Source organism: Streptomyces sp. NPDC046900, assembly GCF_040644975.1.
Taxonomy (GTDB): domain Bacteria; phylum Actinomycetota; class Actinomycetes; order Streptomycetales; family Streptomycetaceae; genus Streptomyces.
Genome location: NZ_JBEYXD010000030.1, coordinates 1 through 100,105, shown reverse-complemented (window position 1 = coordinate 100,105; position 100,105 = coordinate 1). Strand labels below are relative to the sequence as shown.

Genomic DNA, 100,105 nt, shown 5'->3' with positions numbered 1-100,105 from the left:
GATCGCCCTGGCGATGCTCAGCCTCGGCGGACACCGCCCGCAGCTACCAGGCCGTCAACTCGCATAACCCCACCCACGGAAGCGACAGGAGAGCCAAAAAAATCTGACGGCGATGTCGAGAACCCGTGACCGGCTCCGTCCCAGCGGTGAACGTGACCACAATGGGTCGCACCAGTACCGAGGAGAAACCCCATGGCCAAGTACTTGCTGCTCAAGCACTACCGCGGCGCCCCGGCTCCGGTGAACGACGTGCGCATGGACCAGTGGACGCCGGAGGAGATCTCGGCGCACGTGCAGTACATGCACGACTTCGCGGCCCGGCTGGAGAAGACCGGCGAGTTCGTCGACGCTCAGGGACTCGCCCCCGAGGGGGCGTGGGTCCGGTACGACGGCGAGGGGCGTCCCCCGGTCACCGACGGCCCGTTCGCCGAGACCAAGGACCTCATCGCCGGCTGGATGATCATCGACGTCGACAGCTATGACCGCGCCGTCGAGCTGGCCGGGGAACTGTCGGCCGCCCCCGGGGCAGGCGGGAAGCCGATCCACGAGTGGCTCGAAGTACGCCCCATCATGGCCGCGCCGCCCACCATCACGGAGTGACCTCACCGATGAACGAGGCCCTGCTCCGGAGCCTCACCCCGAGCGTGCTCGGAATCCTCGTCCGCCGCGGAGCCGACTTCGCGGCGGCCGAGGACGCCGTGCAGGACGCGCTGATCGAGGCGTTCCGCGTGTGGCCGGCCGACCCGCCGCGGGACCCGAAGGGCTGGCTGGTCACCGTGGCCTGGCGCCGGTTCCTCGACGCGACCCGGGCGGACGCCGCCCGCCGCCGGCGTGAGGACCTCCTCGACGAGGAGCCGGCGCCCGGGCCCGCGCCCGCGGTGGACGACACGCTCCAGCTCTACTTCCTGTGCGCCCACCCGTCGCTGACACCGTCGTCCGCGGTCGCGCTCACGCTGCGCGCCGTCGGCGGGCTGACCACCCGCCAGATCGCCCAGGCCTACCTGGTGCCCGAGGCGACCATGGCGCAGCGCATCAGCCGGGCCAAGCGCACCGTCTCCGGCGTGCGGTTCGACCAGCCCGGCGACGTCGCCACCGTGCTGCGCGTCCTCTACCTGGTCTTCAACGAGGGCTACTCCGGCGACGTCGACCTCGCCGCCGAGGCCATCCGGCTCACCCGGCAGCTCGCGGCCGCGATCGACCACCCCGAGGTGGCGGGACTGCTCGCCCTCATGCTGCTCCACCACGCCCGGCGGGCCTCACGGACCGCACCCGACGGCAGCCTGGTACCGCTCGCCGAGCAGGACCGCGGCCGCTGGGACACCAAGTCGATCGCCGAGGGCGTCGAGATCCTGCAGACGGCCCTGGCCCGCGACCGGCTCGGCGAGTTCCAGGCCCAGGCCGCCATCGCTGCACTCCACGCCGACGCGCCCACCGCCGAGGAGACCGACTGGGTGCAGATCGTCGAGTGGTACGACGAGCTCACACGCCTGACCGACAGCCCCGTCGTCCGGCTCAACCGCGCTGTCGCCGTCGGCGAGGCCGACGGACCGCGCGCCGGGCTGGCGGCGCTCGCGGCACTGAACGACTCGCTGCCTCGCCACGCCGCGGTGGCCGCGTACCTCCACGAGCGCGACGGCGAGCTGGAGACGGCGGCACGGCTGTACGTCGATGCGGCCCAAAAGGCACCCAACCTCGCCGAGCGCGACCACCTGACACGCCAGGCCGCCCGGCTGAACGCCCGTCGGCGTAGCTGAGAACCGTGCCCGGACTTTCCCGCAGCACCTGGCGCTGAAGTGCCGGGTGAAGGTGACCCACTTGCGGGAGGGTTCGGCCGCCCGAAGCACGGTTCGCCCAGGTTCGCGCACGAAGAGCCCGACTCCATAGGGCTGGATCAGGGCTGGACCGTGTCGACTTGCCGACGGCCGGAACCTGCCCATCAACTTCCCGAAGGCCGGAACCTGTCGACGGACCTAGGGGAACACCAGGCCGACCCCGTGGGCGAGTTGGGCCACCGCGTGCCGGAAGAACGCGCCCCGGTCCTCCACCACGTTGTGGAACTGCCCGAACAACTCGAACCCGACCAGCCCGTACAGCTGCGCCCAGGCGGCCACCATGGCCGTGACGACCTCCGGCGGGAGGCCGGGCGCCAGCTCGGCGGTCATACGGCGGGCCTCGGGCTCGAGTTCGGCGGGCACCCGCGGGCGGGCCACACCACGCTGCCGATACGCGTCGCGCACGATGCCGAGGAGCAGGAGGCCGACCCGGGAGGCGGGCGGGATGGTCGTCTCGGGCGCGGCGTAACCGGGCACGGGCGAGCCGTAGATGAGCGCGTACTCATGCGGATGCGCGAGCGCCCAGCCCCGCACCGCCTCGCACACGGTGACCCAGCGCTGCGCGGGGGCGACATCGCCGGCCTTGGCGTCGGCGGCCTCCGCGGTCTCCCCCAGGGAGTCGTAGGCGTCGATGATGAGGGCGGTGAGCAGGTCGTCGCGACTCGGGAAGTAGCGGTAGAGCGCGGAGGAGACCATGCCGAGCTCGCGGGCGACCGCGCGCAGCGACAGTCTGGAGGCGCCTTCCGAGGCGAGCTGTCGGCGCGCCTCTTCTTTGATGGCGGCGGTGACTTCGATCCGGGCACGGGCGCGAGCCCCTTGTGCAGTGCTCATACAGGCAGTGTTGCACGGATACGGAGCAGTGCACACAAACGAGAGCGGTGCTCTACGACGATCCGGACATCATGCGTTGCGCTTCGACTACAGCGCCGCCCGCAGGAAACTCGCCGCCACACCCACCACAGATCCGCCGCACAGGCAGCCGCCACACCCACCACAGATCCGCCAGGCACACACCAACGCCACCCCCCGGGAACGCCCCGCCAGACAGAGCACCGCTCTCCAAGTAAAGCGACGCCCAAGAACAAGAGCACCGCACACTAACGAGAGCGCTGCTCTTGCATTGAAGCGCCGATCACACCCATACTCATCCAAGCGAGAGCACTGCTCACACTTTTCCGTCCAGGAGGATGCGGCCATGTCCACGCACGTGCAGAAGCCCGGCTGGTTCACCGTCAACGTCTTCAACAATGCGGTGGCCTGGCTGACCCGCCGCGGCATCAGCATCTGGGGGTCACGCGTCCTCGCGGTCCGCGGGCGCAAGAGCGGTGAGTGGCGCACCACTCCCGTGAACCTGCTGACCGTGGACGGCCGGCAGTACCTGCTCGCTCCCCGCGGTCACGTCCAGTGGACCCACAACATGCGCGCGGCCGGGGGCGGCGAACTGCACCTCGGGAAGAACGTGGAGGTGTTCACCGCGACCGAAGTCGCCGACGACGACAAGGTTCCGCTCCTGCGCGCCTACCTCAAGCGCTGGAAGGCCGAGGTCGGCGTCTTCTTCAAGGGCGTAGGGCCCGACTCCCCGGACGCGGACCTGCGCCGCATCGCCCCGGACCACCCCGTCTTCCACATCACGGTCAAGAGCTGACCCGCACCGGGGTCAGGAGCCGGCGCTCTCGCCCGCGGGCCGAGGGTCCAGCACGGTCAGCGCGCGCTGGGCGATCGGGCGGCTGCGGACGATCTCGGCCAGGGACGTGGCCCCCTGAGTGATGTCCTTGAACGCATTCCAGGCGGGACGGAACCCGGTCAGAGCCGCGTGGAACAGACCGGGACGACGCTCGAACGCGGCCAGCAGCCGCTTGCCGACGCTCATCTCGACGCCCAGTCCCGCCTTGATCGCGAACGCGTAGTTCAGAGCCTGCCGGCGCGTGTCCACCCCGTCGTGGGCCTCCGCGATGCGCACCGCCCACTCCCCCGCGAGCCGCCCCGACCGCAACGCGAACGAGATGCCCTCACGGGTCCACGGCTCCAGCAGCCCCGCCGCGTCTCCGCACACCAGCACCCGCCCGCGCGACAGCGGCGAGTCGTCGGCGCGGCAGCGGGTCAAGTGCCCGGAGGAAATGCTCGGTTCGAAGCCGGCTAGCCCGAGCCGGGCGATGAAGTCCTCCAAGTACCGCTTGGTCGCGGCGCCTTCACCACGAGCGGAGATCACGCCGACCGTCAGCGTGTCGCCCTTCGGGAAGACCCAGCCGTAGCTTCCGGGCATCGGGCCCCAGTCGAGGAGCACCCGGCCCTTCCAGTCCTCGGCCACGGTCTCCGGTACCGGGATCTCCGCCTCCAGGCCCAGATCCACCTGGTCCAGCTTGACTCCGACGTGGGCCCCTATACGGCTGGCGCTGCCGTCCGCACCCACGACGGCGCGCGCCAGCACCGTCTCGCCGCCCTGCAGGACAACGGCGACCGTGCGCCGGTCGGGCACCGCCGAGCCGTGCTGCTCGACCCGTGAAACGGTCACGCCCGTCCGCAGTTCGGCGCCCGCCTTCATCGCGTGCTCGACGAGCTGCTGGTCGAACTCGGGGCGGTTGATCAGCCCGAACAGCATGTTCTTGGAGCGGCGAGTGCGGGTGAAACGTCCGTTGTTGGAGAAGGTGATCGCATGCACGCGGTCGCGCAGCGGCAGCTCGAACCCGGGCGGCAGGGCGTCGCGGGAGGGCCCGATGATGCCGCCCCCGCACGTCTTGTAGCGCGGCAGCTCCGACTTCTCCAGCATCAGCACGCCGCGCCCCGCGACGGCCGCCGCGTAGGCGGCCGAGGCACCCGCGGGTCCCGCGCCCACCACGACGACGTCCCACACCCGCTGTACGCCGTCCGCTGAAGAGTTCTCGCCGCTCACGATGGTCCACTGCCTCCGATCCAAAGGACTGCCGCACCTGCCTCCCGCATCCTACGGCGGCGTCGCCACAGGCCACTGTGGGAGGATCGGCAGCGTATGCGCACTGCACACCAGTACGCGCCTACGCATACCCATACAGGACGTACTCATCGGTACAACGTCGCACCTACAAGGAGCGTGCCCATGTCGTCGAATCCGGTCGCCGAGGCCGTTGCCTCGCTGATGCCCAAGGCGAAGGAAGAGCTCACCGAACTGGTGGCCTTCAAGTCGGTGGCGGACTTCGACCAGTTCCCGAAGAGCGAGAGCGAGGGCGCCGCCCGGTGGATCGCCGACGCGCTGCGCACCGAGGGCTTCGAGGACGTGGCGCTGCTCGACACCCCGGACGGCACGCAGTCGGTGTACGGCTACCTGCCCGGCCCCGAGGGCGCGAAGACGGTGCTGCTGTACGCGCACTACGACGTGCAGCCGCCGCTCGACCCGGCCGGCTGGACCACTCCGCCCTTCGAGCTGACGGAGCGCGACGGCCGCTGGTACGGCCGCGGCACCGCCGACTGCAAGGGCGGTCTCATCATGCATCTGCTCGCGCTGCGCGCCCTGAAGGCGAACGGCGGCGTGCCCGTGCACGTCAAGGTGATCGCCGAGGGTTCCGAGGAGCAGGGCACCGGCGGTCTGGAGCGGTACGCCGAGGAGCACCCGGACCTGCTCACCGCCGACACCATCGTCATCGGCGACACGGGCAACTTCCGCGTCGGCCTGCCGACGGTGACCTCCACGCTGCGTGGCATGACCCTGGTCCGGGTCCAGGTGGACACCCTCGAAGGGAATCTGCACTCGGGCCAGTTCGGTGGCGCCGCTCCTGACGCGCTGGCCGCCCTGATCCGCGTCCTGGACTCGCTGCGGGCCGAGGACGGGTCGACGACGGTCGAGGGGCTGGCGTCGGATTCCGGCTGGTCCGGCGTCGAGTACGCCGAGGAGCAGTTCCGCACGGACGCGAAGGTGCTCGAGGGAGTCGGGTTGATCGGCTCGGGGTCGGTCGCCGACCGTATCTGGGCGCGTCCGGCCGTCACCGTCCTCGGCATCGACTGCCCGCCGGTGGTGGGCGCGACCCCGTCGGTCCAGGCAAGCGCCCGGGCGCTGATCAGCCTGCGGGTGCCGCCGGGGGTGGACGCGGTCGAGGCGACGAAGCTGCTCCAGGCCCATGTGGAGGCGCGCACCCCGTGGGGCGCACGGGTGCGGACCGAGCAGATCGGGCAGGGGCAGCCGTTCCGCGCGGACACCTCCAGCCCGGCCTACACGGCCATGGCAGAGGCGATGGCGGTCGCCTACCCGGGCCAGGAGATGCAGTACGCCGGCCAGGGCGGCTCCATCCCGCTGTGCAACACCCTCGCGTCGCTGTACCCGAAGGCGGAGATCCTCCTCATCGGTCTGAGCGAGCCGGAGGCGCAGATCCACGCGGTCAACGAGAGCGTCTCTCCGCAGGAGTTGGAGCGTCTGTCGGTCACCGAGGCGCTGTTCCTGCAGAACTACGCGGCGAGCTGACCGGCTCCGGTCCACGCGGCGAACTCCATGACTCCGGCCCGCGGCGAAGGAACTTCGCTCCGGGCCGGAGGTCCGTCCACTCCCGTCCCACGGATGTCGGCGCACCCCTTTCGCGTCTCCGCCCCCGCTTCGCCGTGGGCAGTCCCGCCTCCGGGCAGAGGGCAGTCGAGCCGACCCGGGACGTCGCCGTCGGCAGGCAGCGCGCGGTTCAGTCGACCGGGACGCCGGCCTCCAAGTAGAGTGCCGCGCCGCGTTCGCGTGCGCGCAGCGCCCAGCGCAGCCGCTCGTAGCGCACCGGCGGAAGCAGATCCCCCGCCTCGGTCTCGGTGACGAACCGCCAGTCGCGCAGCTCAGGGCCGGGCAGCAGGAGACGGCCGGCTTCGGTGCTGTCGAGTCGGCCCCCGTCGAAGAGGAGGCGCAGTCCGCCGTAGCCGGGCGGCGTGGGGGGTTCCCAGTCGACGACCAGCAGCCGCGGGACCTCGTCCAGCGTGATGCCGGTCTCCTCGGCGACCTCGCGGATGCCGGCGCGGGCGGGGGCCTCACCGGGTTCGACGACGCCGCCCGGGAACTCCCAGCCGGCTTTGTAGGTGGGGTCGACGAGCAGCACACGGTCCTGCTCGTCGAACAACAGCACGCCCGCGGCGACGGTTTCGGCGGTCGGCTCGGGCGTCTGCACGATGTCGCACACGGACGCGGAGCCGGAACGGACGGCCTCGGCGATCCGCACGGCGGTCTCGTGCGGGGAGAGGGCGCCGGTGTCGACGGGGTACGCGTCGGCGGTGAGCCAGGCGCCGAGCGCGGCGCGATAGGACTCGATGTGGTCGTACGCCCACTGCCGGACCCGCATGTCGCCGTCGGGCAGGTCCGGCGGGACCTCCCGACCGGCTATTCGCTCCCGCAGTATCGTTTCAGCCGGAGCGAGGAGAATATGGCGCACGGGGATGCGGCGGGCGGCGAGCCCACCGAAGATCTCGTCGCGGTACTCCTGGCGGAGAAGGGTCATCGGAACCACGAGCACACCGCCGAGTTCCGCGAGCATCGCGGCCGCCGTGTCGATCACCAGCCGCCGCCAGATCGGCAGGTCCTGGAAGTCGCCGACGTCGGCGAGGTGCTTCGCCGGCAGCAGGTGCGTGAGCGCCCCGCCGATGACCTCAGGGTCGAAGAGCGCGCTGTTCGGGATCAGTTCGATCAGTTCCCGTGCGGTGGTCGTCTTCCCCGCACCGAACGCACCGTTGATCCAGACGATCACGGTTCCCCCTCTTCTGTTGGCCCCCTGTGGCTTGCCCGCTCCACCCTGCCACGGAAACCCGGCGCTGATGAGGGCGCATCCGGCGACGGCGTGCCGCGACGCCGGTACCCCTGCCGTCCACAGGCACCGGCGCCGCGTCGCGGGTCTCGTCAGCTGTTCTCGCCCAGGGTGCCCTCGTCCACGGCCAGGCTGTCGTGGCCGATGGTGTGGTCGACGGTGGTGAACGTGTCCTTCACGTTGAGGTCGCCGAGCCCGTCGTGGTCGGCGGCGGGCGAGGGAGTGATGGCGGCCACGACGAATCCGGTGGCGAGGGAGGCGATGGCGAGCATGCTGCGCTTCTTCATGCCCTGTTCAACTGCGGAGCCGGGGCAGGGGTCACGCACGAGCTGACGCCTCGTCGGGAGTCGAGTGTCCGGCCCGGCCCGGGACTTCGCCGGTGGCACCCCATTCGATGGCGACGGCGTCGGCCCCGACGGCGCACCATGCAACGCTGAGGGCGGCCTACCGGTCGCCGACGGGCGCCCGGGTCGACAGCGTGGTGCCGGCGACGGCGACCGTGGTCGTGCCACCGCGCTCGGGGGTCTCGTATCTGAGCGATCTGCCGTGGTTGTCGGCGACCAACGGGTACGGGCCGGTGGAACGCGACACCAGCAACGGGGAGAGTGCCGCGGGTGACGGCCATCCGCTCACCATCGGCGGGGTCGGGTACGCCAAGGGGCTCGGCGCACACGCCGCGAGCGACATCGCCTACTGCACCGGCGGGGCGTGCGAGACGGTGACTGCCGAGGTCGGCGTGGACGACGAGAAGGGCAGCAAGGGCACGGTCGCCTTCGAGATCACGGCGGACGGCACCACGGTCGCCTCGACGGGGGTGCTGACCAACGCGGCGACCGCCCAGCCGCTCACCGCGAAGGTGACGGGCGCACGGGTCGTCCACCTCGTCGTCACCGATGGCGGCGACGGGATCGACTCGGATCATGCGGACTGGGCGGACGCGAAGCTGAGTTGCTGAGCTCGAGTCGCTGAGGCGCGCGTGGGCGCCCCCGATGAACCAGCGACGGGGGCGCCTTCCCGGTTCGCGCGGGAGGGGCCCGGAGCCGGCCATCGACGGCAGGACGAGCCCTACCGGCCCCTCGCGCACATGCGGCGCCCCCTGCCGGGACGCTCGGCCACTCACCTCAGCAGCCGCAGCGGCACCGGCCCCCGCACTGCGTCGCCGCCGCGGGAAGCGCAGACGGCACCGTCCACCGGGCGCAGCCGTACACGCCGCCCCGGTACCCGTACTCCTCGCCCGGCTCCCCGCGATGCCGCGCGCCGGTCGTCTCCGTCCGCGATCAGATCGGGAGGCCCACCGTCGCCGCGTTCTCCCTGCCGCGAAGCGCCGCGGCTGCCGCGCCCACGAGACCCGCGTCCGTGCCCATCTGGGCGGGCGTCACGGTCAGACGCTGCACGAACGAGAGGGTCGCGTAATCGGTCAGGGCCTTGCGCAGGGGTGCGAAGAGGACGTCGCCCGCCTTGCCCACTCCCCCGCCGATCACCGCGATGTCGATCTCCACGAGGGTCGCGGTGGCGGCGATCCCCGCGGCCAGCGCCTGAGCGGCCCGCTCGAAGGAGGCCAGGGCCACCGGGTCGCCCGCACGCGCCGCGGCCGCCACCGCGGCCGCCGAGGCGTCACCGTCCGGACCCGGCTGCCAGCCGCCCTCCAGGGCGCGGCGGGCGATGTTCGGCCCGCTCGCGATGCGCTCCACACAGCCCCGCGATCCGCACGGGCACGGATCGCCGTCGAGGTCGACGCTGATGTGCCCGATGTGGCCCGCGTTCCCGGTCGGACCGGGGTGCAGGCGCCCGTTCAGGACCAGGCCTCCGCCGACGCCCGTCGACACCACCATGCACAGCGCGTTGTCGTGGCCGCGGGCCGCGCCCTGCCAGTGCTCGGCGGCCGTGATCGCCACGCCGTCGCCGATCAGCTCGACGGGCAGTCCGCCCGTCGCGGCCCGGACCCGCTCCACCAGCGGATACCCGCGCCATCCCGGAACGTTGACCGGACTGACCGTTCCTGCGGACGCGTCCACCGGACCCGCGCTGCCGATGCCGACGGCCTGCGCCCTGCTCCACAACGGCGAGACCGCCAGTTCCGCCACGACCTCCTCCACGGCCCCCATGACGGTGTCGCCGTGCTCCTGGGCGGGCGTCGCACGCTGCGCACGCAGCAGGATCCGGCCATGGCCGTCCACCAGCGCTCCGGCGATCTTGGTGCCGCCGATGTCGAGTGCGGCCACGAGGTCGGTGTGCATCCTGGTCAGATCTCCCCATGCTTCAGTCGTACCGGCCCGGCGGACGGCGGGCCGCCGCCATGGGTCCGGTTCCCCCGGCCGGGCACTGGCAGGAGGCGCCTATGAGGGAAGGCGCAGGCCGGAGATTGCGGTGGACAGTGTCTCCTGGATCTGACAACGTTGTCCAGGCTCTATGCTCGACGCCACATCCTCATACCACCCATGGGACCGCCTCATCCCCGTGGACGACAGGACAGGACAGCGCATCGTGCCCGACACCGCCCGACGACCCGAGAACCGCTACGGCAATCGTCCGACCATGAAGGACGTGGCCGCACGAGCCGGAGTCGGCCTGAAGACGGTCTCGCGCGTGGTCAACGGCGAGCCCGGGGTCACCCCCGACACCGAACGCCGCGTCCAGGAGGCCATCGAGGCACTGGGCTTCCGCCGCAACGACAGTGCGCGGGTGCTCCGCAAGGGCCGCACCGCGAGCATCGGCCTGGTCCTCGAGGACCTCGCGGACCCGTTCTACGGTCCGCTGAGCCGCGCGGTCGAGGAAGTCGCCCGCGCCCATGGCGCCCTGCTGATCAACGGTTCCAGCGCGGAGGACCCGGACCGCGAGCAGGAGCTGGCGCTCGCGCTGTGCGCGCGTCGCGTGGACGGACTGGTCGTCATCCCGGCCGGCGACGACCACCGCTACCTGGAGCCGGAAATGAAGGCCGGCGTCGCCACGGTGTTCGTGGACCGCCCCGCCGGCCGGATCGACGCCGACGTGGTGCTGTCCGACAGCTTCGGCGGCGCCCGGAACGGGGTCGCCCACCTCATCGCCCACGGCCACCGCCGCATCGGTTTCATCGGTGACATGCCGCGCATCCACACCGCGGCCGAGCGACTGCGCGGCTACCGCGCCGCCATGGAGGACGCGGACATATCCGTGGAGGACTCCTGGATGTCCCTCGGCGTCACCGATCCGGATCGGGTGCGCACCGCCGCGGATGAGATGCTGTCGGGTCCCTCCCCCGTGACCGCAATCTTCGCGGGCAACAACCGTGTGACGGTCACCGTCGTCCGTGTCCTCGCCGAGCACGACCGCCCGGTCGCCCTCGTCGGCTTCGACGACTTCGAGCTGGCCGATCTCCTCAAGCCCGGCGTCACGGTCGTCGCCCAGGACGCCGCCGCCCTCGGCCGCACCGCCGCCGAGCGGCTGTTCCGCCAGCTCGACGGCACTCTGATCGCCCCTGAGCGCATCGAACTCCCGACCCGGCTGATCACCCGCGGCTCCGGCGAACTCCCGCCCGCGGACTGAGGGATGACGCTCCGCCGGGTTCCCGGGCGCCCGGGAACCCTGTGAGGCCGCACGTGACCGAAGGCTCCGGGCGGAGCACCCGGGCGCACTGCCGCCGTAGGTGAAGTGCGGGCCGTCCACCGCCGGCCGCATCCGTGCCGCGGCCCTTCCCGGATTCAGGGCCGGGCGCTCGGACCCCGTGCCGCCGCGCAGGCCGTGGGTGCCGGCACCCGCCTGGGAGCCCTGCCTCGAACGCAGGCCGCTCAGGTCCCCGAGATCGTGAGATCGCCTCGCCCGGGCGCAGCGAAGCCTTCCAGGTCCGCCCGGGTCAGGCCGGTGGCCTTCGCCACCTCCTCGACGTCCAGCGCGCCGCAGTCCAGCCCCCGCAGCAGATAGCCGCTGAGCGCCTTGGCGGTCGCGGGCTCGTCCATGACATCGCCGGCGGTGCGATGGACATAGCGGGCGATCCGTGCAGCGGCCTGCTCGAAGCCCTCCCGGTAGAAGGCGAACACGGCGGCGTACCGGGTCGGCAGGTGTCCGGGGTGCATGTCCCAGCCCTGGTAGTAGGCGCGGGCCAGCGCCCGCCGGGTGAGCCGGTAGTGCAGCCGCCAGGCTTCGTGGACCTTCTCCGTCGGGCCGACCGGCAGGACGTTCGTGGAGCCGTCGCAGACGCGTACGCCGGTGCCGGCGGCCGCCACCTGCATGACCGCCTTGGCGTGGTCGGCGGCCGGGTGGTCGCTCGCCTGGTAGGCCGCGGACACCCCGAGGCAGGCGCTGTAGTCGAAGGTGCCGTAGTGCAGTCCGGTGGCGCGGCCCCCGGCGGCGTGGATCATCCGGGCGACCGTCGCGGTGCCGTCGGCGGCGAGGATGGACTGGCTGGTCTCGATCTGGATCTCGAACCCGAGCCGTCCGGGCAGGAGGCCGCGCGCCTTCTCGAACGCCTCCAGCAGCCGCACCATGGCGGTGACCTGCTCGGCGTAGGTGACCTTGGGCAGCGTCAGCACCAGCCCGTCGGGCAGACCGCCGGCCTCCACAAGGCCCGTCAGGAAGATGTCCAGCGTGCGGATCCCGCGCTCCCGTACCGCCGCCTCCATGCACTTCATCCGGATGCCCATGTAGGGCGCGGCCGTACCGTTCGCATACGCCCCGGCGATCAGCCGGGCCGCGCGGGCCGCTGCCTCGTCCTCCTCGGCGTCCGGGCGGTGGCCGTAGCCGTCCTCGAAGTCCACCCTCAGGTCTTCCACCGGCTCGCGCCGCAGTTTCGCGCGCACACGGTCGTGGACGGGCCCGGCCAACTCGTCGGCGAGCCCCAGGACGGCGGCCAACGACTCGGCGTCTGGGGCGTGTTCGTCCAGGGAGGCGAGGGCCTGGTCACCCCAGGAGCGGATGGTTCCGGCCGTGAAGGCGTCCGCGGGGACGTAGACCGTGTGGACGGGCTGGCGCGTGCCGCGGTCACCGGGATAGCGGAGCTCCAGCTCTCGGTCGACCGGTGCGAGAGACGCGCTGATCTCCTCGCCGACGGCGCCCGCAAGGCTCGTCGCCACCCGCTCCTGCTGGCCTTCGCCCATCCCACACCCTCCCGTTTTCCGCTCCACGGAATCAACAATCCGTAGAACGAAGCTATCCACGGCTCTCGACGCCGGTCAACACCCTCTTGCGTGCCGGGCCTTCCTCGCCATCCATGGGAGACACGCCCACCTTTGCCATGTTCACGCCCGTCTGATACGGCTCTGTCACACTACGGTGCGCCCGGCTCGTCCGGCACCCGCCTCGCAAGGAGCCCCTCGTGCCCCACCTCAGCCGAGTCACGCGCCGCCTGGGCCTCAAGGGCCTCGCGGCGGCCGCGGTCACCCTCCCGCTGTCGAGTACGGCTCTGTCCCTTCAGCACGCCTCGGCCACCGATCCGCAGGACAGCCGTCTGGAGGTCATGTCGTTCAACCTGCGCTTCGCGAGCACCACCGAACCCAACAGCTGGGCCGTCCGACGACCGGTGATGCGCGAACTGCTGCACAGAGAGCGGCCGCACGTCCTCGGAACCCAGGAGGGCCTCTACCAACAGGTCCGTGACATCGCGGCCGACCTCGGGGCGGGCCACGCATGGATCGGCACGGGCCGCGCGGGCGGCAGCCGTGACGAGTTCGTGGCCGTCTTCTACGACACCCTGCGGCTCACTCCGGTGGAGTACGACCACTTCTGGCTCTCCGACACCCCAGAGGTGATCGGCTCCAACACCTGGGGCGGTGCCTGCATCCGCATGGTCACCTGGGTCCGCTTCCGCGACGTGCGCCAGGGCGGACGGGAGTTCTACCTCCTCAACACCCACCTGGACAACGCCAGTCAGTACGCGCGCTCGCGCGCCGCATCCCTGATCACCGACCGCATCGCCGGACTCGACCGCTCGCTGCCGGTCGTGGTGACGGGTGACTTCAACGCGGCGGCCCACAGGAATCCCGTCTACGACACGCTTCTGGGCGCCGGACTCGTCGACACCTGGGATGCGGCAGAGGAGCGCTCCGCGCTGTACGGCACCTTCCACGGCTACCGGCCGCTGAAGCCGAACGGCGACCGCATCGACTGGATCCTGGCCACACCCGGCGTTTCGGCGCACCGGGCCTCGGTGAACACCTTCTCCCACAACGGCCAGTTCGCCAGCGACCACCTGCCCGTGCAGGCGTCGCTCACCCTGGGATGACGCGAGGCCCCCGCGACCGCCGGCTCGGTCGCGGGGGCCTCGCGCCCGCGGAGTCGCTCAGCCCTTGCGGGTGTTGATCTCCTCGGTCAGCTGCGGGACGACCTCGAAGAGGTCACCCACCACGCCGTAGTCGACCAGGTCGAAGATCGGCGCCTCGGAGTCCTTGTTGATCGCGACGATCGTCTTCGAGGTCTGCATACCGGCACGGTGCTGGATCGCACCGGAGATACCGGAGGCGATGTACAGCTGCGGGGACACGCTCTTACCGGTCTGGCCGACCTGGTTGCTGTGCGGGTACCAGCCCGCGTCCACCGCGGCACGCGAGGCGCCGACGGCCGCACCGAGGGAGTCGGCGAGCGCCTCGATGACCGCGAAGTTCTCCGCGCCGCCCACACCGCGGCCACCGGAGACCACGATCGCGGCCTCGGTCAGCTCCGGACGGCCCGTCGACTCACGCGGCGTACGGGCGGTGACCTTGGTGCCGGTGGCCTTCTCGGAGAAGGACACGGTCAGCGCCTCGACCGCACCGGCGGCCGGGGCGGCCTGAACCGCGGCCGAGTTCGGCTTGACGGTGATGACCGGGGCACCCTTGCTGACACGGGAGGTGGTGGTGAAGGAGGCGGCGAACACCGACTGGGTGGCCACCGGACCCTCCTCGCCGGCCTCCAGGTCGACGGCGTCGGTAATGATCCCGGAGCCGATACGCAGGGCCAGACGAGCGGCGATCTCCTTGCCCTCCGCGGAGGACGGCACCAGGACCGCGGCCGGCGAGACGGCCTCGTAGGCGGCCTGCAGCCCGTCCACCTTCGGCACGACCAGGTAGTCGGCGTACTCCGGGGCGTCGTTCGTGAGGACCCGCGCGGCACCGTGCTCGGCGAGCGCGGCAGCGGTGTTCTCCGCGCCCGCACCAAGGGCGACGGCGACCGGCTCGCCGATACGGCGGGCCAGCGTGAGCAGCTCCAGGGTGGGCTTGCGGACCACGCCGTCCACGTGGTCGACGTAGACGAGAACTTCAGCCATGGGAATGGATCTCCTAGCGGATTGCGAAGTCTGAGAGACGGTCAGGCTGGGAAGCCTTAGATGAACTTCTGGCTCGCGAGGAACTCAGCGAGCTGCTTGCCGCCCTCGCCCTCGTCCTTGACGATGGTGCCCGCGCTACGCGCCGGGCGCTCGGCCGCGGCCTCGACCTTCGTCCAGGCACCCTCGAGACCGACCTGATCGGCCTCGATCTCCAGGTCCGAGAGGTCCCAGGACTGAACCGGCTTCTTCTTGGCCGCCATGATGCCCTTGAAGGAGGGGTAACGCGCCTCACCCGACTGGTCGGTGACCGAGACGACGGCCGGCAGCTGCGCCTCGAGCTGCTCGGAGGCCGTGTCGCCGTCGCGGCGGCCCTTCACAGTGCCGTCCTCCACGGACACCTCGGACAGCAGCGTGACCTGCGGCACGCCCAGACGCTCGGCCAGCAGCGCCGGGACCACACCGGCGGTGCCGTCGGTGGACGCCATGCCCGAGATCACCAGGTCGTACCCGGCCTTCTCGATCGCCTTGGCCAGCACCAGCGAGGTGCCGATGATGTCCGTGCCGTGCAGATCGTCGTCCTCGACATGGATCGCCTTGTCGGCACCCATCGACAGCGCCTTGCGCAGCGCGTCCTTGGCGTCCTCGGGTCCGACGGTCAACACGGTGACCTCGGCGTCGTCCGCATCCTCGGCGATCTGGAGGGCCTGCTCGACCGCGTATTCGTCGAGCTCGGAGAGCAGACCGTCCACGTCGTCCCGGTCGACGGTCAGGTCATCGGCGAAGTGCCGGTCGCCAGTGGCGTCGGGCACGTACTTAACAGTGACAACGATCCTCAAGCTCACGCCGGCTCTCCTACTGCATCGTCATTTCTGGGCTGCCTTCTTCCAGGCAGCATAGGCGCCTGAAGCGGCCGATCCCGGTCGGGGCGACCCCGCGCTCCGAACGAAATATTACTCACCAGTACATCCAGTGGATGCCCGCTAAGCAAGCGCTTTGAACTGTGACCTTGACAACGCTGCGTAACCAGCGGACGACCGGCCCCCAAGCCGGCGGGGCGGGCTGCGGCTTGCTCCGGCGGCACGCGCCCGGACCGACAGGCGGTCGAGGCGCCCCCGTCCCGGGCGGTGGGTGCTCAGTCCCTCAGGCCGTTGAAGCGTCCCTGGTGATAGAGCAGCGGGCGCCCGGCTCCCGAGGGGTCGCCCAGGACGACCTCGGCGAGCACGATGCGATGGTCCCCCGCGGGGACGCGCGCGACGACACGGCACACGAGCCAGGCGAGCACGTGGTCCAGCACGGGAACCCCCTCGGGCCCCTGGCGCCACCGTGTGGGCGCGCCGAAACGGTCGGCGCCGCTCTTGGCGAACGTATGGGCCAGGGCTTCCTGGTGTTCGCCGAGTATGTGCACGCCGACGTGGTCGGCCTCGGAGATGACGGCCCAGCTGGAGGAGCCGGCCCGGATGCCGAACGAGATGAGCGGGGGCTCGGCGGAGACGGAGGTGAGGGAGGTGGCGGTGAAGCCGACTGGCCTGCCGCCCCCTTGGGCGGTGATCACGGCCACTCCGGCCGCGTGCCGCCGGAAAACGGAGCGCAGCAAGTCGGGCGAGGCGAGCTGAGGGGTACCGAGGCCGGGCGTGGCCGTCATGGAACTGTCCTTCTGCGACGGTGACGTGGAGGGCTCCCCGCTCATGGGACCCCCGCTCGAGCAGAGCCGAGAGTGGGGGAAGGGCCGCCGGCGGGGGATGATCCGTGGCTGCTCAGCAGTCCGGACAGCGCGCACTCGCGGTGCGGGCCAGGTCCACGTGGACCCGTTCGAAAAGATGGAGTTCCGGGGGCATGTGGTCAGGCTGACGATAGATGGTGGGTGCAGTCAAGTCGGTTCCGGTATCTGGGAGATACGTCATCCGCTGCCTCACAGTCACCTCACATGCTTCGGGGAGGGCCTGGCCGTGCGGCCGAGGAGGTGTCAGACCGCCTCGCCGAGCGCGGCGATCACATCCGCCTTGCGCGGCTGCCCCGTGGCCCGTCGAACGATCCGCCCGTCCGCGTCCAGGACGAGCACGGCGGGCGTCTTGAGGATGTCGAGCGCTCGGACGAGTTCGAGCCGCTGCTCGGCGTCGATCTCCACATGGGCGACGCCGGGCACCATGGTGGCCACCTCGGCGAGGACCCGCCGGGTCGCCCGGCAAGGAGCGCAGAAGGCACTGGAGAACTGGACGAGCGTCGCCCGCTCGCCGAGCCCCTGGCCCAACTCGGCGGCACCGAGCCGCTTTCCGCCGTCCCGCACGCGCACTCTCACTCTCCCGCTCCGCCACCGGTGCAGCACTCCGAACGCACTCGCCAGCACGAGCACGGTCACACACACCACGAGTCCGCCCATCATCAGCTCCAGCATTCACAAGACTGCAAAGATTCCCGGCTCCAGGAATCGTTGCCGCTGCGGAATGCTTGATTCATGGACATCGATGCGAGGGGGCCGCGTTTCGGGGCGGCCGTGACGACCGTGGTACTGGCCGTCGTCCTGGTCACCGGTAGCGCCTGGCTACTGGCCTGGCAGCTCCTGGTGTTCGCCCTGGGCGCGGCCGGGGGTGTGACGCGAGCTCCCTACGGGTGGCTGTTCCGGAGGTTCGTACGGCCCCGGATCGGGCCGCCGACGGAGTTCGAGGCCCCGCAACCACCTCAGTTCGCACAGGCGGTCGGCCTCGTCTTCGCCGCCCTCGGGCTCGTGGGCCATGCCGCCGGGTGGCAGTGGCTCGCATTCGCGGCGACCGGGGCCGCACTCGCCGCCGCCTTCCTCAATGCCGCGTTCGGGTACTGCCTGGGGTGCGAGTTGTATCTGCTCGTACGCCGGGCGGTGATGCGTGCGGAGTAGCCGGACGGCGGCAGGGCGTCGCGCAGGCGCGCCGACACGTGCTGCGGACGGGTGACGTGACGAGGATCTCGCCGCGCACCGGCACCAGAACTGGCCCCGCGTCCGTTCTTCGGGCACGATCTGCGAGATGCCGCAAACCTACGGCAGCGTAACTTCCGCCGGGAGTCCCTTCCCAGGCAGAGAGAAGGGTCTGTCCCGTCCATGGCTGAGCTCGTCTACCGTCCCGTCATCGGTCTCGCCCTCACGATGTTCAAGGCATGGGACCTCAAGATCGACTGCAAGGGGTCGGAGAACATCCCCCGGTCGGGCGGCGCGGTGCTGGTGAGCAATCACATCAGCTATCTGGACTTCATCTTCAACGGCCTCGCGGCACTCCCCCAGAAGCGCCTGGTGCGCTTCATGGCCAAGGAGTCCGTCTTCCGGCACAAGGTCTCCGGCCCGCTGATGCGCGCGATGAAGCACATCCCGGTGGACCGCAAGCAGGGTGAGGCGGCGTACGAGCACGCGCTGGGCTCGCTCAAGGCGGGCGAGGTCGTCGGAGTCTTCCCGGAGGCCACGATCTCGCAGTCCTTCACACTGAAGAGCTTCAAGTCGGGCGCCGTGCGGCTGGCCCAGGAGGCGGGTGTCCCGCTGATCCCGATGGCCGTGTGGGGTACGCAGCGGCTGTGGACCAAGGGGCACCCGCGCAACTTCCGGCGCAGCCACACCCCGATCACGATCCGGGTCGGCGAGGCAGTCGAAGCATCGCGCGACACCTACGCGGGTGCGCTCACGCGCCAGCTGCGCGAGCGCGTCCAGGAACTGCTGGAGGCCGCGCAGCGCGCCTACCCCGTGCGCCCGAAGAGCCTGGACGACACCTGGTGGATGCCCGCCCACCTCGGCGGCACGGCACCCACCCCCGAGCAGCTGCGCGCCGCCGAGGCGCACTGACCCGGGTCAGGCAGGGGCGTGGACGGTGATCCGCGCCCCTGGGCTGAACTTCTCGATCAGTTCGGCGAGTTCGGCTCCGGCCTGCTCCATCTCGGACACCGGCATGGGAGCCAGGCCCTCCAGCAGGAAGAGTGCCGAGGTCGAATTCTCGGTGAGCCGGGTGCGCGGTCCCTGGCGCCAGTTCCAGCGGCGGCAGGTCACGCCCCTCTCGTCGCGCCAGACCACCTCGCCGGCGTCCGGGTGCTCGACCGTTTCCTCGCCCTCCGCCACGGTCACGAACTCCTCCTCGCCCGTGGCCCGTACGAGATGCATGGAACCCTCGATGAGGTCGAGGTCCTCTCCGCCGACCGGGATCAGATGGGCGACGCTGATCGCGTTGTAGATGTCGACGAGCACATTGATCCGGGGCAGGCCGGCGTCGGACAGAGCGCGCTTCGCCAGCGCCTCGGCCGAGTTACGGGTCCGCGAAGGCTTGGCGCCGAAGGCCGTGTACGTCGCACGCCAGGCCGCCATGTGGGGATCCTCATGCGGTGCGCGGCCGTCCAGGCGTACCGCCAGCCGACGGGCCGCGTCGTCGAGCAGGGCCGAAGTGCCTTCGGTGCTCGGCCCGTTGACGAGGGCGTGGGCCTCGATCGCGATGTGCGTGAAGCCGGGCGCCAGGGTGCGCACCGCGTCGGACACGGTCAGGTTGGGAGTCATCGCCTGCCTCAGAGTGCGGTGGGGAGCGTCTTCCAGAGGGCCTCTCGGTCGGGCGCGGCCTGGAGGGCGTTCAGCACGACCGGATGAGGTACAGCATACAGGACTGGATAGTCCGCTTCATTGCACTCCTTCTCGGGCACCCAGGCCAGCCGCTCCCCGTCGAGGGAGAACCGGGCGTCGACGCCCGGTTTGTTGCCGCGAGGGTCCTGCCGGTGCCAGGCGCCGCCGAACCGCACGGCGACCAGCCCATGGGCGATGTGACCGTCGCCGTCGTCGCACCGAAGCCGCTGGTAGCAGAGCGCGGTCGGGATGTCCTCGGCGCGCAGCAGGGCGGCCAGCGCGTGCGCCTTGGCATGGCAGATGCCGGTGCGCTGCTCGAGCACGTCGGAGGCGCGCCAGGTGACACGCGGATCGCCGCTGTCGCCGGAGTGCGGAATGGAGTCGCGTACGAACTCGTACGCTGCCTGCGCATAGGTATACGAGTCCACTACACGGCTCGCGAGGCGTGCGGCGGTGCTGCGAACCACCGGATGATGATGGTCGATGACCTCGTCGGCGGCCAGGTAGGCGGAAAGGTCAGGGGTCTGCTGGATCAGCTCCATACCCGCAGAGCATAGGAATGCGGCCGATCATCGAGCAATTGATTTTCGATCGGCCGCATAGCTATGCAGAATCTGATCCCTGCGGGCGTTACCGCGCCATCTCCTCCTTGAGGGCCGCCACGAACCGGTCCACGTCCTCTTCGGTCGTGTCGAAGGCGCACATCCAGCGCACGACGCCCGCGGCCTCGTCCCAGAAGTAGAAGCGGAAGCGCTTCTGCAACCGCTCGCTCACATCGTGCGGCAGACGGGCGAAGACGCCATTGGCCTGCACCGGGTAGAGGATCTCCACGCCGTGGACCGCACGCACGCCCTCGGCCAGTCGCTGCGCCATCTCATTGGAGTGACGGGCATTGCGCAGCCACAGGTCCTTGGCGAGCAGAGCCTCCAACTGCACCGACACGAAGCGCATCTTTGAGGCGAGCTGCATGGACAGCTTGCGCAGGTGCTTCATGTGGCGGACGGCGTCCTGGTTGATGACGACGATCGCCTCGCCGAACAGCGCGCCGTTCTTCGTGCCGCCGAGGGAGAGGATGTCGACGCCCACGGCGTTGGTGAAGGTCCGCATCGGCACGTTCAGGGAAGCGGCCGCGTTGGCTATCCGCGAGCCGTCCAGGTGCACCCTCATCCCGTGCGCATGGGCGTGCTCGCAGATCGCGCGGATCTCCTCCGGGGTGTAGAGGGTGCCGAGCTCGGTGCTCTGGGTGATCGAGACGACCTGCGGCATGGCGCGGTGCTCGTCGTCCCAGCCGTACGCCTGCCGGTCGATGAGCTCGGGCGTGAGCTTGCCGTCCGGTGTGGGCACGGTGAGCAGCTTCAGCCCGCCCATGCGCTCGGGGGCGCCGCCCTCGTCGACGTTGATGTGCGCGCTCTCCGCGCAGATGACCGCGCCCCAGCGGTCGGTGACCGCCTGGAGGGCGACGACGTTCGCACCGGTGCCGTTGAAGACCGGGAAGGCCTCGGCCGTCGCCCCGAAGTGACCGCGGACGATCCCCTGCAGGTTCTCGGTGTACGCGTCCTCGCCGTAGGCGACCTGGTGGCCGCCGTTGGCCACGGCCAGGGCGGCGAGCACCTCCGGGTGCGCCCCGGCGTAGTTGTCGCTTGCGAAACCGCGGACCTGCGGGTCGTGGTGGCGACGCGCGTCGGTCTTGGGAGGGTTCACGGCTTCTCGGTCAGCCACAGACGGTTTCCGTTCACTTCGGCTGCGGGCTTCTCCCAGACCCCGGCGATGGCCTCGGCCAGGTCCTTCACGTCGGTGAAGCCCGCGAACTTCGCGTTGGGACGCTCGGCGCGCATCGCGTCGTGCACCAACGCCTTCACCACCAGGATCGTAGCCGCCGCACGCGGCCCCTCGGCGCCTCCGGCCTTGCGGAAGAAGTCGGCCATGGCCAGCGTCCACGCCTCGGCGGCGGCCTTGGCGGCCGCATAGGCGGCGTTGCCCGCGGAGGGGTTGCTGGCGCCCGCGGCACTGATCAGGACGTACCGGCCGCGGTCGCTGCGCTGCAGCGCCTCATGGAAGGCGAGCGTGGTGTGCTGCACGGTGCGGATGAGCAGCAGCTCCAGGAAGTCCCAGTCGTCGAGGCTGGTCTTGGTGAAGGTCTCGCTGCCCCGCCAGCCGCCGACGAGGTGCACGACGCCGTCGACGCGGCCGAAGTCCTTCTCGATGTGGGTGGCCCAGGCGTGGGTGGACTGCAGGTTCAGGAGGTCCACGGTGTCCCCGACGACCGTGGCGCCACCGTGGGCGTAGCGAGCCGCGTCCACGGCCTCCGAGAGCCGCTCGGGGTCGTTGTCCGCCGCGACGACCGTCGCTCCCGCATCGGCCAGGCGCAGCAGTGTCGCCCGGCCGGCGGGTCCGCCCGCGCCGGCCACCGCGATCACCGCACCGCTCAGTGGCCCGTTCCCGTTCCCCATCTTCGCCTCCTGCTGAGCAGTGTTGGTGCGGTCGCTCACGCGGCGATCCGCTCGGCGCCGTCCGCCGTGATGCCCTTGGTGGAGGCGATCACATTCTTCAGCTTCTTGGACAGTGCCTCGTAGAACATGCTCAGCGGAAACTCGTCCGGAAGCACGTCATCGACGAGCTTGCGCGGCGGCAGGGACAGGTCGAGGGCGTCGGGACCCTTGGCCCACGTGGAGCCCGGGTGCGGGGCGAGATAGGTGGAGACCAGCTCGTAGGCCTTGAACCAGTGGACGAGCTTCGGGCGGTCGATGCCCTCCCGGTACAGCGTCTCGATCTCCGCGCACAGCTGGTTGGTGATCTGCGGGGCGCGCTGCCAGTCGATGGACAGCTTGTTGTCCGTCCAGCGGACCACGTCGTGCTTGTGCAGGTAGGCGAAGAGCAGCTGGCCGCCGAGACCGTCGTAGTTACGCACGCGCTCGCCCGTCACCGGGAACCGGAACATACGGTCGAAGAGCACCGCGTACTGCACGTCACGACCCTGCGGGAAGCCGTCGGCATCCAGCTTCACGGCCTCCTTGAAGGCGGTGAGGTCGCACCGCAGCTCCTCCAGGCCGTACATCCAGAACGGCTGGCGCTGCTTGATCATGAAAGGGTCGAACGGCAGGTCACCGTGGCTGTGGGTGCGGTCGTGGACCATGTCCCACAGCACGAAGGCCTGCTGGCAGCGCTCCTGGTCGTGGACCATGGCGGCGATGTCCTCGGGCAGCTCCAGGCCCAGGAGGTCGACGGCGGCCGCGGTGACACGGCGGAAGCGGGCCGCCTCGCGGTCGCAGAAGATGCCGCCCCAGGAGAACCGCTCCGGGGCCTCGCGCACGGCGATGGTCTCCGGGAAGAGGACGGCCGAGTTGGTGTCGTAACCGGCGGTGAAGTCCTCGAAGGTGATGCCGCAGAACAGCGGGTTGTCGTAGCGGGTGGCCTCCAGCTCGGCGAGCCAGTCGGGCCAGACCATGCGCAGGACGACCGCTTCGAGGTTGCGGTCGGGGTTCCCGTTCTGCGTGTACATCGGGAAGACGACCAGGTGCTGGAGCCCGTCCCTGCGGTCCGCGGCGGGCTGGAAGGCCAGCAGCGAGTCAAGGAAGTCCGGCACCTTGAAGCCGTCGTCGGCCCAGCGGTGCAGGTCCTTCACCAGCGCCTCGTGGTAGGCGTTGTCGTGCGGCAGCAGCAGGGAGAGCTCCGCGACGGCGTCCGCCACACGGCGCACCGCGAGGACCGCGTCCGCCGGGGCCGGCGCGCCCTCGGCGTCGAAGTCGATGGAGCCGTCCTTGGACTGCCATGGCCGGATCTGTTCCACGGCACTCTTGAGCACGGGCCAAGCCGGATGGTCCACCACCCTGCCCTGCGGAGGAACCTGCCCCTCCGGACCCAGCTGCACAAGAATTTCCGTCATGACCCAACCTCCACGGGAGAACCTCGCGTAAGGACACCGTATGCATACGAGGTTTCTTCCAGCAAGAGGGCCCTCGGGAAAATATCCTGCCCTCCCCCGGCTTCACCGCTCTTTTTCCTGTCGGACGCCGACAGGTCGATGAGTTCCTCGAACCGTCACCCGACTGCGCGAAGGCCGCCGGGGAGCCGGGCCGGGCCTCGGGAACACCCGTCCCCGGGTGACGCTCAGAGCGGACGGCGGCCGCGGGACGTCTGAGACGAGAGGGGCGAAGTCCGGCCGGACGGGCGGACACGGCATAAGTCAACGCCCAAGCGACACGCCCACCATAGAGCGACACACAGTCGGCGGCACCGTCCGGATTCACGCCGCGCCGCGTACCCATTGGCCGTGTACGAGCGGGTTCAGCGGAGAGCCGGGCCATTAGGCTGCGGCCTTGCCGTGCCGGTGTCGGGACGCCGCGCGGCAGCCGAGCCGCCGTCGACGGAAGCGAGTTGAACCTTGAACTTCCTCACCATCGGTCACCGCGGAGTCATGGGTGTCGAGCCCGAGAACACCCTCCGGTCCTTCGTCGCCGCCGAGCACGCGGGCCTGGACCTGATCGAACTCGATCTGCATCTGAGCAAGGACGGCGCCCTCGTGATCATGCACGACGCCGACGTGGACCGTACGACCGACGGCACCGGACCGATCTCGGAGAAGACCCTCGCCGAGCTGCGGACCCTGGACGCCGGCCGTGGTGAGCGCGTGCCGGTCTTCGAGGAGGTCCTGGACGCGGTGCGGACGCCGATCCAGGCGGAGATCAAGGACGTGGCGGCCGCTCGGGCGCTGGCCGAGGTCATGCACCGCCGGGACCTGGTGGGCCGGGTGGAGGTGTCGTCGTTCCACGACGAGGCTGTCGCCGAGATCGCCCGACTGGTACCGGGCGTGCGCACCGCCCTGATCGCCGGCCGCTACGGACCCGATGTGGTGGAGCGCGCCGTCGAGGCCGGTGCCGGAACGGTCTGCCTCAACATCCGCCGGCTCACCCTCGAGGTCGTCGAGCACGCCCGCGAGGCGGACCTGAGGATCATCGCCTGGGTCGTCAACACCCTGGACCACCTGCGGCTGGTCCGCGCCCTGGAACTGGACGGCGCGACCACCGACTACCCGGAGATCAAGCGAACCGGCCGGTACACCGCGTGAACGTCACTCCGGGCTGAGCGTCGCTCGGGGCGCCGCGCCCGGAGTCAGACCAGCGGCTTGACCAGCAGCTCGAACTGCAGGTCGGCGCGCTGCGGGATGCCGAAGCGCTCGTCGCCGTACGGAAAGGGGGTCATCCGTCCCGTACGGCGGTAGCCGCGCCGCCCGTACCAGGCGATGAGGTCCTCGCGGACGGAGATCACGGTCATATGCATCTGTGAGACGCCCCAGTCCTCGAGGGCCGTACGCTCCGCCTCGGCGATGACGACCTTGCCGAGGCCCGCGCCCTGAAGCGCCGGGCTGACCGCGAACATGCCGAAGTAGGCGTGGTCGTAGCGGCGCTCGAGCTGGCAGCAGGCGACAAGCGCCCCGTCCCGCTCGACCATGAGCAGCCGGCTGTCCGCCGCGCCGATGACCTGGAGCACGCCCTCGGGGTCGGTGCGCTGCCCCTGCAGGATGTCCGCCTCGGTCGTCCAGCCGGCCCGGCTGGAGTCGCCGCGGTAGGCCGACTCGATCAGCGCGACCAGCGCGTCGACGTCGGCGTCGGTGGCGTCGCGGAAGATCAGGCCGGTCGTGGCGGCGGTGGCTGCTGTGGCGGCGGAGTCCATGGACTGCTTCTCCGTTTCGGTGGCGCGGCGCGGGCACGGACGAGAGTAGTCCTCGCACTAGGCTCCGGACGCATGGTCCACGTACTGAGCAGCCGCATCCTCTTGCGCCCCTCCGACCCGGAGCGCTCCCGGGCCTTCTACGGCGGGAAACTCGGGCTCCCGGTCTACCGGGAGTTCGGCACGGGGCCGGAGCGCGGAGTGGTGTACTTCCTCGGCGGCGGCTTCCTGGAAGTGGCGGGCCGCGACGAGGCGCCGCCTTCCCCCGCACTGAAGCTCTGGCTGCAGGTGCCGGATGTAGCGGTCGCACACCGGGAACTGGCCGAGGCAGGGGTCGAGATCGTGCGGCCGCCCGTGAAGGAGCCCTGGGGCCTGATCGAGATGTGGATCGAGGACCCGGACGGCACACAGATCGTGCTCGTGGAGATCCCGGCCGACCACCCCCTGCGGTACCGCCCGGGAATCTGATGCCTCCGGCCGGCTGCGGGACTAGCCTCTGAAGGGGACGCGAGCGGTGGGAGGCACGTCATGAGGCTCGAGAAACCGGTGCCCGGAGGACCCTGCTGGACCGAGCTCGGTACCAGCGACATGGAGGCGGCCAAGCGGTTCTACGCCGACCTGTTCGGCTGGCGGCCGGAGACGGATCCCCGTCAGGAGGCGGGCGGGTACACGGTCGCGCATCTCGGTGACGCGGCGGTCGCGGCCCTCTCGCCGCTGTACCAGGAGTCACAGCCGGTCGCCTGGAACGTGTCGTTCGCGGTGACCGACGCGGAGGCGGCGGCGGAAGCGGTGCGGGCGGCCGGCGGCACGGTGATCCTCGGGCCGATGGACGTGTTCGACGCGGGCCGCTTCACGGTTGCGCGCGACCCGGGCGGCGCTGCCTTCCAGATGTGGCAGCAGCGGACCTTTCCCGGTGCGGGGCTGTTCAACGCGCCCGGCTCGCTCGGCTGGGTGGAGCTGCTGACCCGGGAACCCGACAGGGTCACCGACTTCTACACCACGGTCTTCGGCTGGAGCGTGAACGCCTCCGAGGAATACACGCAGTGGGGGATCGACGACGCCGACTTCGGCGGCATGCTGACGATGGACGACCGGTTCGCCGCCGAGGTGCCGCCGCACTGGCTGCCCTACTTCGCGGTGGAGGACGTGGACACCACGGTGTCCGCGGCGGCGCGGGCGGGTGCGAGCGTCCAGACGAAACCGATATCGGTCCCCGACGGTCCCCGCATCGCCGTCCTGAAGGACCCGCAGGGCGCGGTGTTCGGCGTGTACACCGAGGGCCCGGAGGCCGAGGACTAGGCGCTGTCGGGCGCCCCCGTGGCGGTGCGCGGTCAGCCGCGCGGAGCGCCGAGCCGGCCCTCCAGCTGGACGAGCAACTCACTCAGCAGTGCGGCCAGTTCGCGCTGCCCGTCGGCGTCGAGACCGGACAGCGCGGCTCTCTCGTAGGAGAGCTGCTCGGGCAGGATGCCGTCGACGAGGTCGCGGCCCGCGTCGGTGAGGTGGACACGGGCCACCCGGCGGTCCCGGGTGTCGCCGCGCCGCTCGACCAGGCCGCGTTCGGTCAGCTGCTTGAGGCGTTTGGTGACGGCGGCACCGGAGGAGAAGGTCTCGCGGGCGATCTCACCGGGCGTCAGCTCGTGGCCGGTGCGCCGCAGGGTGCCGAGTACGTCGAACTCGGGCCGGGTCAGCCCCACCCGGCGCAGCGGCGCGTCCTCCGCCTGCTGGAGCAGGGCGGCACAGCGGTTGACGCGGCCGATGATCTCCATGGGCCCGGTGTCGACGTCGGGCCGGACCGCGTGCCACTGGCGCACCACGGCCGCGACGATGTCGTCCGCTGGGGCACGCCCGGGCGGCTGCCCGACGGCCCCGGCGTCCGCGTGCCGCGGTCCGTCCGCGCCGTCGCCCGTGTCCTTCCGCCCGGCGGCTCCGGTCCCCGGCCCTCCGTTTCCTGCCGTCATGCCCGTACGCCTTCCGAGGTGTGCAGTCCCTGCCGTCGTACCGTCGCGGCGAGCGTACGGTGCCCGTCCTGCTCGGCGCGCAGCACCCGCTCCTCCGGCAGGGCGCGCTGCCACCATTCGCCGGAGGCGGCGTCGACCGCGGCGCGCAGGTCCACGACGGCGGCGGCCAGGGCGCGGCGCGCCCCCTCCAGGTCCGCCGGCTCGGGGCGGTCCGCCACAAGCACGCGGGCGGCGCGCTCACGGGTCCGCTCCACTGCGGCGAGGGCGTCTTCGATACGGTCACCGGCGCGCCGGTTGGTGACGGCGATCGCGGCGGCGAAGCCGACCAGCGCCCCGATGAGGGTGTCCACGACCCGGTCGGTCATCAGCGCGCCCGGCTCCTGGTGGTGGCCGAACTCGGTGATGAGCAGGGCCATCGGCGTCACGCAGACGCTGCCGATCCAGTAGTTCCGGCTGATCAGCGCCTCGGCGCCGAAGTTGAAGGCGAGACCGCACAGCACCAGGGCCAGCTGGCTCAGATGGGCGACCGGGGCGACGGCGGCGAACAGCAGGACCCCGACGAGGTTGCCGACGACCCGCTGGATGCCGCGGCGCCAGGTGAGGGTGACGTTGGCCTGGTAGATCGAGGCGGCGGTGACCAGCGCCCAGTACGGGCGGCCGATGCCGAGTGCGAGCGAGACGTATCCGGCGAGGGCACAGCCGAGCGCCGTGCGCAGGACGAGGGGGGCGAGCGGGGCGAGCCTGTGGTGCAGCGGGCGCGGCGGGCTGTCGAGTTCGAGTTCCACGCCGAGGAGTTCGTCGGCAGCCTCGCCGAGGTCGTCCGGCCGCGGAACGGGCCCGGTGCCCCGCAGTGCGCGGGCCCAGGCGCGCAGTCGCTCGGAGTCGGTGTCCGCGGGCGCCGCGAGCGCCACCTCGGCCCGGACGAGGAGCCGTTCCAGGGCACGCCGGGGCGCGGAGCGGGCGCCGGTGGACAGCAGTGACTGCCAGGCGGTGTGCACGGCGGCCGCGGCACCGGCCCGGGCGGCGGTTTCACCGGTCGCCGCGAACGCGGCGGCGGCGCTCAGGGCGTGGGCGGTGGCCCGGCGCTCGGGGCCGTGGGGCCGCAGCAGACCGGGGGCCATGCCCACGATCCAGGACCATGCGCCAGCCGCTGCGGCGAGGGCGACATGGCCGGGCACCTGGCCGAGGGACTGCGGCACGAACAGGGCCGCCGAGGTGACGAAGGTGAAGATCACATTGCCCGGGGGGCCGAGACGGGTCGCGTCGCACAGCGCTTTGTGGACCGCCGCGAGCAGGGCGCCGACGGTGACCAGCACCACCGGGTTCGTGGTCAGCGACGCCGCGACCAGGGAGACGGCCAGGCCGCTCACCATGGCGAGGACGACCCGGATGAGGATCCCCGCCCGGGCCGAGTACGGGCGGTTGTGTGCGTAGAGGGCGCAGAGCGAGCCCGCCATCGTGTACGCCGCGAGATCGAGGCGGCCCAGGGCGAGCAGGGTGAGGTTCGGCGGTGCGACCCCGGCGACCACGCTCAGCGCGGGCTTGAACCAGATGTCGGAGGGCCTGCCGAGGCGCAGGAGACCGGACAGGGGAAGCGGACGCACTCGGGAGGATCGGCGGTTCGCACTGCTCATGACGACAAGTTTAGCAGGTGTTTTACTCATAAATGATTTCTGGGACCGCGGCCCCGGCCTGCGGCTCGAGCCTCCCGCGCTCCCCCTGTACCCCTGTGCGCTTGCTTGCGCACCATCCGTGACGGGAATGCCTCCAGCGACTGTCCGAGACCGTCGAACGGGGGAGGTGCGCGGTGCACGGACCGTCGTCACCCGGCTGGCTGCTCGTCGCGCTGTGCACGGCGACCGGGGCCTACTGTCTGATGCGCATGCGCAGCGCCGTCGAGGAACAGCGCAGGGCCGCGGGCGGCGAGGCGCTGATGGGGTTCGGCATGGCCGCGATGGCCGTGCCCGCGACGGTGGCCGCGCCGCCCCGCTGCGCCCTGATCGCCTACGTCGTGGTCTTCGGCGGCGCGGCCGTGCGCACCCTGTGGGCCGCGCGTAGCGGCGGCCACCACCTGCACCACCTGGTGGGAGCGTTCGCCATGGCGTACATGGCGGCGGCGATGGTCTCCTCTCCTGGGCACCACGGCCACAGCGGCATCGCCCCGGTCACCGGGGCTCTCCTCCTCTACTTCGCGATGTACGTGCTGTGGTCCGGAGCGCGGTTGGTGCCGGTCGCGGCGACGGCCGGGGCCGGGGGCACACGCCTCGTCGGCTGGGGCGACCGACCGGAACTGGCACGCGCCTGCCGGCTGTCGATGGCCATCGCGATGCTGGCGATGCTCCTCACGCTCTGACCAGGGCGCATCGCGCTCTGACGGCGCCACACGCGAAGAGGACCCGCCCTTCCCCGGCGCCGTGGCGGACTGCCGGCCGGTGCCGTGGCGAACTGCCTCCGGCGCCCGGGCGAACGGCCTCTGGTGCCGTGGTGAACTCCCCCCGGTCCCGTCGCCGACGGTGGCGTACGTCACTTTGCCGCGACAGTACGTACCCCATGACGACACCCGGCTCATAGGCTTCGGCTCATGATGGTCCCCGCGGCACTGCTGCTGCTCGGCGCCCTGACCGCCGTTCTCGCTCCGCGGCTGCTCGCCCGGGCGGACTGGCCGGACCGAGAACCGGTGGTCGCCCTGTGGGTGTGGCAGTGCGTGGTGGCGGCGGTTCTGGTGTGCTGCGCGCTGTCGATGACGCTGAGCGCGGCCGCCGCCTGGGCGGCCGTGAGGGGCCATGTGTTCGCCCCCGCGCCGGACTCGGTCGTGGACGCCTACGCGCTGGATTCCGGGAGCACGTGGGCCGCTGCCACCGCCGTGGCACTGGCGTGCGGCGGGGCGTGGAGCGCGGCGATGCTGGTCCGTGAGGTCGCCAGGGCGCGGGCCCGGCGTCGGCAGAGCAGGGCCGAACTGCTCGTACGGGCCCCGCTGTTGCCCGGCGAGGAGACCCGCAGGGACCGGCTGGTGGTCCTGGAGGGAGAGCGTGCCGAGGCCTGGTGGCTGTCGGGCGCCACGCCCCAACTGGTCGTCACCACGGAGGCGTTGCGCCGACTGAAGGGCAAGCAGCTGGACGCGGTGCTCGCCCATGAGCAGGGGCACGCGCGGGCCCGCCACGACTGGCTGCTGCACTCCTCGGCCGCGCTGGCCAACGGATTTCCCCAGGTGCCGGTCTTCGCAGCGTTCCGCGACGAGATGCACCGGCTGGTCGAACTGGCCGCCGACGACATGGCCTCGCGCCGCCACGGCCGCCTCACCACGGCTCTCGCCCTGGTCGAACTCAACGAGGACCGGGGCGTCTTCGGGCCCTGTCCCACCCCGCAGGCCCATGTTCCGCATCGTGTCCACCGTCTCCTCACGCCTCCGGACCGGCTGCCGGCGGCACAGCGGTTGCGACTGACGGCGACCGCGGCACTGGTTCCGGTGATCCCCGTGCTGGTGGCGTTCGTACCGGGGCTGCGGGCACTGAGGTGAACCGGGCGCCCGGGTCACACGGGCGCCGTGTCCGTTGACCGGAAAGGCCGCACAGGGGCGAGGATCAGGGTATGCAGCCCCTGCCCGTCGACTCACCGATCCGGCGCCCGGCCCCGCGAGGTGCGGAAGTCGCCGCCACGGCCCTGGGCTGCGCGTCGCTGCTGCTTCTGGTGCTGGTGACCATCCCCTGGCACCCGCTCGTGGCGCTGGACGCGGACATCGCGCGCACGGTGCACGGCTGGGCGCTCGACAACCCGGGCCTCACACGCACGGCCCGCTTCCTCACGGACTGGGTATGGGACCCGGCGACCATGCGCGTCCTGTGCGCGGTCGCGGTGTTCTGGCTCCTGTGGCGGCAGCGGGACCGCCGGCTCGCCCTGTGGGTGGCGGCCACCTGCGCGCTGGGCGCGGTCGCGCAGAACGTCGCCAAGGCGGCCATCGGCCGAGCACGCCCCGAGTGGCCCGACCCACTCGACGTGGTGCACAACGGGGCCTTCCCCTCCGGGCACGCGATGACGGCGGCTCTCGTGTGCGGGCTGCTGCTGTGGGTTCTTCGCCGGTACGGCGCCAGGGGCGTCCTGTGGTGCACCGCGCTGACCGTGGCGGTGGTCTCCGTCATCGGGGTCGGCCTGACCCGGGTCTGGCTGGGCGTGCACTGGCCGTCGGACGTGCTGGGCGGCTGGCTGTTCGGGGCGCTGCTGGTCGTGCTCGCCGTGGCGTCCTATGAGCGGTGGGGCGGAACGGAGAAGAACACGACCAGGCGGGCGGGGCGTTCTTGACGCGTGCACAACGGGTCGCGAAACATCGTCCCCATGGCGATCAAAGGTGTGCTCTTCGACTTCTCCGGAACGTTGTTCCGCATCGAGTCGGCCGAATCCTGGCTGCGCGCGGCACTGGCGGAAGCCGGTGTCACGCTGCCCGAGGCCGAGTTGGTGCGCACGGCCGAGCTGCTGGAGTCGGCGGGCGCACTGGCCGGTGGTTCCTTCCCCGAAGGGCCGCTGCCGGAGGACCTCGCCGCGCTGTGGGCCGACCGGGACCGCAGCGCCGAGGCGCACCGGGCCGCGTACACCGGCCTGTCCCGTCGGGTGCCGTTGCCGGACCCGCGACTCCATGACGTGCTGTACGACCGCCATATGAGACCTGCCGCCTGGCGGCTCTACCCTGACGCCGCCGAGGTGCTCGGCGCCCTGCACGGACGAGGAGTGGCCGTCGGCGTGGTCAGCAACATCGGCTGGGACCTGCGGCCGGTCTTCCGGGAGCACGGCGTCGACCCGTACGTCCACACATACGTGCTGTCGTACGAGCACGGCATCCAGAAGCCCGACCCCCGGCTGTTCGCCCTGGCGTGCGACGCGCTCGGTGTCGCCCCGCAGGACACGCTCATGGTCGGCGACAACCGACGGGCGGACGGCGGGGCCGCGGCGCTCGGCTGTGCGGTGCACTTCGTCGACCATCGCCCGGTGACCGAGCGGCCGGACGGACTCCGCCCCGTGCTGGGCCTGATCGGCTGACCCCGCCCCCGTCTCAGCCCTGGTAGCCCTCGACCTCGGACGCCGGGCGGACACGCGCCTCGTCCGGGTTCTCGCCGAACTCGGCCTTCGCGCGGCGCTGGCGCAGCAGGTCCCAGCACTGGTCCAACGCTTGTTCCAGCTCGACGAGCCGTGCGTGCTCGGTGGAGCTGTCGATCCGGCCGGACGACACCGCCTCACGCAGGCCGCGTTCCTCGTCCACCATCGCCGTGATCCTTGCCAGGATCTGGTCCTCACCCATGTGCGTCATGCCTCCTTGGGACTCGTGCCCACTCTAGGGACGGTCCGGCTCCTCTGCGACAGCTGTGCCGCAGGCCTCGTCCTGCGCCGGTGGCCGCTCAGGGCGGCGCGCAGGGGCGGACCCAGGATCCGTCGTACATCCGCTGCGTCCAGTGCCTGCACCGGGCCGAGCGGGTTCAGATAGCGGGTGAAGATCAGGCCGCCGAGCACGGCGACGGCTGCCGTGGCGCGGTCCGTGGCGTCCCGGCCGCCGAGATGGCTCGCGATCCGGCCGAGGATCTCGCGCTCCAGGAACTCGCGGAACACCCGCATCACGTCCTCGTCCCGCAGCGCCGTGCCGTCCATCGCCGCGAATCCGCTGCCGGACGGGTCCTCCCACAGGGCGGTGACGGCGTCCAGGAGGCGGTCGGCGAGCCCCGCCTGATCACCGTCCAGGGCGCTCAGGATCGCGTTCGACTGTCCGCAGCGCAAATTCATCGACTCGCCGAACAGACCCTGCTTCGAACCGAAGTGGTAGCCGATGAGCGCCACGTCCACCTCGGCCTCGGCGGCGATCGCGCGCAGCGTCGTGCCCTGGTAGCCCCGCTCCAGGAAGAGGGTGCGGGCGACCCCGGTGATACGGGCTCTGGTGGCGGGGCGGCCCGGTGGCCGACCGCGGGATTTATTCATCAGCGTTGAATATCCCGGCCCTCGAGCGCCACTGTCAAGGCACGAACCGACCATCGAGAGGAAACACGTCATGCGCATCGTCGTCTTCGGAGCGGGCGGACCCACCGGCCGTCAACTGGTCGCCCAGGCACTGGCGGACGGGAACGAGGTCACGGCGGTGACCCGCCGGCCGCATCCGATGGCCGGGCGCGCGGGGCTGACCATGGCCGATGCCGACGCCACCGACGCGGGTGCGGTCGACGCGGTGATCGAGGGCGCCGACGTCGTACTGTCCGCGCTGGGGGTGCGGCCCGGGCGGGCACCGGTCACCCTCTATTCGACGGCGGCCCGGAACATCGCCGACGCGATGGGGCGGCACGGTGTGAAGCGGCTGGTCGCGGTGAGCTCCAGCGTCCTCGACCCGGCCTGGCGGCCCAGCGGGGCCTTCTTCTTCAACCAGGTGCTGGACCCGTATGTGAACCGGGTCATCGCCCGCACCGCGCACGAGGACATGCGCCGCATGGAGGGGGTGCTGCGTGACACCCCGCTGGACTGGACCGTCGCACGCCCGTCCGGCCTCTTCGACCATCCCGAGCCCACCCGCTACGTGGTCGCGGAGGGCAGTGCGGACGGCGTGTTCACGGCCCGGGCCGATCTCGCGGCGGCCATGCTGCGGGAACTGGTGGACGGGCGGTATGTGCGCAGGGCGATGGGCGTGGTCACACGGGATGTGAAGCCCAGCATTCCGCGGCTGATCTGGCGTGAGGCGGTGCGCGGGCGATAGTTCCGGCGTCCGCCCTGGACCATCCCCCGTGTGGCCCAGGGCAGACGCCACCCCGGAACCGACCCGAGGGCAACGGGACCGGGATGCGCTGAGTATAGTTGGCTGACAGCCAGTCAACGCAGGAGTCCAGGATGTCGCCGCGCAGCGCCTCGGTCAATGAAGAATTGCGGCGGCGTTCCCGCGAACGGCTCCTGCACGCCGCGATCGAACTGGTCGGCGAGCGCGGATACGACTCGACGACACTCGCCGACATCGCGGACCGCGCCGGCTCCGCGCGGGGCCTGGTCTCGTATTACTTCCCGGGCAAACGGCAACTCCTCCAGTCGGCCGTGCACCGGTTGATGCACCGCACCCTCGAAGAAGCCCTGGAGCGCGAGCCGCGTACCGAGGACGGCCGGGAGCGGATGGCGCGGGCCGTCGACGCCGTCCTGGGCCTCACCGTCCACCACACCGTGCTGATGCGTCAGCACATGGCGGGCATCCTGCAGGCCGAGGGATTCGTGCAGTGCCCCGAGCAGCAGCGACTGGCGGAGCTGCTGCGGGACACGGTGACGCGGCGCGGCTCGACGGACACGGACGCCGACTACCCGATGCTGCGCGCCCTGTTGATGGGCGCGGTCTACGCGGCCCTGGTGCCGGGTGCGCCGATGCCGCTGCCGGTGCTGCGGGCCGAGCTGTTCCAGCGGTACGGCCTCGACTGGGAGATGGGCAGCCCGCCGGAACCCGAAGGCGTGGGCAGGGCCTACGACACCGATCTGTCGCGGTTCTTCGCGACGGAGAACCGTCAGCCGGAGACGAACAGGGTGTCGAAATAGCCGCAGATGTCCGGGCGTTGCTCCGCGCTCATGCTCAACCGACCGGATCAGGAGCGGGCGTGACGTGGCGCCAGGAGTTCCGCGTCGCGCGCCTCGGCGATCAGCTTCAGCGCTCTGCGGCGGCTGCGCCCCGTCGCACGCATCACCGCGAACACCGGATCGGTATCCGCGTGCTGGGCCGCGAGGTACTCCTCGGCGACCAGGCGCCACCCTTCGACGCCGCGCGGCCAGGCCGGCCCCTCACCGCACGTCGGCGGTCCGGTGGGCACGGGGGAACGGTCCGGCTCCATGCCGCATGCCTCGAGCAGCGGTTCCTCGATCCAGTCGGCGAGAGCCGACAGGTCGTCCAGTGTGAGGCCGGGCTGGGCCCGCACCTCTTCGATCGCCACACATCCGCCGGCCACCACCGCGAGGACGTCGACACAACCCCCGTCCGGCAGGTCGAGCCGGACGGCGAACCAGGTCATGGTGTTCTCGCGCTCCCGCACTTCCCACGCGGGCCGCACGGACACCGCCCCATCCGATCCGAAGTGATCGGAAAAATCCTGAAGGGACACTTCGGGCATAAACGCAACGTAAGCGGCTGATCGCATACCATGCCAAAGCCACGCACGGCAGGGGTGCGCACCGCACCCCGTCGGCCCAGCGCCGCATCCGCCAGCCCTCTCCCGTCCTGCCGTGCGCGGTGCAATGCTGGAGCCACCAGCGATCTCCTCAACGAGGGAGTTCCGCCGTGCTGCATGTCGCCGTCGTCGGCTCCGGGCCGAGTGGGGTGTACGCCGCCCAGAGCCTTGTCCAGCGGGATCCAGAGGTGCGCGTCGACGTCCTCGACCGGCTGCCCTGCCCGTACGGCCTGGTGCGGTACGGGGTGGCACCCGACCACGAGAAGATCAAGTCGCTGCAGAACAATCTCCGCGCGGTCATGGAGGACGAGCGGATCCGGTTCCTCGGCGGTGTCCAGGTCGGCGCGGACGGAGTACGGCCGGAACGGCTGCGCGAGCTGTACCACGCGGTGGTCTACTGTGTGGGCGCCGCGACCGACCGTCATCTCGGCATCCCGGGCGAAGAGCTGCCCGGCAGCTGGTCGGCGACCGAGTTCGTGTCCTGGTACAGCGCACACCCGGACTGCGTCGCCGACGGTTTCGTGCTCGGCGCGCGCACCGCGGTGGTGATCGGTGTGGGGAACGTCGCGGTCGACGTGACCCGGATCCTCGCTCGCGGGGTGAACGAGCTGATCCCCACCGACATGCCGCAGGCGGCGCTGGCCGCGCTGGCCGAGAGCAAGGTCACCGAGATCCACATGGTGGGGCGGCGCGGACCCTCGCAGGCGCGGTTCACCACCAAGGAACTGCGCGAACTGGGCGCACTGCCCGACACCGAGGTGGTCGTCGACGAGGCGGAACTGGCGCTCGACCCGGCCTACACCGATCCCTCAGGGCTGCCCGCCGCCCTGCGCCGCAACATCGAGGTGCTGCGCGGCTGGGCCGCGGCACCGCCACAGGGCGCCCCGCGCCGGATCCGGCTGCGCTTCTTCCTTCGTCCGGTCGAACTCCTCGCCGACGGAGGCCGGGTGGGCGCCGTACGCTTCGAGCGGACGATCCCCGACGGATCCGGCCGGGTGACGGGCAGCGGGCGGTACGAGGACATCGAGGCACAACTGGTGCTGCGCTCGGTCGGCTATCGCGGAGTCCCGCTTCAGGGGCTGCCGTTCGACGCGGTGACCGGCACCGTGCCGCATCTGGCGGGACGGGTCCTGCGCGAAGGGGAGGTCTCTCCGGGGGAGTACGTGGCCGGGTGGATCAAGCGCGGCCCCACGGGTGTCATCGGCACGAACCGGCCGTGCGCCAAGGAGACGGTGACCTCACTGCTGGAGGACGCGCCCGGCCTCGCGGGGCGTGAGGTCCCCGAGGACGCGCTGCCGGCCCTTCGGGCGGACGGACTCGCCCCGGTCGAGTGGGCGGGGTGGCTGGCGATCGAGCGGGCGGAGGCGGAGCTCGGCGCGTCGCTGGGGCGGGGAGTCGTCAAGCTCCCGGACTGGGCGTCCCTGATGGCCGCCGCCGGCTCCACCGCTCTCGAAGGACACGGCACAGGGCGCTGAGCGTCGGACCCGGACGTCCGTCTGTCACGACACAGAGCGGCAACCGGTCGGCAATCAGCAACCTGTTCAAGGGGCTTACGTTCTCCCCCCATGGCAACCACCCCCGTCCACTCCGTCGACGCGGTACCGCCTGTACGCCAACTCGCGGGCCTGGCCCTCCAGCACGTCCTCGCGATGTACGCCGGCGCCGTGGCCGTCCCCCTGATCGTGGGCGGCGCCATGAAGCTGTCGGCCGCCGACCTGGCGTATCTGATCACCGCCGATCTGCTCGTGTGCGGAATCGCGACACTCATCCAGTGCGTCGGCTTCTGGCGCTTCGGCGCACGGCTGCCGATCATGCAGGGCTGCACCTTCGCCGCCGTCTCCCCGATGGTGCTGATCGGGACGACGGGTGGTGGACTGCCCGCCGTCTACGGCTCGGTGATCGTGGCGGGAATCGCCATCATGCTGCTCGCGCCGGTCTTCGGCAGGCTGCTGCGCTTCTTCCCGCCGCTCGTCACCGGCACCGTGATCCTGGTCATCGGCATCTCGCTGCTGCCGGTGGCGGGCAACTGGGCCGCGGGCGGGCAGGGCTCGAAGGACTTCGGGGAGCCTAAGAACCTGGCACTCGCGGCCTTCGTGCTGGCCGTGGTGATCGGGGTGCAGCGTTTCGCGCCCCCGTTCCTGAGCCGGATCGCGGTGCTGATCGGCATCGTGGTGGGACTCGCGGTCGCGGTGCCTTTCGGTTTCACCGACTTCGGCGGCATCGGGGACGCCGACTGGATCGGGATCAGCACCCCCTTCCACTTCGGCACGCCCGCCTTCCGCGCCTCCGCCGTCGTGTCGATGCTCGTGGTGGCGCTGGTGACGATGACCGAGACGACCGGCGACCTCATCGCGGTCGGCGAGTTGACCGGGCGGAAGGCCGACCCGCGATCGCTCGCGGACGGTCTGCGGGCCGACGGCCTCTCCACGGTCGTCGGCGGGGTGTTCAACACCTTCCCGTACACGGCGTACGCGCAGAACGTCGGCCTGGTGGGAATGACCCGGGTGCGCAGCCGCTGGGTGGTCGCGGCGGCCGGCGGCCTGCTCGTGCTGCTTGGCCTGCTGCCCAAGCTGGGTGCTGTGGTCGCGGCCGTACCGGAGCCGGTCCTTGGCGGCGCGGGTCTGGTGATGTTCGGCACGGTCGCCGCGAGCGGGCTGCGCACGCTGGCCACGGTGGACTTCAAGGGCAACCACAACCTGACGGTGGTGGCCGTCTCGTTGGCGGTCGGCATGCTGCCGGTCGGCGTGCCGACGGTGTACGAGAAGTTCCCGGACTGGTTTCAGACGGTGATGAACAGCGGGATCAGCGCGGGCTGCGTGACGGCGGTCGTGCTGAACCTGCTCTTCAACCACGGGCCCTCGAAGGCCGGTTCAGGTGTCCCCGAGGCGGGCGGCCGAACGGGCGGTGGTGGCGAGGAGGGCGCGGGCAAGCCCGGGGACGAAACTATTTAGACCGTCCCTGCGCAGGTCCTCGCACCGGGCCCGGTTCGCTTCGAACCGGGCCACCTGGGTTGCCCTTTGGAGGCGGCCGCCCCGGGACGTCGTAGGCCACCCGTGCGTGCCTCAGGGGCCGGCGGGCCAAGTACGAGCGCTCCGGGCTCGGTCGGCCGGGTCAGCCGGTCATCCGTCCCCAGGTCGACCCGAACCGCGCCCAGGCTTCGTCCCACTGCGCCATGCGGCGCCGTTCGAGACGTTCCCGGGCCATGCGCCCGCCCACGAACGGGACCGTGGCCACACCCGCCCCCGCCAGCACACCGACCATGGCCGCCCGTACATGGGCCTGCGACGCGGTGGCGGGTTCGGTCACCAGGGAGCCGTCACGGTCCGTCCAGACGGTGACCGCGGTACCCGTCGTACTGCCCGCGGCCACGCGCACCCGGCCGGCGTGGGAGGAGCCGTCCGTCCCCGTCCAGCGCACCTTGGCCCACACCCGTTCCGCGCCGGCCGCGCTCGCGGCGGCCGACTTCGGCGCGTCCTGGGTCAGCAGCGCCATGACAGGGCGCCATTCGGCCCGCTCCCTGTCCATGCCGCGCTCCACCGAGTGCGCCGCCGCAAGTCCCGCCAGCACTCCCCCGATCACGGTCACGGACCAGACCGCCAGCACGATCCAGGCCTCCAGCGCATCGCTGCGACGCCGCAGCGGATTGCGGCGCCACCGCCACAGCCACACCCCGGGACCGCGGAACGCCGTCATCGATGGCAGCCACCTCATCGATGGCATCCTCCTCACGCACACACGGACACCCCCCGACCGCACTCCCATACGGGCCGGGGCGCTCCGGTGCTCAGTCGGGGCTTCCGCCGGCGCGTGGCCGTCCGGCGGCCGGCTCTGCTGCCGGGAGCCCGGTCCGCCGGCTCCGCGTCGCGGCCAACTGTCCCTGCGCTCCTCGGCAACACGGCGGTTGACCTGCATGGACGATCGTCCCGGGGGTGGCTGTCAGTGCCGGGGTGCAGACTGGCCCCTGTCTGGAACACCGGCGTTTCGGAGGTGGTCGCATGACCGACGTACTGCTCACCGTAGGCACGCGAAAAGGACTGTTCATCGGACGGCGGCGAGGAGGTGCCTGGGAGTTCGACGAGAGTCCGTACTTCAACGCACAGGCCGTGTACTCGGTCGCCATCGACACCCGCGGCGACATCCCGCGCCTGCTGGCCGGAGGGGACAGCTCGCACTGGGGACCGTCCGTCTTCCACTCGGACGACTTGGGCCGCACCTGGACCGAGCCGAAGCAACCCGCAGTCAAGTTCCCGAAGGACACGGGCGCTTCGCTGGAGCGCGTATGGCAGTTGCACCCGGCGGCCGCCGAACCGGACGTGGTCTACGCGGGCACGGAACCGGCCGCGCTGTACCGATCCGAGGACCGGGGCGAGAGCTTCGACCTCGTGCGTCCGCTGTGGGAGCACCCGACGCGCGACAAGTGGGTGCCCGGCGGTGGCGGCGAGGGCCTGCACACCGTGATCACCGACAAGCGGGACCCGAAGGCGGTGACGGTCGCCGTGTCGACGGCCGGAGTCTTCCGGACCCGCGACGGCGGCGTGAGCTGGGAGCCGTCCAACTCCGGTGTCTCGGCGGTGTTCCTGCCCGACCCCAACCCGGAGTTCGGCCAGTGCGTGCACAAGATCGCGCAGGACGCGGCGGTCCCGGACCGGCTCTATCTGCAGAACCACTGGGGGGTCTACCGAAGCGACGACGCGGGCGCCCACTGGACCGACATCGGCGAAGGTCTGCCCTCGACGTTCGGGTTCGCCACGGCCGCCCATCCGCACCGCGGGGACACGGCCTACGTCTTCCCGATCAATGCGGACGCGGACCGCGTCCCGGCCGACCGCCGCTGTCGCGTCTTCCGTACGGCGGACGCGGGCAGAAGCTGGGAGCCGCTCACCAGGGGGCTGCCCGGCGAGGACCACTACGGCACGGTGCTGCGCGACGCCCTGTGCACGGACGACGGCGACCCGGCGGGCGTCTACTTCGGCAACCGCAACGGCGAGGTGTACGCGTCGGCGGACGACGGCGACAGCTGGCAGCAGTTGGCGTCGCATCTGCCGGACGTGCTGTGTGTCCGGGCGGCGGTGATCGCTTGATCCGGTGATCCGTCACCCTCCCACGCCCAACCTTCCCGGGACGGACGCGATCTCGTCGCCAAAGGGCGACAGCACGCGGTCAAGGCCGCCCAGACCGGGCGCTGTTCGTCAACCGTGCGATCATTCCCGGTCGCCGTCGGGCCACCGGTTGATCGCCGGTGTGTGCCCGGCAGTAGGGTGACGCCTGTGGCACCACGACCGTTGCATGAGATCGTCGAACCGGGCTGGGCGAAAGCACTGGAGCCCGTCGCCGGGCGGATCGCCGAGATGGGGGACTTCCTACGCTCCGAGATCGCCGCGGGACGTACCTACCTCCCGGCGGGCCCGCATGTGCTGCGGGCCTTTCAGCAGCCCTTCGACGAGGTCCGCGTCCTGATCGTCGGCCAGGACCCGTACCCCACACCGGGGCACGCGGTGGGGCTGTCCTTCTCGGTGGCTCCTGAGGTACGGCCGCTCCCGGGCAGCCTGATCAACATCTTCCGGGAGCTCAACACCGATCTGGGCCTGCCCCAGCCGTCCAGCGGCGATCTCACTCCATGGACCCGACAGGGCGTGCTGTTGCTCAACAGAGCTCTCACGACGGCCCCGCGCCGCCCGGCGGCACACCGGGGCAAGGGCTGGGAGGAGGTCACGGAGCAGGCCATCAGGGCCCTCGCCGGGCGCGGAAAGCCGCTGGTGTCTGTCCTGTGGGGCCGTGACGCCCGCAATCTGCGGCCGTTGCTGGGGGAACTGCCGTCGGTCGAGTCGGCGCACCCGTCCCCGATGTCGGCGGACCGGGGCTTCTTCGGCTCTCGCCCGTTCAGCCGGGCCAATGACCTCCTGATCAGGCAGGGCGGACAACCGGTGGACTGGCGCCTGCCGTGACACCGCCGGGTCCCGCGGACGGCCCGGCGGCAGGCGAGACCGCGGCCGTTCTCGCGGTGGACTCCGGAGGTTCCGGCCCGTGGGTCGTCCTCGTCCCGCACGGTGGTCGGGCCTCGACGGCGCCAGGCCCGGCTCGTCTCACGGGAGCCGGTCCGTACCGGTCTCCTAGGGCAGGACGCCGGGCATCCTCCGGACCAACTGCTGCTGCGGACACGGCAGGTGCAGGTTGCCGCAGGAGGCACTGAGGTGCGCACCGCCGCGAACGGGGCCGCCGGTCCGGCCGGTCTGGGCGACGTCCTGAGTCCGCAGGCCTGCCCCGGAACCCGGGCGTCCGCAGAGTTGTCCGGGCCGAGGACGCCTTCACCGCCTACGCGGGCGCGCTCGGCGCACGGCCGGAGGCCGTGATCGCGCCCGTCACCGGTGTGAACGTGCTCGCCACGGACCTGAAGGTCCGTCGCCGGGCGGAGAGTTGGGGCGTCTGCCGGGCGACGCCGGCGGCGGCGCACGGATCGGCCGGGCCGGGCTCGAGACGGTCCTGCGGGGCCACGACAAGCCGCCCGGGCACCTCGGCGTGCCTGCCGACACGGCCTGAGGCGGCGTTCGGCCGGGTCACCGGGCTGCCTGACGTGCTCCACCCCCGTACCGACCGGCCGGCGGTCCTGGCTTCGTTCGCGCCCGACGTCGCCGTCCGTGCCGCCGACGACCCGGTGGCAGCGGGCAGCCGGCGCGGCGGGGCCCGGGCACCTGAGCGCAACCGCCGTGAGTCCCTCCGCGGACGGGCCCGAAGTCACCCTGGCCGGAGGCCTCCTCCGGCTGGGCGAGCCGCCTCTCGTGCCGATGCGCGTGGAGTTGGCGCGGCACCTGCCTCCGGCGCGCCCGGCCCCCGCGACAGGCAACCCCGTGGACACAGCCGTACGCATCGCACTCGCACCCCCGGACACCACACTCGAACTGGCGCGTGACGAACACCCGCTGCGTTTCGCGACCGAAAAGGCCGACTGATTCCCCTTGCCAGGAGAGGGAAGTTGTTCCTGGTGTGCGGTGAAAAAAGTCAGACCGTATCGTTCGTTTCTCATCCGTACGTAACTCATCAGACAAAACCGGACGGAAACCGCTCACCTGCACCCTCCCCGAACAGGGGAGCCCACAAAGTGAGTAGCATGCGGCGCCATGAGCTCCCCCACTGGCCCCGCATCCGGCCTGCCTGTACGAATGCCGCGACCCCGCCAGCCCGGCCGGCACCGCCGTCCGGAACCGCTGGCAGCTCCCGAGGGCGCGCCCGCGCTCGTCCTCGCGGTGCCCGGCACGCCCAGCGCCGCCACGCGCAGCCTCGCCGAGGAGGTCGTGAGCATCGCGCGTTCCGAGCTGCCCGGTCTTGACGCCCGGATCGGCTACCTGGACGGGGACGACTCCGAGTTCCCCACGCTGCAGTCCGTCCTCGCCCGCACGGCCGAGGAGCGCACCGCTCGCTACGAGCAGGCCCTCGCGGCCGGTGCGGAGGCCAAGGAGCCCGACGGCCCCGTGGCCGTGGTGGTGCCCCTGCTGGCCGGTCCGGACAGCGCGCTGCTGCGCCGGGTCCGCCAGGCGGTCATGGACAGCCGTGTCGCGGCCGATCTCACCGACGCCCTCGGCCCGCACCCGCTGCTTGCCGAGGCGCTGCACGTGCGCCTGTCCGAGGCCGGCCTGGCCCGCGCCGACCGTGCCCGGCTGTTCACCGTGGCGACCGCGGCGGACGGCATCATCCTCGCCTCCGTGGGCGGCGAGGAGGCCGTGCAGGCGGCCGGGATCACGGGCATGCTGCTCGCCGCGCGGCTCGCCGTGCCGGTGATGGCGGCGGCCCTGGACCAGGAGGGCTCGATCACGGCCGTGGCCGAGCAGCTGCGGTCCTCGGGCTCTCAGCAGCTGGCGCTCGCCCCGTACCTGATCGGCCCGGAGCTCGAGGCCGGGCTGCTGGACGCGGCCGCCAAGGAAGCGGGCTGCCCCGCCGCAGAGGCGCTCGGCCCGTACCCGGCCATCGGCAAGCTGGCGCTGGCCAAGTACACGACGGCACTGGGCATCGCGCCGCAGCAGGCGCAGGGCGCTCCGGTCCGCTGAGCCCCGCCGGGCGCGCATCCGGACGACGAAGGGCCCCGCTTCCATGATGGAGGGGGCCCTTCGCGCTGCCGGGCGCGGTGAGCCGGGGCGCCGTGACAGCCGGTCGGAGAGGGCGGCTCTCGTCGCGCGGACCGCTCGCGGACGGCGTTGCCGCCCGGTTCAGCCGAAGACGACGCAGGACGCGGCAGGCGCCTCGACCGAGCCGGACCGCCGCGGCAGTCCCGTGGTGGGATCCACGGCGAACCAGGTCACGTCCCCGGACCGTTCGTTGGCGACGTACAAGAACCCCTGCCACAGGGCGAGCGCGCGCGGCCAGGCACCCCCGCACGGCACCGTGGTCAGCAGCCTCAGTCCGTTCTCCTCCACGGCGAACACGGACAGCACGTCCTGTCCGCGCGTCGCGGTCCACACGAAGCGCCCGTCGGGCGAGGCGACGATCCCCGACGGGTAGGCGTCGCCGACGGGCTCGTCCGGCAGCACGAAGGTCTCGGCGATCGGCTCCAGCATTCCGGCTCCGGCGTCCCAGCGGCACACGGTGACGGTCGGCGCCAGCTCATTGAGGACGTAGGCGCGCGTCCCGTCCGGGTGGAAGGCCAGGTGGCGTGGCCCGGACCCGGGGCGCAGCAGGATCTCGCGGTGCAGCGTGACCGTGCCCGGCTCCAGGGCGCACACGCGCGCGGAGTCCGTGCCGAGGTCGACGCTGACGACCCACCGGCCGCTCGGGTCGGGCTGCACCTGGTGGGCGTGCGCGGAGAGCTGCCGCTGCGGGACCGGCCCCGACCCCTCGTGCCGGAAAACGGTGACGGCGCCGTCGTCCGGGGTTCCGTCATCGCGCAGCGGGACGGCGGTCACGCTGCCGGAGTCATAGTTGGCGGTCAGGACGTGACCGGCGTGCAGACTCAGATGCGTGGGGCCGCTGCCGCCGACGGGGACCGGAGGACCGGTGAGTTCGGGCCTGCCGCCGTCCAGTCGGTACGCGGCGACCGCACCGTCGGCCGCCTCGCTGACGGCGTACAGCATGTCGCCGGACACCGCGAGGTAGGACGGGTCGGTCACCTCGCCCATGGCGCTCAGGACGCTCAGCGCGCCGCTGTCCGGATCCACGGCCGCCGCGAGGATGCCGCGCCCTCCCCCTGTCGTGAACGAGCCGATGTAGGCCCGTCGCCGCCCGCCGCCGTCCACCACTGCCGTCCCCTCTCGCCGACGTCCTGCGGGACGACGGTAGCAGTAGGTCTAGACCAAACTCCGGAGCCTCGGCGCGACGACGAACGTCACGCCTGGGCCGGCGACGAGCCAGAGAGCGGTGCGGCCAGGGCCACGAGGGCGCGTTCCAGGCCGTGCAGATGGCCGAGCGCCTGTTCGGCACCCGGATGGTGGCCGGGGACGCCCGCATGGGTCGCCAGGGCGCTTTCGGGGACCGCGCCGAGCAGCGCCTCCACCGCGGCCTCGACGCGTCGGCACGCGGCCGTCAGACGGGCGTCGTGGGAGGCGTAAGGGTCGGCGGCGACAGCGACAAGACCGCTCGTGCGCCGGGCGCACTCCTCAAGCAGCGCGAGCACCTGAAGGGCCCGCGCCTTACGCGCCCGCAGGGGATTGAGCGGGTGCACCAGGGGCGCAAGGGAAAAACGCACGCGCCCCAGCAGCGCTTCGAGCTCCGCCACGCGGGATGCGAGGTCTGTCTGCGCGTCGCCCGCGAGCCGCCGTGCCGCCGCCGCGGTGCAGTCGTGCACGGCGTGCAGAGCGCGGCGCACCCACCGGTCGGTGACCGTGTGGGTGGTGATCGGCAGGACGAGGGCGACGGCCAGTGCGGCACCGAGCGCGCCGGCACCGGTCTCCGCAAGGCGCAGGCCGAGCAGCCCGGGGTGCAGGACGCCGAGCAGGCCGTAGAGCAGGCCCGCCATGACGGTGACGAAGAACATCATCCAGCTGTACGACGGCGCCGCCGTGTAGAAGATGCCGAACACGCAGACGGCGATGAGCACGGCCGTGGGCACGGGGGCACCATGCAGCGGAACCGCGGCCACCAGTCCCGCGACGATGCCGGCCACCGTGCCGACGACGCGCCGGAAGCCGCGCACCAGCGTCTCGCCGCGCGAGGCGGTGTTCACGAAGATCCACCAGGCCGTGCCGACGGCCCAGTACCAGCGCTCGTGCGACAGCACCTGGCCCACGGCGACCGCGAAGGCACAGGCGGCCGTGGCCTGGAACGCCAGGCGGGTCGTGGGCCGGTCCAGGCCCAGCCCGTCGAGCGGGGCGGGCGCGGCGGGCAGCGGCGTACGGCGCTCGACGCACCACACGCCGAACCGCACCACCGACGCGGTGACGAGCGACAGCGCCACCGCCGCGTACAGCTCCGGGATCCGGCCCGGGACCGCGTGCAGGAACTGGGCCGTGAAGAACGCCATGAAGGCGAAGGTGCCCAGCGACTGGCCCCGCGGTCCCCAGCGGCGGGCGTACACACCGGCGAAGACCACCGCGAGCCACACCGCGTCCCGCACCGCCGGCATCCCGTGCAGGGCGCTCGCCAGCGCGAGGACGGGGAGCCCGACGACGGGCAGCAGCGCGGTGGTGACCGTCTGGCCCCGCACGGTGGGATCGGCGACCGTGAACAGCGCGAGCAGGGCCGCGAGCCCACCGGTGATCGAGGCCGGCAGCGACAGCCCGGCCGCCTCGCAGACCGCCACGGCCAGGCCGATGCCGAGCACCGCGCGCAGCGAGATCCGCAGCCGGAACAGCCCCGGGTCCGGAGCCGTGAACATCTTCTTCACCCTTGGAGGCCCGCCCCATCCCATGTCGGCCTGCATGCCGACGCCACCGTCGGAACGTGGAAATGGCGCCGCGGGCACGGATTCCGGCTACGTCACCGGTCCTGCGCTGCGCGGCGCCATTGATAGCCACAAGAAAAGCATCAGGACGGTATTGGCTCAAGTGAGCAGTCTATTGCTGTGCCATTGGTACATTCTTTGTAGATCGACTCGTGTGACAGGGAGGCCAACGGACCATGGCCGTGGACGCGCTCGACACCCGCATCCTGCGCCTGCTGCTCGAGCAGCCGCGCACCAGCGTGCGCGAGTACGCGCGCATCCTGGGCATCGCCCGCGGCACGCTGCAGGCGCGGCTGGACCGTCTCGAACGGGACGGCGTGATCACCGGCACGACCCCTTCGCTGTCCCCGGCGGCCCTCGGCCATCCGGTGCTGGCCTTCGTGCACATCGAGGTCACCCAGGGCCACCTGGACGACGTGGGCGATGCCCTCGCGGCCGTCCCCGAGATCGTCGAGGCGTTCTCGATCACCGGGGGCGGCGATCTGATGACCAGGGTGGTGGCGCGGGACAACGAACATCTGGAGGACGTCATCCAGAAACTGATCAGCCTGCCCGGCGTCGTCCGCACACGCACGGAGGTGGCGCTGCGTGAGCGGGTTCCGCACCGGCTGCTGCCCCTGGTGGAGTCGATCGGCCGCACCGCCGCACCGTGACGGCCTGGTAGCGGGAACCCCGGCCCCGCGCAGTGGCCCGGAAGCGCGCCTTGCCATGCTGGACCCCATGAGCACTCCCGGCGGCCTCGCGGTCGTCTTCGACCTGGACGGAACCCTCGTCGACAGCGAGCCGAACTATTTCGAGGCCGCCCGGCGTCTCCTCGCCGCACGGGGTGTCACCGACTACACCTGGGCCGATCACGAGCGGTACGTCGGGATCAGCACCCGGGAGACGCTGGATCTGTTCAAGCAGCGCTACGGCTTCGGTGCCTCGCTGGACGAGCTGCTCACCGAGACGAACGACCGCTATCTGGAGCTGGCCCGCACCTCCACGCGGGTCCACCCGGAGATGCGGAAGCTCGTGGAGCTGCTGGCGGGAGACCGGGTTCCGATGGCCGTGGCCTCGGGTTCGTCACCGGAGGCCATCGCGGCCGTCCTGTCGGGCACGGGACTGGATTCCTGGTTCGGCACGGCCGTCTCGGCCGACGAGGTCGCGAACGGCAAACCGGCCCCGGACGTCTTTTTGGAGGCCGCCCGCCGCCTCGGTGCGTCACCCGGCGACTGCGTGGTCGTCGAGGACGCCGTGCCGGGCGCCGAAGCCGCGCACGCCGCCGGAATGCGGTGCGTCGCCGTCCCCTCCGTCCCCGCCCAGGCCGACGATCCGGCGTTCGCGAGGGCGGGGCTGCTGGTGCGCGGCGGACAGGCGGAGTTCACGGCACAAGCGGCGTACGACTGGCTGACGGGCTCTGCCGCGGCGTCCTCGTAGCGGCCGTCCGAGCCGTCACCGCGTACGGCCGCCAGGTACTCCGACGACGAGGATCCCTGCGGGAGACAGACCCGCGTCCGCCGAGCCGAAGAGCTACCGGAGAAGTGCCGCGGAGTGCCTCAGGAGCGGCGACGGGGCTTGCCGCCTCTGGCGCCCTTCGAGCTCTTGGCCCCGGCGCGTGGGCTCCGGCCCGTCGACTTCTTCGCCGCGGGCTTCGGCCGGGCCGCGCCCGCGTCGGACTGCTGGCGCTTCGGCTGTGCCGCCGGAGCGTTGCGGCCTCGTGTGCTGTTGACCGTCCGGCCGCGGACGATTCCGATGAAGTCCTCCACGAGATCGGTGGTCGCCTCCTCCGGCCAGGACAGGGCGACGCTCGACTGCGGGGCGTCGGCAAGCGGCCGGTAGGTGAGATCCCGGCGATGGTGCAGACGCGCCAGGGACTGCGGGACGACGAGGAGGCCGACCCCGGCGGCCACGAGCTCGACGGCGTCCTCCGTCGTGGCGGGGCGCTCGAAGGCGGGCTCGCCGGGCGGCCGGTCCCAGCCGAGGACGTCGTCGAGAGGATGGACCACCACCTCGTCGGCCAGGTCCTCGAGGGACACCTCGTCCGCCGCCGCGAAGAGGTGGTCCTTGGGGATCACGACGACGGTCGTCTCGGTGTACAGGGGGATCGCGCTGAAGACCGTACGGTCGACCGGCAGCCGCAGGAGCCCCGCATCCGCTTCGCCGGCGCGCAGCACATCGGACGCTTCGGCGGCCGGCACCTGGACCAGGGTCAACGGGACATCGGGCAGGCGCTCGTCCCAGATCCGCACCCATTTGGCGGGCGTCACCCCGGGTACGTACGCGAGCCGGAACGAAGGGGGTACTTCCGAGCCTGTCACGCCGCCAGGTTACCGGGCGTGGTCGGACGTCCCCCACACGGCGGATATTCTGGAGGCCATGAAGTCGCACCAGACCACCCAGACGATGAAGCCCGCGACCGCGGCGAAGAAGCTGGGTGTGTACCTGCCCGCCACCCCCGCCGAGTTCCAGGAGGGGGTCGTCTCGCGCGCCGAACTGGACGCGCTTCAGGCCGATCCGCCCGAGTGGCTGCGCGAGCTGCGACGCGACGGACCGCACCCGCGCCCGGTGGTCGCGGCGAAGCTGGGGGTCTCCATCTCGGGTCTCGCGCGCGGCGGGGTCACGGAACCTCTCACGACCGAGCAGATCGAGGCGCTGAAGCAGGACCGGCCCGACTGGCTCGAGAAGGAGCGCGCCACTCAGGCCGAGGTCCGCAAGGAAACGGCACGCATCAAGCAGAGGGACGCCGAACGCGCGGAGCAGGCAGACCGGCCGCATCGGACGGGTCCCTGACGACACCGAGGCCCGCCCCGGCAGTCCGGCGGCCGCGGAAGGTGTCCGCACAGTCCCGGTGGTGATCACTGGCACTCGGCCGCGCCAGGCCCCGACGCACCGCCCCGGCGTCAGCTCGCGCCGGAACCGCCGCTGCCGAAGGAGCCGCTGGAGCCCGAATTCCAGCGCGGGCGCCTCTGGTCCTCGCTGCGCTTGCCGCCGCCGGCGTGCAGTTCATGGGGGGTGAGGCGCCTGCCCTTGTCCCCGGCGCGCGGCATCTCGTCCGGCTCCCTCAGCTCGCGGGACTCCGTTACGGGCCCCGGGGCCGGCCGGGCGGGCTGCGGGGAGGTCCGCTGGGGGCCCTGTTCGCGACCGCGCACCTTGATGCCGAGCCGGATGGCCCAGACCAGGACACCGGCGATGACAAGGCCGCCGATGAAGGCGCCGGTCACTGCCCATGCCGCGTCCGAGGCCGCCATTTCCAGAGAGATCGTAACCATTTCTCCCAGGTACCCAGGCCTGGGAAACGAACACGCCGCCGCCGTCCGGGCCGGACGTCCCGCTGGGCGTGCTCGGCCCGGCCCACCACGGTGAACGCCCGCACGACGGGCGTGGCGCGGCGGTGTCCCCGGCACTCGCGGCGATAGCCTCGCGACGGGCGGGCATGATCGCAGCGGGCGGTCGAACCGCGCGGCCTGATGCCCGGGCGGCCCCGCACCAGAACCCCTTCGTCATCACGACCGGTTTCCGGCCGGTGCGACCGGGCACCCGTGGGGCGCTCACGCGCCGCCCTGACACGTCACGGGGAGTGACACGGCGGGGGCCCGTGGAGGAGGACGATGACGGAACTGTCGGAACGCACCGCCGCCACCCGACGCGGAGCCACCGCCACGTCCTCTCTCGGACGGGCGCTGCTGCGCTGGACCACGACGACCGATCACAAGGTGATCGGCAGGCTGTACATGGTCACCGCGTTCTGCTTCTTCCTCTTCGCGGGACTCCTGGCCATGGCCATGCGGGCCGAACTCGCCCGTCCGGGACTGCAGTTCATGTCCGAGGAGACATACAACCAGCTTTTCACCGTGCACGGCACGGTGATGATGCTGCTGTTCGCGACGCCCATGTTCGCCGGATTCGCCAACGCGGTCATGCCCCTGCAGATCGGCGCCCCGGACGTGGCCTTCCCGCGTCTGAACGCCCTGTCGTACTGGATGTACCTGTTCGGCGGGCTGATGGTCGTCTCCGGCTTCGTGGTGCCCGGCGGCGCCGCGTCGTTCGGGTGGTTCGCCTACGCCCCGCTCAACAGCGCCTACCGCACCCCCGGCGCCGGCGGCGACCTGTGGGTGATGGGACTCGTGGTGACGGGCGTGTCGACGACGCTCGGCGCGGTCAACTTCATCGCCACCATCATGTGTCTGCGCGCACCGGGCATGACGATGTTCCGGCTGCCGATCTTCACCTGGAACATCCTGTTCACCTCGATCCTGGTGCTGCCGGCGTTCCCCGTGCTCACCGCCGCGCTGCTGGCCCTTGAGGCCGACCGCAAGTTCGGCGCGCACATCTTCGACGCGACGAACGGCGGCGCCATCCTGTGGCAGCACCTGTTCTGGTTCTTCGGGCATCCCGAGGTCTACATCGTCGCGCTGCCCTTCTTCGGGATCGTCACGGAGATCATCCCGGTGTTCTCGCGCAAGCCGTTGTTCGGCTATGTGCCGCTGATCGGCGCGACCATCGCGATCACGATGCTCTCCGCGGTCGTATGGGCCCACCACATGTTCGCCACCGGTGCCGTGCTGCTGCCGTTCTTCTCCCTGATGTCGTTCCTGATCGCGGTCCCGACCGGGATCAAGTTCTTCGCCTGGATCGGCACGATGCACCGGGGGTCGCTGTCGTTCGAGACACCGATGCTGTGGGTGTTCGGTTTCCTGGTGTCGTTCCTGCTCGGTGGTCTGAGCGGTGTGATCATCGCGTCCCCGCCGCTCGACTTCCACGTCACCGACTCGTACTTCATCGTGGCGCACCTGCACTATGTGCTCTTCGGCACCGTGGTCTTCGCGATGTTCGCCGGGTTCTACTTCTGGTGGCCCAAGTTCACCGGACGGATGCTCGACGAACGCCTGGGCAAGCTGCACTTCTGGCTGCTGTTCCCCGGCTTCCAGCTGACCTTCCTGGTGCAGCACTGGCTCGGCGCGGAGGGCATGCCCCGCCGCTATGCCGACTATCTGCCCGCCGACGGCTTCACCCTGCTCAACACGCTGTCGTCCTCGGGGGCGTTCCTGCTCGGCATCTCCACGCTGCCGTTCCTGTACAACGTCTGGCACACCGCCCGGTACGGCGAGCAGGTCACGGAGGACGACCCCTGGGGGTACGGACGCGGGCTCGAGTGGGTGACGTCCTGCCCGCCGCCGCGGCACAACTTCGTGGCCCTGCCCCGGGTACGGTCCAACTCTCCCGCCTTCGACCTGCACCATCCCGAGATCGTCCGTCAGGCGGCGCAGGAGGAACTGCGATGAAGGTCGAGGCACTGCTGTTCGCCGGCGTCGCCGTGTTCTTCGCTGCGGCCGCCGCACTCTACGGCGCATGGTCGGGCGAACCGGCCGGCACCGCGGTGCTGATCGTCGCCTTCGGTATGGCCGCGGTGGTCTCCTTCTTCTGCGCGGTGCAGTACCGGCGCCGCGGGACCCGCCCCCAGGACCGCAAGGAGGCCGAGGTGGCGGACGCGGCGGGCCCTGTGGAGTTCTTCCCGGCCCACAGTCCGTGGCCCGTGGTCACCGCGCTCGGCTTCGCCGTCACCGCCCTGGGCGTGGTCTACGGGCTGTGGCTGTTCCTCATCGGCGTCGGGGTGCTGGCGCGGGGCGTTCTTGGTCTGGTGTTCCAGTACGCGATCCGGGAGGACTGAGCGGCCTGCGAGGCCCTCCGGGCCGGAACCGTCGCACCGGCCGGTGATCGCTCTCGTAGCCGCCCTCCACGGTCTGGCGCACCTCCCCGGTTGCCACGCCTTCGGTCAGACGCTGCTGCTCCGCCTCCAGTAGGGCGTGGCACAGCCACCGGGTGAGGAGGAAGGCGACGACGGGCCCCACCACCAGGGCGATCCGCAGGATCCACGTCAGGGCGTTCAGTGAGATCCGGAAGACGGCCGCTGAGACGTCGTTGCCGCCGGCCAGCAGCAGGACACCGTAGAAGACGATTCCCGCGAAGCCGAGCCCGGTGCGCACGGGACGCTCCCTGGGCCGGTCGCACAGGTGCTGCTCCACGTGCCACTCCCCCGTCAGGCGCTGCTCGACGAACGGGTAGAGGTACAGGACGAGGAAGAGCAGCGCGGGCAGGACGACCGCCGGCAGCAGCACGTTCCACATGATCGTGTGGCCTGCGATGTTCGTCTCCCAGGGCGGTACGAGCCGCAGCGCGCCCTCCAGGAAGCCGACGTACCAGTCGGGCTGCGAGCCCGTCGACGCCTGGTCGGGGCGGTAGGGCCCGTAGACCCACACGGGGTTGATCTGGGCGAGCCCGCCGAGCAGGGCCATGACGCCGGCGACCGTGAAGGACAGGCCCATCGAGGACGCCATGAACTGCGGGAAGAGCGGCTTGCCGACCACGTTCCGGTTGGTTCTGCCCGGTCCGCGCCACTGGGTGTGCTTCAGATAGAAGACGAGGATGAGGTGCACGGTCAGCAGAGCGATCAACGCCCCCGGCAGGAGCAGGATGTGCATGCCGTACAGCCGGGAGATGAAGTCCTCGCCGGGGAACTGGGATCCGAACACGAGCATGCTCACGTACGTCCCGACGACCGGCAGGGACAGCATGATGCCCTGAGCGATGCGCAGACCGGTACCGGAGAGCAGGTCGTCGGGGAGCGAGTAGCCCGCGAAGCCCTCGGCCAGGGCGAGGACGAGGAGTGTGACGCCGATGACCCAGTTGATCTCCCGGGGCCTGCGGAAGGCGCCGGTGAAGAAGATCCGAAACAGATGCACTCCGATCGCGGCGACGAACACCAGTGCCGCCCAGTGGTGCATCTGACGCATGAGGAGCCCGCCCCGCACGTCGAAGCTGATGTGCAGGGTCGAGTCGAAGGCCGCGGACATACGGATACCGCGCAGTGGCACATACCGGCCGTGATAGACGACCTCGCGCATCTCCGGCTTGAAGAAGAACGTCAGCCAGACGCCGGTCAGGACGAGGATCACCAGGCTGTACAGCGCGATCTCACCGAGGAGGAACGACCAGTGCTCCGGGAAGGCCTTGCGCAGCAGTCGTCCGCCCTCCAGCACGGGCAGCCGCGCATCCGCCGCGTCGGCGAGCCGTTCTCCCGGGCGGACGGCCCCGGGCGTGCCCGGCAAGGCCGGTGACCGGCGCTCGCTCTTCACGATGCTTCCGTCTCGCCGCCTGCGGGTACCTCACCGCGGTCCGGGTCCACGAACGCCTCCTTCTGCCGCCGCGCGACGGCCGCTCCCTGCCATCCCTTGCCCTCCGTCCGGCGGACAAGTACCCCCTCGCCGCGAAACACTCGCGCGCCGCGGGCGCTGCACTCGTTCGGATGGGCCCGGGGCGCGCCTGTGTGGGTGACCGGCCGTCACGTCGCCGTCGGGGGCCTGCCTCGGTACCCGTGCTCCCGGACCGGACGGCGTGCCCAGGGATCTGCACCCGGCCCTCGGACCGGGTACTCGGAACGTCGGTGGAAGGTAATTGCGTCGACAGCGGCCGGCTGCGCCCGGCAAAGTACTGGCTTGTGACGAGCAGTGAGCTGTGGACCCGTGCGACGGCCGACCGCTACGACGCCGAGGAGAACGAGATGTCCTCGGACGCCGTCCTCGGGCCGACTCTCGCCTTCCTCGCCGAACTCGCCGAAGGCGGCCGGGCGCTTGAGTTCGCCATCGGAACCGGACGAGTGGGCGTCCCGCTCAGGGAACGCGGCGTGCCCGTGGTGGGCATCGAGTTCTCCGAGCACATGGCGGCGGTCCTACGGCAGAAGATCGACGAGGACACGCTGCCGGTCACCATCGGGGACATGGCCAGGACCGTCGTGCCCGGCGAGTTCACCCTGGTCTATCTCGTCTACAACACCATCTCCAACCTGCTGACCCAGGACGAGCAGGTCGAGTGCTTCCGCAACGCCGCCCGTCACCTGAGTCCCGGCGGCCGGTTCGTCATCGAACTGGGCGTGCCGCCGCTGCGGACCCTGCCGCCCGGGCAGACCGCCGTGGCGTTCGACGTCTCCGAGCGGCACCTCGGCTTCGACACTTTCGACCTGGTCGAGCAGATCCTCGTCTCCCATCACCTCACCCGCGACGGCGATGACGGCCGCTACCGCCGCGACAGCTCCCGGCACCGGTACGCGTGGCCCGCCGAGCTCGACCTGATGGCACGGATCGCGGGGCTCGAGCTGGAGCGGCGCGTCGCGGACTGGGACGGGACGCCGTTCACCCAGGACTCCGCCAAGCACATCTCCGTGTGGCGCAAGCCGGTCTGAGAGCGCCCCGCTCCAGCCCGAGTCGCGGCGGCACCAGGGCTAAGCGAGGAACGACAAACGGACCTGACGGCTGGGATTGTCCCTGTTCGTGTCCACCAGGCAGACCGACTGCCAGGTCCCGAGTTCCAGTCGGCCGCCGATGACCGGCAGGGTCGCATGCGGCGGCACGAGTGCCGGGACGACGTGGTCCCGGCCGTGGCCTGAGCTGCCGTGACGGTGCTGCCAGCGGTCGTCGGCCGGGAGCAGGGTGTGCAGCGCTGCCAGGAGGTCGTCGTCGCTGCCGGAACCCGTTTCGATGACGGCCACGCCGGCCGTGGCGTGCGGGACGAAGACGTTCAGGAGGCCGTCCCTGCCTCGGGCCGCGTCGCGGAGGAAGGCCTCACACTCTCGGGTGAGATCGACGACCGTTTCCGAGGAACCGGAGGCGACGTTCAGGACACGGGTGCTGAAGGCATCGGACATGTCTCCATCCTGACCCATCCGAACGCGCTCACACCCGTGCCGGCCGTCCGCGCCGAGGTACGGAGGGTCCCGGCCGACGCGCCGCCCGCGTTCACCAGGGGGCGCCGACGGGCCCGCACCACGGCTCCGCGAGCGCCCACGGAACGCAGGGAAGATCCGCGGCCCCGGGACGGTTGGTGGAAACGTGAACGACACCGGGATACGCGACGTCGACGTCGTCGTCATAGGCGCTGGTCAGGCGGGACTGTCCAGCGCCTATCACCTGCGGCACACGGGTTTTGAGCCGGACCGTGACTTCGTGGTCCTCGACCACTCCCCCGCTCCCGGCGGTGCCTGGCAGTTCCGCTGGCCCTCGCTGACCTACGGCAAGGTGCACGGGATGCACGCGCTGCCCGGCATGGAGCTGACGGACGCCGACCCGGCCCGGCCGTCCTCCGAGGTCATCGGCGCGTACTTCGACACCTATGAGCACACGTTCGACCTGCGGGTGCGACGGCCGGTCGACGTCCGGGCCGTGCACGAGGGCACGAACGGGCGGCTGCTCGTCGAGACCTCGGCCGGTACCTGGTCGACACGGGCGCTGATCAACGCCACGGGCACCTGGGACCGGCCCTTCTGGCCGCGCTACCCGGGCCAGGAGACCTTCCGGGGCCGGCAGCTGCACACCGCCCAGTACCCGGGGCCCGAGGAGTTCGCCGGTCAACGGGTGATCGTCGTCGGCGGCGGCGCGTCCGGCACCCAGCATCTGATGGAGATCGCCCCGTACGCCGCCGCGACGACGTGGGTGACGCGGCGTCCGCCCGTTTTCCGCGAGGGTCCGTTCAACGAGGAGCTGGGGCGGGCGGCCGTGGCGCTCGTGGAGGAGCGGGTGCGGCAGGGGCTGCCGCCGAGGAGTGTGGTCTCGGTGACCGGTCTGCCGCTCAACGAGGCCATCCGGCAGGCGATCGCCGACGGTGTCCTGGACCGGCAGCCGATGTTCGACCGGATCGTGCCGGACGGCGTGGAGTGGGAGAACGGGCGGCACGTGGACGCCGATGTGATCCTGTGGGCGACCGGCTTCCGGGCGGCGATCGACCACCTCACGCCGCTGCGGCTGCGCGGACCGGGCGGCGGCATTCGGGTCGAGGGCACCCGGGTGGCTTCCGACGCGCGGATCCATCTCGTCGGATACGGCCCCTCGGCCAGCACCGTCGGCGCCAACCGCGCGGGGCGTGCGGCGGTGCGGGACATCAGGCGGCTTCTGGCGTTTGAGCCGGTCGGGGAGAGCGCGGCGTGACCACCGCGGCCGTCGCGGGCCGCGCTCGTATCGCCCGGGCGGCGGTTCCCCGGCTTCGTACCGTCAGTTCGACCCGGAACCCGCGGCGCGCAGACGGTTGAACTCCTCGACGTTGCGCAGGTGCTCCTCGTAGCTCGCCGAGAACCGGGTGTCGCCCGGTTTGACCGTGACGAAGAACAGCCAGTCGCCCGGCGTCGGGTTGAGCGCCGCGCGGATCGCCTCCGAGCCAGGGTTGGCGATCGGCGTCGGCGGCAGGCCCATGTGCCGGTACGAGTTGTAGGGACTGTTGATCTTCGTGTCGGCCGTGGTGGTGTTCAGCGTGAAGCGGTCCATCGCGTAGTTGAGGGTGGAGTCCATCTGCAGCGGCATGCCGCGCGCGAGGCGGTTGAAGATGACCCGGGCCACCTTTCGCATGTCCTGCGGAGTCGCGGCCTCCGACTGCACGATGCTCGCGATGGTGACGGTCCGGTAGAAGGTCATCCCGCTGCTCTGCGCACCGGCGGCGATCGTGCCGCCACTGAACCTCTTGTTCGCGGTGTCGACCATGTACTGCAGAACGGACTCGGGAGACTCGTTCCGGTGGATCGGATACGTGGCCGGAAAGAGGTACCCCTCCGGGTTGCCCTGCGCGTCGTGCGGCAGCTTGAGGTGGGCCTTGGCAAGGGACTTCCGGGTGGAGCCCGGAGGCAGCCCGAGAGCCTTGTCCACCGCCCGGAAGACCTGGCCGGCACGCCAGCCCTCCGGGATGACGAGGGAGGTGCTCCGGCTCTCCTCGTCGCTCTGCAGAATCAGCAGCGGCACCGCTACGCCGGCCGCGACGAGGACGGCCGCGCTCGCGACCAGGATGGCCAGGCGGTGGCGCTGCAGTCGGTTCGGCTTCCCTGACGGAGTGTTCGCGTCCATGCGGGCACGGTAACCCGACAGAGGCCCCAAACCCGACATATCGTCATCTTGTCGTCTCCAATTGGGCGTCTCGGCGGACCAGGGCCGCGTAGCGTCCGTCCAGCTCCAGCAGCTCCTCGTGCGTCCCCCTTTCGAGCGTGCGCCCGGTGTCGAGGACGACGATCTGGTCGGCACCCCGGACGGTGGACAGCCGGTGGGCGATGGTGATGGTCGTCCGGTCGGCCGACAGCGCGTCGATGGCCTCCTGCACCGCGTGCTCGGTACGTGTGTCCAGCGCGCTGGTCGCCTCGTCCAGGATGAGGACGGGCGGGTCCCGCAGGATGGTCCGGGCGATGGCGAGCCGCTGCTTCTCACCGCCGGAGAAGCGGTGGCCCCGTTCGCCGACGACCGTGTCGTACCCGTCGGGCAGAGCGGCGATGTGGTCGTGGATCTGGGCCGCCTTCGCTGCCGCGTACAGCTCCTCGTCGGTGGCGTCGGGCTTGGCGAAGCGCAGATTGTCGGCGACCGAGGCGTGGAAGAGGTAGGTCTCCTGGGAGACCACGCCGATCCCGCGGGCCAGCGTGTCGAAGTCCAGGTCCCGCACGTCGACTCCGTCGAGTGTGACCCGTCCGCCCGTCACGTCGTACAGCCGCGGCACCAGATAGCTGAGCGTCGACTTCCCGGAGCCGGTGGGCCCGACCACGGCGAGACTGCCGCCCGCCGGGACGGTGATGTCGATGTCCTCGAGTATCGGACCGCTCTTGTCGTCGTAGTGGAACTCGACTCCCTCGAAGCGGATCTCGCCCTTGACCCGGGCGAGACGGACGGGGTCGGCCGGTTCGTTGATGTCGATGGGCAGGTCGAGGTACTCGAAGATGCGCTGGAACAGCGCGAGCGAGGTCTGGATCTGCACGCCGGTGGACAGCAGGCTCACGGTCGGCCGGAACAGCCCCTGCTGGAGCGAGACGAACGCGACCAGCGTACCGATCGAGATGGACGGGCCGCCGAGTTGGAGTGCCATGCCCGCGGTCCAGTAGATGACGGCGGGCATCGCGGCCATGACGATGGTGATGACGGCCATACGCCACCGGCCGGCCATGCTCGACTTCACCTCGAGGTCGACGAGGCTCTCGGACTCGTCCTCGAAGGACTTGGTGAGCGAGTCGGCCCGGCCCATGGTGCGACCGAGCAGGATGCCGCTGACGGAGAGCGACTCGGTGACAGTGGCGGCCATGGCGGCCATCTGCTTCTGGCGCTGCGTGGCGATCTTCTTGCGTTCGTTGCCGACGCGGCGGCTGATCCACACGAACACCGGAAGCAGGAGCAGCGACACCACGGTGAGCCGCCAGTCGAGGGCGACCATCGCGACGATCGTGGCGACCACGCTGGTGAGGTTGGAGACCAGGGAGGTCGCGGTGGAGGTGACGGTCGCCTGCATGCCGCCGATGTCGTTGGCGATGCGGGACTGGACCTCCCCGGTGCGGGTGCGGGTGAAGAAGGCCAGCGACATGCGCTGCAGTCGCCCGTAGACGGCGGTACGCAGGTCGTGCATGACGCGCTGGCCGACCGTGGTGGAGATCAAGGTCTGCAGCACACCGAAGACGCTGGTGACGACGGCGCTCGCGATCATGCCGAGCGCGAGCAGGCTGAGCAGGCCGGTGCGGCCCTGAGGGATGGCGGTGTCGAGGATCGCCTTGAGCAGGAACGGCGTGGCGACGGAGACCAGCGACGCGGCGCCGACCAGCAGGCCGACGATCGCGAGCCTGCCTCGGTACGGTTTGAACAGCTTCAGGATGCGGCGAACCTGCCGGGGCTGATCCGGCCGGCCGCCGGGTGACGGGGTCCAGGTGGGTCGATCGGGATGCATGGGCTCCTACGGTGGTGAGGTGGCGTCCCGGGAAGCGGACGCGAGGGCTGCCGGAAAGCATGGAGGAACCGGCGACTTACGGATCCTAGCTCATTGTTACCTATGCTCATAATGAGCGGCGCCCTGATATTGTTCCCGTATGACCACCCCAGATCCCGACGGCCTCCTCGCCGAGCAACTGCTGCGGCTCACCCGCCGGGTGCACCGGATCCAGAAACGCCATCTGGAGCAGTGCGACCTGGGCATCACACCGGCCCAGTCCCGGCTTCTGCGCACCCTGGCGCACTTCGGCTCCCCGCCTCGCATGGCGGATCTCGCCGAGCGCCTCGAGGTGGTGCCCCGCGCGGTGACATCGCTGGTCGACGGGCTGGAGGCGAACGGCATGGTGCGCCGGGTGCCCGACCCCTCCAATCGACGGGTGATCCGGATCGAGGTCACGGAGACGGGCCGCCAGGCGCTGCGCGAACTACGTGGCGCGCGCAGGTCCGCCGCTCAGGAGATCCTGGCTCCACTGACCGAGGAGCAGCGTGAGGTGTTCGACGGTCTGCTCACCACCTTGATCGACGGCGGCGACGCCACGGCCGCGTCCTCTCTGAAGCCGCCCTGCTGACGAGGGGGTCACCGTCGACAGCAGGGCATTCATCTGCACCACGCCCCGCAGGGCGCCTGGACGCAGGGTTCAGCAGCCGTCGCGGTCTTCGGTGAGCGCTCCCTGAACTGTCGTCAGTCTCCGGGTGCAGCAGTCGTCCGAGCCGTACAGCCGGTAGCGCTCGCTCGCCGTACGGACCGCGTGCCCCTGATTGCGCGGACGTTGGCCATGTACGTCGCGTCCCCGGTGCAGGTGCCCTCGAGCCGCGACCACGTCGTGCGCGCGTTGACGCGGGTCTCGGCGACCGTTGCCAGGTCACCGAGCGTCAGAGGGTGCGCAGCCGGCCGTCGACGCCCAGTGTCGTGGTGCCGTTCATCGTGTACGTGCGATGGGTGCGGGCCGTCCGGGCCGGGCCGCGCCCGTCGACGCGAAGCGACTCGTCGTCCGTCCAGGCGGATGCGCGGCCGGGACCGCACCGTCGCGGTACCGGCGCTCCAGCAGGGCGCCTACGCCCGCAGGTTCGCCCTGTCCCCCATCACCACCACGGGACGCCGGTCCGGGTCGAGCGTCTGCAACAGGTACTCCATACCGGACTCGGGCAGGGTGACACAGGCCGCCGTCCCGTCGCCGTGGTCCACATGGAGCCAGATGCCACCGCCCCTGTCGGATCCGCCGGGGCGGATCGGATCGGACGGCGGGGTACCCGGGCGCCGGTTGTAGTCCATGGCGATGACGTAGTCGAAGTCGCTCCGGTGCGCCTCGCCCCAGTTCGCCGGAACCGCGTAGGACACCGAGTTCTGGTCGTACGGCAGCATTGCGCCGGGATCGTCGCGTACACCGCCGGCGTCGCTGAGGGTGAACACACCGACGGGGCTGCGCAGGTCGCCCTCATAGTGGTCCGTGGTCCACCCCTCCCTGCCGTTGTGCCCCGCCCAGCGACCGGCCTCGGACCAGGCGTCACCGTCCTTCACGTAGTACACGATCGCGGAGTCCGGCGAGTCCCTGCCGTCTCCGTAGACCACCAGCGCCTGGCGGCTGCCGTCCGGGATACGCCGGTACAGGTGGTCGCCGACTCCTGGGATACGTCCTAGGTCGACTGCGGAAGCAGGCGGTTCCGCCGTGGCGGCCGGCGGCCCCGCGGCCCTGTTCGGCAGTCGTCCGCCGTGCTGCCGGTCCCCCTCCGCACCCGAACCCCCGCACGCCGACAGGGACATCAGGAGCACACCACCGGCCGCACCCACAACTCGCGAGCGCCCGCACGGTGCACACCATCCCTTCATATAAAGAATATAGTCACACTATTTGATGCCAAATCATGTATACCTAAGGGCTGTCCCGCCCGTGTGTCGCGCCCGGGGTGGGCCGGTACTCACCCGTCGGGCCGGAAAACCGTTTGCCTCCGGCCGCAACACGGGCGACCCTTTCACGGTTTGTACGGCCATTCGCGGACGCTCGTAGGCGCTGCCCCCGCCTCCGCACCCTGGCCCGATCCATCCGTGACACGAGCCACTGGGACGTCATGCAGATTCGAGACCTTCCGTATCCCGACCCAGGTGTGCCGGACGCGCGCTCGGGTCCCCGGTTCCTGTGGTGGCTCGGCCGCAACCAACTGGGCGGACAGCTCAAGTCCCTCGCGTGGGGGCTGCTGCACTTCCTGTCCGTGTGCGGGCTGCCGTTCTGCGTCGGCCTCGCCGTTCAGGCCGTGGTCGATCGCTCGGGCGCGCGGCTCGTCCAGACCGGCGGGCTGCTGCTGTTGTGCGGGGTGGGTATCGCGGTGGGCGACCTGATGCTGCACCGCACCGCGGTCACCAACTGGATCACCGCGGCCGCACGGGTCCAGCAGCTCCTGGCCCGCAGAACGGCGGAACTCGGCTCCGCGCTGACCCGCCGCGTCGCGGCCGGCGAGGTCGTCGCGGTGTCCACCGGGGACGTCGAGAAGATCGGCTGGTTCGTCGAGGCCGTCTCGCGCTTCAGCGCCGCCGCGCTCACCGTCGTGGCGGTCTGCGTCGCGCTCGTCGTCTACCAGCCCGCACTCGGCGTGGTGGTCGCGGTGGGCGTGCCCGCGCTGGCACTGGCCGTCCTGCCGCTGCTGCCCCGGGCGACCCGGCGTGCCGACACTCAGCGGGAGAAGGCGGGACGCGCCACCGAACTGGCCTCGGACACTGTCGCGGGCCTCCGTGTACTGCGCGGCATCGGTGGCGAGGAACTCTTCCTCGACCGCTACCGGAGGGCCTCACAGGACGTGCGAACCGCAGCGGTGCGCAGCGCCCGGATGTGGTCGCTGATCGCGGCGGTCCAGGTGCTGCTGCCGGGGCTGCTGATGATCGCGGTCGTCTGGCGCGGTGTGCACCTGGCGCAGGAGGGCCGGATCGCCGTCGGCGAGCTGGTCACCGTGTACAGCGCCGTCATGCTGCTCACCTATCCCCTGCAGCACTTCCAGGAGATCGCCATGGCGTACTCCTTCTCACGGCCGTCGGCCCGGCGCGCGGCCCGGGTGCTCTCACTGGAACGCGCCATGGACTCGGCGGGCTCCCGCGAGGCGTACCAGCCGGCAGGGGATCTGTACGACCCGGCCACCGGGCTGCTCGCGCCCGCCGGGCAGCTGACCGCCGTGGTCTGCGGCGACCCGGACGCGGCGGGCGTGCTCGCCGAACGGCTGGGCGGGCACTCCGCCGAGGAGGGCGCCTCGGTGCTTCTGGGCGGCGTCCCGCTGGACGAACTCCCGCTCGACTCGGCCCGGACCGCCGTACTCGTCCAGGACAAGGATCCGGTGCTGCTGTCCGGTTCGCTGCGGGAACTGCTCGATGTGCCCGCCTCGGGCAAGGTCGGCGCCGAGGAGGCACTCACCGCGGCGCAGTGCGGCGACGTCCTGGAGGCGCTCACGCAGGGCTCGCCGACCGCTGCCGACCCGATGGACGCGCGGATCACCGAGCGCGGCCGGTCCCTGTCCGGCGGCCAGCGCCAGCGGCTCGCCCTTGCCCGGTCACTGATCACGGATCCCCAGGTGCTGGTCCTGGACGAACCGACGTCCGCGGTCGACTCGCACACCGAGGCCCGGATCGCCGAGGGGCTCCGGGAGCTGCGGGAGGGCCGCACGACGGTGGTGTTCACCTCGTCGCCCCTGGTCCTGGACCGTGCCGACCGCGTTGTGCTGGTGCACGAAGGCCAGGTCGCGGCCGTGGGCCTGCATCGCGAGCTGGTGCACGGCGACACCCGGTACCGAGCGGTGGTGACCCGCGAAACCGACGAAGAGACCGCGGCACGGAACGCCCTACCGGCCGACGAAGAACCGGCCGTCGACGTACTGGCCGATGACGTGCTGACCGATGACGTGCTGGCTGACGAAGCACGGATCGGAGGGGCACGGGCCGAAGAGGCACGGGCCCAAGACATGCTCGCCGAACTGGAAGAGATCGAGGAGACCGCATGACCGGCGTGGCGCCACCGGTGTACGACCCGGCGGCCCCGACGGTGGCGCATACGCTGCCCGTCGGCGCCCCGGAGACCGTCCGCTCGTACGTGGCCGAACTGTTCCGCCGGCACCGCCGGGCCTTCCTGCTGCTCATCGGCGTGAACACGGTCTCCGTCATCGCCTCGATGACGGGCCCCTACCTGCTCGGCGGACTCGTGGAACGCGTGTCGGACGGTACGCGGGAGCTCCACCTGGAACGCACCGCCGCCCTGTTCGTCCTCGCGCTCGCCGTTCAGGCCGTGTTCGTGCGGCTGGTGCGGCTGAACGGTGCCGTACTCGGCGAGCGGATGCTCGCCGACCTGCGGGAAGACTTCCTCGTACGGGCGGTGGGGCTGCCGCCGGGCGTGCTGGAGCGGGCGGGTACCGGTGATCTGCTGTCCCGGATCACCACTGACATCGACCGGCTCGCCAACGCGATGCGGGAGGCCGTGCCGCAGCTGGCGATCGGCGTGGTGTGGGTGCTGTTGCTGCTCGGCGGTCTGACGGTCACGGCTCCGCAGCTCGCCCCGGCCGTGCTGCTCGCCGTACCGCTGCTGGTGATCGGCTGCCGCTGGTACTTCAAGCGGGCTCCCTCGGCCTACCGCTCCGAGGCCGCCGGCTATGCCGCGGTGGCCGCCGTCCTCGCCGAGACCGTCGACGCGGGGCACACGATCGAGGCGCATCGTCTCGGCGACCGGCGCATCGCCCTCTCCGACCGGCGGGTCAAGGAGTGGACCGCCTGGGAGCGGTACACGCTGTGGCTGCGCTCGGTGCTCTTCCCGTTCATCAACATCACGCACGTCACGGTCCTGGCCTCGGTGCTGATGATCGGCGGGGTGTTCGTCCTGCACGGCTGGATCGGGGTCGGCCAGCTCACCACGAGCGCGCTGATCGCGCAGATGCTCGTCGATCCCGTGGGCCTGATCCTGCGGTGGTACGACGAGCTGCAGGTGGCCCAGGTGTCGCTGGCCCGGCTGGTCGGGGTCCGGGACATCGAGCCGGACGCGGGCGACACCTCACTGAGCCCCGACGGGCTGGACGTGGAGGCCGACGAGGTGCGCTTCGGCTACCGTGCCGGAGTCGATGTACTGCACCGGATCTCCCTGAAGGTGGCGCCCGGCACCCGGCTCGCTCTGGTGGGTCCCTCCGGGGCGGGCAAGTCCACGCTCGGCCGGCTGCTCGCCGGGATCTACGCACCGCGGGACGGCCGGATCACCCTCGGCGGCGCGGAACTGTCGCAGATGCCAGCCGAGCGCGTGCGCTCGCACGTTGCCCTGGTCAACCAGGAGCACCATGTCTTCGTGGGCTCCTTGCGGGACAACCTCCTGCTGGCCCTCCCGCACTCCCGTCTCCCCGCCGGCGGAGACTCCACCGACGCGGTCGACGCCCGGTTGTGGGCCGCGCTGGCCGCGGTCGACGCGGACGGCTGGGCCCGTGCCCTGGACGAGGGTTTGGACACCGAGGTGGGCTCAGGCGGGCTCGCGCTCACTCCCGCACAGGCGCAGCAGATCGCGCTGGCCCGGCTGGTGCTCGCCGACCCGCACACGCTGGTCCTGGACGAGGCCACCTCGCTCCTGGACCCGCGTGCGGCCCGTCATCTGGAGCGCTCGCTCTCCCGTGTGCTGGACGGGCGCACGGTCGTCGCCATCGCGCACCGGCTGCACACCGCGCACGACGCCGATGTCATCGCCGTCGTCGAGAACGGGCGGATCAGCGAGCTGGGCAGCCATGACGAGCTGGTCGCTGCGGACGGGGCGTACGCCGCGCTGTGGCGGTCCTGGCACGGCTGACGCGGCACCGGGCCGGGGGCAGGTCCGCGACCGGGCAGTCGGCGGCCTGCCCAGGACCCCTTCCACGCACGATGCCCCCGTGCCGCGGCGCCACCACGGCTGCCGTTGCGCGGGGGCATCGCAAAGTGAAAGTCTGGAGGTGGAACAGCGCGGGGGATGTGCCACAGTCATCGGTCGGAAGGGCGTGGCCCACGCCCGGCGACCCCCGCGTCCGGCGTCGTGTTTGGCGGCGCCCGGTTCCGCCCATCACCTGGAGGTACCCGTGGACAGCACCGACGGTTGGGGAGACGACGTCTACCAGCCCGACGGATCCGAGGTGCAGGACGACGCGGGGCTGCTCGACGCCGAGGACACCCTGCTCTCCGACGGGGTCGGCGACCCTCTCGACCGCGGCTGGTCACCGCCGGAGCGGCCCTGGGCGGTAGAGCACGTGGGCGTGACCGCGTCCGAACGACACCACGGCGAAACCCTGGACGAACGCCTCGCCGAGGAACTCCCGGACATCGCGACCCCGGACGGCGACGACATCGGGGACTGGCCGGACGGCGAGGGGGAGCCCCTGGACAACGAGGTGGGCGACGTCCGCTCCGGCCGCCTTGTCGCCCCCAGCGAAGGAGCGCACGAGGACGAGGAGAGCGGGCTGATCGCCAGCGACGTCGGTATCGACGGCGCGGCGGCCTCGGCCGAGGAAGCCGCCGTACACATCGTCGACGAGGAGCCCTCGTCCGGCTGATGCCGCTGGTCCCCGCACCCCCGCCAGGAGCAGTCATGCAGCAGGACAAGCACCCCGACTACCACGCCGTCGTCTTCCGCGACCGCGCCGCCGGCTACGCCTTCCTGACCCGGTCCACCGCGACCAGCGATCAGACCATCGACTGGGACGACGGCGAGACGTATCCGGTCGTGGACGTGGAGATCTCGTCCGAGAGCCACCCCTTCTACACCGGCAAGGCACGGACGGTGGACTCGGAGGGGCGCATCGCCCAGTTCGAGCGCCGGTACGGCGGGGCGGGGCAGACGGCGGGCACTGAGAGAGATCAGTAGGCCGCCGCCCCGGGCCGCGCTCAGATCAAGTTGAGCGCCGCGGCACAGCCCACGCCGCCGAGCAGCATGAACACGGGCATCAGCACCTTCAGCTCCACCCAGCTGCCCGCCCGGAACCGCATCACCTTGGGCGGGCCGAGCGGGTACCAGCGCCTGCGGCCCAGCGGTATGGGCCACAGGATCGGGCAGCCCGAGACGGTCAGCGCGTCCCCGATGTCGTGCACCAGAGCACCCAGGATGATCGGCAGGCCGAGCCACAGGTACTGCTGTCCCGGCTCGGTGAACAGCCAGTCCGAACCGTTGCCGGGTTTGTCGAGCACTCCCGCCAGAATCCAGGCACTGGTACCGGCGAGCAGCCACACCAGCACATCGCTGCTCGAACCGCGGGCCGCCCGCCACAGCAGTCCCTCGATCGCGAGCACCATGTGGACGAACAAGATGCCCAGTACCGTCCACCGGCCGCCCGCGACGGCCGCGGCGGCGGTGCCCGCACCGATCAGCACCGCCCACAGCCAGGTGTGGGTCAGCGTGCGATGGCCGCCCGAGCGACGGGCGTCGCCCGGCTTCCGGGTCGCCTTGTAGACGGCGTAGGAGAGCTTGTCGACGATCTCGCACACCCCGCGGGAGATGGGTCCGAAGGCCCGCGAGATGGTGGCCGCCTTGTGGTCCAGATCCGGGGCCAGCGCGGCTCCCGCGCAGATCAGAGCACCGACCAGAAGCACCGGCCAGGGCATCGGGTGGCCCGCCGCGGCAGCGGCCGCCCCCACCCCGAGCCAGGCCGCGGCCCCCGACAGTGAGTGTGCTGGTCCCATCATCGCCGCTTCCCGCCCCATTCTTCTTGTCGCACTGCTCAGTTGTCGATGTGCACTGACGTGTTGTCGGCGCCACAGCGTAGCGTTGACGATCTTCGCACCGGCATCCGATTCCCCCATCCGGTCGCGGGGCAGGCAAGATGGGGACGTGACCCTCATCGATCAGCTCCCCAGGACCGCAGACCCCGACGCCCTCTACGAAGCCTTCGAGGCGTGGGTCGGGGATCGCGGCCTCACCCTCTATCCCCACCAGGAGGAGGCGCTGATCGAGGCCGTCTCGGGAGCGAACGTGATCGTGTCGACTCCCACCGGCTCCGGCAAGAGCATGATCGCCGCGGGGGCGCACTTCGCCGCGCTCGCCCGGGACGAGGTCACCTTCTACACGGCGCCGATCAAGGCTCTGGTCTCGGAGAAGTTCTTCGAGCTGTGCAAGCTCTTCGGCACCGAGAACGTCGGCATGCTGACCGGCGACGCCTCCGTCAACGCGGACGCCCCTGTGATCTGCTGCACAGCCGAGGTCCTCGCGTCCATCGCGCTGCGCGACGGCCGGCAGGCCGATGTCGGCCAGGTCGTCATGGACGAGTTCCACTTCTACGCCGAGGGCGACCGCGGCTGGGCGTGGCAGATCCCGATCCTGGAACTGCCTCAGGCGCAGTTCATCCTGATGTCGGCGACGCTCGGCGATGTCTCGATGTTCGAGAAGGACCTGACCCGCCGCACCGGACGCCCGACCGCGGTGGTCCGCTCGGCGACCCGTCCGGTACCGCTCTCCTACGAGTACCGGTTCACCCCCCTCACCGATACGCTCACCGACCTCCTGGACTCCCGCCAGGCCCCGGTCTACATCGTCCACTTCACGCAGGCCCAGGCCGTGGAGCGGGCGCAGGCGCTGATGAGCATCAACATGTGCTCGCGCGAGGAGAAGGACGAGATCGCCGCACTGATCGGCAATTTCCGCTTCACCACCAAGTTCGGCCGCAACCTCTCCCGCTACGTACGGCACGGCATCGGCGTCCATCACGCCGGCATGCTCCCCAAGTACCGGCGTCTGGTGGAGAAGCTGGCCCAGGCCGGTCTGCTGAAGGTGATCTGCGGCACGGACACACTGGGCGTCGGCGTCAACGTTCCCATCCGCACCGTGCTGTTCACGGCGCTGACCAAGTACGACGGCAACCGGGTACGCACGCTGCGCGCCCGGGAGTTCCACCAGATCGCGGGCCGCGCGGGACGCGCGGGTTTCGACACGGCGGGCCTGGTCGTGGCGCAGGCGCCCGAGCACGTCATCGAGAACGAGAAGGCGCTCGCCAAGGCCGGCGACGACCCGAAGAAGCGCCGCAAGGTGGTGCGCAAGAAGGCACCGGAGGGCTTCGTCGGCTGGACCGAGAACACCTTCGAGAAGCTGATCGCCGCCGAGCCCGAGCCGCTCACCTCCCGCTTCCGGGTCACCCACACGATGCTGCTGTCGGTGATCGCCCGGCCGGGGAACGCCTTCGAGGCGATGCGTCATCTGCTGGAGGACAACCACGAGCCGCGCAAGCAGCAGTTGCGGCACATCCGGCGCGCGATCGCGATCTACCGCTCGCTGCTGGACGGCGGGATCGTCGAGAAGCTCGACGAGCCGGACCCCACCGGCCGCATCGTGCGCCTCACCGTCGATCTTCAGCAGGACTTCGCGCTCAACCAGCCGCTGTCGACGTTCGCACTCGCCGCATTCGAACTCCTCGACCCGGAGTCCCCCTCCTACGCCCTCGACATGGTCTCGGTCGTCGAGTCCACGCTGGACGACCCGCGCCAGATCCTGGCCGCCCAGCAGAACAAGGCGCGCGGCGAGGCCGTGGCGGCGATGAAGGCGGACGGCCTCGAGTACGAGGAGCGAATGGAGCGGCTCCAGGACGTCACCTACCCGAAGCCGCTCGAGGAGTTGCTCTTCCAGGCGTACAACACCTACCGCAAGAGCCACCCGTGGGTGGGCGACCATCCGCTGTCGCCGAAGGCGGTCATCCGTGACATGTACGAACGGGCGCTCTCCTTCACGGAGTTCGTCTCCTACTACGAACTCGCCCGCACCGAGGGCATCGTGCTGCGCTACCTGGCCAGCGCCTACAAGGCCCTCGATCACACGGTCCCGGACGACCTGAAGTCGGAAGACCTGGAGGACCTGATCGCCTGGCTCGGCGAGATGGTGCGCCAGGTCGACTCCAGCCTGCTGGACGAGTGGGAGCAGCTGGCCAACCCGGAGGAGCTGACGGCCGAGGAGGCGCAGGAGAAGGCCGACGAGGTCAAGCCCGTCACCGCGAACGCCCGCGCCTTCCGCGTCCTGGTCCGCAACGCCATGTTCCGCCGGGTGGAACTCGCCGCTCTCGACCAGGTCGAGGAGCTGGGCGAGATGGACGCCGAGGCCGGTTGGGACGCCGATGCGTGGGGCACCGCCATGGACAAGTACTGGGACGAGTACGAGGAGCTCGGCACCGGCCCCGACGCTCGCGGCCCGAAGCTGCTGCTGATCGAGGAGGAGCCGCAGAACGGGCTGTGGCGCGTCCGGCAGGCCTTCGCCGACCCCAACGGCGACCACGACTGGGGCATCAGCGCCGAGATCGACCTTGCGGCCTCCGATGCGGAGGGACGCGCCGTCGTCCGGGTCACCGACGTCGGCCAGCTGTGAGCACAGGAGAAACGCTTCCATGACGAACCCAGCCGAGAGGCTTGTCGATCTGCTCGACCTGGAGCAGATCGAGGTCAACATCTTCCGTGGCCGCAGCCCGCAGGAGTCCCTGCAGCGGGTCTTCGGCGGCCAGGTGGCCGGGCAGGCGCTGGTCGCCGCCGGCCGGACCACGGACGGTGAACGGCCGGTGCACTCACTGCACGCGTACTTCCTCCGCCCCGGCATCCCCGGAGTGCCCATCGTGTACCAGGTCGAACGGGTGCGTGACGGAAGGTCCTTCACGACCCGGCGGGTCACGGCCGTACAACGGGGCCGCACGATCTTCAATCTGACCGCTTCCTTCCACAAGCCTGAAGAGGGGAGCTTCGATCACCAGTTGCCTCCGGCCCGCAAGGTTCCGAACCCCGAAACCCTGCCGACGGTGGCGCAGGAGGTCGAGGAACACCTCGGTGCACTGCCCGAGACACTGGAGCGGATGGCGCGGCGTCAGCCTTTCGACATCCGTTATGTGGACCGGCTGCGATGGAGCGCCGAGGAGATCAAGGACGCCGAGCCGCGCAGCGCCGTATGGATGCGCGCCGTGGGCCCGCTGGGGGACGACCCCTTGGTGCACACCTGCGCTCTCACCTACGCGAGCGACATGACGCTCCTGGACGCCGTCCGCATCCCTGTGGAGCCCCTGTGGGGACCGCGCGGCTTCGACATGGCGTCGCTGGATCACGCCATGTGGTTCCACCGGCCGTTCCGCGCGGACGAGTGGTTCCTGTACGACCAGGAGTCGCCGATCGCGGTGGGTGGCCGCGGTCTCGCCCGGGGCCGCATCTACGACATCGAGGGACGTCTACTCGTCTCGGTCGTCCAGGAGGGACTGTTCCGCAGTCTCCAGCGCTGACGTAGGGCGCCCGGCATCCGGATCACGCCCGGATGCCGCGCCGGTCACGGGTTTCTGCGCCGCAGCCACCCGAACATGCCTTGTGACGGTGTCGGCTCCTGCTGAGGCTGCGGCTCCTGAGAGCCGGACGGACTCCCGGACGGACCTTCGTCCGGGCCCACCGACAACGGCCCCGGCGCGGGCCGGTACCCGCGTGCCTCGATGAGGGCCAGTCCCAAATCGGCCAGGAGCCATCCGATCTCATCGGGATCCTCTGCCGTCATGATCCGCGCGGTGACCCGGACCGCAGGCGAGTCGAGCGGCCCCTGCACGGGTCGCGCGGGCCGGAGGCGATACAGCTCGGCCCGCTCGTACGGATCACGGACGACCTTCTCCACCCGTGCCGGATCGAGAAGGGACGCCACCACCGCGGCCCTCGCCCATGGATCCTCCAGCTGACGCAGCTGGAATCCGAGGTGGCGCCCTCGCCAGTTCCTGGGGCGCAGATCCAGGCCCGCCTCCAGCTGGTCGCGCAGCCCTTCCGGCGTCCGGCCGGTGAGCAGGTTCGCGTTCGCCTCGCCCGATGCGAACTGTGTGAGCTCCTCGGCCAAGTACTGCCAGACCACGGCGCGGTAGCGGTTCAGGTACCACTTGACGGGAACCACCAGGCCAAGACGTGCGAACCGGGTGAACCTGACCGGTGTCACCCCCATCAAGGCCGCACCGTCCCGAGTGCCCAGCACCTTGACCCGCTCCCGCAGCGCCTCGGGGAAACCGGCTTCGCGCCGCACGCGATCGATCTCCGCACACTTGACACGGCGTCCCCCTCCCGGCTCCCCGGAGACGGTCCGCACATACCCGAGTTGTACCGCGAGATCGAACTCCCCGCGCCTCAGGTCCAGTTCTCGTGCGGCACCGCTCAGAGCGAGCGACCTGCGCCGCGACGCGGACGCTGCGGCGCTGTCGGTGGCATCGGCGACGGTTGACGTCATGGTCTGTCCGGACATGGCAGTTCTCCCCCGTGGAGTCCCTTGCGAGCGTGGTCTACGCCCGCCTCGGGAAAACCGTAGCCGGATCGCCGGATACCGGTTTCTGCCTGTGGATAACTCTCGCGGTCGCCGTTTCCGCAGGTCAGAGGACCATCCGTGAGGACCTGGGCCTCACGTCGGGTGATCCAGGAGGCTGGTGCGCCTCACTGTCACAGGTCCACGGTCGGCGTGCGCTCCTGGTCCCGCGACTCCACGGCGAGGTGCTCCCCGACCCGGTTCACGAGCAGTGTCATCTCGTACCCGATCTGGCCGATGTCGGCCTCTGCGGCACTGAGCACGCACAGGCAGCTGCCCGGACCGGCCGCCGTGACGAACAGGATCGCATCGTCGAATTCGATCATCGTCTGACGTGCGTGCCCGGCGCCGAAGTGGCGGCCCGAGCCCTTGGCCAGGCTCTGCAGCCCGGACGAGACCGCCGCGAGGTGCTCCGCGTCCTCGCGCCGCAGCCCCGTGCTCGATCCGGTCACCAGTCCGTCGTTGGACAGCACCAATGCGTGGCGTATGTGGTCGACGCGCTCGGTCAGGTCGTCCAGGAGCCAGCCGAGCTCGGTGTTCTGCGCCATGGTCCTCTCTCCCCGTGACGTCGTTCCTCCTGGCCGGAGGATCCGATCAGCCAGCCTTCCCCACTACCGACTTCCCGGCAAGCAGGATGGAGGCATGGCACACAAGATGACCGACGAGGAATGGCGAGCCTTCGTCTCGCACGGCACCCGCACCGCGAAGCTCTCCACCGTCCGGGCCGACGGCAGTCCGCATGTGGCGCCGATCTGGTTCCTGCTGGACAGGGGCGACCTGGTCTTCAACACCGGGAAGGAGACCGTGAAGGGCCGGAATCTGGCCAGGGACGGCCGCGTCGCCCTGTGCGTGGACGACGACCGGCCTCCGTTCGACTTCGTCGTGCTGCAAGGACGGGCGGAGCTGTCGGAGGACCTCGACGAGCTGCGGCTCTGGGCTGCCCGGATCGGCGCCCGGTACATGGGCGAGGAGCGGGCCGAGGAGTTCGGCGCCCGCAACGGCGTTCCGGGGGAACTCCTCGTCCGGGTGCGGATCGAGACAGTGCTGGCCTTCTCGTCCGTCGCCGAGTAGCGCGTCAGCTCACGGAGTCGAGCAGCCGGGCGGTGTGCACGCGCCCGGCGTACTCGACCAGCCGGATCAGCACCTCCTTGCCGGAGTCGCGGTCCCTCGCGTCGCACAGCACCACAGGTGTGCCCTGGTCGAGGTCGAGGGCGCGCGACACATCGTGGGCGCCGTAGGTGCGGGCGCCCGCGAAGCAGTTGACGGCCACCACGAACGGGATGTGCCGGTGCTCGAAGTAGTCCACGGCAGGGAAGCAGTCCTCGAGCCGTCGGGTGTCCGCCAGGACGACCGCGCCGAGAGCGCCCTGCGCGAGCTCGTCCCACAGGAACCAGAAGCGGTCCTGGCCGGGCGTGCCGAAGAGGTAGAGCGAGAGACCGGACCGAATGGTGATACGCCCGAAGTCCATGGCGACGGTCGTCGTGACCTTCTGGTCCACGCCGTCGATCTCGTCCACGGACTGGCCCGCTTCGCTGAGCAGTTCCTCGGTGCGCAGCGGCCTGATCTCACTGACCGCGCCCACCAAGGTGGTCTTGCCCACGCCGAATCCGCCGGCGACAAGTATCTTCAACGCCAGGGCGGTCGTCTCGTCCGCGGAGGCGTCGGAGTGCTCGGAGACCATCGATCACTTCTCTCGGGAGTGCCGGCAACGGTCGACATCGGTACATCCGTGGGGAGTCAGGATCATGGCAACTTTCGTCCCTCTCCACGGAGTTGGATCGTCAGTTGCCCGATCTGAGCACCTCTCGCCCGTTCGATACCTGAACGGGCGCACAACTTGGCGCGAGTCCGGCTGACGTTGGTTCCGGTCCATCGCCTAAAGCGCCCTCAGTCCCTCGATGACTTCGCGCAGAATCCGTTCGTCGGGCAGTTGAGCCGGGGGCACGGGGCGGCTGACCGTCACACAGCCCAGTTCCAGCAGATCGCCCAGAAGCACGCGGACGACGCCTACGGGCAGGTCGGCGCCTGCGGAGAGTTCGGCGACGGACTGCGTCTCGATACGGCACAGGTCGATGAGAGCGAGGTGTTCCGGGCCCAGGGAGGTGTCGTCGTCCGCGTTCGGTGCGCCGGTGTGGAGCGAGACGAGCGCGATGAGGTCGAACCGGACCCCGCTGGGGCCCGGTCTGGTGCGGCCACCCGTCATCGCATAGGGGCGGACCAGCGGTCCCGCTTCCTGGTCGTACCACCGGCCGCCCGGCAAGTACGGCGCGCCTGTCGGTTCCTCGGTCATCCGCGACCGCCTCCGGCTCTCAACCGGCGGCCGGCGGACGCGCGCCCACACGGGGCGGGGTGTAGAGGTGCTCACCCACACGCTTCACCAAACGGGCCATCTCGTAGGCCACCAGGCCGATGTCGGCCGTGACAGCCGTGAGGAGCGCGAGGCAGGACCCGTCGCCGGCGGCCGCCACGAACAGGAATGCGTCGTCCATCTCGACCATCGTCTGTCGCACCCCACCGGCACCGAAGTGGCGGCCCACGCCCTTGGCGAGACTGTGGAAGCCGGAAGCGACCGCCGCCAGGTGCTCGGCGTCCTCTCGGCTGATGTCGGTCGACGCGCCCACGGCCAGGCCGTCGTTGGACAGCACCACGGCGTGCCGCACTTCGCTCACGCGTACCACCAAGTCGTCCAGCAACCAGTCGAGTTCCCCCGACCGCTGGGCGGTCCTCATGCTCGGGTCCTGGATCATGCGAGGTCTCCTTCTTCGCTGCTGTCGCCGACGGGTCCCGTCGCGCTGCCAGGGGCGCGGCCACCACCACGGGTCCAGCCGTCGCGGTATGCCGCCATACGGTCCCTCACCAGTTCGGGGGTGCGTTTGTCGTCGCGCGCCGGGCCCGGGGTGCCCGTCGCAGGCTCCTGCGGGCGCTCAGCCCGCAGTTGGGGGGCCAGGTTCGCCTGCCGTACGCGCCGGGGCAGGCTCTCGGATCCCTCCGAGTCGTCCGCGGGGCGGTGCAGCCTCAGCGTGGTGACCACCGACGGCGGGCCCTCTGCCGAGGCGTCGGCGGACGCATGAGCCCCGGCGGGAACCGACCCGGCAGGCGCGAGCCGTTCCGCGGTCTGCTCCACGGGCTCCTTGCCTTCCGCGGCCGCGGCCACGCGCGCGTACTCGTGGGCTTCGTGCCGTTCGGCCTCCGCCGTCCGGGGTGGACGTTCCTCCGCGCTGGTGTGCAACAGAGCCGTCGGCAGGAGGACGACCGCGGTCGTGCCGCCGTAAGGGGAGGTCTGCAGGTGCACATTGACGCCGTGCCTGGAGGCGAGCCTGCTGACCACGAAGAGGCCGAGCCGGTCGCTGTCGCACAGGTCGAGTACCTCGGACTGCTCGATGCGCCGGTTGGCGTCGGCGAGGGTCTCCCTGCCCATGCCGAGGCCTCGATCCTCGACCTCCACGGCATAGCCGTTGCCGACCGGTTCTCCGCTGACACGCACGCGCGTGTGCGGCGGCGAGAACTGCGCGGCGTTCTCGATGAGTTCGGCGAGCAGGTGGGTGAGGTCGGCGACCGCGGCGCCGATCACCAAGGCCTCGGGGAGTTGCCGTACCTCCACGCGCGCGTAGTCCTCGACCTCGGAGACCGCTGCGCGTACGACATCGGTCAGCGACACGGGCGTGCGCCAGGCACGGCCGGGTGCGGCTCCGGAGAGGATGATGAGGCTCTCCGCGTGGCGGCGCATGCGCGTGGTGAGGTGGTCGAGCCGGAAGAGGTCGCTCAGCTCGTTCGGGTCGTCGGAACGGCGCTCCATGCTGTCGAGCAGGTTGAGCTGCCGGTGTACCAGGACCTGGCTGCGCCGGGCCAGATTGACGAACACCCCGGAGATTCCGCTGGCGAGTTCCGCACGTTCGACAGCGGCGTGCAGGGCGGCCTGATGCACCGTGCTCAGAGCCTCGGCGACCTGTCCGGCCTCGTCCTCGGCCGGCGGCCCGAGTGGTGCCTCGGCGTCGACGTCGATCTCCTCCCCGGCACGCAGCTTTCGCATGGCCTGCGGGAGTTTGTGACGGGCGATCTCCAGGGCGCTGTTGCGCAGGCTGACCAGTTCGACGACCAGTCCGCGTCCGATGCGCACGGAGATGACGAGGGATGCGGCGACGGCGGCGAGGCCCAGGAGGACGGCGGCGCCGGCGGGGGTGAGCACGACGCGGGTGAGGGCATCGGCCCGGTGCGCGACGCCACGGCCGGCGTCCGCCTCGATGGCCCGCATACCGTCCTGCACACGCGCGTGTGCCGGGTTCCAGGTGGCGGTCGGGGCGGAGCGGACGGCCTGAGCACCGGGCCGGCCGCCCAGCACCCTGTCCTCGACGGCGCCGATGTCGGCGTACGCGGCGTCCTTCGCGAGCCGCTGCCAGGCGGCCTGTTGGGATCCGCGCAGATCGGCCACGGCGGACGCGGTCAGGGCGCGGCGCGTGTCGACGGCGCCGGTGAACAGTCTCAGGCGCTCGCCGTCGAGGGTGCCTGCGAGGCGGGCGCTCGAGAGGACCGTGTCCTCCTGGGCGAGCGACTCTCCCGCGCGTGAGAACTCGAGCAGCACGCGCGCGTCGGAGCCGAGGTCGGCGTCCTGCACCCCGGACAGCGCGCCGTCCACTACGAAGGCCGCGGCGATCGCCCTGGTGTACTGGGCGTACGTCTCGTCCCAACCGACCCGGCGGGCGAGCACGTCGTCGCGGAGTGAACGCAGGCCTTCGGCTCCGGTGACGAATGCTTCGAGGCGGCCGGGGACGTTGCCGGGCAGATCGGTGCCGTCGGCGACGGTGTGATGATCGCCCAGCCGCAGCTTGGACACGGCCCGGTCGGTGCGTCCGGCCAGTGTCCTCAAGTCGTCCGGTTGCTCGGCCCCCGGGTCGGTCGCATAGCGCACAGCGGCCGCGCGTTCGGTCTGGAGGGCGGCCACGGCGTCGGCGACCGGGGCACGCACGGTGGACTCCACCCGCTGCAACTGACGCAGCCCATCGATGTCCTGAGCCGTGCTGACGGTGGCGTACGCCCAGAGGGCGAGCAGGGAGACCACGGGCACCATCAGAAGGCAGACGACCTTGGCCCTGACGGTGCGCGGGCGTAGGCGCCACCCTCCCGACCGCACGGGTGGGGCGGACTCGGTGCCACCGATCTCGTCGGCATCGGTTCGCTCGTCGGCCGGGCGGGCGGCGTGCGCCCGGCGACCGCGGACCTGCGGCCTGGACGGCGACTCGGCGCCGGCCCCGGGGGGCCTACGGGGTGTTCGCATGGACTCCTCGCTCGGAAGATGTCGGGTCGTGACGTCCGGGCCCGCGGTCAGCGGGCCACACTCTCGACGGGTCGCTGGGCCGAAGCGGACGCCTCCCGTTCGCCGGCGGTCGGCGACAGCGCGACGAATGCCGAGGTCAGGAACAGGTAGGACCCGAGGCCGACGGCGAGGGGGAAGATGAACTGCATCGCCGTGGCCCCGGGCAGGGCCGCGCCGGGCGGCGCGACGTGAACGCTCACCGCGAACATCCCGGTGTAGTGCATGCTGGTGACCGCCGCGCCCATGACAAGCGAGGCGATGGTGACCGCGACGGGTGACTTGATGTTCAGTCCCGCCCACAGGGCCGCCGTCGCCGCGACCACGGCGATCAGGACGGAGACCCCGACGAACACAGGGTCGTAGCGCACCGTCCCGTGCAGCCGCAGTGCCGCCATGCCGAGGTAGTGCATGCTCGCGACGCCGAGGCCGGTCGTCAGCCCGCCGAGGACGAGCGCCCTGGCGCGGTCCCTGCCGTAGCCGACGGCAAAGACGCCGGCGCCGACCATGACCATGGCGACCAGCAGGCTCAGGATGGTCAGTGGCACGTCGTAGCGGATCTCGGTTCCGGAGACGCCGAAGCCGAGCATGGCAACGAAGTGCATGGTCCAGATACCGGTGCCGATCGCCGAGGCCCCGGTGATGAGCCAGTTGCGACGCGATCTGCCCGTGGTGCCCAGCGCGCGGACCATACAGCGCAGCCCGAGGGCGGCGCCTATGCACGCCATCACGTACGACAGCACGGGGGTAAGCCAGCCGAATGCGGCGTGGTCCAGGTGTCCCATGGCTCCGGGACGCTAGTCGCGACGGGGGCGCGCGACGGACGCGCAGTTCGAAAGCTGTTGGAATCTGACACAGAAAGAACTAGGAAGGATCACGTCACGCTCGAACATGTGCACTGCGGCGTCGTTCGCGGAGGTGAGAGATCATGCGAAGCATGAGCGATGACCACACGCACGTTCAGGAGTTCTTCGGGGCGCGCGCAGCCGACTGGGACACCCGGTTTCCCGACGACGGCCCGGCATACGCCGCCGCTGTGGACGCTCTCGGGCTGCGCGAGGGCGACCACGTGCTCGACGCGGGCTGCGGAACGGGGCGGGCCCTCACGCCGCTGCGAGCGGCCGTGGGGCGCTCCGGAGTGGTCCTGGGGGCCGATCTGACCCCGGCGATGCTCGAGGCCGCTGTGCGGGCGGGAAGGAACCGTGACGGCGTGTTGCTGCTCGCGGACGTGGCGGCGCTGCCCCTGCGCACGGAGTCCCTCGACGCGGTCTTCGCAGCGGGCCTGATCGCACATCTCCCCCACCCTGCCGAGAACCTGCGGGAGTTGGCGCGCGTGGTACGGCCCGGCGGACTTCTCGCGCTGTTCCATCCCATCGGCCGGGCCGCCCTCGCGGCCCGGCAGGGCCGGCAGATCACCCCCGACGATCTGCGCGCCGAGTCCAATCTCGGCCCGCTGCTGGCCGGTTCCGGCTGGCGGATGACGTCCTACGCCGACGAGGACGCGCGTTTCCTCGCCTTGGCCGTCCGCCTCGAGGTCTGAGTCTCACCGTTGCCGAGACCGTAGTCAGGTCTCAGCATTCCGGGTATTCCGGCCCGGAAGGTCCGTCACATCACCGAAGCGTTGGACTTCGGCTTGAGTACGGTCTCTCGCTTCCTGCTGCCGCTGGTGCGGCAGGGCTGCGCCACCTGCCCGCCCCGCCCCGGCCTTGCGGCTGGAGCGGGTGGTGCGGGTCTTCTGGTCGGCTCCACGAGGCTTCGACACCCGAGGGGCGTCCTGGTCTCCGGCCACTCCGGTACCAGTTGCTGCTGCCGCGAGGGCGGCGAGGTTGCGTGCCGCGTTCTCGTCCCGGTCGAGGACCAGGCCGCAGACATCGCATCGGTAGGTCCGCACGTGCAAGGGCAGCTTGGCTTTCACCGCACCACACTCCGAGCAGGTCTTGGAGGAGGGGAACCAGCGGTGGGCGACCACGATGCGGCAGCCGTCGCGCCGGGTTTTGTAGGTGAGCTGGCGGCGGATCTCCCCGAACCCGGCGTCAGCGATCTTCCGGGCCAGACGACGGTTGCGGAGCATCCCGGCAACGTTCAAGTCCTCGACGACGGTGCCGTACACGTCGGTGACCTTGGCGGTCAGTTTGTGCAGGGCATCGGCGCGCAGGTTCGCCACCCGGTAGTGCAGCCGATTGCGTTGCTCGTTCGCCTTTAGCCATCGTTTCGAGGGCTGCCGGCCGGTTGGCCCATCCGGTCCCCGGCGGCGACAGACACGGCGGGACAGGCGCCGCAGGTGCGCGAGCGCAGTATCCAAGTGTTTCGGATTCGGCGCGTAGCGGATCTCCCCGGTGCCGTCGGCCATCACGGCCAGGTGCTTGACGCCCAGGTCGATGCCGACCCTCACGTCGGGCCGGGCAACGCGGTTGATGTCCCGCCTGGCCTCGATCTGGAAGGCCACGAACCAGCGTCCCCGTTCGTGCCGCACGGTCGCGGACAGGATCCGCGCCGTGCCCGCCAGGATCCGCTCCCGCAACTCTCCGGCCTTCTCGTGCAGGCGGATTCTTCCGAGCCGCGGCAGGGTGACGTGCCGGCCGTCGGCCTCGATACGGATCGTGCCGGTAGTGAACCGGCAGGCCAGACGCGCCACGCGCTTCGACTTCCGCCTCGGCATCCCCACCCGGGCGCCCTGACGGGCACCGCGCTTGGACTTCGCGTAGTTGTCGAACGCCGCGGACGCGTTCGCCAGGCCCGTGTTATAGGCCTCCTTGGAGTTCTCCTGCCACCAGGAGGTGAAGCGGGGGTCGGTGTGCTTGGCCTGGTTGAACGCCTTCCGCAGCACGGGAAGCGACCACGACCGCCACGGCGTCACATCGTCCGCGCTGACGCCGTAGGTCTCTTCGGCCTTCCTCTGCCGCCACGACGCGGTCACCCACGACACCGCCCAGTTATAGGCGGCACGGGCGGCACCGCAATGCGAGCGCAGCGCCCGCTCCTGACTCGCATTCGCATTCGCATCCAGCGCGAACCGGTACCCCTGCACCACGAAACCAGGCTGCGGCCGGAACTTCTTCATCCGCCCAAGGCCTCCAGCGGCGCAACCAGGGCGACGTGCACAGTCGCCGTGCGTTCGCAGCCCATACCAGCCTTAATCAGGAAGCGACGGTCACCTTCAACCGGGAGCATATTGCCGTTCATCACCCATCGCCAGACAGTCTGGCAGCCCACGCCCTGCCGGCACGGCCACTCGGAAAAACTTCACGCCGGCGATATATGCCTACATACGACTATGCATGTCGACGCAATCGCAGCAGTCTTCAGCCCCCAGCGACTTCGACCGCGAACGCGTCCGGGTTGTCGAACATGACGTTATGGCCCGCGCCCGGCACGGTCACCACGCGCACGCCCGCGGCCTCCAGGCCTTCTCTGCCCTCCAGTTCACCGCTCAGCTCGCCCTGGAGATAGACCCGGTCGACCGTCATCGCCTCGAGCAGGCGGCGCATCGTGGGGTTCGTGCCCCGCACGAGGTGTGTCGCCGTGCGGTGGAGGGCGCGCGGGTCGGCGAGGCGCATGGTGGCGGCCCAGTCGGGACCGACCTTCTCGAGCACGCGCGCGTGGCCACCGTTTTCTACGTACTCCTCCTCCGTGTAAGTGGCGATACCGCTGCTGCCGGAGCCGACCGGCGGGTCGGGATCGAGGTTGGCCTCGACGAGTACCAGCCGTGAGACGAGGTCGGGTCGCCGGTGGCCCAGCACGATGGCCACGGAGCCACCCATGCTGTGCGCGACGACTTCGGCCCCGGTCACCGCCGCCGCGTCCAGTGCGGCGGCCAGCGCGTCGGCATGGTCCTCCAGCGTGTAGCCGAAGGCCGCGGGGCGGTCACTGATGCCGTGCCCGGGCAGGTCGACGAAGAGAGTACGGCGACCCGCGAGTTCGGGCCGTGCCGCTATGTGTGCGTTGTAGACCGCCGAGGACGCACCCAGTCCGTGCACGTAGACACGCGCGGGTTCTGTCCCGGGCGTCTCTGTCCAGCGGATCACGCTTCCGCTGCCGTCGAACTCCGCCTGCCTCATCGGCGTCTCCTTCGCGCTCTCGCCGCCGTCCTCTTGCCCAGGAAGATACCTCGGATGCGATATATAGCGAAGCTGATGTACCGCGTCCGTAGGACAGAATGCACGCATGCTGGATCTCGCCATCCTCGGCTTTCTCCACGACGCTCCGCTGCACGGCTATGAGCTGCGCAAACGCATCACCGCGTTGACCGGGCATGTGCGTCCCGTCGCGGAGAGCACGCTGTACCCCGCGATCAAGCGGCTGGAGAAGGCGGGACTGCTGGCACGGACCACCCAGCCCGGCTCGGTGGCGGCTCCGCGGCATGTCCTGACCCTCACCGACGAGGGCCGGGAGGAACTGCGCCGCAGGCTCGCGGAACCCGCGCAACGCGACATCACCGACGAGAACCGCTGGTTCACGGTGCTGGCCTTCCTCAGGCACTTGCAGGACCCGGCGGCACAGGCAGCCGTGCTGCGGCGCAGGCTCGCCTTCCTCCAGCAGCCCACGAGCTTCTTCTACGAGGGCGACCGCCCGCTGCGTGCCGAGGAGCTGGACGACCCCTTCCGGCGCGGCATCCTCACCATCGCGCGGGCCACCAGCCGGGCCGAACTGACGTGGCTGCGCACGACGCTCGACTCGCTTGAGGAAACAGGGGGCTAGGCCCCGACGCTGACTTGAGGAACAGATGGGCTGGGCCCTTCACCGGACGGTGCAGGTTTTCATGGCGCCGACCGGAGGTGTGCTCAGATCGGCGAGGCGACGGCCGTTCGGGAAGCAATTGGTCTCCCGTTTCCGGGATCCCGGGCGACGTGTTCATGACTTCGTCCGGCCGTTTCGCCCGGTCCGCCGGACAAGTGCAGCTCCTCGTGGGATTCGCAGTCGTGACAACTGGCTCGCGGGCGCAATAGGGTGCGCCGACAGACGAACGATGGGGAGGATGGCATGGCCGGGACGGACGAGGAGGCCGTCGCAGCCGAGGACGACGCGCTGTACGTGCTGACGGCGGTTCTGCTGACGCCCGCGCAGTTCCCGAGTGTGCTCGGTGACGACTATCCGGAGGCCTGCGCGGCCCTCGACCTGCCACCTGTGGTGGACGGATACGGACTCGTGCTCGGCCAGGACAGCGACGGTGCGCGCTGGACCGTGGTCATCGACGATGTCTCGCTGGTGGCTGTGGCGATCGCTTCCTGGGACTGCGGCATGGAGTACGACCTGTCGCCCGACGAGCGAACGGTTGTCGCCGCCCTGCCGGGCTGGCCGCTGGACGTGGCCGTCGCGGCGCCCGGCGTGCCCGCGCCGCACGATCCGGCACCGGAAATCATCGACCGCAAACCGCTCTCCCCGCCGGACACCGACATCTGGGGTCCCGCACAACGGCGACTGGGCGCCGACGAGATCGCGCTCCGGTGGGCCATATGGCGCGATCAGCTCGCTGATGCCGTCTTCAAACCCGCAGCAGCCCCGTCAGCGGACGGCGAGCAGGCCGAACCGGCCGAACCCGCCGAACCGGCCGAAGGCAGCACACTGAGCAGTCCCCGCAGCCCTGTTCGCCGCGTCCTCGACGAGGCACGCGGGTACGTGGACACTCCTCCGCCTCTCGGGCGTGTCCGTTCCTCGTTCGCACCGGGTGACGCGCGCACTCTGCGTGCCGACGGCCCGGGCTGGTCCATCGTCGCGAGGACCGACGACATCGCGTTCGTCCTCCTCGACGAGCAGCCCGGCCAGGTGGTCCCGGTGGGCCGCGGGCCGGAGTTGCCGGGCCTTCTCGAGGCGCTCGACAAGCTGGCGGTGCGCCCCCTCTGAGCCAGCGGGCCATCTGAACCGGAAGACGAAGTGCGGAGCCCCTGGGGCGGGGGTTGCGTTGCGGATCCCCATACCCGCTACGGCACCACTGTGGCCCGCACCCATATTCGGTGCGCTCGCCTGGCCGCAGCATGGGGCCACCCCGCGCTCCCGTCCTACCCGGAAGCCCCGCCATGCGCCTGTCCCGAAGCGTCGTGTTGTTCGCCGCCGCCCTGCTGACCTCGGCCCTCACGGGTCCCGCGGCAGCGGTCGGCGGTGGCCATTGCGAACGACAGGAGCGGGTGCGGATACCCGGTGCGGAGCTTCAGCAGAGCGCCTGCCTCGATGATCTGACGACGGCCGGGCTCGCCGGGACCCCGTACACGGACATGGCCGACCAGGCGGGACTCACCGCCAAGGCCACCCGCAATCCGTCCGGCGTGCCGGGACTGCAGATCGACGGGTACTTCCCGGACGACTCGCACTTCAACAACACGCACGGCTGGCAGCACGACGCGCAGTTCGTCATCCGGCTGCCCGACCGGTGGAACGGCGGCCTCGTGGTCACGGGTGCTCCCGGTACGCGCAAGCAGTACGCGACCGACACGGCCATCTCCGACCGGGTACTGGCGCAGGGCTACGCCTACGCGGCGACCGACAAGGGCAACAGCGGGTCGGACTTCTACCGCGACGGGACCCGCCCGGGTGACGCGGTCGCCGAGTGGAACCGGCGTACGACGCAGCTTACGCTCGCCGCCAAGCGCGCGGTGGCCCAACGCTACGGCCGCGCGCCCCGTCGCACCTACATGACCGGGATCTCCAACGGCGGCTACCTGACGCGCTGGCAACTGGAGCACCGTCCGGAGCTGTACGACGGCGGCGTGGACTGGGAGGGCGCCCTCTGGACGGCAGACGGCCCGAACCTCCTGACGTCGCTGCCCGTCGCCGTTGCCCGGATGTTCGGCTCGGCTCGGGACGAGGACCTCTACGCGGCCGGGTTCGCGCCCGGGTCGGAGTTCCTTTGGCCGTACCACGAGAAGGCCTACTGGGGTGTCACCCAGAAGATCTACCGGGCCGAGTTCGACCCGTGGTACGACACCGCCTGCCCGGGCGCGTCCGCCGGGTCGACGGTGGAGCAGATCCTGGCGCCCTGCCCCTCGGACGCGGCGTACGACTATGCGGCACGCCCGGCGTCCGTGCATCGCGCGGTGGCCCGGGTCGCCCTCACCGGGCGGATCGGCAGGCCGCTGATCACTCTGCAGGGCGACCTGGACACCCTGCTGCCCAAGGCCACGGACTCGGACGTCTACGCGGGCATGGTGACCCGGAGCGGGCGCGGGCCGCTGCACCGCTACTACACCATCGAGGGCGGCACGCACGTGGACGGCCTCTACGACACCTATCCCGACCGGCTGCGGCCGATCCTGCCGTGCTATCGGGCCGCCTTCGACGCGCTCACCGCCTGGGTGGAGCGGGGCGTGCGGCCGCCCGCGGACCATGCCGTCGGCAGGCCCGCGGGCGGTGATGTGACCGGCTCCTGCACGCTGGCGGGAGACTAGCCCTTCAGCGGCCCAGTTCCTTGCGTGCGACCCGGCGCAGCCGGCGCCGCTGGGAGGGGTCCAGGGTCAGGTACGCCGCAGCCGGAACCCCCAGCACGATCAGGAGGGCGGCCCACCAGGGCAACCAGATCAACAGGATGAGCCCGACCAGCACACCCCCTGCGGCGATCTTCGCGTTTCTCGACATATGTCGCCTCCTTCGCGGCCACGGCCGCTCGCGGGCCTCGGCGGCTCCGCTCTCTGTTGTGAGAACGGGAGCATGCTGCGTGCGGTTCCAGGCGGTGACCCTGATACAACCCTGAGCCGCGACCCTCAGCCGCCCCGCAGAAGCCTTCGGCGACTGCGGCTGGTTCAAGTATGAGCGCGTTCGGCGAACCCGACCCGCGCTTGTTCGGGGCCGCGCAAGCGGCTGGTCGTCGTCCTGGGCGTACTGGAGGGCGTACCCAGGACGACGAACGGCATCGAGCGGGCGCACACCACGCGCGCGTGGATCACGGCACGCCGGTTCTCCAGCGCTCGCGGGCCGGTCTCAGGGCGATGCCGCGGGTGTGGCGAAGAGCGACTCGATGCCGCTCGGCAGCTTGCTCGGAACGTCACTCGGAAGCTCGCTGGGAAGCCATGACGGCAGCTTGCTCGGCAGGCTCGAGGGGAGCTCGGAGGGCAGCCGGGAAGGAATGCCGACGGACGGGGCCGACGGGCGGCTCGCGCCGGCACTGCTGTCGGCGGGTGACTTGCGCTGCGAGGAGTCGCCATCACCGCTCACCGCCAGGAACACGGCCACGATCACGAGGGCCACGGCCACGGCGATCGCGAGGAACAGGGTGTTGCGGCGCGGAGCGGGCCCGCCGGGAGGTGACGGTGGCGGCTGCGGAGGAAGGCCGCTGCCGCGGCCCGACGACCAGTGTCCGCCACCCGGAGGCGGATCATAGCCGCCCGGCGGATGGCCGCGGGCAGGCGTTCCGTGGTGCCCTCCGGGCGGAGGACCGAACCCACCGTGGTCCCACGGCGGCGTGTCTCCCGGCGGCTGGGGTGGCATGGGCGGCGTGGCCATAGCGACCAGAGTCGCCGCGAACCGTTCAGGGCACGACCCCCGCGCGGCAGTTGATACGGACTCATGTCATGGATCGCATGATTCCGGAGCATTCCGCGCGAGGGCCGGCCGGGCGGCGTCACACGACGATCAGCCGCGCGCACCCAGCAGGTGGTCCATGGCCAGCTGGTCCAGGCGCTCGAAGGCCATGCCGCGTGCGGCGGCCGCTTCCACGTCGAACTCCTCGAAGGCACCGCGGTCCGAGAGCAGGGCCTCGAGTCCGTCACCAGCGGTCGGCTGCGCCAGCTCGTCCAGACGGGACGCGCGCAGCGCCTCCTGGACCTCCGGGTCCGAACGGAAGGCGGCGGAGCGCTCCTTGAGGATGAGGTAGTTGCGCATGCAGCCCGCGGCCGAAGCCCAGACGCCGTCGAGGTCCTCGGTCCGCGGCGGCTTGAAGTCGAAGTGGCGCGGCCCGCTGTAACCGGCGGTCTCCAGCAGGTCGACCAGCCAGAACGCCGACCTCAGGTCACCCGCGCCGAAACGCAGGTCCTGGTCGTACTTGATGCCGGACTGGCCGTTGAGGTCGATGTGGAAGAGCTTGCCCGCCCACAGGGCCTGGGCGATGCCGTGCGGGAAGTTGAGGCCGGCCATCTGCTCGTGGCCCACCTCGGGGTTGACACCGTAGAGCTCCGGGCGCTCCAGGCGCTCGATGAACGCGAGGGCATGGCCGACCGTCGGCAGCAGGATGTCACCGCGCGGCTCGTTCGGCTTGGGCTCGATGGCGAAGCGCAGGTCGTAGCCCTGAGCGGTGACGTACTCACCGAGGAGGTCGAAGGCCTCCTTCATGCGGTCGAGCGCCGCGCGCACGTCCTTGGCGGCGCCCGACTCGGCACCCTCCCGGCCGCCCCAGGCGACATACGTCTTCGCGCCCAGCTCCACCGCCAGGTCGATGTTGCGGATGGTCTTGCGCAGCGCGTAGCGGCGCACGTCCCGGTCGTTGGCGGTGAACGCGCCGTCCTTGAAGACAGGGTGCGTGAACAGGTTGGTGGTGGCCATCGGCACGGTCATCCCGGTGGCGTCGAGCGCCTGCCGGAAGCGCTTGATGTGAGCCTCGCGCTCGGTGTCCGAGGACCCGAAGGGGATCAGGTCGTCGTCGTGGAAGGTCACGCCGTAGGCCCCGAGCTCGGCGAGGCGCTGCACCGTCTCCGCCGGGTCCAGGGCACGCCGGGTGGCGTCACCGAAGGGGTCCCGTCCCTGCCAGCCGACGGTCCACAGGCCGAAGGTGAACCTGTCCTCGGGGGTGGGCTGGTAGTTCATGCCGCGGCTCCTTGCTCGCTGAAGACTATTTCGTCATGGCGCTTAACAAATTAGTATGCGGAGGCAAGTCTGGGAAGAGACGAAGTGTTCCCCTCGAGGGGACTTCGTACGGTGACGATGCGTGTACGCCGGGCCCAGCCGGTCAGCGACACGCCCACAGACCAGATCCCGCGAGCCGCGGAAGAGGGAGAGCCCGATGTCAGCAGCCGAGGGTCCGCTCGTCGTCGGGGTGGACTCGTCCACCCAGTCCACCAAGGCCCTGGTCGTCGACGCATCGACCGGACAGGTGGTGGCGAGCGGTCAGGCGCCGCACACCGTCTCGACGGGCGCGGGCCGCGAGAGCGATCCGCGGCAGTGGTGGGACGCCCTGTGCGAGGCCCTGCACCAGTGTGGCGAGCCGGCCCACGAGGCCGCCGCGGTGTCGATCGGGGGCCAGCAGCACGGCCTGGTGACTCTGGACGCGCACGGCGATCCCGTGCGTCCGGCCCTGCTGTGGAACGACGTGCGGTCGGCGCCGCAGGCCCACCGTCTGGTGGAGGAACTGGGCGGCCCCAAGGCCTGGGCGGACCGCACGGGAAGCGTGCCGGGGCCGTCCTTCACGGTCACCAAGTGGGCCTGGCTGGCGGAGCACGAGCCGGAGGCCGTCCGCGCGACCGCGGCCGTACGCCTGCCCCACGACTATCTGACCGAACTCCTGACGGGACAGGGCACGACCGACCGGGGCGATGCCTCCGGCACCGGCTGGTGGGCCTCCGCCACGGAGTCGTACGACGAGGAGGTCCTCGCACATGTGGGCCTCGACCCCGCCCTGCTGCCGCGGGTGGTGCAGCCCGGCGAGGTCGCCGGGACGGTGCGCGACGCGCATGACCTGCCGTTCTCCAAGGGCACCCTGGTCGCACCCGGCACCGGCGACAATGCGGCCGCCGCGCTGGGCCTCGGCCTGCGCCCCGGCGTTCCGGTGCTGAGCCTCGGCACCTCGGGAACCGTCTACGCGGTCTCGAAGCGACGCCCCACCGACCCGACCGGCACCGTGGCGGGCTTCGCGGACGCGCACGGCGACTGGCTGCCGCTGGCCTGCACGCTGAACTGCACGCTGGCCATCGACCGGATCGCCACCTTGCTGGGCCTGGACCGCGAGGCCGTCGAGCCGAGCCGGGGCGTGACGCTGCTCCCGTATCTCGACGGTGAGCGCACTCCGGCTCTCCCGCACGCCTCGGGCCTGCTGCACGGCCTGCGGCACGACACGGCACCCGGCCAGCTGCTCCAGGCCGCGTACGACGGTGCGGTGCACTCGCTGCTGGGCGCCCTCGGCCTGGTGCTCGACGCGGATGCGGACCGCACGGCTCCGCTGCTCCTGATCGGCGGTGGCGCCCGGGGCACCGCCTGGCAGGACACCGTGCGACGGCTCTCGGGTCGTCCCGTCCAGGTGCCGGAGGCGAAGGAACTGGTCGCGCTGGGCGCCGCGGCTCAGGCAGCCGGACTGCTGACCGGCGAGGACCCGGCCGCCGTCGCGCGCCGCTGGGACACTGCCCGCGGGCCGGTGCTGGAAGCCGTGGAGCGGGACGACGCCACCCTGGCGAGGATCGCCGAGGTACTCTCCGACGCGGCGCCGCTGCTGGAGCGGGCGCCGGACCAGCCCTGACGAGATCAGAGGGAGGCATGACCGCACCACTGCACGAAGTCCATCCCTCCGGCCCTGGTCGCCGGCTGCCCGACACGCAGCAGGGCATGCGGCGCCGCAATCTGGCGCGGGTCATGCACACCGTGAGCGCCGAGGGACCGCTGTCGCGTGCCGCCGTCGCCTCACGGATCGGGCTGACCAGGGCGGCGGTCTCCACACTCGTCGACGAGCTGATCCGGGCGGGACTGCTGGAGGAGCTCGGACCGGAGCGCCCCGGCCGGGTCGGGCGGCCCGGGTCCGCCCTCGCCGTCAGCGGCCGCGGGCCCGCCGGCATCGGCGCCGAGATCGGTGTCGACCACCTCACCGTGTGCGCGGTCGACCTGCGCGGCGTCGTCCGCGCCCGGGCGGAGCGGCACGGCACGAACCGCGGTCGCGCACCGCAGCCCGTGCTCGACGAACTGTCCGCCCTGGTGGGTCAGGTCGCCGCGGAGACGGAGCGGGAGGGGCTGTGGCCGGCCGGTGTCGCCGTCGCCGTGCCCGGTCTGGTCGCGCGCGACGCCCGGACCGTGGTCCGCGCCCCCAACCTCGACTGGCATGAAGTCGACCTGGCTCCGCTGCTGCCGGCCGGGCTGCCGCTGACCGTGGACAACGAGGCCAACTTCGGCTCCTTGGCGGAACTCTGGCTCGGCGAGGACACGCCCCGTGACTTCCTGCATGTCTCGGCGGAGATCGGCATCGGCGGTGCGGTGGTCGTGGACGGGCGGCTGCTGCGCGGGACGCGTGGCTTCGCGGGCGAACTGGGACATGTGCCGGTGCGCCCGGAGGGGCCGGAGTGCGCGTGCGGCGGACGCGGCTGTCTTGAGCAGTACGCCGGCGAGGAGGCCGTGCTGCGGGCGGCCGGGCTGACTCCGGGCGAGGACCACGTCGAACTGCTCGCCGAGCGTGCCGCGCAGGGCGACAAGGACGTGCGCCGGGCCCTGCGGGGCGCCGGAACCGCACTCGGTATCGCGCTGACGGGCGCGGTCAATCTGCTGGACCCGGAGGCGGTCGTGCTCGGCGGAGCGCTGGCGGCTCTCGCACCCTGGCTGCTGCCGGCCCTGGAGCAGGAACTGGCACGGCGGACGGCAGGGCCTTCGTGCGCCGTGTCCGTCTCACAGCTGGGGTCCGAGGGGCCACTGCTCGGTGCCGCGCACTCGGTGGTGCGTGCGGTACTCGACGATCCGGCGGCCGTGGGCGGACGGTTGTAGAGGCGGGCATCCGGCGGTCGGGGCCGGCCCGCTGGGTGGCCGGCCAACTGGCTGGCGCAGGCTGATCTCCGGCGGCCGCGGCCAGCGGGCCGTTGCCACCTGATTTCCGGCAGCCGTCGAGTTCCTTGCCTGGCGCTCAATTGCCCGGGGCTTCTTTCGCGGAGGTGCTTCCCCGGAGGCCCTCTCCCCCGAACGGGTGCCGGAGTTTTCCACAGTCCCGGGCTTTTCCACCGATGACACCGCCCTCTTCCTGCCCAACCACCCACCGCCGTACGGTGATTCACGCGAGCCGCAGCCGTCGGACAGCGGCCGGCCATCAGCCGAATCGGGGGGTTCACATGGCAGGGGAAACGGCTTTGGGACTGCGGCGTGAGGCGATCGGCCTGCGCGAGGTCCTCTTCCAGAGCATCACGGCGATGGCACCGGCGGCAGCGGTCGCGGCGTCCATTCCGTCGGGCGCGGCCTTCGCGGGCGGCAGCCTGCCGCTGTCGGTCCTCGTGGCCCTGGTGGCCTGCCTGTTCACCGCGTCCTGCGTGGCCGAGCTGGCACGGCAGCTACCCGCCGCCGGCTCGGTGGCGACCTATGCGGCGCAAGGGCTGCATCCGGCCATCGGCTTCCTCGTGGGCTGGGGCTATGTGTTCGTGGAGGCGCTGGTGGCGCCCCTGCTGCTCCTTCAGCTGGGCTTCACGACGGCGGGCACGCTGCACGAGGAGTGGAGTTCGTACCCGGCCGACCTGTGGTGGCCGTGGTCCCTCGCCGGCGCCGTGGTCATCGCGGCGGCGGGCTACTTCGGGGTGCGCGCCTCAGCCCGCTTCGGCACGGTCCTCGGTGCCTTCGAGGTACTGGTCTTCCTGGCCTTCGCCGTCTGGCTCATCGTCAAAGCGGGCGGCGGCAACACCCTGTCGGTGTTCGGGACCTCGCACACCGCCAAGGGGTATGACGGCATCGGCGGAGTGTTCGCCGGATCGGTGTACACGGTGCTCGCCTTCGCCGGATTCGAGGCGGCGGCGCCGCTCGCGGAGGAGACCAAGAATCCGCGGCGGACGATGCATCGTGCGGTCCTCGGGGCGGCGCTGGCGATAGGCCTCTTCTATGTGGTGACGACCTATGCGATGACGGTGTTCGTCGGCCCGGACCGCTTCGCCGGCTTCGGCGCGTCGGGAGCGGCGTCCTGGGAGGGCGTGGCCCGTGCGTCCTTCGGGCTCTTCTGGATCCTGGTGTTCCTTGCCGTCGTCAACTCCACCATCGCCAACGCGAACGCGTGCTCCAACGTCTCGACCCGTACGGCCTTCGCACTGGCACGGATCAGGGTCTTCCCGTCCCTCTTCGCGCGCCTGCACCCCCGGTACCGCTCCCCGGTCGCCGGTGTCGCCGTCCAGGCCGCGCTGGCCGTGGTGGTCATGCTGGGCCTCGGCCTGTACTACGACCCCGTCACTGCGTTCCTGCTGCTGGCCACTGTCATCGTGACGGTCGTCATCGGTGTGTACATCGTGGTCAACTTCGCGTGCGCCGGCTACTTCCTGCGCCGCAGGCGTGAGTTGTTCAGCCCGGTGCGGCATCTTCTGTTCCCGCTGCTGGGCGTCGTCGCCTTCGTGCCCGCTCTGCTGACCGCGGCAGGTCTCCCGGTGTTCGACTTCGTGTCCGCGCTGTCCGCGCCCGTGTCCTACGCGGGGCCCGTCGTCGGTGTCTGGATCGCCGCCGGGGTCGTGGTGCTGCTGGTCCAGCTGCGGCTGCATCCCGGACGCATAGCCGAGACCGCCCGCGTCCATCTCGACGAGTCCCCCGCACCCGACCTTCCGCAGAACGGAGCCGTGCAATCATGAGCGACCCGCGAGTCCTGACCGTGCGACCCGCATCCGGCGAGTACGCCTGGACGTTCGGCGGGGCGCCGCCCGTCGCACGGATCGCGCCGGGCACCGTACTGGACCTGTACACCGAGGACTGTTTCGCCGGGCGGGTACGGTCCGAGAAGGACCTGGTGTCCGAGGTGTGCGAGTTCCCGTTCCTCAATCCGCAGACCGGTCCCTTCCATGTCGAGGACGCCGAGCCGGGCGACACACTCGCGGTCCACTTCGTCTCGATCGAACCGGCCCGGGACTGGGCGGCCTCGACCACGGTCCCGCTGTTCGGCGCGCTGACCTCGACGCACACCACGGCGACGCTCCAGCCGCCGCTGCCCGAGACGGTGTGGATCTGGCAGCTCGACCGGGACCGGCGCACCGCCCTGTTCACCGCGCGCGACAGTGACATCCGCATCGAGCTGCCCATGGACCCGATGCACGGCACGGTGGGTGTGGCGCCTGCCAACCTGGAGGTGCGTTCCGCGCTGGTGCCCGATGCGCACGGCGGGAACATGGACACACCGGAGATGCGGGCAGGCGTCACGTGCTACCTGGGCGTGAACGTCGAGGGTGGCCTGGTCAGTCTGGGTGACGGGCATGCCCGGCAGGGCGAGGGCGAGACCTGCGGTGTGGCCGTCGAGTGCGCGATGAACACCGTGGTGATCGTCGAACTGCTGAAGGAGATCGCCACCCCCTGGCCGCGCATCGAGTCCGATACTCACATCATCTCGACGGGCTCGGCCCGTCCGTTGGAGGACGCGTTCCGGATATCCCAACTCGATCTGGTGCAGTGGCTGGTGCGCGACTACGGGTTCAGCGAACTGGACGCCTACCAGTTCGCCACCCAGACGGTCGAGTCGCCGCTCGCGAACGTCTGCGACACCAACTACACGTGCGTGGCCAAGCTCCGCAAGGACTGGCTGCCCGCGCGGGAGACACATCGCGGAATGCATACGCAACTACGCGAAACGGCAGACGCACTGAGGCGTTGAGTACACCGGAGTCAAGATCGGCACAGCTGAGAGCAGCACACGCGGAAGGCATTCTGTCCATGGAACGATCCGCATCGCACGGAGCGGGACGCCCTACGAGCAGGCGGCGGTTGCTGAAGGGCGCGGCCCTGGCGGCGGTACCCTACGCGCTGCTTCCCGCGGTACCGGCCGGTGCCCGTCCCAAGGTCGTGGACCAACCCTCGGCCGACTGGTTGGGGGCGAATCCCTCCAACTTCACGGCCTCCGACCGGCCGGTGAGCCACCCGCTCGACCTGGTGGTCATCCATGTGACACAGGCGACCTATCCGAACACGCTGGGGATCTTCCAGAACCCGCGCAAGCACGTGTCCGCGCACTATGTCGTCCGGTCGGTGGACGGGCACATCGCCCAATGCGTCCGTGAACACGACATCGCCTGGCACGCGGGCAACTGGCCCTACAACACGCGCAGCATCGGTATCGAGCACGAAGGGTGGGTGGACCGGCCCGGATACTTCACGAACTCCCTCTACGAGGAGTCGGCCCGGCTCACGGCGGCGATCTGCACCAGACACGGCATTCCGAAGGACCGGGCACACATCATCGGCCACTACGAAGTCCCGGGCACGGACCACACCGATCCGGGCCCGAACTGGGACTGGACCCGCTACATGAGGCTGGTCGACTTCGCTTGAACTGAGGACGACGGTGCTCGCCCTGGCAAGGGCGAGGCGGCCTGGCACGAACGGGCGCTACGGGTCTGCTCGGGACCGGACCTTCCGGTGGTCTCGTTCGGGGCGATGACGGTCGAAACGGTTGTCGGCGGCCACCCCGGGAGTGACGATGTCCCCAGCGCACCACCGTCCCGGGAGGCCGAGTTGACCGATCCGTGGGTGGCCCTGGAACCAGGGGCCGATCCTGCCGCACGGGTGCGGGAGCTGCGTCGCGCCCACGAGACGTTCACGGCGGTGGGCACGGTGGCCCAGAGGGTGCGTCCGGTGGTGGCCGACTCGTGGCGGCGCTCCGCTCGGGCGGGTGTGGGACCGGACGGCACGGCACGGGTGGAACTGACGGACGGGGACCTCGGTTCCTATCGGGCGGAGCATCCGCTGGCTCGGGTGATGCCTCTGGTCCGTGAGCTGATGGGCCCGTTCGCGGCGGACGGCGAACATCTGCTGGCGGTGTGCGACGCACAGGGCAGGCTGCTGTGGGTCGAGGGGCATCCGGCGACGCGGCGGCGGGCGGACAGCATGAACTTCGTGCCCGGTGCGCGCTGGGCGGAGTCGGCGATGGGGACCAACGCGCCGGGGACAGCCGTCGCCGTGGACCGGGCGGTGCAGGTGTTCGCGGCCGAGCACTTCGCCTCGCGGGTCCAGCCCTGGACGTGCGCGGCGGCGCCGGTACACGATCCGCGTACCGGGCGGCTGCTCGGGGCGCTGGACATCACCGGCGGGGACAGGCTCGCACACCCGCACAGCCTGGGGTTCGTGCAGGCGGTGGCGCGCGCCGCCGAGTCTCAGCTGGCGCTGCTGGCCCCGGCCGAGGCCGCCGCGGACACCTGGGAACTGGCGGCGCTGGGCCGCGACGAGGCGCAACTCCTCGCCGGTGGGCGGAAGATCCGGCTGAGCCGTCGGCACAGCGAGATCCTGGTGCTGCTGGCCCGTCATCCGGAGGGACTCACCGGCGACGAACTGCTGTGCGCGTTGTACGAGGACGAGTCGGTGACGCCGGTGACGTTGCGGGCCGAACTGGCGCGGCTACGCCGGATCCTCGGTCCCGGTCTGCTGGCCTCACGACCCTACCGGCTCACGGCCGCGGTCGAATCCGATGTCGCCATCGTGGAAAGGCGGTTGGCGGCAGGAGCGGTGGCCGAGGCAGCGGCCGCCTACCGGGGCCCCGTACTGCCGGGTTCGCAGGCACCGGCAGTGGCACGGCTGCGGCGCACGCTCGGCGACGGACTGCGGTCGGCGCTGATCGCCCACCGCGACCCCGACCTGCTGGCGGCCTGGGCGCACGCGCCGTGGGGCGAGGACGACGTCGACATCTGGCGGGCCCTCGCCGTGGTGCAGCCGACAGCGGCGGTACGCACGCGCCTCCAGTGGCTGGAGTCGGAACTCGCGGCTCCGCCGGGGTGGGCGCGTCCGGCACCGCGCTGACACGCGGCACGCCACGGCACACGGCTCGCGGCGCGATACCCGCTTGGGGCCGCCCTCCGCCCGACCCTTCGACACGGCCGCCTCACAACACCCGCCGGGAGGGACACGGTCCGCCACCTCCCTGACACGCGCCACGCCACAACACACGGCTCGCCACCCGACACAGCCAGCGGACAGCCCCCACCCCTCGACCCGACCCGACCCCGTCGCAACGTACTCGCAACGTCCTCCGCTCTAGCCTCCCGGCCGAGAGCTGCCCAACGGCGGGCAGCGCTTTCCCGGGAGGCAGACTCGTATGACCCGTTACGCAGCGCCCGGCACCGAGGGCGCGATCGTCTCCTACCAGGCGCGCTACGACCACTTCATCGGCGGCGAGTACGTGCCGCCGGCCCGCGGTCAGTACTTCGAGAACCCGACTCCGGTGAACGGTCAGCCGTTCACGGAGATCGCGCGGGGTACGGCCGAGGACGTGGAGCGCGCCCTGGACGCGGCGCACGCCGCCGCGCCTGCCTGGGGCCGTACGTCCGTGACCGAGCGCTCCGACATCCTCCGGAAGATCGCCGACCGGATGGAGGCCAACCTGGAGCAACTGGCGGTGGCGGAGAGCTGGGAGAACGGCAAGCCCGTCCGGGAGACCCTGGCCGCGGACATTCCGCTCGCCATCGACCACTTCCGCTACTTCGCGGGCGCGATCCGGGCGCAGGAGGGTTCGCTCGGCGAGGTCGACGACGACACGGTGGCGTACCACTTCCACGAGCCGCTCGGTGTGGTCGCGCAGATCATCCCCTGGAACTTCCCCATCCTCATGGCCACATGGAAGCTCGCGCCGGCTCTGGCGGCGGGCAACGCGGTCGTGCTGAAGCCGGCCGAGCAGACCCCGGCGTCCATCCATGTCTGGCTGAGCCTGGTCGCGGACCTGCTGCCGCCGGGAGTGGTGAACATCGTCAACGGGTTCGGCGTGGAGGCGGGCAAGCCGCTGGCCTCCAGCCCCCGCGTGGCGAAGGTCGCGTTCACGGGCGAGACCACCACGGGCCGGCTGATCATGCAGTACGCGTCCGAGAACATCACTCCGGTGACGCTGGAACTCGGCGGAAAGTCCCCGAACATCTTCTTCGAGGACGTCTGGTCGGCAAACGACGACTTCCGCGACAAGGCGCTGGAAGGCTTCACGATGTTCGCGCTGAACCAGGGCGAGGTGTGCACCTGCCCGTCGCGGGCGCTGGTGCAGCGTGGCCACTACGCGGAGTTCATGGAGGCCGCGGTGGCCCGCACCGAGAAGATCGTGAGCGGGCACCCGCTGGACACCGACACGATGATCGGCGCGCAGGCGTCGAACGACCAGCTGGAGAAGATCCTCTCCTACCTGGACATCGGTCGGCAGGAAGGCGCGAAGGTCCTCACGGGTGGCGAACGCCTCGAGCACGACGGCGAGTTGAAGGGCGGTTACTACGTCCAGCCGACGATCTTCGAGGGCGACAACCGGATGCGGATCTTCCAGGAGGAGATCTTCGGACCGGTGGTGTCGGTGACGTCGTTCCACGACTTCGACGACGCCATCAAGATCGCCAATGACACCCTGTACGGGCTCGGGGCCGGCGTGTGGACCCGGGACGTCAACACCGCCTACCGCGCGGGCCGTGCGATCCAGGCGGGCCGGGTCTGGACGAACTGCTACCACGCCTACCCGGCGCACGCGGCGTTCGGCGGCTACAAGGGCTCGGGCATCGGCCGGGAGAACCACAAGATGATGCTGGAGCACTACCAGCAGACGAAGAACCTCCTGGTGTCGTACTCGCCGAAGAAGCTGGGCTTCTTCTAGGCACCGGAAGAGGGGCGCCTGACCAGGGCAGATGCCCGGCAGGCGCCCCTTTTGCCGTTCCCGCCGGGTCTGTCAGACCGCCGGCGCCCCGGGCTCCGGTGCGGGAGCGCCGAGGAGCTGGTCGATGCCCAGGTCGAGGGCTGCTTCGAGGTGCGCGAGAGAGCCGGTGGCCATGAGGATCGAGACACCGCCCTGGATGCCCGCGAGCAGGGCGGCCGCGGCGCGGTCGGCGTCCAGGCCGGCTGAGATCTCGCGCCGGTTCTGCATGGCCCGGATTCCGGCGGCGATCTGGGCCTGCCACGAGGCGAGCAGTTCCGTGGTGACGGCCTGCGCGCCGGGCGTGGCCTGGGTCAGCTGGGAGGTCAGCATGCCGAGCGGGCACCGCTGGCCTTGCCGGCGGTAGCGGTCGACGACCGCGTCCCGCCAGTTGCGCCAGGCCTCCCAGGAGGTGAGTTCACCGAGGTAGGGCTGCTGGTCGGACAGGACGCGGCCGGCCTCGTGCCGGGCCACGGCGAGCAGGAGCTCCTCCTTGCCGCTGGGGAAGTAGTGGAAGAGCTGGCTCTTGCTGGTGGCCGTGCGGGAGCGGATGTCGTCCAGGGTCGTCTCGGTCACGCCGCGCTCGCGGATCTCCTCCGCGGCTCCTTCGATGATGCGTTGCCTGGTGGCTGCGCCCTTGGCAGTCAGTCGTGATGCCATGCCACCATCCTGCCATTTTCTGGACTTGCAGGTCCATTTTCTGGGTGGCAGGTTTGCCGTTCCCAGGCGATTCAGCGCAGAAAGGCACGGCATCATGACGCAGCGACTCACCGGGCGGACCGCCCTGGTCACCGGTTCCACCACGGGCCTCGGCGCCGCCATCGCGGAGGCCCTGGCCGCCGCGGGCGCGTTCGTCGTCGTCAGCGGACGCGACGAGCGTCGCGGAGCTGACGTGGTGGCGCGCATCGAGAAGGACGGCGGTGCGGCGGCCTTCGTCAAGGCGGATCTGTCCTCGGGCGCCGATGTGATCGGGCGCTTCGCCACCGACGCGGTCGCCGCGGCCGGCGGACGGATCGATGTGCTCGTCAACAATGCGGCACTCCTGCTCACGCCCACCCCCACCGCAGAGGTGGCACAGGAGACCATCGACGAGGCGCTGGCCGTGAGCGTGCGGTCGATGTTCCTCCTCACCGGTCTGCTGGCACCGTCCATGGCCGAGCGCGGCCACGGCGCCGTGGTCAATCTGGGGTCCATCAGCGGTATGCGGGGGACGGCGCAGTCGGCGCTCTACAGCATGACCAAGGCGGCTGTGCACTCGCTCACCGCGTCGTGGGCCGCGGAGTACGGGCCGCAGGGAGTCCGGGTCAACACCGTCGCGCCCGGCCCCACTCTGACGGAGAAGGTGGCGGCGATGGAGGAGCACCTGACCCCGATCATCGCGCGCATGCCCTCCCGCCGCGCCGGCACCCCGGAGGAGGTGGCCGCCGCCGTGGTATTCCTCGCGAGCGACGAGGCGTCCCAGGTCCATGGCGCCACCCTCACCGTCGACGGCGGATTCACCGCGGTGTAGTGGGACAGCGGCGCGGCGCCGCCGAAGACAGGTCCGCTCGAGCGGTACGTCAGTGCCCACTCGGTGATCCCGTCCTCGGCGCGCCGGCCGGTCCGCCGACCGACTTCACCGCGGCTCCCGGGAAGGTAGCCCGCCCGCGGTGTCGGCCCGGTACATCCGGTGCCATGTGGTCCCCGGTCACGCCCGGGCACACGGGTGGACCGGTCCGGACGCCTGCAACCGAATCCGCCGAAAACGTGTCTCTGTCCGCGTGGTCCGAAGCTCCTGCGGGCAAGGAGCCTTTGGAAGCCGCGGCAGGGGGGACTGCGATGACGGCGTGGGCGGTACCGGGGTATTCCGAGTCGGTCGAGCTCGGTTCAGGGGCAAGTGGGCGCGTAGTACAGGCCGTGCACGAGCAGACCGGTGTGCCGGTCGCCGTGAAGTACCTCAGCGATTCGCTGCGGACGCGCCCGGACTTCGTGCACGGATTCCGCGCCGAGGCGCAACTGCTCGGCGGCCTGGAGAGCCCATACGTCGCCGGACTCTACGAGTACGTGGAGGCGACACAGGGCGCCGCCATCGTGATGGAACTGGTCGACGGCGTCTCCTTGCGGACCCTGCTGACCAGGCAGGGCCCTCTCTCCCCCGAGTCCGCGCTCGTCGTGCTCAAGGGGTCCCTGCTCGGCCTGGCCGACGCGCACCGGGTCGGTGTGGTCCACCGGGACTACAAGCCGGAGAACGTCCTGGTCACGCCGGAGGGTGCGTCCAAGCTCGTCGACTTCGGCATCGCGGTGGACTCCGGCGTCAGGGCAGGCATCGCCGGAACCCCCGCCTACATGGCCCCGGAGCAATGGACGGGCGCACCCGCCTCCCCCGCCGGCGACGTGTACGCGGCCACCGCCACGTTCTTCGAATGCCTGACGGGCCGCAAGCCCTACTCGGGCGACAACCTGGCCGAGTTGGCGCTCCAGCACGTGGAGGCGCCCGTACCCGTGGAGGACGTGCCCGAGGCGGTGCGTTCGCTGGTCTACCGGGGACTGGCCAAGTCGGCGGCGGGGCGTCCGGCGGACGCGGCGGCGTTCGTCGCCGACCTGGAGGAGACCGCCGTCGTCTCCTACGGGGGCGACTGGGAGGAGCGCGGCCGTGGCGGGCTCGCCTCGCTGGTGGCTCTGCTGCTGTTTCTGCGGCCTTCCGTCCGGGAGACGTCCCACGCACCCACGGACACAGCCCGCACGGTGCTGGCCTCGGGTCCTCGCGGGGGACGCCTCCACGCCTGGCGGCCCACGTGGCCGGGCATCGCCGTGTCGGCCCTCGCTCTGCTCCTCGCGATCCTGCTGGCGCGGGGTAACGATCTTGGGGTCGGGGTCGCCGGGCAGGCGGCGCAGGCCCTGGCCACCACGAGCGCCACGCCCGCTTCCGGCGCCGGCCCGGTCGCTCCCACCGCAGAGACGCAAGCGCCGCCGACCACCACGGCCCCCGCCGCCTCGCCGTCCGGTCCGGGCCCCGGCGACACCGGTCCGCCGTCGGCCCCGGTCACCGCCTCCGCCGCACCACCGGGGTCCACGGCCGGCGCCGGGGGGACGACCGCGCTCCCCACCGTGCCGGGCTCTACCAGCCCGACGGCGGTCATTTCCCCGTCAGCGCCCGCTACGGCGGCGGTCAAGGAGGTAGCGGTGGCCGCCTTCCAGCAGACAGGCCCGGCCACGGCGACCGCGACGATCACGGTCACCACGGACGGCACCGGACCGGTCTCGATCAGCGTCGGCTGGTTCACGGGCAACGCCAGCGGGCAACCGGGCTCCGCGGACGGTGAGCCCACGTCCTCTCAGCGAAGCGGCGCGACGCAGTACACACTCACCATCGACCACACCTTCCAGGGAACTGCCTGCTACTGGACGGTGCAGGCCACGACCAGCCCGGCCCCCGCCAGTGGCGCCGCTTCGCAGCAGCTTCTGACCCGGCAGTGTGAGATCCGATGACTGCGCCCGACGACCGCCTGCCCGCGCCGGACTCGACGACAAGGCGCCTGTCCAAGGCGCGGTACCCGTCCACGCAGGACGCACCTGGGGACAGCGACGAATACAGCGCCACCGTGCTGTCCAGCCACTGGATCCAGCGGCCGCACGGCGACGCCACCGTGGTGGACGTCCCGGCGGCAGCGGCGTCGCCCGACCGCGTCGACGGCACTGTTCTGCGCTTCGGCCCCGGAGTCACGGCCGCTCTCGCGCACCGCATGCACGCCACGCTTCCCCAGGCGGCGGCGCCCACGGCGCCGCCACGCGGCCGCCTCCGCCGGCACGCGCTGCCTGCGCTCGTGCTGATCGCCGTCGTCGTGTTCCTGCTCTGGCAGGAGCACTTCTCGGCGCCCGTCGCCGTACGCGAGGTCACCGTGACGGCCGCGCAACAGACCATGGGATGCGACGAGACCGCGGATCTCGTCGGAGTCCTCCGGACGAACGGCCGGAAGGGCACGCTCTCCTACCGCTGGGTACGCAACGACGGCACAGCCTCGGCCACACTGCACGCGGCCGTCGCCCAAGGCCACGACCAGGCACGGGTCCATCTGCTGTGGACCTTCCAGGGCCGGGGCCACTACGCGGCCACGGCGGAACTCCGTGTGCTGTCCCCCACGCGCCGCACGGCAAGCGTCCAGTTCACGTACGACTGCCGCTGAGCGGTTCGCCCAACGCGGGAACCCCGCCTCGCACATGACGGGACGGGGTGGGGAACTGGTCGTTTTCGGATGTGCAGGAGCGTGTGTGAGTGTGCAGGAGCATGTACTGGTTCGTGGCGTTGCAGCGCGCACGTCGTATGGCGGGCACTGATGAGTTCCTAACGGACGTCAAGCAGATCGTGGTGATCTCGGGGCTTGGTTCGTAGGGTGGTTGTCGACGGGCCGGTTGCCGGAGCGCTTCGCGAC

At 71.0% G+C, this 100,105-nt stretch carries 98 protein-coding genes and 2 pseudogenes; 53 read left to right on the top strand and 47 right to left on the bottom strand.

The genetic code is table 11. The features are described from left to right. Nucleotides 1–192 precede the first annotated feature (192 nt). Nucleotides 193–600, top strand: coding sequence for a YciI family protein (locus ABZ904_RS26770; RefSeq protein ID WP_359396543.1), 408 nt, complete (start codon nt 193–195; stop codon nt 598–600). A gap of 8 nt (nt 601–608) precedes the next feature. Further along, complete coding sequence (locus ABZ904_RS26765; protein WP_359396579.1) at nt 609–1,754, top strand: DUF6596 domain-containing protein; 1,146 nt, start codon at nt 609–611, stop codon at nt 1,752–1,754. A gap of 216 nt (nt 1,755–1,970) precedes the next feature. Here ABZ904_RS26765 and ABZ904_RS26760 read toward each other — a convergent pair whose 3' ends face one another. After that, nucleotides 1,971–2,663, bottom strand: a complete 693-nt coding sequence (locus tag ABZ904_RS26760) for a TetR/AcrR family transcriptional regulator (RefSeq protein WP_360993954.1) — start codon at nt 2,661–2,663, stop codon at nt 1,971–1,973. Between the two features lie 364 nt (nt 2,664–3,027). On the opposite strand from ABZ904_RS26760, the gene ABZ904_RS26755 reads away from it, so the two are divergent. Further along, the gene (locus tag ABZ904_RS26755) at nt 3,028–3,477 is read left to right on the top strand and encodes a nitroreductase family deazaflavin-dependent oxidoreductase (protein ID WP_359396549.1); all 450 of its coding nucleotides are present in this window, start codon (nt 3,028–3,030) and stop codon (nt 3,475–3,477) included. Nucleotides 3,478–3,489: 12 nt separating this feature from the next. On the opposite strand, the gene ABZ904_RS26750 is transcribed toward ABZ904_RS26755, so the two are convergent. Then, nucleotides 3,490–4,722: a geranylgeranyl reductase family protein gene (locus ABZ904_RS26750; protein ID WP_360994144.1), complete on the bottom strand. Its 1,233-nt coding sequence runs from the start codon at nt 4,720–4,722 to the stop codon at nt 3,490–3,492. Between the two features lie 183 nt (nt 4,723–4,905). Between ABZ904_RS26750 and ABZ904_RS26745 the strand changes: the two genes are divergently transcribed. Continuing rightward, a complete protein-coding gene (locus tag ABZ904_RS26745) occupies nt 4,906–6,261 on the top strand; it encodes a dipeptidase (protein ID WP_360993957.1) in 1,356 nt (451 codons plus the stop codon). 208 nt (nt 6,262–6,469) lie between these two features. On the opposite strand, the gene ABZ904_RS26740 is transcribed toward ABZ904_RS26745, so the two are convergent. Together ABZ904_RS26740 and ABZ904_RS26735 are read right to left on the bottom strand one after the other, a co-directional pair. After that, entirely contained in the window at nt 6,470–7,510 is a 1,041-nt protein-coding gene (locus ABZ904_RS26740) for an NUDIX domain-containing protein (protein WP_359396555.1), read from the bottom strand. Nucleotides 7,511–7,659: 149 nt separating this feature from the next. Next, complete coding sequence (locus ABZ904_RS26735) at nt 7,660–7,854, bottom strand: hypothetical protein (protein ID WP_359396557.1); 195 nt, start codon at nt 7,852–7,854, stop codon at nt 7,660–7,662. 143 nt (nt 7,855–7,997) lie between these two features. On the opposite strand from ABZ904_RS26735, the pseudogene ABZ904_RS26730 reads away from it, so the two are divergent. Next, nucleotides 7,998–8,522: pseudogene (locus tag ABZ904_RS26730) on the top strand (NPCBM/NEW2 domain-containing protein); the annotation flags it as partial. Nucleotides 8,523–8,844: 322 nt separating this feature from the next. Here ABZ904_RS26730 and ABZ904_RS26725 read toward each other — a convergent pair. Continuing rightward, entirely contained in the window at nt 8,845–9,804 is a 960-nt protein-coding gene (locus ABZ904_RS26725) for an ROK family protein (RefSeq protein ID WP_359396559.1), read from the bottom strand. Between the two features lie 247 nt (nt 9,805–10,051). Between ABZ904_RS26725 and ABZ904_RS26720 the strand changes: the two genes are divergently transcribed. Next, nucleotides 10,052–11,089, top strand: a complete 1,038-nt coding sequence (locus ABZ904_RS26720; RefSeq protein ID WP_359396581.1) for a LacI family DNA-binding transcriptional regulator — start codon at nt 10,052–10,054, stop codon at nt 11,087–11,089. Nucleotides 11,090–11,331: 242 nt separating this feature from the next. On the opposite strand, the gene ABZ904_RS26715 is transcribed toward ABZ904_RS26720, so the two are convergent. Further along, nucleotides 11,332–12,636, bottom strand: a complete 1,305-nt coding sequence (locus ABZ904_RS26715; protein WP_361825905.1) for an aldolase/citrate lyase family protein — start codon at nt 12,634–12,636, stop codon at nt 11,332–11,334. Nucleotides 12,637–12,854: 218 nt separating this feature from the next. Here ABZ904_RS26715 and ABZ904_RS26710 point away from each other — a divergent pair, with 218 nt between their 5' ends. Then, nucleotides 12,855–13,760, top strand: a complete 906-nt coding sequence (locus ABZ904_RS26710; protein WP_359396563.1) for an endonuclease/exonuclease/phosphatase family protein — start codon at nt 12,855–12,857, stop codon at nt 13,758–13,760. A gap of 57 nt (nt 13,761–13,817) precedes the next feature. On the opposite strand, the gene ABZ904_RS26705 is transcribed toward ABZ904_RS26710, so the two are convergent. From ABZ904_RS26705 to ABZ904_RS26690, 4 genes are all read right to left on the bottom strand, one after another. After that, nucleotides 13,818–14,780, bottom strand: coding sequence for an electron transfer flavoprotein subunit alpha/FixB family protein (locus ABZ904_RS26705; RefSeq protein WP_361825903.1), 963 nt, complete (start codon nt 14,778–14,780; stop codon nt 13,818–13,820). Between the two features lie 56 nt (nt 14,781–14,836). Continuing rightward, on the bottom strand, nt 14,837–15,622 hold the full coding sequence (locus tag ABZ904_RS26700; protein WP_361825901.1) for an electron transfer flavoprotein subunit beta/FixA family protein: 786 nt from the start codon (nt 15,620–15,622) through the stop codon (nt 14,837–14,839). A gap of 290 nt (nt 15,623–15,912) precedes the next feature. Continuing rightward, nucleotides 15,913–16,422, bottom strand: coding sequence for a flavin reductase family protein (locus ABZ904_RS26695; RefSeq protein ID WP_359402385.1), 510 nt, complete (start codon nt 16,420–16,422; stop codon nt 15,913–15,915). A gap of 321 nt (nt 16,423–16,743) precedes the next feature. Beyond that, complete coding sequence (locus ABZ904_RS26690; RefSeq protein WP_361825912.1) at nt 16,744–17,157, bottom strand: thioredoxin family protein; 414 nt, start codon at nt 17,155–17,157, stop codon at nt 16,744–16,746. 75 nt (nt 17,158–17,232) lie between these two features. On the opposite strand from ABZ904_RS26690, the gene ABZ904_RS26685 reads away from it, so the two are divergent. Both ABZ904_RS26685 and ABZ904_RS26680 read left to right on the top strand, forming a co-directional pair. Then, nucleotides 17,233–17,649 carry a DUF4395 domain-containing protein gene (locus ABZ904_RS26685; RefSeq protein WP_361825899.1) on the top strand — a complete coding sequence of 139 codons (417 nt, stop codon included), beginning with the start codon at nt 17,233–17,235 and terminating at the stop codon, nt 17,647–17,649. A gap of 201 nt (nt 17,650–17,850) precedes the next feature. Further along, nucleotides 17,851–18,579: a lysophospholipid acyltransferase family protein gene (locus tag ABZ904_RS26680; RefSeq protein ID WP_359402391.1), complete on the top strand. Its 729-nt coding sequence runs from the start codon at nt 17,851–17,853 to the stop codon at nt 18,577–18,579. A gap of 6 nt (nt 18,580–18,585) precedes the next feature. Here the strand turns inward: ABZ904_RS26680 and ABZ904_RS26675 are convergent, their stop codons facing one another. The 5 genes from ABZ904_RS26675 to ABZ904_RS26655 all read right to left on the bottom strand — a co-directional run bounded on the left by ABZ904_RS26675 (nt 18,586) and on the right by ABZ904_RS26655 (nt 23,221). Next, on the bottom strand, nt 18,586–19,278 hold the full coding sequence (locus ABZ904_RS26675) for a phenylalanine--tRNA ligase beta subunit-related protein (RefSeq protein WP_359402394.1): 693 nt from the start codon (nt 19,276–19,278) through the stop codon (nt 18,586–18,588). A gap of 8 nt (nt 19,279–19,286) precedes the next feature. Then, on the bottom strand, nt 19,287–19,880 hold the full coding sequence (locus ABZ904_RS26670; RefSeq protein ID WP_359402397.1) for a transglutaminase family protein: 594 nt from the start codon (nt 19,878–19,880) through the stop codon (nt 19,287–19,289). Nucleotides 19,881–19,968: 88 nt separating this feature from the next. Beyond that, the gene (locus tag ABZ904_RS26665) at nt 19,969–21,039 is read right to left on the bottom strand and encodes a low specificity L-threonine aldolase (RefSeq protein WP_359402400.1); all 1,071 of its coding nucleotides are present in this window, start codon (nt 21,037–21,039) and stop codon (nt 19,969–19,971) included. Then, nucleotides 21,036–21,788, bottom strand: a complete 753-nt coding sequence (locus ABZ904_RS26660; protein ID WP_359402544.1) for an SDR family NAD(P)-dependent oxidoreductase — start codon at nt 21,786–21,788, stop codon at nt 21,036–21,038. Before ABZ904_RS26660 ends, ABZ904_RS26665 begins: the two co-directional genes overlap by 4 nt. Nucleotides 21,789–21,823: 35 nt before the next feature. Further along, on the bottom strand, nt 21,824–23,221 hold the full coding sequence (locus ABZ904_RS26655) for a DUF6421 family protein (protein ID WP_360993982.1): 1,398 nt from the start codon (nt 23,219–23,221) through the stop codon (nt 21,824–21,826). A gap of 498 nt (nt 23,222–23,719) precedes the next feature. Between ABZ904_RS26655 and ABZ904_RS26650 the strand changes: the two genes are divergently transcribed. Beyond that, complete coding sequence (locus ABZ904_RS26650; protein WP_359402406.1) at nt 23,720–24,403, top strand: glycerophosphodiester phosphodiesterase family protein; 684 nt, start codon at nt 23,720–23,722, stop codon at nt 24,401–24,403. Between the two features lie 44 nt (nt 24,404–24,447). Here ABZ904_RS26650 and ABZ904_RS26645 read toward each other — a convergent pair whose 3' ends face one another. Next, nucleotides 24,448–25,008, bottom strand: a complete 561-nt coding sequence (locus tag ABZ904_RS26645; protein WP_361825895.1) for a GNAT family N-acetyltransferase — start codon at nt 25,006–25,008, stop codon at nt 24,448–24,450. 72 nt (nt 25,009–25,080) lie between these two features. Here ABZ904_RS26645 and ABZ904_RS26640 point away from each other — a divergent pair, with 72 nt between their 5' ends. Continuing rightward, the gene (locus ABZ904_RS26640) at nt 25,081–25,473 is read left to right on the top strand and encodes a VOC family protein (RefSeq protein WP_359402412.1); all 393 of its coding nucleotides are present in this window, start codon (nt 25,081–25,083) and stop codon (nt 25,471–25,473) included. A gap of 60 nt (nt 25,474–25,533) precedes the next feature. Next, nucleotides 25,534–26,304: a VOC family protein gene (locus ABZ904_RS26635; protein WP_359402415.1), complete on the top strand. Its 771-nt coding sequence runs from the start codon at nt 25,534–25,536 to the stop codon at nt 26,302–26,304. Nucleotides 26,305–26,336: 32 nt separating this feature from the next. Here the strand turns inward: ABZ904_RS26635 and ABZ904_RS26630 are convergent, their stop codons facing one another. Next, nucleotides 26,337–26,963, bottom strand: a complete 627-nt coding sequence (locus ABZ904_RS26630; RefSeq protein ID WP_359402418.1) for a MarR family transcriptional regulator — start codon at nt 26,961–26,963, stop codon at nt 26,337–26,339. Beyond that, complete coding sequence (locus ABZ904_RS26625; protein WP_361825892.1) at nt 26,960–28,597, bottom strand: FUSC family protein; 1,638 nt, start codon at nt 28,595–28,597, stop codon at nt 26,960–26,962. Before ABZ904_RS26625 ends, ABZ904_RS26630 begins: the two co-directional genes overlap by 4 nt. Nucleotides 28,598–28,770: 173 nt before the next feature. Between ABZ904_RS26625 and ABZ904_RS26620 the strand changes: the two genes are divergently transcribed. The 4 genes from ABZ904_RS26620 to ABZ904_RS26605 all read left to right on the top strand — a co-directional run bounded on the left by ABZ904_RS26620 (nt 28,771) and on the right by ABZ904_RS26605 (nt 31,991). Next, nucleotides 28,771–29,316: a DUF5134 domain-containing protein gene (locus ABZ904_RS26620; protein WP_359402424.1), complete on the top strand. Its 546-nt coding sequence runs from the start codon at nt 28,771–28,773 to the stop codon at nt 29,314–29,316. Between the two features lie 228 nt (nt 29,317–29,544). Further along, a complete protein-coding gene (locus tag ABZ904_RS26615) occupies nt 29,545–30,480 on the top strand; it encodes a M56 family metallopeptidase (protein ID WP_359402427.1) in 936 nt (311 codons plus the stop codon). Between the two features lie 71 nt (nt 30,481–30,551). Then, complete coding sequence (locus ABZ904_RS26610; protein WP_361825889.1) at nt 30,552–31,259, top strand: phosphatase PAP2 family protein; 708 nt, start codon at nt 30,552–30,554, stop codon at nt 31,257–31,259. Nucleotides 31,260–31,292: 33 nt separating this feature from the next. Then, nucleotides 31,293–31,991 (top strand): HAD-IA family hydrolase, encoded by a 699-nt coding sequence (locus tag ABZ904_RS26605; protein ID WP_359402433.1) that lies wholly within the window; start codon nt 31,293–31,295, stop codon nt 31,989–31,991. Between the two features lie 13 nt (nt 31,992–32,004). Here the strand turns inward: ABZ904_RS26605 and ABZ904_RS26600 are convergent, their stop codons facing one another. Next, the gene (locus ABZ904_RS26600) at nt 32,005–32,250 is read right to left on the bottom strand and encodes a DUF2630 family protein (protein WP_359402547.1); all 246 of its coding nucleotides are present in this window, start codon (nt 32,248–32,250) and stop codon (nt 32,005–32,007) included. A 5-nt stretch (nt 32,251–32,255) separates the two neighbouring features. Then, the gene (locus tag ABZ904_RS26595; protein WP_359402437.1) at nt 32,256–32,918 is read right to left on the bottom strand and encodes a TetR family transcriptional regulator; all 663 of its coding nucleotides are present in this window, start codon (nt 32,916–32,918) and stop codon (nt 32,256–32,258) included. A gap of 70 nt (nt 32,919–32,988) precedes the next feature. Here ABZ904_RS26595 and ABZ904_RS26590 point away from each other — a divergent pair, with 70 nt between their 5' ends. Then, nucleotides 32,989–33,681, top strand: coding sequence for an NAD(P)H-binding protein (locus ABZ904_RS26590; RefSeq protein ID WP_360994003.1), 693 nt, complete (start codon nt 32,989–32,991; stop codon nt 33,679–33,681). A 131-nt stretch (nt 33,682–33,812) separates the two neighbouring features. Further along, nucleotides 33,813–34,496 (top strand): helix-turn-helix domain-containing protein, encoded by a 684-nt coding sequence (locus tag ABZ904_RS26585; protein ID WP_361825887.1) that lies wholly within the window; start codon nt 33,813–33,815, stop codon nt 34,494–34,496. 47 nt (nt 34,497–34,543) lie between these two features. Here the strand turns inward: ABZ904_RS26585 and ABZ904_RS26580 are convergent, their stop codons facing one another. After that, entirely contained in the window at nt 34,544–35,008 is a 465-nt protein-coding gene (locus tag ABZ904_RS26580; protein ID WP_360994009.1) for a DUF6214 family protein, read from the bottom strand. Nucleotides 35,009–35,229: 221 nt separating this feature from the next. Here ABZ904_RS26580 and ABZ904_RS26575 point away from each other — a divergent pair, with 221 nt between their 5' ends. Further along, entirely contained in the window at nt 35,230–36,594 is a 1,365-nt protein-coding gene (locus ABZ904_RS26575) for an FAD-dependent oxidoreductase (protein ID WP_361825885.1), read from the top strand. A gap of 90 nt (nt 36,595–36,684) precedes the next feature. After that, nucleotides 36,685–38,070, top strand: a complete 1,386-nt coding sequence (locus ABZ904_RS26570; protein WP_361825883.1) for a nucleobase:cation symporter-2 family protein — start codon at nt 36,685–36,687, stop codon at nt 38,068–38,070. A 160-nt stretch (nt 38,071–38,230) separates the two neighbouring features. On the opposite strand, the gene ABZ904_RS26565 is transcribed toward ABZ904_RS26570, so the two are convergent. Next, the gene (locus ABZ904_RS26565) at nt 38,231–38,830 is read right to left on the bottom strand and encodes a hypothetical protein (RefSeq protein ID WP_361825881.1); all 600 of its coding nucleotides are present in this window, start codon (nt 38,828–38,830) and stop codon (nt 38,231–38,233) included. 284 nt (nt 38,831–39,114) lie between these two features. Here ABZ904_RS26565 and ABZ904_RS26560 point away from each other — a divergent pair, with 284 nt between their 5' ends. Together ABZ904_RS26560 and ABZ904_RS26555 are read left to right on the top strand one after the other, a co-directional pair. After that, nucleotides 39,115–40,200: an exo-alpha-sialidase gene (locus tag ABZ904_RS26560; protein ID WP_359402458.1), complete on the top strand. Its 1,086-nt coding sequence runs from the start codon at nt 39,115–39,117 to the stop codon at nt 40,198–40,200. 186 nt (nt 40,201–40,386) lie between these two features. Next, entirely contained in the window at nt 40,387–41,064 is a 678-nt protein-coding gene (locus ABZ904_RS26555) for a uracil-DNA glycosylase (protein ID WP_359402461.1), read from the top strand. Between the two features lie 367 nt (nt 41,065–41,431). Here ABZ904_RS26555 and ABZ904_RS26550 read toward each other — a convergent pair whose 3' ends face one another. Further along, the gene (locus ABZ904_RS26550; RefSeq protein WP_361825879.1) at nt 41,432–41,677 is read right to left on the bottom strand and encodes a hypothetical protein; all 246 of its coding nucleotides are present in this window, start codon (nt 41,675–41,677) and stop codon (nt 41,432–41,434) included. Nucleotides 41,678–41,823: 146 nt separating this feature from the next. On the opposite strand from ABZ904_RS26550, the gene ABZ904_RS26545 reads away from it, so the two are divergent. Both ABZ904_RS26545 and ABZ904_RS26540 read left to right on the top strand, forming a co-directional pair. Beyond that, complete coding sequence (locus tag ABZ904_RS26545; protein WP_361825877.1) at nt 41,824–42,066, top strand: hypothetical protein; 243 nt, start codon at nt 41,824–41,826, stop codon at nt 42,064–42,066. Nucleotides 42,067–42,234: 168 nt separating this feature from the next. Continuing rightward, nucleotides 42,235–43,158 carry a hypothetical protein gene (locus ABZ904_RS26540; protein WP_359402466.1) on the top strand — a complete coding sequence of 308 codons (924 nt, stop codon included), beginning with the start codon at nt 42,235–42,237 and terminating at the stop codon, nt 43,156–43,158. 159 nt (nt 43,159–43,317) lie between these two features. Here ABZ904_RS26540 and ABZ904_RS26535 read toward each other — a convergent pair whose 3' ends face one another. Beyond that, the gene (locus ABZ904_RS26535; protein ID WP_361825875.1) at nt 43,318–44,343 is read right to left on the bottom strand and encodes a lactonase family protein; all 1,026 of its coding nucleotides are present in this window, start codon (nt 44,341–44,343) and stop codon (nt 43,318–43,320) included. Nucleotides 44,344–44,429: 86 nt separating this feature from the next. Then, a complete protein-coding gene (locus ABZ904_RS26530) occupies nt 44,430–45,917 on the bottom strand; it encodes an FUSC family protein (RefSeq protein ID WP_361825873.1) in 1,488 nt (495 codons plus the stop codon). A gap of 242 nt (nt 45,918–46,159) precedes the next feature. Here ABZ904_RS26530 and ABZ904_RS26525 point away from each other — a divergent pair, with 242 nt between their 5' ends. After that, a complete protein-coding gene (locus ABZ904_RS26525) occupies nt 46,160–46,636 on the top strand; it encodes an Lrp/AsnC family transcriptional regulator (protein ID WP_359402475.1) in 477 nt (158 codons plus the stop codon). 67 nt (nt 46,637–46,703) lie between these two features. Then, the gene (locus tag ABZ904_RS26520) at nt 46,704–47,402 is read left to right on the top strand and encodes an HAD family phosphatase (RefSeq protein ID WP_361825871.1); all 699 of its coding nucleotides are present in this window, start codon (nt 46,704–46,706) and stop codon (nt 47,400–47,402) included. 119 nt (nt 47,403–47,521) lie between these two features. Here the strand turns inward: ABZ904_RS26520 and ABZ904_RS26515 are convergent, their stop codons facing one another. Continuing rightward, nucleotides 47,522–48,283, bottom strand: coding sequence for a LysR family substrate-binding domain-containing protein (locus tag ABZ904_RS26515; protein ID WP_359402481.1), 762 nt, complete (start codon nt 48,281–48,283; stop codon nt 47,522–47,524). Nucleotides 48,284–48,341: 58 nt separating this feature from the next. Here ABZ904_RS26515 and ABZ904_RS26510 point away from each other — a divergent pair, with 58 nt between their 5' ends. After that, nucleotides 48,342–48,755 carry a DUF5997 family protein gene (locus ABZ904_RS26510; RefSeq protein ID WP_359402484.1) on the top strand — a complete coding sequence of 138 codons (414 nt, stop codon included), beginning with the start codon at nt 48,342–48,344 and terminating at the stop codon, nt 48,753–48,755. Between the two features lie 110 nt (nt 48,756–48,865). Here the strand turns inward: ABZ904_RS26510 and ABZ904_RS26505 are convergent, their stop codons facing one another. Continuing rightward, nucleotides 48,866–49,234 carry a DUF6479 family protein gene (locus ABZ904_RS26505; RefSeq protein ID WP_359402487.1) on the bottom strand — a complete coding sequence of 123 codons (369 nt, stop codon included), beginning with the start codon at nt 49,232–49,234 and terminating at the stop codon, nt 48,866–48,868. Nucleotides 49,235–49,573: 339 nt separating this feature from the next. Here ABZ904_RS26505 and ctaD point away from each other — a divergent pair, with 339 nt between their 5' ends. After that, nucleotides 49,574–51,247: a cytochrome c oxidase subunit I gene (gene ctaD / locus ABZ904_RS26500; protein ID WP_359402490.1), complete on the top strand. Its 1,674-nt coding sequence runs from the start codon at nt 49,574–49,576 to the stop codon at nt 51,245–51,247. Next, nucleotides 51,244–51,633, top strand: coding sequence for a cytochrome c oxidase subunit 4 (locus ABZ904_RS26495; protein WP_359402493.1), 390 nt, complete (start codon nt 51,244–51,246; stop codon nt 51,631–51,633). Before ctaD ends, ABZ904_RS26495 begins: the two co-directional genes overlap by 4 nt. On the opposite strand, the gene ABZ904_RS26490 is transcribed toward ABZ904_RS26495, so the two are convergent. Then, a complete protein-coding gene (locus ABZ904_RS26490; RefSeq protein ID WP_361825910.1) occupies nt 51,563–53,071 on the bottom strand; it encodes a ubiquinol-cytochrome c reductase cytochrome b subunit in 1,509 nt (502 codons plus the stop codon). The genes ABZ904_RS26495 and ABZ904_RS26490 overlap by 71 nt on opposite strands. Nucleotides 53,072–53,460: 389 nt before the next feature. Between ABZ904_RS26490 and ABZ904_RS26485 the strand changes: the two genes are divergently transcribed. After that, on the top strand, nt 53,461–54,201 hold the full coding sequence (locus tag ABZ904_RS26485) for a class I SAM-dependent methyltransferase (RefSeq protein ID WP_361825868.1): 741 nt from the start codon (nt 53,461–53,463) through the stop codon (nt 54,199–54,201). 39 nt (nt 54,202–54,240) lie between these two features. Here the strand turns inward: ABZ904_RS26485 and ABZ904_RS26480 are convergent, their stop codons facing one another. After that, entirely contained in the window at nt 54,241–54,663 is a 423-nt protein-coding gene (locus tag ABZ904_RS26480; protein WP_360994050.1) for a secondary thiamine-phosphate synthase enzyme YjbQ, read from the bottom strand. Nucleotides 54,664–54,847: 184 nt separating this feature from the next. Here ABZ904_RS26480 and ABZ904_RS26475 point away from each other — a divergent pair, with 184 nt between their 5' ends. Next, nucleotides 54,848–55,939, top strand: coding sequence for an NAD(P)-binding domain-containing protein (locus ABZ904_RS26475; RefSeq protein WP_361825866.1), 1,092 nt, complete (start codon nt 54,848–54,850; stop codon nt 55,937–55,939). Nucleotides 55,940–56,002: 63 nt separating this feature from the next. On the opposite strand, the gene mltG is transcribed toward ABZ904_RS26475, so the two are convergent. Together mltG and ABZ904_RS26465 are read right to left on the bottom strand one after the other, a co-directional pair. Continuing rightward, a complete protein-coding gene (mltG, locus tag ABZ904_RS26470) occupies nt 56,003–56,842 on the bottom strand; it encodes an endolytic transglycosylase MltG (RefSeq protein WP_359402505.1) in 840 nt (279 codons plus the stop codon). 43 nt (nt 56,843–56,885) lie between these two features. After that, the gene (locus ABZ904_RS26465) at nt 56,886–58,688 is read right to left on the bottom strand and encodes an ABC transporter ATP-binding protein (RefSeq protein ID WP_359402508.1); all 1,803 of its coding nucleotides are present in this window, start codon (nt 58,686–58,688) and stop codon (nt 56,886–56,888) included. A gap of 139 nt (nt 58,689–58,827) precedes the next feature. Here ABZ904_RS26465 and ABZ904_RS26460 point away from each other — a divergent pair, with 139 nt between their 5' ends. Then, nucleotides 58,828–59,298 carry a MarR family transcriptional regulator gene (locus ABZ904_RS26460; RefSeq protein WP_359402511.1) on the top strand — a complete coding sequence of 157 codons (471 nt, stop codon included), beginning with the start codon at nt 58,828–58,830 and terminating at the stop codon, nt 59,296–59,298. Nucleotides 59,299–59,367: 69 nt separating this feature from the next. On the opposite strand, the pseudogene ABZ904_RS26455 reads toward ABZ904_RS26460, so the two are convergent. Next, nucleotides 59,368–59,734, bottom strand: a pseudogene (locus ABZ904_RS26455) (peptide-N4-asparagine amidase); the annotation flags it as partial. A 49-nt stretch (nt 59,735–59,783) separates the two neighbouring features. Next, entirely contained in the window at nt 59,784–60,491 is a 708-nt protein-coding gene (locus ABZ904_RS26450) for a hypothetical protein (RefSeq protein ID WP_360994062.1), read from the bottom strand. Between the two features lie 305 nt (nt 60,492–60,796). Here ABZ904_RS26450 and ABZ904_RS26445 point away from each other — a divergent pair, with 305 nt between their 5' ends. From ABZ904_RS26445 to ABZ904_RS26430, 4 genes are all read left to right on the top strand, one after another. After that, on the top strand, nt 60,797–62,707 hold the full coding sequence (locus ABZ904_RS26445; RefSeq protein ID WP_359402517.1) for an ABC transporter ATP-binding protein: 1,911 nt from the start codon (nt 60,797–60,799) through the stop codon (nt 62,705–62,707). Continuing rightward, the gene (locus ABZ904_RS26440; protein WP_360994068.1) at nt 62,704–64,518 is read left to right on the top strand and encodes an ABC transporter ATP-binding protein; all 1,815 of its coding nucleotides are present in this window, start codon (nt 62,704–62,706) and stop codon (nt 64,516–64,518) included. Before ABZ904_RS26445 ends, ABZ904_RS26440 begins: the two co-directional genes overlap by 4 nt. 262 nt (nt 64,519–64,780) lie before the next feature. Next, complete coding sequence (locus ABZ904_RS26435) at nt 64,781–65,251, top strand: DUF5709 domain-containing protein (RefSeq protein ID WP_359402523.1); 471 nt, start codon at nt 64,781–64,783, stop codon at nt 65,249–65,251. Nucleotides 65,252–65,286: 35 nt separating this feature from the next. Then, on the top strand, nt 65,287–65,562 hold the full coding sequence (locus ABZ904_RS26430; protein WP_359402526.1) for a type B 50S ribosomal protein L31: 276 nt from the start codon (nt 65,287–65,289) through the stop codon (nt 65,560–65,562). A 20-nt stretch (nt 65,563–65,582) separates the two neighbouring features. Here ABZ904_RS26430 and ABZ904_RS26425 read toward each other — a convergent pair whose 3' ends face one another. Continuing rightward, nucleotides 65,583–66,377: a metal-dependent hydrolase gene (locus tag ABZ904_RS26425; protein WP_359402529.1), complete on the bottom strand. Its 795-nt coding sequence runs from the start codon at nt 66,375–66,377 to the stop codon at nt 65,583–65,585. A gap of 145 nt (nt 66,378–66,522) precedes the next feature. Here ABZ904_RS26425 and ABZ904_RS26420 point away from each other — a divergent pair, with 145 nt between their 5' ends. After that, complete coding sequence (locus ABZ904_RS26420) at nt 66,523–69,036, top strand: DUF3516 domain-containing protein (RefSeq protein ID WP_361825861.1); 2,514 nt, start codon at nt 66,523–66,525, stop codon at nt 69,034–69,036. A 19-nt stretch (nt 69,037–69,055) separates the two neighbouring features. Then, the gene (locus ABZ904_RS26415) at nt 69,056–69,928 is read left to right on the top strand and encodes an acyl-CoA thioesterase II (RefSeq protein ID WP_359402535.1); all 873 of its coding nucleotides are present in this window, start codon (nt 69,056–69,058) and stop codon (nt 69,926–69,928) included. Between the two features lie 44 nt (nt 69,929–69,972). On the opposite strand, the gene ABZ904_RS26410 is transcribed toward ABZ904_RS26415, so the two are convergent. Together ABZ904_RS26410 and ABZ904_RS26405 are read right to left on the bottom strand one after the other, a co-directional pair. Further along, on the bottom strand, nt 69,973–70,914 hold the full coding sequence (locus ABZ904_RS26410; protein WP_361825859.1) for a DUF6397 family protein: 942 nt from the start codon (nt 70,912–70,914) through the stop codon (nt 69,973–69,975). Between the two features lie 191 nt (nt 70,915–71,105). Next, nucleotides 71,106–71,519, bottom strand: coding sequence for a roadblock/LC7 domain-containing protein (locus ABZ904_RS26405; RefSeq protein WP_361825857.1), 414 nt, complete (start codon nt 71,517–71,519; stop codon nt 71,106–71,108). 94 nt (nt 71,520–71,613) lie between these two features. Between ABZ904_RS26405 and ABZ904_RS26400 the strand changes: the two genes are divergently transcribed. Next, nucleotides 71,614–72,042, top strand: coding sequence for a PPOX class F420-dependent oxidoreductase (locus ABZ904_RS26400; RefSeq protein WP_359397254.1), 429 nt, complete (start codon nt 71,614–71,616; stop codon nt 72,040–72,042). 4 nt (nt 72,043–72,046) lie between these two features. On the opposite strand, the gene ABZ904_RS26395 is transcribed toward ABZ904_RS26400, so the two are convergent. From ABZ904_RS26395 to ABZ904_RS26375, 5 genes are all read right to left on the bottom strand, one after another. Further along, nucleotides 72,047–72,652: an ATP/GTP-binding protein gene (locus tag ABZ904_RS26395; RefSeq protein ID WP_359397256.1), complete on the bottom strand. Its 606-nt coding sequence runs from the start codon at nt 72,650–72,652 to the stop codon at nt 72,047–72,049. Nucleotides 72,653–72,847: 195 nt separating this feature from the next. Beyond that, nucleotides 72,848–73,261: a DUF742 domain-containing protein gene (locus ABZ904_RS26390; protein ID WP_359397259.1), complete on the bottom strand. Its 414-nt coding sequence runs from the start codon at nt 73,259–73,261 to the stop codon at nt 72,848–72,850. Nucleotides 73,262–73,280: 19 nt separating this feature from the next. Further along, the gene (locus tag ABZ904_RS26385; protein WP_359397262.1) at nt 73,281–73,718 is read right to left on the bottom strand and encodes a roadblock/LC7 domain-containing protein; all 438 of its coding nucleotides are present in this window, start codon (nt 73,716–73,718) and stop codon (nt 73,281–73,283) included. Further along, a complete protein-coding gene (locus tag ABZ904_RS26380) occupies nt 73,715–76,243 on the bottom strand; it encodes a nitrate- and nitrite sensing domain-containing protein (RefSeq protein WP_361825854.1) in 2,529 nt (842 codons plus the stop codon). The genes ABZ904_RS26385 and ABZ904_RS26380 overlap by 4 nt, the downstream gene beginning before the upstream one ends. A gap of 47 nt (nt 76,244–76,290) precedes the next feature. Beyond that, nucleotides 76,291–77,064 (bottom strand): MHYT domain-containing protein, encoded by a 774-nt coding sequence (locus ABZ904_RS26375; protein WP_361825852.1) that lies wholly within the window; start codon nt 77,062–77,064, stop codon nt 76,291–76,293. 143 nt (nt 77,065–77,207) lie between these two features. Here ABZ904_RS26375 and ABZ904_RS26370 point away from each other — a divergent pair, with 143 nt between their 5' ends. Further along, nucleotides 77,208–77,819 (top strand): class I SAM-dependent methyltransferase, encoded by a 612-nt coding sequence (locus tag ABZ904_RS26370; RefSeq protein ID WP_361825850.1) that lies wholly within the window; start codon nt 77,208–77,210, stop codon nt 77,817–77,819. A 24-nt stretch (nt 77,820–77,843) separates the two neighbouring features. Here the strand turns inward: ABZ904_RS26370 and tnpB are convergent, their stop codons facing one another. Beyond that, entirely contained in the window at nt 77,844–79,340 is a 1,497-nt protein-coding gene (gene tnpB / locus ABZ904_RS26365) for an IS607 family element RNA-guided endonuclease TnpB (protein WP_361825848.1), read from the bottom strand. 241 nt (nt 79,341–79,581) lie between these two features. Continuing rightward, nucleotides 79,582–80,337 carry an alpha/beta hydrolase gene (locus ABZ904_RS26360; RefSeq protein WP_359397272.1) on the bottom strand — a complete coding sequence of 252 codons (756 nt, stop codon included), beginning with the start codon at nt 80,335–80,337 and terminating at the stop codon, nt 79,582–79,584. 106 nt (nt 80,338–80,443) lie between these two features. On the opposite strand from ABZ904_RS26360, the gene ABZ904_RS26355 reads away from it, so the two are divergent. From ABZ904_RS26355 to ABZ904_RS26345, 3 genes are all read left to right on the top strand, one after another. Further along, nucleotides 80,444–80,977, top strand: coding sequence for a PadR family transcriptional regulator (locus ABZ904_RS26355; RefSeq protein WP_359397275.1), 534 nt, complete (start codon nt 80,444–80,446; stop codon nt 80,975–80,977). Nucleotides 80,978–81,259: 282 nt separating this feature from the next. Further along, nucleotides 81,260–82,120, top strand: coding sequence for a hypothetical protein (locus ABZ904_RS26350; RefSeq protein ID WP_360994093.1), 861 nt, complete (start codon nt 81,260–81,262; stop codon nt 82,118–82,120). Between the two features lie 173 nt (nt 82,121–82,293). After that, the gene (locus ABZ904_RS26345; protein WP_360994096.1) at nt 82,294–83,658 is read left to right on the top strand and encodes a tannase/feruloyl esterase family alpha/beta hydrolase; all 1,365 of its coding nucleotides are present in this window, start codon (nt 82,294–82,296) and stop codon (nt 83,656–83,658) included. Nucleotides 83,659–83,662: 4 nt separating this feature from the next. Here the strand turns inward: ABZ904_RS26345 and ABZ904_RS26340 are convergent, their stop codons facing one another. The 3 genes from ABZ904_RS26340 to xylA form a co-directional block, all read right to left on the bottom strand. Further along, nucleotides 83,663–83,845, bottom strand: coding sequence for a hypothetical protein (locus ABZ904_RS26340; protein WP_359397282.1), 183 nt, complete (start codon nt 83,843–83,845; stop codon nt 83,663–83,665). Nucleotides 83,846–84,187: 342 nt separating this feature from the next. Further along, nucleotides 84,188–84,454 carry a hypothetical protein gene (locus ABZ904_RS26335; RefSeq protein ID WP_359397284.1) on the bottom strand — a complete coding sequence of 89 codons (267 nt, stop codon included), beginning with the start codon at nt 84,452–84,454 and terminating at the stop codon, nt 84,188–84,190. A gap of 384 nt (nt 84,455–84,838) precedes the next feature. Further along, nucleotides 84,839–86,005 (bottom strand): xylose isomerase, encoded by a 1,167-nt coding sequence (xylA, locus tag ABZ904_RS26330; protein WP_361825844.1) that lies wholly within the window; start codon nt 86,003–86,005, stop codon nt 84,839–84,841. Nucleotides 86,006–86,201: 196 nt separating this feature from the next. Between xylA and xylB the strand changes: the two genes are divergently transcribed. The 7 genes from xylB (at nt 86,202) to ABZ904_RS26295 (ending at nt 95,660) form a co-directional block, all read left to right on the top strand. Next, nucleotides 86,202–87,647, top strand: coding sequence for a xylulokinase (gene xylB, locus ABZ904_RS26325; protein WP_360994101.1), 1,446 nt, complete (start codon nt 86,202–86,204; stop codon nt 87,645–87,647). 17 nt (nt 87,648–87,664) lie between these two features. Beyond that, nucleotides 87,665–88,873 carry an ROK family transcriptional regulator gene (locus tag ABZ904_RS26320; protein ID WP_361825842.1) on the top strand — a complete coding sequence of 403 codons (1,209 nt, stop codon included), beginning with the start codon at nt 87,665–87,667 and terminating at the stop codon, nt 88,871–88,873. 338 nt (nt 88,874–89,211) lie between these two features. Next, nucleotides 89,212–90,696 carry an APC family permease gene (locus ABZ904_RS26315; protein ID WP_361825840.1) on the top strand — a complete coding sequence of 495 codons (1,485 nt, stop codon included), beginning with the start codon at nt 89,212–89,214 and terminating at the stop codon, nt 90,694–90,696. Next, nucleotides 90,693–91,706: an acetamidase/formamidase family protein gene (locus ABZ904_RS26310; protein ID WP_361825838.1), complete on the top strand. Its 1,014-nt coding sequence runs from the start codon at nt 90,693–90,695 to the stop codon at nt 91,704–91,706. The genes ABZ904_RS26315 and ABZ904_RS26310 overlap by 4 nt, the downstream gene beginning before the upstream one ends. Nucleotides 91,707–91,765: 59 nt before the next feature. Continuing rightward, the gene (locus ABZ904_RS26305; protein ID WP_359397297.1) at nt 91,766–92,380 is read left to right on the top strand and encodes an N-acetylmuramoyl-L-alanine amidase; all 615 of its coding nucleotides are present in this window, start codon (nt 91,766–91,768) and stop codon (nt 92,378–92,380) included. Nucleotides 92,381–92,563: 183 nt separating this feature from the next. After that, on the top strand, nt 92,564–93,841 hold the full coding sequence (locus ABZ904_RS26300; protein ID WP_359397299.1) for a GAF domain-containing protein: 1,278 nt from the start codon (nt 92,564–92,566) through the stop codon (nt 93,839–93,841). Between the two features lie 295 nt (nt 93,842–94,136). Continuing rightward, entirely contained in the window at nt 94,137–95,660 is a 1,524-nt protein-coding gene (locus tag ABZ904_RS26295; RefSeq protein ID WP_361825837.1) for an aldehyde dehydrogenase family protein, read from the top strand. 72 nt (nt 95,661–95,732) lie between these two features. Here the strand turns inward: ABZ904_RS26295 and ABZ904_RS26290 are convergent, their stop codons facing one another. Beyond that, nucleotides 95,733–96,356, bottom strand: coding sequence for a TetR/AcrR family transcriptional regulator (locus ABZ904_RS26290; protein ID WP_361825835.1), 624 nt, complete (start codon nt 96,354–96,356; stop codon nt 95,733–95,735). Nucleotides 96,357–96,450: 94 nt separating this feature from the next. Between ABZ904_RS26290 and ABZ904_RS26285 the strand changes: the two genes are divergently transcribed. The 3 genes from ABZ904_RS26285 to ABZ904_RS26275 all read left to right on the top strand — a co-directional run bounded on the left by ABZ904_RS26285 (nt 96,451) and on the right by ABZ904_RS26275 (nt 99,859). Next, on the top strand, nt 96,451–97,206 hold the full coding sequence (locus tag ABZ904_RS26285; protein WP_359397305.1) for an SDR family oxidoreductase: 756 nt from the start codon (nt 96,451–96,453) through the stop codon (nt 97,204–97,206). Between the two features lie 308 nt (nt 97,207–97,514). Beyond that, a complete protein-coding gene (locus ABZ904_RS26280) occupies nt 97,515–99,164 on the top strand; it encodes a serine/threonine-protein kinase (protein ID WP_361825833.1) in 1,650 nt (549 codons plus the stop codon). After that, complete coding sequence (locus ABZ904_RS26275) at nt 99,161–99,859, top strand: hypothetical protein (protein WP_361825831.1); 699 nt, start codon at nt 99,161–99,163, stop codon at nt 99,857–99,859. The genes ABZ904_RS26280 and ABZ904_RS26275 overlap by 4 nt, the downstream gene beginning before the upstream one ends. Nucleotides 99,860–100,105: the final 246 nt, after the last annotated feature.

Coding starts and splice junctions, on each gene's coding strand:
- ABZ904_RS26635 (WP_359402415.1), top strand. CDS start 25,534: ATGAGGCTCGAGAAACCGGTGCCCGGAGGACCCTGCTGGACCGAGCTC.
- ABZ904_RS26770 (WP_359396543.1), top strand. CDS start 193: ATGGCCAAGTACTTGCTGCTCAAGCACTACCGCGGCGCCCCGGCTCCG.
- ABZ904_RS26285 (WP_359397305.1), top strand. CDS start 96,451: ATGACGCAGCGACTCACCGGGCGGACCGCCCTGGTCACCGGTTCCACC.
- ABZ904_RS26760 (WP_360993954.1), bottom strand. CDS start 2,663: ATGAGCACTGCACAAGGGGCTCGCGCCCGTGCCCGGATCGAAGTCACC.
- ABZ904_RS26705 (WP_361825903.1), bottom strand. CDS start 14,780: ATGGCTGAAGTTCTCGTCTACGTCGACCACGTGGACGGCGTGGTCCGC.
- ABZ904_RS26295 (WP_361825837.1), top strand. CDS start 94,137: ATGACCCGTTACGCAGCGCCCGGCACCGAGGGCGCGATCGTCTCCTAC.
- ABZ904_RS26440 (WP_360994068.1), top strand. CDS start 62,704: ATGACCGGCGTGGCGCCACCGGTGTACGACCCGGCGGCCCCGACGGTG.
- ctaD (WP_359402490.1), top strand. CDS start 49,574: ATGACGGAACTGTCGGAACGCACCGCCGCCACCCGACGCGGAGCCACC.
- ABZ904_RS26660 (WP_359402544.1), bottom strand. CDS start 21,788: ATGGGGAACGGGAACGGGCCACTGAGCGGTGCGGTGATCGCGGTGGCC.
- ABZ904_RS26625 (WP_361825892.1), bottom strand. CDS start 28,597: ATGAGCAGTGCGAACCGCCGATCCTCCCGAGTGCGTCCGCTTCCCCTG.
- ABZ904_RS26450 (WP_360994062.1), bottom strand. CDS start 60,491: ATGTCCCTGTCGGCGTGCGGGGGTTCGGGTGCGGAGGGGGACCGGCAG.
- ABZ904_RS26690 (WP_361825912.1), bottom strand. CDS start 17,157: ATGGGCGGACTCGTGGTGTGTGTGACCGTGCTCGTGCTGGCGAGTGCG.
- ABZ904_RS26380 (WP_361825854.1), bottom strand. CDS start 76,243: ATGCGAACACCCCGTAGGCCCCCCGGGGCCGGCGCCGAGTCGCCGTCC.
- ABZ904_RS26355 (WP_359397275.1), top strand. CDS start 80,444: ATGCTGGATCTCGCCATCCTCGGCTTTCTCCACGACGCTCCGCTGCAC.
- ABZ904_RS26495 (WP_359402493.1), top strand. CDS start 51,244: ATGAAGGTCGAGGCACTGCTGTTCGCCGGCGTCGCCGTGTTCTTCGCT.
- ABZ904_RS26425 (WP_359402529.1), bottom strand. CDS start 66,377: ATGATGGGACCAGCACACTCACTGTCGGGGGCCGCGGCCTGGCTCGGG.
- ABZ904_RS26585 (WP_361825887.1), top strand. CDS start 33,813: ATGTCGCCGCGCAGCGCCTCGGTCAATGAAGAATTGCGGCGGCGTTCC.
- ABZ904_RS26530 (WP_361825873.1), bottom strand. CDS start 45,917: ATGTTCACGGCTCCGGACCCGGGGCTGTTCCGGCTGCGGATCTCGCTG.
- ABZ904_RS26305 (WP_359397297.1), top strand. CDS start 91,766: ATGGAACGATCCGCATCGCACGGAGCGGGACGCCCTACGAGCAGGCGG.
- ABZ904_RS26385 (WP_359397262.1), bottom strand. CDS start 73,718: ATGATCCAGGACCCGAGCATGAGGACCGCCCAGCGGTCGGGGGAACTC.
- ABZ904_RS26670 (WP_359402397.1), bottom strand. CDS start 19,880: ATGGAGCTGATCCAGCAGACCCCTGACCTTTCCGCCTACCTGGCCGCC.
- ABZ904_RS26480 (WP_360994050.1), bottom strand. CDS start 54,663: ATGTCCGATGCCTTCAGCACCCGTGTCCTGAACGTCGCCTCCGGTTCC.
- ABZ904_RS26630 (WP_359402418.1), bottom strand. CDS start 26,963: ATGACGGCAGGAAACGGAGGGCCGGGGACCGGAGCCGCCGGGCGGAAG.
- ABZ904_RS26560 (WP_359402458.1), top strand. CDS start 39,115: ATGACCGACGTACTGCTCACCGTAGGCACGCGAAAAGGACTGTTCATC.
- ABZ904_RS26655 (WP_360993982.1), bottom strand. CDS start 23,221: ATGACGGAAATTCTTGTGCAGCTGGGTCCGGAGGGGCAGGTTCCTCCG.
- ABZ904_RS26395 (WP_359397256.1), bottom strand. CDS start 72,652: ATGGTCTCCGAGCACTCCGACGCCTCCGCGGACGAGACGACCGCCCTG.
- ABZ904_RS26735 (WP_359396557.1), bottom strand. CDS start 7,854: ATGAAGAAGCGCAGCATGCTCGCCATCGCCTCCCTCGCCACCGGATTC.
- ABZ904_RS26610 (WP_361825889.1), top strand. CDS start 30,552: ATGCAGCCCCTGCCCGTCGACTCACCGATCCGGCGCCCGGCCCCGCGA.
- mltG (WP_359402505.1), bottom strand. CDS start 56,842: ATGGACGCGAACACTCCGTCAGGGAAGCCGAACCGACTGCAGCGCCAC.
- ABZ904_RS26290 (WP_361825835.1), bottom strand. CDS start 96,356: ATGGCATCACGACTGACTGCCAAGGGCGCAGCCACCAGGCAACGCATC.
- ABZ904_RS26320 (WP_361825842.1), top strand. CDS start 87,665: ATGACCGCACCACTGCACGAAGTCCATCCCTCCGGCCCTGGTCGCCGG.
- ABZ904_RS26725 (WP_359396559.1), bottom strand. CDS start 9,804: ATGCACACCGACCTCGTGGCCGCACTCGACATCGGCGGCACCAAGATC.
- xylB (WP_360994101.1), top strand. CDS start 86,202: ATGTCAGCAGCCGAGGGTCCGCTCGTCGTCGGGGTGGACTCGTCCACC.
- ABZ904_RS26350 (WP_360994093.1), top strand. CDS start 81,260: ATGGCCGGGACGGACGAGGAGGCCGTCGCAGCCGAGGACGACGCGCTG.
- ABZ904_RS26600 (WP_359402547.1), bottom strand. CDS start 32,250: ATGGGTGAGGACCAGATCCTGGCAAGGATCACGGCGATGGTGGACGAG.
- ABZ904_RS26605 (WP_359402433.1), top strand. CDS start 31,293: ATGGCGATCAAAGGTGTGCTCTTCGACTTCTCCGGAACGTTGTTCCGC.
- ABZ904_RS26445 (WP_359402517.1), top strand. CDS start 60,797: ATGCAGATTCGAGACCTTCCGTATCCCGACCCAGGTGTGCCGGACGCG.
- ABZ904_RS26685 (WP_361825899.1), top strand. CDS start 17,233: ATGGACATCGATGCGAGGGGGCCGCGTTTCGGGGCGGCCGTGACGACC.
- ABZ904_RS26565 (WP_361825881.1), bottom strand. CDS start 38,830: ATGAGGTGGCTGCCATCGATGACGGCGTTCCGCGGTCCCGGGGTGTGG.
- ABZ904_RS26510 (WP_359402484.1), top strand. CDS start 48,342: ATGAAGTCGCACCAGACCACCCAGACGATGAAGCCCGCGACCGCGGCG.
- ABZ904_RS26540 (WP_359402466.1), top strand. CDS start 42,235: ATGAGCTCCCCCACTGGCCCCGCATCCGGCCTGCCTGTACGAATGCCG.
- ABZ904_RS26505 (WP_359402487.1), bottom strand. CDS start 49,234: ATGGTTACGATCTCTCTGGAAATGGCGGCCTCGGACGCGGCATGGGCA.
- ABZ904_RS26525 (WP_359402475.1), top strand. CDS start 46,160: ATGGCCGTGGACGCGCTCGACACCCGCATCCTGCGCCTGCTGCTCGAG.
- ABZ904_RS26695 (WP_359402385.1), bottom strand. CDS start 16,422: ATGACGGCCACGCCCGGCCTCGGTACCCCTCAGCTCGCCTCGCCCGAC.
- ABZ904_RS26645 (WP_361825895.1), bottom strand. CDS start 25,008: ATGGACTCCGCCGCCACAGCAGCCACCGCCGCCACGACCGGCCTGATC.
- ABZ904_RS26520 (WP_361825871.1), top strand. CDS start 46,704: ATGAGCACTCCCGGCGGCCTCGCGGTCGTCTTCGACCTGGACGGAACC.
- ABZ904_RS26570 (WP_361825883.1), top strand. CDS start 36,685: ATGGCAACCACCCCCGTCCACTCCGTCGACGCGGTACCGCCTGTACGC.
- ABZ904_RS26310 (WP_361825838.1), top strand. CDS start 90,693: ATGAGCGACCCGCGAGTCCTGACCGTGCGACCCGCATCCGGCGAGTAC.
- tnpB (WP_361825848.1), bottom strand. CDS start 79,340: ATGAAGAAGTTCCGGCCGCAGCCTGGTTTCGTGGTGCAGGGGTACCGG.
- ABZ904_RS26400 (WP_359397254.1), top strand. CDS start 71,614: ATGGCACACAAGATGACCGACGAGGAATGGCGAGCCTTCGTCTCGCAC.
- ABZ904_RS26460 (WP_359402511.1), top strand. CDS start 58,828: ATGACCACCCCAGATCCCGACGGCCTCCTCGCCGAGCAACTGCTGCGG.
- ABZ904_RS26315 (WP_361825840.1), top strand. CDS start 89,212: ATGGCAGGGGAAACGGCTTTGGGACTGCGGCGTGAGGCGATCGGCCTG.
- ABZ904_RS26595 (WP_359402437.1), bottom strand. CDS start 32,918: ATGAATAAATCCCGCGGTCGGCCACCGGGCCGCCCCGCCACCAGAGCC.
- ABZ904_RS26275 (WP_361825831.1), top strand. CDS start 99,161: ATGACTGCGCCCGACGACCGCCTGCCCGCGCCGGACTCGACGACAAGG.
- ABZ904_RS26640 (WP_359402412.1), top strand. CDS start 25,081: ATGGTCCACGTACTGAGCAGCCGCATCCTCTTGCGCCCCTCCGACCCG.
- ABZ904_RS26715 (WP_361825905.1), bottom strand. CDS start 12,636: ATGGGCGAAGGCCAGCAGGAGCGGGTGGCGACGAGCCTTGCGGGCGCC.
- ABZ904_RS26755 (WP_359396549.1), top strand. CDS start 3,028: ATGTCCACGCACGTGCAGAAGCCCGGCTGGTTCACCGTCAACGTCTTC.
- ABZ904_RS26390 (WP_359397259.1), bottom strand. CDS start 73,261: ATGACCGAGGAACCGACAGGCGCGCCGTACTTGCCGGGCGGCCGGTGG.
- ABZ904_RS26370 (WP_361825850.1), top strand. CDS start 77,208: ATGCGAAGCATGAGCGATGACCACACGCACGTTCAGGAGTTCTTCGGG.
- ABZ904_RS26410 (WP_361825859.1), bottom strand. CDS start 70,914: ATGTCCGGACAGACCATGACGTCAACCGTCGCCGATGCCACCGACAGC.
- ABZ904_RS26745 (WP_360993957.1), top strand. CDS start 4,906: ATGTCGTCGAATCCGGTCGCCGAGGCCGTTGCCTCGCTGATGCCCAAG.
- ABZ904_RS26280 (WP_361825833.1), top strand. CDS start 97,515: ATGACGGCGTGGGCGGTACCGGGGTATTCCGAGTCGGTCGAGCTCGGT.
- ABZ904_RS26675 (WP_359402394.1), bottom strand. CDS start 19,278: ATGACTCCCAACCTGACCGTGTCCGACGCGGTGCGCACCCTGGCGCCC.
- ABZ904_RS26340 (WP_359397282.1), bottom strand. CDS start 83,845: ATGTCGAGAAACGCGAAGATCGCCGCAGGGGGTGTGCTGGTCGGGCTC.
- ABZ904_RS26360 (WP_359397272.1), bottom strand. CDS start 80,337: ATGAGGCAGGCGGAGTTCGACGGCAGCGGAAGCGTGATCCGCTGGACA.
- ABZ904_RS26680 (WP_359402391.1), top strand. CDS start 17,851: ATGGCTGAGCTCGTCTACCGTCCCGTCATCGGTCTCGCCCTCACGATG.
- ABZ904_RS26590 (WP_360994003.1), top strand. CDS start 32,989: ATGCGCATCGTCGTCTTCGGAGCGGGCGGACCCACCGGCCGTCAACTG.
- ABZ904_RS26345 (WP_360994096.1), top strand. CDS start 82,294: ATGCGCCTGTCCCGAAGCGTCGTGTTGTTCGCCGCCGCCCTGCTGACC.
- ABZ904_RS26465 (WP_359402508.1), bottom strand. CDS start 58,688: ATGCATCCCGATCGACCCACCTGGACCCCGTCACCCGGCGGCCGGCCG.
- xylA (WP_361825844.1), bottom strand. CDS start 86,005: ATGAACTACCAGCCCACCCCCGAGGACAGGTTCACCTTCGGCCTGTGG.
- ABZ904_RS26430 (WP_359402526.1), top strand. CDS start 65,287: ATGCAGCAGGACAAGCACCCCGACTACCACGCCGTCGTCTTCCGCGAC.
- ABZ904_RS26375 (WP_361825852.1), bottom strand. CDS start 77,064: ATGGGACACCTGGACCACGCCGCATTCGGCTGGCTTACCCCCGTGCTG.
- ABZ904_RS26405 (WP_361825857.1), bottom strand. CDS start 71,519: ATGGCGCAGAACACCGAGCTCGGCTGGCTCCTGGACGACCTGACCGAG.
- ABZ904_RS26765 (WP_359396579.1), top strand. CDS start 609: ATGAACGAGGCCCTGCTCCGGAGCCTCACCCCGAGCGTGCTCGGAATC.
- ABZ904_RS26615 (WP_359402427.1), top strand. CDS start 29,545: ATGATGGTCCCCGCGGCACTGCTGCTGCTCGGCGCCCTGACCGCCGTT.
- ABZ904_RS26415 (WP_359402535.1), top strand. CDS start 69,056: ATGACGAACCCAGCCGAGAGGCTTGTCGATCTGCTCGACCTGGAGCAG.